117 protein-coding genes, 1 rRNA gene and 3 pseudogenes (1 of these 121 cut by a window edge) are annotated in these 109,048 nt (G+C 70.1%); 51 read left to right on the top strand and 70 right to left on the bottom strand.

Going from position 1 to position 109,048, the window contains the following annotated elements:
• Positions 1-40, top strand: the final stretch of a protein-coding gene (locus EHO50_RS22595) for a class I SAM-dependent DNA methyltransferase (RefSeq protein ID WP_128432882.1). The gene continues 626 nt to the left of window position 1, outside the view; only the last 40 of its 666 coding nucleotides appear in the window; its start codon lies off the left edge, out of view; the stop codon is at positions 38-40.
• Between the two features lie 89 nt (positions 41-129).
• Here EHO50_RS22595 and kstD read toward each other — a convergent pair whose 3' ends face one another.
• Positions 130-1,908, bottom strand: coding sequence for a 3-oxosteroid 1-dehydrogenase (gene kstD, locus EHO50_RS22590; protein ID WP_128432879.1), 1,779 nt, complete (start codon positions 1,906-1,908; stop codon positions 130-132).
• A complete protein-coding gene (locus tag EHO50_RS22585; RefSeq protein ID WP_246101340.1) occupies positions 1,880-2,518 on the bottom strand; it encodes a DUF6817 domain-containing protein in 639 nt (212 codons plus the stop codon). Before EHO50_RS22585 ends, kstD begins: the two co-directional genes overlap by 29 nt.
• A 186-nt stretch (positions 2,519-2,704) precedes the next feature.
• Between EHO50_RS22585 and EHO50_RS22580 the strand changes: the two genes are divergently transcribed.
• Positions 2,705-3,634 (top strand): LysR family transcriptional regulator, encoded by a 930-nt coding sequence (locus EHO50_RS22580; protein ID WP_128432876.1) that lies wholly within the window; start codon positions 2,705-2,707, stop codon positions 3,632-3,634.
• A gap of 20 nt (positions 3,635-3,654) precedes the next feature.
• Here the strand turns inward: EHO50_RS22580 and EHO50_RS22575 are convergent, their stop codons facing one another.
• Both EHO50_RS22575 and EHO50_RS22570 read right to left on the bottom strand, forming a co-directional pair.
• Positions 3,655-4,791, bottom strand: a complete 1,137-nt coding sequence (locus EHO50_RS22575) for a sugar ABC transporter substrate-binding protein (protein ID WP_128432873.1) — start codon at positions 4,789-4,791, stop codon at positions 3,655-3,657.
• 232 nt (positions 4,792-5,023) lie between these two features.
• Positions 5,024-5,539, bottom strand: coding sequence for an EF-hand domain-containing protein (locus tag EHO50_RS22570; RefSeq protein ID WP_246101339.1), 516 nt, complete (start codon positions 5,537-5,539; stop codon positions 5,024-5,026).
• A gap of 239 nt (positions 5,540-5,778) precedes the next feature.
• On the opposite strand from EHO50_RS22570, the gene EHO50_RS22565 reads away from it, so the two are divergent.
• Both EHO50_RS22565 and EHO50_RS22560 read left to right on the top strand, forming a co-directional pair.
• On the top strand, positions 5,779-6,315 hold the full coding sequence (locus tag EHO50_RS22565; protein ID WP_128432871.1) for a hypothetical protein: 537 nt from the start codon (positions 5,779-5,781) through the stop codon (positions 6,313-6,315).
• Positions 6,316-6,474: 159 nt separating this feature from the next.
• A complete protein-coding gene (locus tag EHO50_RS22560; protein WP_128432868.1) occupies positions 6,475-7,026 on the top strand; it encodes a hypothetical protein in 552 nt (183 codons plus the stop codon).
• 8 nt (positions 7,027-7,034) lie between these two features.
• Here EHO50_RS22560 and EHO50_RS22555 read toward each other — a convergent pair whose 3' ends face one another.
• The 4 genes from EHO50_RS22555 to EHO50_RS22540 form a co-directional block, all read right to left on the bottom strand.
• A complete protein-coding gene (locus tag EHO50_RS22555; RefSeq protein WP_128432865.1) occupies positions 7,035-7,988 on the bottom strand; it encodes a CU044_5270 family protein in 954 nt (317 codons plus the stop codon).
• Complete coding sequence (locus tag EHO50_RS22550) at positions 7,981-8,628, bottom strand: RNA polymerase sigma factor (RefSeq protein ID WP_246101337.1); 648 nt, start codon at positions 8,626-8,628, stop codon at positions 7,981-7,983. Before EHO50_RS22550 ends, EHO50_RS22555 begins: the two co-directional genes overlap by 8 nt.
• A 113-nt stretch (positions 8,629-8,741) precedes the next feature.
• Positions 8,742-10,670, bottom strand: coding sequence for an AMP-dependent synthetase/ligase (locus EHO50_RS22545; RefSeq protein WP_128432862.1), 1,929 nt, complete (start codon positions 10,668-10,670; stop codon positions 8,742-8,744).
• Positions 10,671-10,882: 212 nt separating this feature from the next.
• On the bottom strand, positions 10,883-12,169 hold the full coding sequence (locus tag EHO50_RS22540; protein WP_128432859.1) for an acetyl-CoA C-acetyltransferase: 1,287 nt from the start codon (positions 12,167-12,169) through the stop codon (positions 10,883-10,885).
• A gap of 87 nt (positions 12,170-12,256) precedes the next feature.
• Between EHO50_RS22540 and EHO50_RS22535 the strand changes: the two genes are divergently transcribed.
• Complete coding sequence (locus EHO50_RS22535) at positions 12,257-13,555, top strand: 3-oxoacyl-ACP reductase (RefSeq protein WP_128432856.1); 1,299 nt, start codon at positions 12,257-12,259, stop codon at positions 13,553-13,555.
• A complete protein-coding gene (locus tag EHO50_RS22530) occupies positions 13,555-14,427 on the top strand; it encodes a MaoC/PaaZ C-terminal domain-containing protein (RefSeq protein ID WP_128432853.1) in 873 nt (290 codons plus the stop codon). Before EHO50_RS22535 ends, EHO50_RS22530 begins: the two co-directional genes overlap by 1 nt.
• Positions 14,428-14,431: 4 nt before the next feature.
• Here the strand turns inward: EHO50_RS22530 and EHO50_RS22525 are convergent, their stop codons facing one another.
• The 9 genes from EHO50_RS22525 to EHO50_RS22485 form a co-directional block, all read right to left on the bottom strand.
• Complete coding sequence (locus tag EHO50_RS22525) at positions 14,432-15,094, bottom strand: TetR/AcrR family transcriptional regulator (protein ID WP_128432850.1); 663 nt, start codon at positions 15,092-15,094, stop codon at positions 14,432-14,434.
• A gap of 56 nt (positions 15,095-15,150) precedes the next feature.
• On the bottom strand, positions 15,151-16,494 hold the full coding sequence (locus EHO50_RS22520; RefSeq protein ID WP_128432847.1) for an SPFH domain-containing protein: 1,344 nt from the start codon (positions 16,492-16,494) through the stop codon (positions 15,151-15,153).
• Positions 16,491-18,134: an SPFH domain-containing protein gene (locus EHO50_RS22515; RefSeq protein ID WP_128432844.1), complete on the bottom strand. Its 1,644-nt coding sequence runs from the start codon at positions 18,132-18,134 to the stop codon at positions 16,491-16,493. The genes EHO50_RS22520 and EHO50_RS22515 overlap by 4 nt, the downstream gene beginning before the upstream one ends.
• A 191-nt stretch (positions 18,135-18,325) precedes the next feature.
• Complete coding sequence (locus EHO50_RS22510; RefSeq protein WP_128432842.1) at positions 18,326-18,637, bottom strand: DUF4229 domain-containing protein; 312 nt, start codon at positions 18,635-18,637, stop codon at positions 18,326-18,328.
• 97 nt (positions 18,638-18,734) lie between these two features.
• On the bottom strand, positions 18,735-19,259 hold the full coding sequence (locus tag EHO50_RS22505) for a GNAT family N-acetyltransferase (RefSeq protein WP_128432839.1): 525 nt from the start codon (positions 19,257-19,259) through the stop codon (positions 18,735-18,737).
• 16 nt (positions 19,260-19,275) lie between these two features.
• Entirely contained in the window at positions 19,276-19,935 is a 660-nt protein-coding gene (locus EHO50_RS22500; protein ID WP_128432836.1) for a UdgX family uracil-DNA binding protein, read from the bottom strand.
• 33 nt (positions 19,936-19,968) lie between these two features.
• Positions 19,969-21,132: an aminofutalosine synthase MqnE gene (gene mqnE / locus EHO50_RS22495; protein ID WP_128432833.1), complete on the bottom strand. Its 1,164-nt coding sequence runs from the start codon at positions 21,130-21,132 to the stop codon at positions 19,969-19,971.
• Between the two features lie 82 nt (positions 21,133-21,214).
• Positions 21,215-21,670 carry an Lrp/AsnC family transcriptional regulator gene (locus EHO50_RS22490; protein ID WP_128432830.1) on the bottom strand — a complete coding sequence of 152 codons (456 nt, stop codon included), beginning with the start codon at positions 21,668-21,670 and terminating at the stop codon, positions 21,215-21,217.
• 77 nt (positions 21,671-21,747) lie between these two features.
• Positions 21,748-22,434, bottom strand: a complete 687-nt coding sequence (locus EHO50_RS22485; protein ID WP_128432827.1) for a UbiX family flavin prenyltransferase — start codon at positions 22,432-22,434, stop codon at positions 21,748-21,750.
• A 91-nt stretch (positions 22,435-22,525) separates the two neighbouring features.
• Here EHO50_RS22485 and EHO50_RS22480 point away from each other — a divergent pair, with 91 nt between their 5' ends.
• Entirely contained in the window at positions 22,526-23,140 is a 615-nt protein-coding gene (locus EHO50_RS22480) for a rhomboid family intramembrane serine protease (RefSeq protein ID WP_128432824.1), read from the top strand.
• Here the strand turns inward: EHO50_RS22480 and EHO50_RS22475 are convergent.
• Genes EHO50_RS22475 through EHO50_RS22465 form a run of 3 tightly spaced genes read right to left on the bottom strand, consistent with a single transcriptional unit; the run spans position 23,118 to position 26,046 of the window.
• Positions 23,118-23,675: a Uma2 family endonuclease gene (locus EHO50_RS22475; RefSeq protein WP_128432821.1), complete on the bottom strand. Its 558-nt coding sequence runs from the start codon at positions 23,673-23,675 to the stop codon at positions 23,118-23,120. The genes EHO50_RS22480 and EHO50_RS22475 overlap by 23 nt on opposite strands.
• A gap of 14 nt (positions 23,676-23,689) precedes the next feature.
• Positions 23,690-24,592 carry a menaquinone biosynthesis prenyltransferase MqnP gene (mqnP, locus tag EHO50_RS22470; protein WP_128432819.1) on the bottom strand — a complete coding sequence of 301 codons (903 nt, stop codon included), beginning with the start codon at positions 24,590-24,592 and terminating at the stop codon, positions 23,690-23,692.
• A complete protein-coding gene (locus tag EHO50_RS22465) occupies positions 24,589-26,046 on the bottom strand; it encodes a menaquinone biosynthesis decarboxylase (protein ID WP_128432816.1) in 1,458 nt (485 codons plus the stop codon). Before EHO50_RS22465 ends, mqnP begins: the two co-directional genes overlap by 4 nt.
• Before the next feature lie 88 nt (positions 26,047-26,134).
• Here EHO50_RS22465 and EHO50_RS22460 point away from each other — a divergent pair, with 88 nt between their 5' ends.
• Positions 26,135-26,458, top strand: a complete 324-nt coding sequence (locus tag EHO50_RS22460) for a PLD nuclease N-terminal domain-containing protein (RefSeq protein ID WP_128432814.1) — start codon at positions 26,135-26,137, stop codon at positions 26,456-26,458.
• A gap of 81 nt (positions 26,459-26,539) precedes the next feature.
• The gene (locus EHO50_RS22455) at positions 26,540-27,937 is read left to right on the top strand and encodes a purine-cytosine permease family protein (protein ID WP_128432812.1); all 1,398 of its coding nucleotides are present in this window, start codon (positions 26,540-26,542) and stop codon (positions 27,935-27,937) included.
• A gap of 22 nt (positions 27,938-27,959) precedes the next feature.
• On the opposite strand, the gene EHO50_RS22450 is transcribed toward EHO50_RS22455, so the two are convergent.
• Both EHO50_RS22450 and EHO50_RS22445 read right to left on the bottom strand, forming a co-directional pair.
• Complete coding sequence (locus tag EHO50_RS22450) at positions 27,960-28,475, bottom strand: hypothetical protein (protein ID WP_128432810.1); 516 nt, start codon at positions 28,473-28,475, stop codon at positions 27,960-27,962.
• Positions 28,476-28,563: 88 nt separating this feature from the next.
• Positions 28,564-29,124, bottom strand: a complete 561-nt coding sequence (locus EHO50_RS22445; protein WP_128432807.1) for an HAD domain-containing protein — start codon at positions 29,122-29,124, stop codon at positions 28,564-28,566.
• Positions 29,125-29,286: 162 nt separating this feature from the next.
• Here EHO50_RS22445 and EHO50_RS22440 point away from each other — a divergent pair, with 162 nt between their 5' ends.
• Positions 29,287-30,210: a transglutaminase-like domain-containing protein gene (locus tag EHO50_RS22440; protein WP_128432804.1), complete on the top strand. Its 924-nt coding sequence runs from the start codon at positions 29,287-29,289 to the stop codon at positions 30,208-30,210.
• On the opposite strand, the gene EHO50_RS22435 is transcribed toward EHO50_RS22440, so the two are convergent.
• Positions 30,207-31,478: a PucR family transcriptional regulator gene (locus EHO50_RS22435; protein ID WP_128432802.1), complete on the bottom strand. Its 1,272-nt coding sequence runs from the start codon at positions 31,476-31,478 to the stop codon at positions 30,207-30,209. The genes EHO50_RS22440 and EHO50_RS22435 overlap by 4 nt on opposite strands.
• A 100-nt stretch (positions 31,479-31,578) precedes the next feature.
• On the opposite strand from EHO50_RS22435, the gene EHO50_RS22430 reads away from it, so the two are divergent.
• The 4 genes from EHO50_RS22430 to EHO50_RS45165 all read left to right on the top strand — a co-directional run bounded on the left by EHO50_RS22430 (position 31,579) and on the right by EHO50_RS45165 (position 34,970).
• Positions 31,579-32,037, top strand: coding sequence for a nucleoside deaminase (locus EHO50_RS22430; RefSeq protein ID WP_128432799.1), 459 nt, complete (start codon positions 31,579-31,581; stop codon positions 32,035-32,037).
• Positions 32,038-32,044: 7 nt separating this feature from the next.
• Positions 32,045-33,004, top strand: a complete 960-nt coding sequence (locus tag EHO50_RS22425; protein ID WP_128432797.1) for an isopenicillin N synthase family dioxygenase — start codon at positions 32,045-32,047, stop codon at positions 33,002-33,004.
• Positions 33,005-33,134: 130 nt separating this feature from the next.
• On the top strand, positions 33,135-34,514 hold the full coding sequence (locus EHO50_RS22420; RefSeq protein ID WP_164904915.1) for a condensation domain-containing protein: 1,380 nt from the start codon (positions 33,135-33,137) through the stop codon (positions 34,512-34,514).
• A 279-nt stretch (positions 34,515-34,793) separates the two neighbouring features.
• The gene (locus EHO50_RS45165; protein WP_246101334.1) at positions 34,794-34,970 is read left to right on the top strand and encodes a hypothetical protein; all 177 of its coding nucleotides are present in this window, start codon (positions 34,794-34,796) and stop codon (positions 34,968-34,970) included.
• A 29-nt stretch (positions 34,971-34,999) separates the two neighbouring features.
• Here EHO50_RS45165 and EHO50_RS22410 read toward each other — a convergent pair whose 3' ends face one another.
• The 8 genes from EHO50_RS22410 to hemL all read right to left on the bottom strand — a co-directional run bounded on the left by EHO50_RS22410 (position 35,000) and on the right by hemL (position 43,428).
• Positions 35,000-35,404, bottom strand: a complete 405-nt coding sequence (locus tag EHO50_RS22410; RefSeq protein WP_128432792.1) for an SRPBCC domain-containing protein — start codon at positions 35,402-35,404, stop codon at positions 35,000-35,002.
• A gap of 208 nt (positions 35,405-35,612) precedes the next feature.
• Positions 35,613-36,713, bottom strand: coding sequence for a c-type cytochrome biogenesis protein CcsB (gene ccsB / locus EHO50_RS22405; protein WP_128432789.1), 1,101 nt, complete (start codon positions 36,711-36,713; stop codon positions 35,613-35,615).
• The gene (resB, locus tag EHO50_RS22400; RefSeq protein ID WP_128432786.1) at positions 36,710-38,446 is read right to left on the bottom strand and encodes a cytochrome c biogenesis protein ResB; all 1,737 of its coding nucleotides are present in this window, start codon (positions 38,444-38,446) and stop codon (positions 36,710-36,712) included. Before resB ends, ccsB begins: the two co-directional genes overlap by 4 nt.
• A gap of 3 nt (positions 38,447-38,449) precedes the next feature.
• Positions 38,450-39,223 (bottom strand): cytochrome c biogenesis CcdA family protein, encoded by a 774-nt coding sequence (locus tag EHO50_RS22395; protein WP_128432782.1) that lies wholly within the window; start codon positions 39,221-39,223, stop codon positions 38,450-38,452.
• 1 nt (position 39,224) lies between these two features.
• Positions 39,225-39,842, bottom strand: coding sequence for a TlpA family protein disulfide reductase (locus EHO50_RS22390; RefSeq protein ID WP_128432780.1), 618 nt, complete (start codon positions 39,840-39,842; stop codon positions 39,225-39,227).
• A 66-nt stretch (positions 39,843-39,908) separates the two neighbouring features.
• Positions 39,909-41,210 carry a polysaccharide deacetylase family protein gene (locus EHO50_RS22385; protein WP_128432767.1) on the bottom strand — a complete coding sequence of 434 codons (1,302 nt, stop codon included), beginning with the start codon at positions 41,208-41,210 and terminating at the stop codon, positions 39,909-39,911.
• Between the two features lie 152 nt (positions 41,211-41,362).
• On the bottom strand, positions 41,363-42,079 hold the full coding sequence (locus EHO50_RS22380; RefSeq protein WP_128433468.1) for a histidine phosphatase family protein: 717 nt from the start codon (positions 42,077-42,079) through the stop codon (positions 41,363-41,365).
• Between the two features lie 14 nt (positions 42,080-42,093).
• Entirely contained in the window at positions 42,094-43,428 is a 1,335-nt protein-coding gene (gene hemL / locus EHO50_RS22375; protein WP_128432764.1) for a glutamate-1-semialdehyde 2,1-aminomutase, read from the bottom strand.
• 679 nt (positions 43,429-44,107) lie between these two features.
• On the opposite strand from hemL, the gene EHO50_RS22365 reads away from it, so the two are divergent.
• Together EHO50_RS22365 and EHO50_RS22360 are read left to right on the top strand one after the other, a co-directional pair.
• Positions 44,108-44,545, top strand: coding sequence for a hypothetical protein (locus tag EHO50_RS22365; RefSeq protein WP_003974483.1), 438 nt, complete (start codon positions 44,108-44,110; stop codon positions 44,543-44,545).
• Positions 44,546-44,879: 334 nt separating this feature from the next.
• Positions 44,880-45,248 (top strand): STAS domain-containing protein, encoded by a 369-nt coding sequence (locus tag EHO50_RS22360; RefSeq protein ID WP_128432761.1) that lies wholly within the window; start codon positions 44,880-44,882, stop codon positions 45,246-45,248.
• A gap of 68 nt (positions 45,249-45,316) precedes the next feature.
• Here the strand turns inward: EHO50_RS22360 and EHO50_RS44095 are convergent, their stop codons facing one another.
• A complete protein-coding gene (locus tag EHO50_RS44095; RefSeq protein WP_164904914.1) occupies positions 45,317-45,457 on the bottom strand; it encodes a hypothetical protein in 141 nt (46 codons plus the stop codon).
• A gap of 154 nt (positions 45,458-45,611) precedes the next feature.
• The gene (locus tag EHO50_RS22350; protein ID WP_128432758.1) at positions 45,612-46,097 is read right to left on the bottom strand and encodes a DUF5994 family protein; all 486 of its coding nucleotides are present in this window, start codon (positions 46,095-46,097) and stop codon (positions 45,612-45,614) included.
• Positions 46,098-46,270: 173 nt separating this feature from the next.
• Here EHO50_RS22350 and EHO50_RS22345 point away from each other — a divergent pair, with 173 nt between their 5' ends.
• Both EHO50_RS22345 and EHO50_RS22340 read left to right on the top strand, forming a co-directional pair.
• Positions 46,271-46,522 carry a hypothetical protein gene (locus EHO50_RS22345; protein ID WP_128432755.1) on the top strand — a complete coding sequence of 84 codons (252 nt, stop codon included), beginning with the start codon at positions 46,271-46,273 and terminating at the stop codon, positions 46,520-46,522.
• Positions 46,523-46,714: 192 nt separating this feature from the next.
• Positions 46,715-47,218, top strand: a complete 504-nt coding sequence (locus EHO50_RS22340; protein ID WP_425472257.1) for a DUF5994 family protein — start codon at positions 46,715-46,717, stop codon at positions 47,216-47,218.
• Between the two features lie 21 nt (positions 47,219-47,239).
• On the opposite strand, the gene EHO50_RS22335 is transcribed toward EHO50_RS22340, so the two are convergent.
• Positions 47,240-47,638, bottom strand: a complete 399-nt coding sequence (locus tag EHO50_RS22335) for a DUF5994 family protein (protein ID WP_128432749.1) — start codon at positions 47,636-47,638, stop codon at positions 47,240-47,242.
• A 126-nt stretch (positions 47,639-47,764) separates the two neighbouring features.
• Between EHO50_RS22335 and EHO50_RS44090 the strand changes: the two genes are divergently transcribed.
• Both EHO50_RS44090 and EHO50_RS22330 read left to right on the top strand, forming a co-directional pair.
• Positions 47,765-47,905, top strand: coding sequence for a hypothetical protein (locus EHO50_RS44090; protein ID WP_164904913.1), 141 nt, complete (start codon positions 47,765-47,767; stop codon positions 47,903-47,905).
• A 279-nt stretch (positions 47,906-48,184) separates the two neighbouring features.
• Complete coding sequence (locus tag EHO50_RS22330; protein ID WP_128432746.1) at positions 48,185-48,529, top strand: hypothetical protein; 345 nt, start codon at positions 48,185-48,187, stop codon at positions 48,527-48,529.
• 487 nt (positions 48,530-49,016) lie between these two features.
• On the opposite strand, the pseudogene EHO50_RS22325 reads toward EHO50_RS22330, so the two are convergent.
• Positions 49,017-49,190: pseudogene (locus EHO50_RS22325) on the bottom strand (ArsR family transcriptional regulator); the annotation flags it as partial.
• Positions 49,191-49,246: 56 nt separating this feature from the next.
• Here EHO50_RS22325 and EHO50_RS22320 point away from each other — a divergent pair.
• Positions 49,247-49,924, top strand: coding sequence for a class I SAM-dependent methyltransferase (locus EHO50_RS22320; RefSeq protein WP_128432740.1), 678 nt, complete (start codon positions 49,247-49,249; stop codon positions 49,922-49,924).
• Between the two features lie 45 nt (positions 49,925-49,969).
• Here the strand turns inward: EHO50_RS22320 and EHO50_RS22315 are convergent, their stop codons facing one another.
• Positions 49,970-50,665 (bottom strand): type 1 glutamine amidotransferase domain-containing protein, encoded by a 696-nt coding sequence (locus EHO50_RS22315; RefSeq protein WP_128432738.1) that lies wholly within the window; start codon positions 50,663-50,665, stop codon positions 49,970-49,972.
• Positions 50,666-50,843: 178 nt separating this feature from the next.
• Here EHO50_RS22315 and EHO50_RS22310 point away from each other — a divergent pair, with 178 nt between their 5' ends.
• From EHO50_RS22310 to EHO50_RS22295, 4 genes are all read left to right on the top strand, one after another.
• Positions 50,844-51,239, top strand: a complete 396-nt coding sequence (locus EHO50_RS22310; protein WP_128432735.1) for a TOBE domain-containing protein — start codon at positions 50,844-50,846, stop codon at positions 51,237-51,239.
• A 213-nt stretch (positions 51,240-51,452) separates the two neighbouring features.
• Positions 51,453-52,289, top strand: a complete 837-nt coding sequence (gene modA / locus EHO50_RS22305) for a molybdate ABC transporter substrate-binding protein (RefSeq protein WP_128432732.1) — start codon at positions 51,453-51,455, stop codon at positions 52,287-52,289.
• Positions 52,286-53,107, top strand: coding sequence for a molybdate ABC transporter permease subunit (gene modB / locus EHO50_RS22300; protein WP_128432730.1), 822 nt, complete (start codon positions 52,286-52,288; stop codon positions 53,105-53,107). The genes modA and modB overlap by 4 nt, the downstream gene beginning before the upstream one ends.
• Positions 53,104-54,234: an ABC transporter ATP-binding protein gene (locus EHO50_RS22295; RefSeq protein ID WP_246101332.1), complete on the top strand. Its 1,131-nt coding sequence runs from the start codon at positions 53,104-53,106 to the stop codon at positions 54,232-54,234. Before modB ends, EHO50_RS22295 begins: the two co-directional genes overlap by 4 nt.
• Before the next feature lies 1 nt (position 54,235).
• Here EHO50_RS22295 and EHO50_RS22290 read toward each other — a convergent pair whose 3' ends face one another.
• Positions 54,236-54,643 carry a PaaI family thioesterase gene (locus tag EHO50_RS22290; RefSeq protein ID WP_281288245.1) on the bottom strand — a complete coding sequence of 136 codons (408 nt, stop codon included), beginning with the start codon at positions 54,641-54,643 and terminating at the stop codon, positions 54,236-54,238.
• On the opposite strand from EHO50_RS22290, the gene EHO50_RS22285 reads away from it, so the two are divergent.
• A complete protein-coding gene (locus EHO50_RS22285) occupies positions 54,563-55,186 on the top strand; it encodes a CGNR zinc finger domain-containing protein (RefSeq protein ID WP_425472246.1) in 624 nt (207 codons plus the stop codon). The genes EHO50_RS22290 and EHO50_RS22285 overlap by 81 nt on opposite strands.
• 90 nt (positions 55,187-55,276) lie before the next feature.
• On the opposite strand, the gene EHO50_RS22280 is transcribed toward EHO50_RS22285, so the two are convergent.
• Together EHO50_RS22280 and EHO50_RS22275 are read right to left on the bottom strand one after the other, a co-directional pair.
• Positions 55,277-55,849, bottom strand: coding sequence for a hypothetical protein (locus EHO50_RS22280; protein WP_128432724.1), 573 nt, complete (start codon positions 55,847-55,849; stop codon positions 55,277-55,279).
• Positions 55,850-55,983: 134 nt separating this feature from the next.
• A complete protein-coding gene (locus EHO50_RS22275) occupies positions 55,984-56,415 on the bottom strand; it encodes an ATP-binding protein (RefSeq protein WP_128432721.1) in 432 nt (143 codons plus the stop codon).
• A gap of 219 nt (positions 56,416-56,634) precedes the next feature.
• On the opposite strand from EHO50_RS22275, the gene EHO50_RS22270 reads away from it, so the two are divergent.
• From EHO50_RS22270 to EHO50_RS22255, 4 genes are all read left to right on the top strand, one after another.
• A complete protein-coding gene (locus EHO50_RS22270) occupies positions 56,635-57,480 on the top strand; it encodes a helix-turn-helix domain-containing protein (RefSeq protein ID WP_128432718.1) in 846 nt (281 codons plus the stop codon).
• 10 nt (positions 57,481-57,490) lie between these two features.
• The gene (locus EHO50_RS22265) at positions 57,491-57,673 is read left to right on the top strand and encodes a DUF397 domain-containing protein (protein WP_128432715.1); all 183 of its coding nucleotides are present in this window, start codon (positions 57,491-57,493) and stop codon (positions 57,671-57,673) included.
• A 44-nt stretch (positions 57,674-57,717) separates the two neighbouring features.
• Positions 57,718-58,104: a hypothetical protein gene (locus EHO50_RS22260; protein WP_128432712.1), complete on the top strand. Its 387-nt coding sequence runs from the start codon at positions 57,718-57,720 to the stop codon at positions 58,102-58,104.
• A 112-nt stretch (positions 58,105-58,216) separates the two neighbouring features.
• Entirely contained in the window at positions 58,217-60,235 is a 2,019-nt protein-coding gene (locus tag EHO50_RS22255) for a tetratricopeptide repeat protein (protein ID WP_128432709.1), read from the top strand.
• Between the two features lie 189 nt (positions 60,236-60,424).
• Here EHO50_RS22255 and EHO50_RS22250 read toward each other — a convergent pair.
• The 6 genes and pseudogenes from EHO50_RS22250 to EHO50_RS22225 form a co-directional block, all read right to left on the bottom strand.
• A pseudogene (locus tag EHO50_RS22250) lies at positions 60,425-60,871 on the bottom strand (M20/M25/M40 family metallo-hydrolase); the annotation flags it as partial.
• 103 nt (positions 60,872-60,974) lie between these two features.
• Positions 60,975-62,321: a HAMP domain-containing sensor histidine kinase gene (locus EHO50_RS22245; protein ID WP_246101404.1), complete on the bottom strand. Its 1,347-nt coding sequence runs from the start codon at positions 62,319-62,321 to the stop codon at positions 60,975-60,977.
• A gap of 75 nt (positions 62,322-62,396) precedes the next feature.
• Positions 62,397-63,122: a response regulator transcription factor gene (locus tag EHO50_RS22240; protein WP_181449676.1), complete on the bottom strand. Its 726-nt coding sequence runs from the start codon at positions 63,120-63,122 to the stop codon at positions 62,397-62,399.
• A gap of 73 nt (positions 63,123-63,195) precedes the next feature.
• Positions 63,196-63,780 (bottom strand): FMN reductase, encoded by a 585-nt coding sequence (locus EHO50_RS22235; RefSeq protein ID WP_128432706.1) that lies wholly within the window; start codon positions 63,778-63,780, stop codon positions 63,196-63,198.
• Entirely contained in the window at positions 63,777-64,871 is a 1,095-nt protein-coding gene (locus tag EHO50_RS22230; RefSeq protein ID WP_128432702.1) for an LLM class flavin-dependent oxidoreductase, read from the bottom strand. Before EHO50_RS22230 ends, EHO50_RS22235 begins: the two co-directional genes overlap by 4 nt.
• Before the next feature lie 83 nt (positions 64,872-64,954).
• The gene (locus tag EHO50_RS22225; protein WP_128432699.1) at positions 64,955-65,545 is read right to left on the bottom strand and encodes a TIGR03086 family metal-binding protein; all 591 of its coding nucleotides are present in this window, start codon (positions 65,543-65,545) and stop codon (positions 64,955-64,957) included.
• 79 nt (positions 65,546-65,624) lie between these two features.
• On the opposite strand from EHO50_RS22225, the gene EHO50_RS22220 reads away from it, so the two are divergent.
• Positions 65,625-66,482: a DUF6597 domain-containing transcriptional factor gene (locus tag EHO50_RS22220; RefSeq protein ID WP_128432696.1), complete on the top strand. Its 858-nt coding sequence runs from the start codon at positions 65,625-65,627 to the stop codon at positions 66,480-66,482.
• Here the strand turns inward: EHO50_RS22220 and EHO50_RS22215 are convergent.
• Positions 66,472-67,362 carry an NADP-dependent oxidoreductase gene (locus EHO50_RS22215; RefSeq protein ID WP_128432693.1) on the bottom strand — a complete coding sequence of 297 codons (891 nt, stop codon included), beginning with the start codon at positions 67,360-67,362 and terminating at the stop codon, positions 66,472-66,474. The genes EHO50_RS22220 and EHO50_RS22215 overlap by 11 nt on opposite strands.
• A 124-nt stretch (positions 67,363-67,486) precedes the next feature.
• Between EHO50_RS22215 and EHO50_RS22210 the strand changes: the two genes are divergently transcribed.
• On the top strand, positions 67,487-67,894 hold the full coding sequence (locus tag EHO50_RS22210) for a winged helix-turn-helix transcriptional regulator (RefSeq protein ID WP_128432690.1): 408 nt from the start codon (positions 67,487-67,489) through the stop codon (positions 67,892-67,894).
• Between the two features lie 25 nt (positions 67,895-67,919).
• Here EHO50_RS22210 and EHO50_RS22205 read toward each other — a convergent pair whose 3' ends face one another.
• A complete protein-coding gene (locus tag EHO50_RS22205) occupies positions 67,920-68,408 on the bottom strand; it encodes a hypothetical protein (protein ID WP_164904912.1) in 489 nt (162 codons plus the stop codon).
• 116 nt (positions 68,409-68,524) lie between these two features.
• Here EHO50_RS22205 and EHO50_RS22200 point away from each other — a divergent pair, with 116 nt between their 5' ends.
• Complete coding sequence (locus EHO50_RS22200; protein WP_128432687.1) at positions 68,525-68,860, top strand: YnfA family protein; 336 nt, start codon at positions 68,525-68,527, stop codon at positions 68,858-68,860.
• Between the two features lie 20 nt (positions 68,861-68,880).
• Here EHO50_RS22200 and EHO50_RS22195 read toward each other — a convergent pair whose 3' ends face one another.
• Entirely contained in the window at positions 68,881-69,309 is a 429-nt protein-coding gene (locus EHO50_RS22195) for an ester cyclase (RefSeq protein WP_128432684.1), read from the bottom strand.
• A gap of 171 nt (positions 69,310-69,480) precedes the next feature.
• On the opposite strand from EHO50_RS22195, the gene EHO50_RS22190 reads away from it, so the two are divergent.
• From EHO50_RS22190 to EHO50_RS22180, 4 genes are all read left to right on the top strand, one after another.
• Complete coding sequence (locus EHO50_RS22190) at positions 69,481-70,257, top strand: SDR family NAD(P)-dependent oxidoreductase (RefSeq protein WP_128432681.1); 777 nt, start codon at positions 69,481-69,483, stop codon at positions 70,255-70,257.
• Positions 70,257-70,400 (top strand): hypothetical protein, encoded by a 144-nt coding sequence (locus tag EHO50_RS44085; RefSeq protein WP_164904909.1) that lies wholly within the window; start codon positions 70,257-70,259, stop codon positions 70,398-70,400. Before EHO50_RS22190 ends, EHO50_RS44085 begins: the two co-directional genes overlap by 1 nt.
• Positions 70,401-70,411: 11 nt before the next feature.
• A complete protein-coding gene (locus EHO50_RS22185; RefSeq protein WP_128432678.1) occupies positions 70,412-71,167 on the top strand; it encodes a tyrosine-protein phosphatase in 756 nt (251 codons plus the stop codon).
• A 142-nt stretch (positions 71,168-71,309) separates the two neighbouring features.
• Entirely contained in the window at positions 71,310-72,140 is an 831-nt protein-coding gene (locus tag EHO50_RS22180) for a hypothetical protein (protein ID WP_128432675.1), read from the top strand.
• Between the two features lie 42 nt (positions 72,141-72,182).
• Here EHO50_RS22180 and EHO50_RS22175 read toward each other — a convergent pair whose 3' ends face one another.
• Entirely contained in the window at positions 72,183-73,376 is a 1,194-nt protein-coding gene (locus EHO50_RS22175) for an RtcB family protein (protein WP_128432672.1), read from the bottom strand.
• Positions 73,377-73,591: 215 nt separating this feature from the next.
• Here EHO50_RS22175 and EHO50_RS22170 point away from each other — a divergent pair, with 215 nt between their 5' ends.
• The 3 genes from EHO50_RS22170 (at position 73,592) to EHO50_RS22160 (ending at position 76,972) form a co-directional block, all read left to right on the top strand.
• Positions 73,592-74,455 (top strand): DUF3558 domain-containing protein, encoded by an 864-nt coding sequence (locus tag EHO50_RS22170; RefSeq protein ID WP_128432670.1) that lies wholly within the window; start codon positions 73,592-73,594, stop codon positions 74,453-74,455.
• A gap of 122 nt (positions 74,456-74,577) precedes the next feature.
• Positions 74,578-75,486: a DUF3558 family protein gene (locus tag EHO50_RS22165; RefSeq protein ID WP_128432667.1), complete on the top strand. Its 909-nt coding sequence runs from the start codon at positions 74,578-74,580 to the stop codon at positions 75,484-75,486.
• 190 nt (positions 75,487-75,676) lie between these two features.
• Entirely contained in the window at positions 75,677-76,972 is a 1,296-nt protein-coding gene (locus tag EHO50_RS22160; RefSeq protein ID WP_128432665.1) for a DUF2637 domain-containing protein, read from the top strand.
• Positions 76,973-77,052: 80 nt separating this feature from the next.
• Here the strand turns inward: EHO50_RS22160 and lysS are convergent, their stop codons facing one another.
• Positions 77,053-78,798, bottom strand: coding sequence for a lysine--tRNA ligase (gene lysS / locus EHO50_RS22155; RefSeq protein ID WP_128433461.1), 1,746 nt, complete (start codon positions 78,796-78,798; stop codon positions 77,053-77,055).
• 252 nt (positions 78,799-79,050) lie between these two features.
• On the opposite strand from lysS, the gene argS reads away from it, so the two are divergent.
• Positions 79,051-80,805: an arginine--tRNA ligase gene (gene argS, locus EHO50_RS22150; RefSeq protein WP_128432662.1), complete on the top strand. Its 1,755-nt coding sequence runs from the start codon at positions 79,051-79,053 to the stop codon at positions 80,803-80,805.
• A 24-nt stretch (positions 80,806-80,829) separates the two neighbouring features.
• Here the strand turns inward: argS and EHO50_RS22145 are convergent, their stop codons facing one another.
• On the bottom strand, positions 80,830-81,306 hold the full coding sequence (locus EHO50_RS22145; RefSeq protein WP_128432660.1) for a peptidoglycan-binding domain-containing protein: 477 nt from the start codon (positions 81,304-81,306) through the stop codon (positions 80,830-80,832).
• 315 nt (positions 81,307-81,621) lie between these two features.
• Between EHO50_RS22145 and EHO50_RS22140 the strand changes: the two genes are divergently transcribed.
• The 5 genes and pseudogenes from EHO50_RS22140 (at position 81,622) to EHO50_RS22130 (ending at position 84,294) form a co-directional block, all read left to right on the top strand.
• Complete coding sequence (locus EHO50_RS22140) at positions 81,622-82,464, top strand: peptidoglycan-binding protein (RefSeq protein WP_128432658.1); 843 nt, start codon at positions 81,622-81,624, stop codon at positions 82,462-82,464.
• Positions 82,461-82,646: pseudogene (locus tag EHO50_RS46080) on the top strand (helix-turn-helix domain-containing protein); the annotation flags it as partial. The gene EHO50_RS22140 and the pseudogene EHO50_RS46080, both read left to right, overlap by 4 nt.
• A 29-nt stretch (positions 82,647-82,675) precedes the next feature.
• A complete protein-coding gene (locus EHO50_RS46075; protein WP_425472258.1) occupies positions 82,676-82,897 on the top strand; it encodes a hypothetical protein in 222 nt (73 codons plus the stop codon).
• Positions 82,884-83,453: a DUF2690 domain-containing protein gene (locus EHO50_RS46070; RefSeq protein ID WP_425472256.1), complete on the top strand. Its 570-nt coding sequence runs from the start codon at positions 82,884-82,886 to the stop codon at positions 83,451-83,453. Before EHO50_RS46075 ends, EHO50_RS46070 begins: the two co-directional genes overlap by 14 nt.
• A gap of 43 nt (positions 83,454-83,496) precedes the next feature.
• Positions 83,497-84,294 (top strand): DUF4253 domain-containing protein, encoded by a 798-nt coding sequence (locus EHO50_RS22130; RefSeq protein ID WP_128432654.1) that lies wholly within the window; start codon positions 83,497-83,499, stop codon positions 84,292-84,294.
• Between the two features lie 52 nt (positions 84,295-84,346).
• Here EHO50_RS22130 and EHO50_RS22125 read toward each other — a convergent pair whose 3' ends face one another.
• Positions 84,347-85,177 carry an arylamine N-acetyltransferase family protein gene (locus EHO50_RS22125; protein ID WP_128432652.1) on the bottom strand — a complete coding sequence of 277 codons (831 nt, stop codon included), beginning with the start codon at positions 85,175-85,177 and terminating at the stop codon, positions 84,347-84,349.
• 105 nt (positions 85,178-85,282) lie between these two features.
• Positions 85,283-86,515 carry an aminotransferase-like domain-containing protein gene (locus EHO50_RS22120; RefSeq protein WP_128433460.1) on the bottom strand — a complete coding sequence of 411 codons (1,233 nt, stop codon included), beginning with the start codon at positions 86,513-86,515 and terminating at the stop codon, positions 85,283-85,285.
• A 368-nt stretch (positions 86,516-86,883) separates the two neighbouring features.
• On the opposite strand from EHO50_RS22120, the gene EHO50_RS22115 reads away from it, so the two are divergent.
• Entirely contained in the window at positions 86,884-87,072 is a 189-nt protein-coding gene (locus EHO50_RS22115) for a hypothetical protein (RefSeq protein WP_128432649.1), read from the top strand.
• A 24-nt stretch (positions 87,073-87,096) separates the two neighbouring features.
• Here EHO50_RS22115 and hemB read toward each other — a convergent pair whose 3' ends face one another.
• Positions 87,097-88,095 carry a porphobilinogen synthase gene (hemB, locus tag EHO50_RS22110; protein ID WP_128432647.1) on the bottom strand — a complete coding sequence of 333 codons (999 nt, stop codon included), beginning with the start codon at positions 88,093-88,095 and terminating at the stop codon, positions 87,097-87,099.
• A gap of 198 nt (positions 88,096-88,293) precedes the next feature.
• Here hemB and EHO50_RS22105 point away from each other — a divergent pair, with 198 nt between their 5' ends.
• Positions 88,294-89,685 carry an FAD-binding oxidoreductase gene (locus EHO50_RS22105; RefSeq protein ID WP_128432645.1) on the top strand — a complete coding sequence of 464 codons (1,392 nt, stop codon included), beginning with the start codon at positions 88,294-88,296 and terminating at the stop codon, positions 89,683-89,685.
• A gap of 442 nt (positions 89,686-90,127) precedes the next feature.
• On the opposite strand, the gene EHO50_RS22100 is transcribed toward EHO50_RS22105, so the two are convergent.
• The 6 genes from EHO50_RS22100 to EHO50_RS44080 form a co-directional block, all read right to left on the bottom strand.
• Positions 90,128-91,837 carry a bifunctional uroporphyrinogen-III C-methyltransferase/uroporphyrinogen-III synthase gene (locus EHO50_RS22100; RefSeq protein WP_128432642.1) on the bottom strand — a complete coding sequence of 570 codons (1,710 nt, stop codon included), beginning with the start codon at positions 91,835-91,837 and terminating at the stop codon, positions 90,128-90,130.
• The gene (hemC, locus tag EHO50_RS22095; protein ID WP_128432640.1) at positions 91,834-92,793 is read right to left on the bottom strand and encodes a hydroxymethylbilane synthase; all 960 of its coding nucleotides are present in this window, start codon (positions 92,791-92,793) and stop codon (positions 91,834-91,836) included. The genes EHO50_RS22100 and hemC overlap by 4 nt, the downstream gene beginning before the upstream one ends.
• The gene (locus EHO50_RS22090; RefSeq protein WP_128432636.1) at positions 92,790-94,559 is read right to left on the bottom strand and encodes a glutamyl-tRNA reductase; all 1,770 of its coding nucleotides are present in this window, start codon (positions 94,557-94,559) and stop codon (positions 92,790-92,792) included. Before EHO50_RS22090 ends, hemC begins: the two co-directional genes overlap by 4 nt.
• Positions 94,556-95,329 carry a redox-sensing transcriptional repressor Rex gene (locus EHO50_RS22085; protein WP_128432633.1) on the bottom strand — a complete coding sequence of 258 codons (774 nt, stop codon included), beginning with the start codon at positions 95,327-95,329 and terminating at the stop codon, positions 94,556-94,558. Before EHO50_RS22085 ends, EHO50_RS22090 begins: the two co-directional genes overlap by 4 nt.
• Before the next feature lie 281 nt (positions 95,330-95,610).
• A complete protein-coding gene (locus EHO50_RS22080; protein WP_128432631.1) occupies positions 95,611-95,898 on the bottom strand; it encodes a glutaredoxin family protein in 288 nt (95 codons plus the stop codon).
• Positions 95,891-96,031, bottom strand: coding sequence for a hypothetical protein (locus EHO50_RS44080; protein WP_164904911.1), 141 nt, complete (start codon positions 96,029-96,031; stop codon positions 95,891-95,893). The genes EHO50_RS22080 and EHO50_RS44080 overlap by 8 nt, the downstream gene beginning before the upstream one ends.
• On the opposite strand from EHO50_RS44080, the gene EHO50_RS22075 reads away from it, so the two are divergent.
• The 3 genes from EHO50_RS22075 (at position 96,030) to EHO50_RS22060 (ending at position 100,379) form a co-directional block, all read left to right on the top strand.
• Positions 96,030-96,950 carry an HAD family hydrolase gene (locus tag EHO50_RS22075; protein ID WP_128432628.1) on the top strand — a complete coding sequence of 307 codons (921 nt, stop codon included), beginning with the start codon at positions 96,030-96,032 and terminating at the stop codon, positions 96,948-96,950. The two genes, EHO50_RS44080 and EHO50_RS22075, sit on opposite strands and share 2 nt — an antisense overlap.
• A 1,155-nt stretch (positions 96,951-98,105) precedes the next feature.
• Positions 98,106-98,879, top strand: a complete 774-nt coding sequence (locus tag EHO50_RS22065; RefSeq protein ID WP_128432625.1) for an ECF subfamily RNA polymerase sigma factor, BldN family — start codon at positions 98,106-98,108, stop codon at positions 98,877-98,879.
• A 252-nt stretch (positions 98,880-99,131) separates the two neighbouring features.
• Entirely contained in the window at positions 99,132-100,379 is a 1,248-nt protein-coding gene (locus EHO50_RS22060) for a DUF5667 domain-containing protein (RefSeq protein WP_128432623.1), read from the top strand.
• 108 nt (positions 100,380-100,487) lie between these two features.
• Here EHO50_RS22060 and EHO50_RS22055 read toward each other — a convergent pair whose 3' ends face one another.
• From EHO50_RS22055 to rrf, 10 genes are all read right to left on the bottom strand, one after another.
• A complete protein-coding gene (locus EHO50_RS22055; protein WP_128432621.1) occupies positions 100,488-101,540 on the bottom strand; it encodes a lysophospholipid acyltransferase family protein in 1,053 nt (350 codons plus the stop codon).
• Between the two features lie 14 nt (positions 101,541-101,554).
• A complete protein-coding gene (locus EHO50_RS22050; protein ID WP_128432618.1) occupies positions 101,555-102,616 on the bottom strand; it encodes an NAD-dependent epimerase/dehydratase family protein in 1,062 nt (353 codons plus the stop codon).
• Positions 102,617-102,908: 292 nt separating this feature from the next.
• On the bottom strand, positions 102,909-103,007 hold the full coding sequence (locus EHO50_RS22045; protein ID WP_003948845.1) for a 30S ribosomal protein bS22: 99 nt from the start codon (positions 103,005-103,007) through the stop codon (positions 102,909-102,911).
• Positions 103,008-103,164: 157 nt separating this feature from the next.
• On the bottom strand, positions 103,165-103,377 hold the full coding sequence (locus EHO50_RS22040) for a helix-turn-helix domain-containing protein (protein WP_004984898.1): 213 nt from the start codon (positions 103,375-103,377) through the stop codon (positions 103,165-103,167).
• Positions 103,378-103,506: 129 nt separating this feature from the next.
• Entirely contained in the window at positions 103,507-104,322 is an 816-nt protein-coding gene (locus EHO50_RS22035) for a phosphatase (RefSeq protein WP_128432616.1), read from the bottom strand.
• Between the two features lie 685 nt (positions 104,323-105,007).
• Entirely contained in the window at positions 105,008-106,180 is a 1,173-nt protein-coding gene (locus EHO50_RS22025; RefSeq protein ID WP_128432612.1) for an acetoin utilization protein AcuC, read from the bottom strand.
• Positions 106,131-107,369, bottom strand: a complete 1,239-nt coding sequence (locus EHO50_RS22020; RefSeq protein ID WP_128432610.1) for an MFS transporter — start codon at positions 107,367-107,369, stop codon at positions 106,131-106,133. The genes EHO50_RS22025 and EHO50_RS22020 overlap by 50 nt, the downstream gene beginning before the upstream one ends.
• A gap of 76 nt (positions 107,370-107,445) precedes the next feature.
• Positions 107,446-108,144, bottom strand: coding sequence for a VC0807 family protein (locus tag EHO50_RS22015; protein ID WP_128432608.1), 699 nt, complete (start codon positions 108,142-108,144; stop codon positions 107,446-107,448).
• Between the two features lie 69 nt (positions 108,145-108,213).
• Entirely contained in the window at positions 108,214-108,858 is a 645-nt protein-coding gene (locus EHO50_RS22010) for an HAD family hydrolase (protein WP_128432606.1), read from the bottom strand.
• A gap of 76 nt (positions 108,859-108,934) precedes the next feature.
• Positions 108,935-109,048, bottom strand: a 5S ribosomal RNA gene (gene rrf / locus EHO50_RS22005); the annotation flags it as partial.

The raw sequence follows: 109,048 nt of genomic DNA, 5'->3' as shown, positions 1-109,048 counted from the left end.
GATCGCCCGGAAGTCCGAGCGCCGGCGCTCCGCTGGGTAGTGCCGGGCGGTGCCGTCCGTTGTCTGCGGCGCCGTCGTGGCTGGTTGCGCAGTTCCCCGCGCCCCTTGGGGCGTTGCCGAACCGCCCTTCTAAGGGGCCCCGGCGATGTCCTTGGCCGCGATATAGGCGAACGTCATCGCCGGGCCGATCGTCGAGCCCGCCCCCGCGTAGCTGTGGCCCATGACCGCGGCGCTGGCGTTGCCGGCGGCGTACAGGCCGGGGATCACCGAGCCGTCCTCCCGCAGTACCCGCGCCCGCGCATCGGTGAGGAGGCCGCCCTTCGTGCCGAGGTCGCCCGGGACGATCCGGAAGGCGTAGTAGGGAGGGAGCCAGAGCGGGGCCAGGCAGGAGTCGGGGAGGACGGACGGGTCCGTGTAGTAGTGGTCGTAGGCGCTGTCGCCCCGGTGGAAGTCGGGGTCCTCGCCGCGCAGCGCCTGGGCGTTGAAGCGGTCCACCGTGGTGCGCAGGGCCGCCGCCGGGACGCCGATCGAGGTGGCGAGCGCGTCCAGGGTCCAGGCCTTGTGCGCGGCGCCGGAGTCGTACCAGCTGGCGGGGAAGGGCAGGGCCGGCAGGACGTCCTTGAAGAGGTAGCGGTTGCGGTAGTGCTGGTCGACGATCAGCCAGGACGGGATGGCCGGGCTGGTGTCGTGCACGTCGTACATCGTGTGGACGACGTCGCTGTAAGGGGCGGCCTCGTTGACGAAGCGGGCGCCGGCGGCGTTGACCAGCAGGCCGCCGGGGAGGGTGCGTTCGGCCAGGCAGAAGTACGGCTGGCCGGGCAACGGGATCGCCGGACCCCACCAGGCGTCGTCCATGAGGCCGAGGGCGGCGCCGAGCCGTGCGCCCGCCTCGATACCGTCGCCGGTGTTCTCCTTCGCGCCCACTGTCCAGTCCGTGCCGATGGGCCGGCGCTGGTAGCGCTCGCGCATCGCCGCGTTGTGCTCGAAGCCGCCGGAGCCGACGATCACTCCTCGGCGGGCGCGGACCAGGGCGGGGCCGCCGTCCCGGGTGACGACCGCGCCGGCTACGGCACCGCTCTCCACGTACAGGTCGGTCAGCGGCGTGTCGAGCCACACCGGCACTCCGGCCGACCGCAGCCCGAGGCGCAGTCCGGCCGCCAGCGACTGCCCCATGGTCAGCGGCTTCTCGCCCCGCAGGGCCGCCGCCGTACCGCGCGCCAGGCACTGCGTCGCCACGGCGGCCCCCTTGGCGTTCACCGCGGCCAGGGCCAGCCACTTGTAGTCCGCGCTGAAGACGACCATGCCGGCGGGCACATCCATGTACGGCGGGTTGAGACGGGCCAGTTCGGCACCCAGCAGGTTGCCGTCGAGCTGGTCGGGCTCGATGGAGCGGCCGCCCGGGAGGCCGCCGGGCAGCTCGGGGTAGTAGTCGCTGTACCCCTCCATCCAGCGGAAGCGCAGAGGGCTGTTGGCCATGACGAAGGAGAGCATCGCCGGACCGTGGGCGAGGAAGGCCTGCTGCCGCTCGACGGGCACGTCCGGGCCGACCACGGCGGCGAGGTAGGCGGCGGCCTTCGCGGGTGTGTCCGGGACGCCGGCCGCCAGGATCACCGAGTTGTTGGGAATCCAGATACCGGCCCCGGACCGGGCGGCGGACCCGCCGAAGGTGGGCGCCTTCTCCAGCACCACACAGCTCAGGCCCTGCTTGGCGGCGGTCAGCGCGGCGGTCATGCCGGCGGCACCGGAGCCGATGACGACGACGTCGTACGTGCCGAGGAGGGGTAAGTCGGCGGCGTGGGCGTTCTGTTGGGCTGCTCCCACGACGCCGAGAGCTGCGGCCGTGCCCGCGGCGAGTACGTGTCTTCGCGAGGGGTTCCCGTCAGTGGTCGTGATTGCGTCGGTGGTCATGATCGCCGCTCCCGCCTGGCCCGTCCGCCAACCCTGACGATGTGTCAGAAATGCGAATGTGGCGCGACTGCCCTGTGAAGTCAAGCGTCAGGCAGTCCCTCCAGGCCGCCTGGCTCAACAACGGCCGGAAGCGGTGGAACAGGGCGAGCAGGTCGGCCCCGTGTCGGTCGCGGAAGGCCGGATCGTGGTCGGTGAGGTCGAGTTCGTTGGCGGCGGTGAGCTCGGCGAAGTCGCGACGCAGGCGGGTGTCCGGTGGGTGGGAGCGGCCCGTGAAGCGGTCGCGGAAGTCGGAGTCGTGCTCCGCGAGGGTCGGATACGTGGCCTTGCGGTCGCAGGCGCCGTAGAAGTACACGATCGACTCCGCCTCCGCGCCGATGATCCCCTCCAGCTCGCTACGGCGGTCGAGGGGCAGCAGGCCTGTCGGGAAGCCGTCGGTGCCGTAGAACGCATGGCAGAGACCGGCGAGTTGAAGCGCCGGGCGGGCGTTCCAGAGGGCGAGGCGGGAGCGCACCCGGCGCAGGTGGGCGAGGAGAGTGCCGCCCGGGTGCGGGACGGTCTCGGCCCCGAGAGCCTCCAGCAGGGACTCGGCTCGAGCGGTGGGAGTCGACACGTGCCGTCCTTTCGGCGCTTGCGGTCGTCTTGGGTCGGCACCCGCTCCCTCCCCCGCACCGGTCCGGACTCCGGCGAGGGCGTGGAGCGGGTTGCCGCCCGGGCCCGCTCAGGATCGTCGTACATCGGGCAAAGTCCAGTCAATCCTTGGGATTTGTCGCTTCACCCAAGCATTAACTTGGAGGTCATGACCCTCGATGATCTGCGTGTGTTCGTGGCCGTGTGCCGGGCCGGGAGTCTCAGTTCGGTGGCCCGGGAGCTGGGGTGTACCCAGTCGGCGGTGAGTCAGCATGTGAAGCGGCTGGAGCGGGAGACCGGGGTCGCGCTGCTGGAGCGGCAGCCTCGGGGGGTCGTACCGACACAGGCGGGGCGGGTACTGGAGGCGGCCGCCGCGGAAGGAATATCCGGGCTGGATCTGGCGGTACGACAGCTACGGGATCTCGTCGACGGGGAGAGCGGATACGTGCGCGTGGCGACGGGGGCGACGACCGTGCGGCACTTCATGTCGGAGGCGGTCGTCGCGTACCGGCGGCGGCACCCCAAGGTCAACCTGGAGTTCCGCACGCTGAGTTCGGGCCGGGGCAGCTTCGACGCGCTGGCCGACGGCACGCTCGACCTGGCCTGGATCACCCTGGGCCCGCCGGTGCGCGGCATCGAGCAGCGGCCGGTGGTGGAGCTGCCGTGGATGCTGGCGGTACGGGCCGACGATCCGCTCGCCGAGCGGCCGTACGTCGATGTCGACGCCGACCTTTGTGACGTACGGCTGATCCGGCTGCCGCCGAACTCCGCCTCGGCCGCTCATCTGGACGCCGCCTGCGCGGAGTTGGGCGTCCGGCTCGCGCACGACACGAGCGTCGCCGACTGGGACACGGCACTGCTGCTGGCCGAGCTGGGGGTCGGGCGGGCGGTGGTCCCCGCGCTGCCCGGGCGGCCCGTCCCTGGTGGCGGCGACGGCGACAGCGACCGTAACCGCAACCGCGATCTGCGTCTGGTCCCCCTCCCTGCCCTGCGGCCCCTGCCCGTCGGCTGGGCCGTGCGCCGCTGGGATGCGCTCAGTCCGCCGGCCCGGGCGTTCGCGGACCTGGTGGAGGGCTACCGCCGGGGCGCGCCGGGCTGACGGACCGGGTCGGCCGCCGGTTACTTCAGGCCGATCGCCGCGCAGTCCGCCGCGTACTCAGGGGTGCAGATCTGCTTGACGGTGTAGACGCCGTCCCGGATCACCGTCTCCTCGATGTTGTCCTTCGTGAGGGCGATCACCGACACCAGCTGTGCCGGGATGTTCTTCTGGGTCGGGCTGTCGACGGAGTCCTGGGTCAGCGCGTCGAACTCGATGTCGCGGCCCTGGACCTTGTACACGGCCATCTTCGCGGCGTTGGTCGCCTCCGTCAGGAACGGCTTGTACACGGTCATGAACTGCTCGCCGGCGACGATCCGCTGCACCGCGTCCAGATTGGCGTCCTGCCCGGTCACCGGCGGAATCTTGGCGGCGCCCGCCTCCTTCAGCGCGTCGATGACGGCGCCGGCCATGCCGTCGTTCGCCGAGTAGACGGCGGCGATGTCGGACAGCCCGACGGACTTGATCGCCTTCTCCATGTTCGCCTTGGCGATCTCGGGCGACCACTTGTCGGTGTTGTACTGCTTGACGATGTCCACCTGGCCCTGGAGCTCGTCGAGGGCGCCCTTCTTGAACCGCGCCGTGTTCGGGTCGGCGGGGTCGCCGTTCATCATGACGACCTTGCTGGACGCCGCCTTCGAGCCGAGTTCCTGGGTGAGCGAGCGGCCCTGCACCTCGCCGACGAGCTCGTTGTCGTGCGAGACGTACGCGTCGATCGGCCCTTCGGCGAGCCGGTCGTAGGCGATCACGGGAATGCCCGCGTCCTTGGCCTTCTGCACGTCCGACGCGATGGCCTTGGAGTCCAGCGCGTCCACCAGGATCACGTCCACCTGGTCGTCGATCATCTGCTGGAACTGCTGGCTCTGCTTGTCCGGGCTCGCCTCGGCGTTGGCGTAGTCGACTTTGCCCTTGCCGTCGGTGAGGTCGCCGACTTCCTTCTTGATGAGGGGGTAGTCGAACTTCTCGAAGCGGGCCGTGTCCTTGTCCGGCAGGAGGAGTCCCACCGTGATGTCGTCGCCCTTCTCCGGAGACGCGGAGCTGTCACCACCCCCGATCCCGTCGATGACACCGCACGCGGTGAGCGAGAGCGCCGAGGCGGACGCGGCGACGGCTATGCCGATCCGGCGTACGACCGAGGTGTGGGGGGTACGAGCGTTCACTAGTGGTGCCTTCCGAGCCGATGAGCGGCGTTACTACCCGGATGGCGGTAGCCAACGCGGCCGCGGCATGTCACGTCAAGCAGTTGTCGTAACGAGACGGCAACCGTTTTCCATGATCACAACGCCTGGCCCTTGAGTGAAGGTTCCACCACTGCGGTCTCCCCGACGTCCCGCTCGGCAACGCCCCAGGTCAGGGCAGGGATTTGGACCAGGATCAGCCCTCGGACACGCCTCAGTACAGGACCTCGCCCATCGGTGAGCCGTCGCCCACGATGTACGCGCGGATCGACGCCAGGTACGCGTCGCGGCCGACCCGGCCGTCGCCGTCGGCGTCCAGCGCGTCGAATGCGGCGGCGGCGTTGCCGGGGGGATTGTTCAGTGCGGTGCGCAACGTCGTGAACTGCGCTTTGTCCAGGGCGCCGTCGCCATCCGCGTCGGCGAGGTCGAAGAGCGCGCCCAGCGCGAACCGGCAGATGTTGTCGAACTTGTCGGCGCCCACCCACGCGTTGTACTCGTCGAAGGTCAGCTGCCCGTCGCCGTCGGCGTCCATCTCACTCCATGCCTTGACGCCCTCCGTGCGGGCGGCGACGACGAGCGGATCGTCCTCCGTGCGCCCGGTGGCCGCGACGGTCCGGTCGATCCGGGAGAGGTAGTCGTGCCGCGTGACGACCCGGTCCCCGTCGGCGTCCATCATGGCGAACACCCGCACGCGCGCGGTCGTCGCGGCGTCGGCGGTCGTACGGCTCACTCGGATCTCCTCCTGCTCGGGTTCATGCGCCTCGACGAGGACGTCCGGCGCTTCCTACCCGCCTTGTGCCGGGCTCCAAGCGACCCACTGCGCCCCACGCGCCCCACCTGGAGCAGACGCGCGCGTGGCGGCGCAAATGTGGCGGGTGGGCGCCGTCTGCGCGCTTCCGGGCGCCCGAAGCAGGCGATTCCCCCGGGCAGTTGAGCACCGGTAGTGCTTCACGACTTGCGGGAGGGCATGTGTTGAGCAGGCACGGCAGGGCGGTCACGCTGGGGTCCCTGGTGCTCCTTGTCTCGTCGCTGTCGGGGGCGCCGGCCAGTCAGGCCGGTACGGGCGGGTACGAGTCCGTCGCCTGTGCGGGCAACGCCGCCAGCCGCTACGAGCCGCCGCTGACCCTCCAGCCCCGTAAGACCCACAACCACGCGGACGTGAGCTACACCTGCACCACCGCCTCCGGCCACGCCATGGCGGCCACCGGCTCCTTCCATGCCGTCGCGCCGTCGGCGTCCTGCGTCTCGCTGTCCGGTGCGCACGGCACCGAGACCGTCCGCTATGCCGACGGCGGCCGGTCGCTGGTCGTCATCGACGGCGCCACCACCGTCCGCGTCGTGGGCGCACTGGTCGTCCTGCAGTCCGGCCGGGTGGTGGAGGGACGCGGCGAAGGCCACGCCGTACGCCGGACCGTGACCGCGCTGCCCCGGCAACTGCCCACGGACTGCCTGACCTCCGGCCTGCGGGGCACCGAAAGCGCCGTTCGGCTGGAGATCCTGCCCTAGCGCGATGTCACCGGGCGCGGCCGCGCTTCCGACGGCCGCGCTCTCCGACGGCCGCGCCCTCGAAAGGGCCAATGCCCGAACAGCCGTGCCAGGTCGCCCTACGGTCTCACGCTGTCACCCGAGTCCCGGGAGACCCGAGATCCAGAGAAGGGAGCCACCATGGCAACCGCCTCCCGTGCGGCGCTGACCGTCGAGGTCATGGAGATGCTGGCCCATTACGACCCCCGGTTGTGGGAGCTCATCGACCCGGACGTGCCGCCCCACCCCATCCACGACAACGGCGGCGGCCTCGGCATCGGCTTCCGTTCGGCGGTCGGCGGCGACGGGGCACGCCTCAACCCGCAGCCGCTGCCGCCCGGTCACGGCCTGCTGTCGGCCGTCCGCGACATGTCCGTCTCGGTGGCGGAGGCGACGATCGCCGCCAGCCTGGCCGGCCGCAAACCCGCCGAGGTCCTGCGGGAGGTCGGGGACGACATCTGCCCCGAGCCGCCGAAGATGCCCTGGCCGAAGAAGTGGCCCGTGCCCGTGCAGCTCCAGCCGCAGCTCCTCGCCGACCCCCAGCGCGTCTCCCCGGCCGTCCAGGCCACAGCCGCCCTGGTCTTCCAGTCCTATGCCCAGCGGACCAAGGACAAGTCCCTGAGCACGGCCTTCACCAACCTGGCCGACCGGTTGCTGGAGCGGGCGCTGAAGACCGCGAACGGTTCCGCCTGAGCCATGGCTCAGGCGTGCTGTCCGATGCGGTCGACCACCTGGATGTCCTGCAGAGTCCTGGTCTCCCAGTACCAGCCGGTCTGCACCCACTCGTCCTTGCCCACCTTCTTCGGAACGCTCCCCTTGGTGCGCAGGCCCAGGTAGTCGTACGTCCGGCGGTCGAAGAGGAAGGTCCAGTCCACCTCGGGATACGAGACTCCGACGGCGCTGCGGCCGGCGACGTCCACGTCGTCGTAGTCCAGGCGGATCCGCGGAAGCTTCGACATTGCTTCGAAGGCGGCGGCCTGCAGGCCGGGGGGCATCACACGCGGCCCCATGATCAGCATGCAGCCCTCGAAGAAGGCATGCATGTCGGCCTCGGGGGAGCCTTTCTGGCCGAACCTCAGCCGCTCCAGAAGCTTGTCCGGGTCCGTCGGCATCTTCTGGAGCTCGGAGTAGACGGTGGGAGGCGATCTCACCTCGTGCTCGCCGAGCGGAGGATCGTTGTGGACCTTTCCGTACTCCTCTCGCAGGGAGGGCTTGGAACCGTCCACCGACATCCAGCTCTCGTCGGTCCAGGTTCTGGTCCTGCCACCCTTCACCGGCGTCCGCGAGATGTAGGTCTTGGTGTAGAAGTACTGGTCATTGCGCGGCGGGGGCAGATCGCTGCCCTGGGTGCGGGACCTGTCAGCGGCCCTCAGCAGCACCTCCGTCGCGCTGACCGTGCTCAGCCGGGGCGTGCTCTCGCCCTCGTCCTCGTCGCCGCGTGCCACGACGACGGTGACGCCCACCGCCGCCGCGGTCATGCCGGCGAGGGTGGCACGGAACATGAGGCGTCGGCTCAGTTCACGGCCGCGGGAGGCGACGCTGCGGGACTCCTCGTCCATGGCGGCTTGGAGGCGGGTCCGGGCGGCGGCGCGGGCCTGGTCGGAGGGGCCGTTGCTGTCGGTGCCCCATTCACGCACCCTCGTCAGTTCATCCATGGTCGGTCTCCTTCCGAGATGCGGTCGAGGTGGTGCGAGCCGGTCTGCCGAGTGCCCGCCGCAGCCTGGTGCGGGCTCTGTGCAGGCGGGAGCGCACCGTGCCGACGGGTACGCCCAAGGCCTGCGCGGCTTCCTCGTAGTCGAGCTCTCCCCAGGCGATGACCAACAGCACGTCCCGGTACCGGGCGGGCAGTTCGGCGAGAGCGCCGGCCAGGGTGCCGTCCGTCCCCCCGGCGCCGAGCCTCTCGGTGACCGCGTCCTCGGGACCGCTGTCTTCGCGGCCCGGAGGCAGGGCCGCCATCCGCGACAGTGCCCGCAGCCGACGGGCCTCGTCCCTGCGGTGACGGCCGATCAGGTTGGTGGCTATGCCGTACAGCCAGGGCCGGGCGTGCGCGTGTGACAGGTCGTAGCGCCGACGGCGCTGAAACGCGATCACGAACGTCTCCGCCATCAGGTCGTCGGCGGTGTCGGAGCCCAGACGGCGTGCGATGTAGCGGTGGATGTCGTCGGCGTAGCGGTCGAAGATCACGGCGAACGCGTCGGGCGTTTCCCAGGACCGTTCGATGACCGAGCCGTCGGAGCTGCCGCTCGCGCCTGCCGCCAGGGCGAAGGCGGCACCCGCGCTCGGCAGGAGCGTCACGTCCTACCTCTGTGGTTCATGTCGTATCCCTCGAAGACCGGGTGTCATGGTCTCCTGCTGTTCGCTGACACCCGCCGCCGAGTTCCACCCCGCAGAGTGACGTGCCTCACACGCTACTTGGCGTACAGCTCCTCCACCTGAGCCGCGAAGTCCCGCATGACCGCCTCCCGCCGCAGCTTCATCGACGGCGTCAGATGGCCGTCCATCTCGGTGAAGTCGGTCGGCAGGATCGTGAAGCGGCGGATGGACTCGGGGCGGGAGACCAGCTTGTTGGCCTCGTCCACCGCACGCTGCAGGATCGCCCTCAACTCGTCGTCGTTCACGAGGAGTTCGGCCGGGACGGGGTGCTTGCCGTGCATCCGGCGCCAGTGGGTGACGCCGTCCATGTCCAGGGTGATCAGCGCGGAGACGTAGGGGCGGCGGTCACCCAGGACGATGCACTGCGAGATCAGCGGGTGCGAGCGGAGCCAGTTCTCCAGCGGTGCCGGGGCCACGCTCTTGCCGCCCGCCGTGATCAGCAGTTCCTTCTTGCGGCCGGTGATCGTGAGGTAGCCCTCGTCGTCCAGGGCGCCGATGTCTCCCGTGGCCAGCCAGCCGTCCGCCGACACCGGGACCACGCCGCCCGCCGCCGGGTCCCAGTAGCCGCGCAGCACCTGGTCGCCGGCGATGAGGACCTCGCCGTCCGCGGCGATACGGATCCGGGTGCCGGGCAGGGGCCAACCCACCGTGCCCAGGCGGGGCTTCAGGGGCGGGGTCACCGTCGAGGCGCCCGTCGTCTCCGTCAGGCCGTAGCCCTCGTAGATCTCGATGCCCGCGCCGGTGTAGAAGGCGGCCAGCCGGCGGCCGAGCGGTGAGCCACCGCAGATCGCGTACTTCACGCGGCCGCCCATGGCGTTGCGGATACGGCGGTAGACCAGGGGATCGTAGAAAGCGCGGGCCGTCTTGAGCGCCGCGCTCGGGCCGCCACCCGTGCCCGCGTGCCGGGCCTCCATCGCCTCACCGTAGCGCTCGGCCACCGACGCCGCGCGGTCGAAGGACGAGGCGCGGCCGCCCGTCTCGGCCTTGGCGCGGGCGCCGTTGAAGACCTTCTCCAGCATGTAGGGGATGGTCAGCAGACAGGTGGGGCGGAAGGCCGCCAGGTCCGGCAGCAGGTCCTCCGCCTTGAGGCTCGGGGCGTGGCCGAGGCGGACCCTGGCCCGGATGCAGGCCACTGCCACCATGCGGCCGAAGACATGCGACATGGGGAGGAAGAGCAGCACCGACGCCTCTTCGCTCGTCCTCGCCTTGAAGATCGGGTAGAGGAGCTCGATCGCGTTGTCCACCTCGGCGAAGAAATTGCCGTGCGTCAGCGCGCAGCCCTTGGGGCGGCCCGTCGTGCCCGACGTGTAGACCAGCGTCGCCAGCGTGTCCGGCACCAGCATTCCGCGCCGTACGCCCACTTCGCCGTCCGGCTGCTGCGCACCGAGCTCCGCCAGCCGTTCCACGTGCCCCTTCTCCATCACCCACATGTGCTGCAGGTCGGGCACGCGGTCCAGTTCGGGGCCGAGGGCGGCCGCCTGGCCGGCGGTCTCGGTGACCAGGGCCACCGCACCCGAGTCCTGGAGGATCCAGCGGGTCTGGAAGACGGAGGAGGTGGGGTAGACGGGGACCGTGACGAGGCCGGCCGCCCATGCGCCGAAGTCGAGGAGCGTCCACTCGTATCGGGTGCGGGCCATGACGGCGATCCGGTCCCCGGGCATCAGCCCCTCGGCGACGAGCCCCTTCGCCACCGCCTGCACCTGCTCGGCGAACTCGGCCGCCGTCACGTCCACCCACTGCCCGTTCTCGCTTTTACGGCTGAGGACCACCGCATCCGGGGCCGCGCCCGCGTTGTCGAAGGGCAGGTCCGCGAGCGTCCCATGGGTCACCGGCGGCGCGAACGGCGGAACGTACGCCTCCCGTACGACGCCGTCCAGCCGCCGCGTCTCGGGCTGCACCAGGGTGGGTCCGGGAGCGTCGTCATAGGCGGCCGAGGGGGCGAAAGAGGGAAGCGGGGTGGACACGGGCGGCTCCTGCGGCGGGCGTGCAGCGAAGAAACTGCTTGCTGCATGACGTACGTGCCTCGCGCACCGTGACGTTCACCTGCCGAGGCCTGCGGAAAGGGTTACCGCTGGTTAGGCAGGCGATCGTACGGGGCCCGCGTGTGGGGGTTGTGCGGGTTCGGGGGTGGTCCCGGGCCGGGTATGTGCAACGTCGGGGGTTATGTGAGGGGCATTCAGTTTCGCTCGAGGATCGCTGTCACACCTTGTCCGCCGGCCGCGCAGACGGAGACCAGTCCGCGCCCCGAACCGCCCTGCTCCGCCAGCAACTTGGCCAGCGTCGCCACGATTCGCGCGCCGGTCGCCGCGAAGGGGTGACCCGTCGCCAGGGACGAGCCCACCACGTTCAGCCGAGCACGGTCCACGGGCGCGAGCCCCCGCTTCTCCCACGCCGCCAGCGTGGCCAGCACCTGCGAGGCGAAGGCCTCGTGGATCTCGACGAAGTCGAAGTCGGGGAGGGTGAGTTCGGCCCGCTCCAGCATGCGGGGGACCGCGTACGCCGGTGCCATCAGCAGCCCGTCCTCACCGCCCGCGACATCGCCGCGCACGAAGTCCACGGCCGCCGTCTCGTATGCGGTGAGGTACGCGAGCGGTTCCAACCCTCTCCGGGCCGCCCACTCCTCGCTCGCCAGCAGCACCACCGCCGCCCCGTCCGTGAGCGGCGTCGAATTGCCCGCCGTCATGGTCGGGGCGGGCTGGTCGAGACCGAACACCGGCTTCAGCGCGGCCAGTTTCTCCGGCGTCGAACCAGGGCGCAGGTTCTGGTCACGGTCCAGCCCCCGGAAGGGCACGACCAGATCCTGGAAGAACCCGCGCTCGTACGCCGCCGCCAGCCGCTGGTGACTCGTCGCCGCCAGGTCGTCCTGGGCCGCGCGGGGGATGCCCCAGGCCCGGGCGGTGACGGCGGCGTGCTCGCCCATGGAGAGGTTCGTGCGGGGCTCGGCGTTGCGGGGGATGTCGGGGACGAGGTGGGTGGGCCGCACGCGGGCCAGCGCCTTGAGCCGCCCGCCGACCGACTTGGCCCGCCGGGCCTGAAGCAGGATGCGGCGCAGCTCGTCGTTGACGCCGAGGGGCGCGTCGCTCGTCGTGTCCGCGCCGCCCGCGATCGCCGACTCGGTCTGGCCGAGCGCGATCTTGTTGGCGGCGGCGATCACGGCCTGGAGGCCGGTGCCGCAGGCCTGCTGGATGTCGTACGCGGGCGTGCGCGCGTCCAGCTTCGAGCCCAGGACGGTCTCGCGGGCGAGGTTGAAGTCCCGGCTGTGCTTGAGCACCGCCCCGGCGACCAGCTCGCCGACCGCGCCCGGATCGCCGAGCCCGTACCGCTCGACCAGGCCGTCGACCACGGCCGTGAGCATGTCCTGGTTGGAGGCGGTGGCGTACGGGCCGTCGGAGCGGGCGAACGGGATGCGGGTGCCGCCGATGATCGCCACGCGCCGGACCGCCGGTGGTTTCACGGGACTCATCTCCACCCACTCCTCACGCCTACCATGCCTTACCTCGGGTAACCTTACTCCGGAGTCAGTACGGAGCGCACTGGGAGTTGGACTGACATGGCCGACCGCTATCTGAGCTTCACCGGCACCGCGCCCGGCCGCTTCCTCACCCGCCGCCTAGGGTTGCCGCAACCCGCACCGCTGAAACGCTGGTCACCGGAACGGGCCGGGTCGCCGGGCGACCGGCTGCTCCTCACGGCCGGCAAGTCGGACCTGCAGCTGACGGACCTGGGCCTCGACCTGACGGCCTCCTCCGAGAAGCCCGCCGCCCTGCTCCTGGACGCCACGGGAGTCCGGGACGTCGAGACGCTCGCCGAGGTGCACGCGGCTCTCCACCCCGCCGTGCGGTCGGTCGCCGAGAGCGGCCGGGTCGTGGTCCTCGGCGCGCCCCTGGACCCCACCGACCACCACCAGGCCGCCGCCCAGCAGGCCCTGGAGGGCCTCACCCGCTCGCTCGGCAAGGAGATCGGGCGGGGCAGGACCGTGAATCTCGTACGGCTGACGGACGCGCGCGCCGCCGAGTCGACCCTGCGTTTCCTCCTGTCCCCCAAGTCGGCGTACGTCAGCGGGCAGGTGATCGAGGTCGGTGCCTACGACGAGAGCGGGGCGCCCGCCGACCCCGACCGCCCCCTCACCGGCCGCACCGCCCTCATCACCGGTGGCGCGCGCGGCATCGGTGAGGCGGTCGCCGAGACGCTGGCCAGGGACGGCGCCCGGGTCGTCGTACTCGACGTACCGCAGGCCGAACAGGACGCGCGGCGCGTGGCCGACCGGCTCGGCGGCATCGCCCTCGCGCTCGACATCACCGCCCCCGACGCGGGCGAGCGCATCGCGGCCGCGCTGCCCGACGGACTGGACGTCCTGATCCACAACGCCGGGATCACCCGCGACCGACTGCTGGTCAACATGCCCGCCGAGCGCTGGAGTTCGGTGCTCGACGTCAATCTGGCGAGTGTGCTGCGCACGACGGACGCGTTGTTGGAGAGCGGGACGCTCAGGCAGGGCGGGCGGATCGTGGCGACGGCGTCGATCGCGGGGCTGGCGGGGAACGCCGGGCAGACCAACTACGGGGCGAGCAAGGCGGGCATCGTCGGCCTGGTCCGCTCCCTCGCGCCGCGCGCGCTCGCCGAGCACGGGGTGACTCTCAACGCGGTCGCGCCCGGCTTCATCGAGACGAAGATGACGGCCGCGATTCCCCTGTTCATCCGCGAGGCGGGCCGGCGTATGAACTCCCTCGCGCAAGGCGGGCTGCCGATCGATGTCGCCGAGACGACGGCGTGGCTGGCGCATCCGGCCTCGGGCGCGGTCAACGGCCAGGTCGTCCGGGTGTGCGGCCAGAGCCTGCTGGGGGCCTGATGCGGACCACGCTCACCAGCTCTCCGGCACTTGGCCCCCTCCTCGCGCGCGGCGCACTCCTCTCCCCCTTCAAGCGGCCCCGCCCGGACGCCGACTACCCGCGCACCCGGCTCGAACTGTCCGGTGTGCGCATCGACCTGACGCGGCTCGCCGCGTACGAGCGGGTGTGTGGCTTCCCGACCGGCGACGACTCGCTGCCGTTGACGTATCCGCATGTGCTGGGCTTCCCGCTCGCCATGCGGCTGATGAGCGGCCGGGACTTTCCGCTGCCGCTGCTCGGCCTCGTCCACACGTCGATCGAGATCACCCGGCACACGGTACTGACGGCCACCGGGGAGTACGAACTCACCGCGTACGTGGACGAGTTGGCGCCCCATCGACGCGGCACGGAGGCCGGTGTGGTCACCTTGCTGCGGTCGGGCGAGCGGGTCGTATGGGAGTCCAGGAGCACATATCTGGCCCGGCACCGCACCGACGGCCCTACGGCTGCGGCAGCAGCAGGAGCGGCAGCGGCCGTGAAGGACGTACCGGAGGAGCACAAGCCCCTCCCCGCCGTTGCCGAATGGCGGCTCGGCGCCGACGTCGGGCGGCGCTACGGTGCCGCTTCCGGCGACCGGAACCCCATCCACCTCCACCCGCTCACCGCCCGCCTGTTCGGTTTTCCCCGGGCCATCGCGCACGGCATGTGGACCGTGGCCCGCTGCCTCGCCGCGCACGGCACACCGGAGGCGGTGCGGGTACAGGCGGAGTTCAAGGCGCCGGTGCTGCTGCCGGGGACGGTGACGTACGCGGCGGAGGGCGGGCGGTTCGAGCTGCGGGGCGGCGGGGATCGCGTCCATCTGGCCGGGGACGTCTGTCCGCTCGCCTCGTGAGGGTCTATCCGCCCGCCTCGTGAGAGACGTCCGGCGGTGACCAGCGTCGGCCGTCCATGAGGTTGCCGAGGCCGGCCCACGCGAAGTTCATCAAGGTCGCCGCCGTCTGTCTCGCCGTCACACCCGGTGTGGCGTTGGCCCAGGCGGCGAGCGACTCGGCGGCGCCCACCAGGGCTTCGGCGAGGCCGGCGACCTCGCTCTCGGGGAGGTCGGGGTCGCGATGGGCCTCCCGGGCCGCCGCGAGGATCAGCTGTGTCACGAACGCGACGATCTCCGCGCGCATCGCGGCGACCTCTGCGGCGAACGGCTCGCCATGGGTGCGGGCCTGGAGGTGCAGGACGGACCAGCCGTCCGGGTTCTGCGCGGTGTGCGTGAAGAACGCGCCGAGCCCTTCCCAGAGTTGGCGGTCGGCGGGCACATCGCGCCGGACGCCCGCGCGGACGGCCTCGGTGAGCGCGGCCGCCTCCCGCCGGATGCAGGCCGTGAACAGGTCTTCCTTCGAGTTGAGGTACAGGTACACCAACGGCTTGGAGACGCCCGCGAGTTCGGCGATCTCGTCCATCGACGCGGCCATGTACCCCCGCTGGCCGAAGGTCCGCACAGCGGCGTCCAGCATCTGCTGCTCACGGACGGCCCGCGGCATCCGCTTGGTCTTCACGGCACCCATGCCCATCAGCCTACGGGCCGGGAGGGAGATCCCACCCGGCCCGCGACCACGCTGTCCTACTCCTCGCCACTCCCGTCGTCCTGGAACCGCGCCAACTGATTGGCCCACTGCCGCCCGTCGACCGACGGCAGGGCCGTCAGCCGGGGCAGCAGCTGCGCGGTGATGAGGGTGGACAGGGCCGAGGTGTCGGCGCTCGTGCCGTCGGTCCGTACGACCACCGGCTGCGGGGCCTTGCCGGCGAGCTTCGCGCCCACCTCCAGGCGGCGACGGGCGAGTTCGTACTGCAGGACGGCGCGGTTGTCGCGGTAGGCCGTGGCCAGGGCGCGCTGGGCGCGGGCCTCGTTCTCGGCGGCGATCAGACCGCTGCGGCCCCGCGTCTCGATCTCGAACCGCACCCGCTGGGCGTTGGTCTCCTGCTGCTCCAGCAGCTGGGCGACCTCCTCGCGGGCCCGGTTCAGCGCGGCCTTGACCTCGACGATCCGGGCGTCCCGCACCTTCTTGGCACGCTCGATGTCCATGCCCAGCTGGTCGATGCGGCGCTTGCGGATGAGCCCCCACTCCTGGTCGTACGCCGTGCGTTCCTTGGCGACCCGCTCCCGGGTGGCCAGGTGCTGCTGGTACTGCGTCGGCAGCTGCACGTCCGGGATGTTGGAGCCGGTGATGCGCACGCCGTAGCCGGAGAGCTGGCGGTTGAGCAGTTCCTGCATGTCGGCCACGTCGGAGCCGCGCAGGTCGTACGCCCGCTCCGTGCGCATCTTCCGCGCCCGCTGCCGGATCGCGTCCTGTACGGCACTGGAGAGCACCAGGTCGAAGTTGCCCGCGCCGATGGTGCGGACGAACAACACGGCGTCGGTGATGCGGAACTTCAGGAAGAACTCGATCGAGCGCAGCGGCACGTTCTCCTGCGTCGGGCAGGCCATCACCGGCGCGGAGTACGGGATTTCGGTGGCCGTGTCGACGACGAAGTCGACCCGGGACCACGGGTGCCACAGGTAGTGGCGGCCGGCGTCCAGGGTGCGGACGACAGCGCCGTAGCGGGTCAGCACGCCGTTGGTGCCCTGCTCGATCTCGACGATCGAGGAGCGCCACCACCACAGCGCGCCGATCAGCAGCAGCACAACGCCGCCGACGTAGGAGAGGGTGGCGAGGGCGCCGTAGGCGAGGTCCCCGGCGGCCGACTCGGCGTCCGCCTCTTGCAGGGACAGCATCACGCCCATGAGCAGGGCGTAGACGCCGAGCCACAGCGGCAGCATCCACCACAGACGGCGCCGGTGGCGGGGGATGATGACCGGGATCAGGGTGTCGGCCTCGCCGCCGCGCAGCAGTCGCGCGATGTCGCTCCAGGGGGCGACCTTCTCGGAGATGACCGACCGGCGGTGGGAGGAACGGGCGGTGCTCACTGGTCGGCCTCCTCGGAGACGTCAGAGCTGATGGAGCTGTCGGAGCTGTCGGTCGATTCGGGCTGGTTGGGCACCTGCGGCACCGTCGGCCGGTCGGCCGCCAGCAGCGCACCGATCTCCGCCTCGCGCGCGGCGATCCGCTCGGACACCTCGGCGAGACGTGCCCGCACGGCGGCCGTGTCCTCCTCGGTGAACAGCTCCGTGCCACGCTCGCCGATCAGCTCGCGGGCCAGCTCCAGGAAGTCGATCCCCGCGTCCGCCGTGCCGCCGATGCGCACCAGGCGCGGCAGATGGTCGGCGACCTGCTCCAGGGTGTCCAGCACCTGCTGCTGGTAGCGGTACTCCAGGATCTCGGGCGCCTCCGCCGCGGTCACCGCGCGGATGTCGAGGGCCTGCGCCTCCAGGAGGGCCGCGTTGGCCTTGGCCTCCGACTCGGCCTGGACGTAACGCTGCCGGGCGAGCGCCTCGGCGCGGTTAGTCTCGCGCTCCACGGCGGTGTCCATCTGCGCCTGGTACTGGGCGATGTCGGCCTGGATCGCGGAGAGAGTCTCGTGGCTGGAGGCGAGTTCGCGGGTGAGGTCGCCCTCGTCCTGCTCCTTGCGGAGCTGGAGCGCGTACTCATGCGTGTACGCCTCCTTGGCCACTCGCACCATCTCGGGCGCCGCCAGGTCCATGCGGTAGCGCTGGTCGGAGGGTTCGGCGTGGGTGATGTTGGCGTTGGTCAGCTCGACGGCCGGGCGGAACTGCTGGTTGAGCAGGTCCAGAAGGCGGCCGGTGTCCTCGCCGACCATGTCGTAGATCCCGGCGGCTTCCTGTTCGTAGACGAGGGTGCGGATCGTCTCGCTCACCGCGTTGCTCAGCTTCTCCTCGAAGCCGCGGACCGCGCCCAGCGTGTAGACGAACTCGGTCGGGTCGCTGATCCGGAACTGGATGAACAGGTCGATCGACGCCTTCACTCCGCCCTTGGTCGGTGCCTCGCGCACCGGGGCGTTGAACGGGTACTCGATCGTGGTGTTGACGATGTACGACACCCGCTTCCACGGGCTCAGCAGCACGATCCGGCCCGGGCCGACGACCTTCTCCAGCTTGCCGAAGCGAGTGATCATCGCCTGGCAGCCGTCCGGCACCATGACCATGCCCTGGCGCCACCACACGAAGGCGACGGCGAGCAAGGAGATGAGCCAGGAGTGCACGCCGAACAGCGGGTTGGTCAGCACGTCGGCACCGGACGCCCCCACGATGGCCGCGCCCACCACGCTCAGCACGAAGAGCATCAGCACCGGCAGCATGGAGAAGATCGAGCGGCCCTTGGGGATCACCATCGGGCAGATGGCGTGCACCATCTCGGCGCCCTCGCGCACCTGCTCGCTACGGCCGAGCGCCTCCCCGGCCTCGTCCAGCGGCACCGTCTTCTGCCGCATGACGGTGGCGGTGGAGCCACCCTGTTCGCGGGCGGCCGGGAAGTCGGCCGGGTCGATGCCCTGGCCCTGCGCGTCGTACCCCTCGCCGCCGTCGGTGCGTGTCCCGCGTCCGCCGATCTGCCGCTGCAGTTCCTCCTGCGCGGCCGTCCGCGGGTCGGTGCCGGATGCGACGGCCTCGGCCACGCGTCGTGCGCCCTGCTTGGCGCGCGCTCGTGCCACGGTTCCCCCTTGTGTTCCCTTGCCCGTTGGATGCGGGTCCTACTGCTGATACACCGGTCACCCCGATGTGGTTCCAGTCATCCCACATCATGATCCGGACAAAGGTAAGGGGGCGACCCGCACAGTTACCCATCGGTATCAGTTACCCATCGGTATCGCTGTCGGGTCGGAGAGACCGTACGGCGGCCCTACTAGGCCTGGGAAGAAGCCTGGCCCTGTGCCCGAGCCGCCTCGTCGACCACGTCGTCCTCCTGGCTGCGGTTGGACTCCAGGTTGGCCTTCACCCGGTCGACCTTCTGGACGATCTGGACGGAGGCGCGGTCGCGCTCCTTGCGCAGGACGACGAAGCTGATGGGGGCCGAGATCAGCAGGGCGAGCAGGATGATCCACATGCCGTTGGAGTCGCCGAGACCGCGCGGGGCGAGGCCGGAGTAGACGAGACCCCAGACGACCACGAGGCAGCCCACGAAGATTCCGAGGCGCATCAGTGTGTAGCGGAGCATCTCAATCCACTCTTCCGATTCCAAAAAGGGCCACTGCCCAGTGAAGCACGCAGCACCGACGATCTTGCAGGGGGGTCAGCAGCGGGGCAGCAGTGGGTCAGACGAGCGGCAGCAACATGATCACGTCGTCGCGGTCCTCGCCCGGTGCGACGCGGATGGCGCCCGGTATCCGGCCGACCTCCTTGTAGCCGCAGGAGCCGTAGAAGCGTTCCAGACCCAGGCCGCCCCGGCAGGTGAGCCGGATCGCCTCGATGCCGTCGATGGTGCGGGCGGCCCGCTCGGCGGCCGTCAGCAGGTCGCGACCGTAGCCCTTGCCCTGGTGCCAGGGGTGCACCATCACCGTGTACAGCCATGCCCAGTGCGTCATCAGCCGGTGCGTGTTGAAGGTGAAGAAGGCCGTCGCGGCCACCTCGCCCGTGTCGTCGTGCCCGACCAGCAGCCGGGTGCGCCCCTCCGCCATCTGCGCGAAGTAGCGCACCACCTCCGGCCGGATCGCCTCCCGTGTCACGGGCGGCACGAAGCCGACGGCGCCACCCGCGTTGGAGACGTCGGTCCACAGGTCGAGGATGCCGTCGCGGAGGGCGGGCGTGACAGCGGGGTCGAGTGTGAAAGTAAGGGACACCAAGACATCGTAACCATTACGACAACGCCCGCGCCGCCACTTTCAGATCCGAGACCAGCCCCTCGTACGCCGCCTTCCGGTCCGCGTCGTCCTGTGCCCGCAGCACCGACGACGGATGCACCGTCGCCACCAGTTTCTCCTGCCGGCCGTGGATCTCCCGCTCCAGCAGCGCCCCGCGCACCTCGCCGACCCGGAACGACGAGCCGAGCAGCGCCTTGCCCGCGCTCGCCCCCAGGAGCACGATCAACTCGGGCTCCACGACGGCCAGTTCGGCGGCCAGCCAAGGTCCGCACGCGGTCATCTCGCGCAGGGTGGGCGCCTTGTGGATGCGGCGCTTGCGGGGCTCGGCCTGCGTGAACTTGAAGTGCTTGACGGCGTTGGTGACGTACGCGTCCGCCGGGTCGATGCCGGCTTCCTCCAGGGCACGGTCCAGGAGCCTGCCCGCGGGGCCGACGAAGGGTTTGCCCTGGCGGTCCTCCTGGTCGCCGGGTTGTTCTCCGACGAGCATGACGCGGGCGGTCCTGTCTCCGGCGCCGAACACGGTCTGGGTGGCGTCCCGGTGCAGGGGGCAGCCCCTGCATTCGGCGGCGGCACGACGGAGGGCGGGGAGACCGCCGCGGTCAGGGAGGAAGGGTTCGGCGGTATAGGCGTCCTCAGGAGCCTTTGTGCTCACCATGGCGGACGAGTACCACGGCCCCGCCCCCGGAAATCACACCCGCATCGGCTGCGGGGACTCGCGACGCAGCGGGTCCGGGCCGTCGTACTCCCTGATGATCTCGTACCGCGTGTTCCGCTCCACCGGGCGGAACCCGGCGTCCCGGATCAGGTCCAGCAGATCCTCGCGGGTCAGCTTGTTCGGCGTGCCGTAGTTGTCCGCGTCGTGCGTGATCTTGTACTCGACGACCGAGCCGTCCATGTCGTCGGCGCCGTGCTGGAGGGCCAGCTGCGCGGTCTGGACGCCGTGCATGACCCAGAAGACCTTGACGTGCGGGACGTTGTCGAAGAGCAGCCGCGAGACCGCGAAGGTCTTCAGGGCCTCGGCGCCGGTCGCCATCTGGGTCCTGGCCTGGAGGCGGTTGCGTACCTTGCCGTCCTTCATGTCGACGAAGTCGTGCTGGTAGCGCAGCGGGATGAAGACCTGGAAGCCGTTCGTCTCGTCCTGCAGCTCGCGCAGGCGCAGGACGTGGTCCACCCTGTGCCGCGGCTCCTCGATGTGGCCGTACAGCATGGTGCACGGGGTCTTCAGACCCTTCTCGTGCGCCAGGCGGTGGATCCGGGACCAGTCCTCCCAGTGGGTGCGGTGGTCCACGATGTGCTGGCGGACCTCCCAGTCGAAGATCTCCGCGCCGCCGCCGGTGAGGGACTCCAGGCCCGCGTCGATCAGCTCGTCGAGGATCTCGGAGGCCGACAGACCGCTGATCGTCTCGAAGTGGTGGATCTCCGTGGCCGTGAAGGCCTTCAGGGAGACGTTCGGGAGGGCGGCCTTCAGCTCGCGCAGCGAACGCGGGTAGTAGCGCCACGGCAGGTTCGGGTGCAGGCCGTTGACGATGTGGAGCTCGGTGAGGTTGTCCGACTCCATCGCCTTGGCGAGCTTGACGGCCTCCTCGATGCGCATCGTGTACGCGTCCTTCTCGCCCGGCTTGCGCTGGAACGAGCAGTACGCGCAGGAGGCCGTGCAGACGTTGGTCATGTTGAGGTGCCGGTTGACGTTGAAGTGCACGACGTCGCCGTTCTTGCGCGTGCGCACCTCGTGCGCGAGCCCGCCGAGCCACGCCAGGTCGTCCGACTCGTACAGCGCGATGCCGTCCTCACTGGTCAGCCGTTCACCGGCCCTGACCTTCTCCTCCAGCTCGCGCTTGAGCCCGACGTCCATGCCCACACCTTTCTCCGACGACCTGTCCAACCGTACGCCCCCACCCTTCGGGCGGGAGGTGCCCCCATACGGCCCTCCGGGCCTACGCCTCTTCGGGCAGCTCTCCGACCCGGTTCTCCCACTTCGTGGAGAGCACGATCGTCGTACGGGTCCGGGACACGCCCTCGGTTCCGCTGAGCCGCCGGATGATCTTCTCCAGCCCGTCCACGTCGGCCGCGCGCACCTTGAGCATGTACGAGTCGTCGCCCGCGATGAACCAGCAGTCCTCGATCTCGCCCAGGTCCCGCAGGCGGTTGGCCACGTCCTCGTGGTCGGTGGCGTCGGAGAGCGAGATGCCGATCAGGGCGGTGACGCCGAGGCCGAGCGAGGCGGAGTCGACGGTGGCGCGGTAGCCGGTGATGACGCCGGCCGCCTCCAGCCGGTTGATGCGGTCGGTGACGCTGGGTCCCGACAGGCCGACGAGGCGTCCCAGCTCCGCGTAGGAGGCCCGGCCGTTCTCCCTCAGGGCCTGGATGAGCTGCCTGTCCACCGCGTCCATGCGATTCGAAGCCTTCCACTGAAGAGGGGTGAGAGTTCTGGGTGTTCCTGAGATGGGTGGTGCGTGGTGCGTGCCGCTCAGGCGGGAGGGCGGGAGCCGCCGCCGATCTCGCCCTGCCAGCGGCGGTAGAGGCCGTGCTCGACGCCCGCCGCGTCGAGGACTCGTCCGGCGACGAAGTCCACCAGGTCCTGGATGTGCGTCGCCCCCGCGTAGAAGGCGGGCGAGGCCGGTACGACGCTGGCGCCCGCTTCGTCCAGGGACACCAGGTGCCGCAGCGTCTGGCCGTTCAGCGGGGTCTCCCGCACGGCCACGACCAGCGGCCGGCGCTCCTTGAGCGTCACGCTCGCGGCCCGCTGCAGCAGGTCCTTGGACAGCCCCAGCGCGACTCCGGCGACACAGGCCGTGGAGGCCGGAACGATGAGCATCCCTTTCACCGGGTACGACCCCGAGGACGGCCCCGCCGCGAGGTCCCCGGCACTCCAGTGCCGTACCCCGTCGATGTCCACCTCGAAGGTGCCCGGCTTGCCGTCGGCCCCGCGCTCCAGCCACTCCCGCAGGTCGTCCTGCCAGTGGGCGTCCCGGAAGGAGATCCCGGTCTCGTCGAGCAGGGTGAGCCGCGAGGCCCGGGACACGACGAGGTCGACGCTCTCCCCGGCGGCGAGCAGCGCGCGCAGCACCGAGGCGGCATAGGGCGTGCCGGAGGCGCCGGAGACCCCTACGATCCAAGGCGTACGCCGCGTCTCTCCTGGCTTGACTGGGTTCACACCCCCGAGCCTATCCGGCGTCGCAGGGTGGGAACCGGTCAAGGGTGGTCGGGCGTTCCCCGGAGGGGACGAGCGAGTGACGGGGGGTGCCATGTCACACACACAGCCGGAGTGGTCCCGGGGCGACCGGGCGAGGGCCGCGGCCAAGCTGATGGTGGGCTGGGTCGTGCTGCTGTGGCTGGTGGAAGTGGTCGACGTGGCGAGCGGCCACGCGCTGGACCGCTTCGGCATCGTCCCGCGCGAGCCCGCCGAGCTGATCGACGTCGTGCCCGCCGCCTTCGTCCACTTCGGCTTCGCCCATGTGGCCGCCAACAGTGTTCCACTGCTGGTCATGGGCTTCCTCGCGGCCCTCGGCGGGCTGCGCCGGTTCCTCGCGGCCTGTGCGCTGATCATCGTGGCCGACGGTCTGGGTGTGTGGCTCATATCCCCGGCGCACACCAATACCGCGGGCGCCTCCGGCCTGATCTTCGGCCTCTTCGGCTTCCTGCTGATCAGCGGTTTCGTGGAGCGGCGGCCACTGGGTGTCGTGGCCGGCCTGCTGCTGGCCGCGATATGGGGCGGCTCCATACTGGCGGGCCTCGCCCCGACCCAGTCCGGCGTCAGCTGGCAGGGCCATCTGGTGGGGCTGGTGGCGGGGGTGGCGGCGGCGTTCGTGCTGCGGCGCCGGGCGGCCGGGCCGGCGCTCAGGGCCGGGGGCGCGCTTTAGGGTCGACGGGGAGGTTGGCGGTGGGGACGGTCAGCTTGCCGAGCGGGGAGTCGACGGTGAGGTCGGGGCCGTAGGGGATGGTGTCGCGGCCGCGGTAGCCGTCGGGGCCGGGGTTCCACATCGTGACGCAGTGGCCCTTCAGCGGGTCGAAGATCAGGTAGTTGGCAATGCCACGCGAGGCGTACCGGCGGGGTTTGACCTCGTAGTCACGGCGGATGCTGCCGCGCGAGACGACCTCGACGACCAGCTCGATGAGGTCGGGTGCGTACGCGATCTCGTTCCTCGCCACCTCCGATGCCGGAATGACGGCCAGGTCGGGGCAGAACTCGTTCTCCTCGTCGAACGGGAAGACGACATCGCTCGTCACACCCCACCGCGGTCCGAGCTGCGGTTCGAGGGCGCTCCAGAGCCGTTGGATCGTCGCTCCGTGATGCGGTGTGACGGGGCTCGCCATCACGCTGCCCTCGACGATCTCGGTCCGAAAGCCGGGGAACGCGTCCTCGAACCGGGCGAGCTGCGAGTGCAGACGGTTCATGGCCCGCACCGTATTCAGACCGTCAGACCCCGAACCAGAAGATCCAGCAGCGCACACCCGAACAGGGCAATCCCGATGAACCCGTTGACGCTGAAGAACGCCCTGTTCAGGCGGGACAGGTCGTGCGGGCGGACGATCGAGTGCTCGTACACGAACGCGCCGGCCACGATCAGCAGGCCCAGCCAGAAGAACGCGCCCGCGTCCGTGGCGAGGGCGTACCAGACGAACAGGGCCGTCGTGATCGCATGGCAGGCGCGCGCTGCCCAGATCGCCGCCGGGATGCCGAAGCGGGCCGGGACCGACATGACGCCGGTCTCGCGGTCGGCCTCGACGTCCTGGCAGGCGTAGATCAGATCGAAGCCGCCGATCCAGATGCCGACGGCGAGACCGAGGATCACGGCGTCCCAGGACCAGGTGCCGGTGATGGCCAGCCAGCCGCCCACCGGGCCCATCGCCTGGGCGAGGCCCAGGATCGCCTGGGGGAAGTTCGTGAACCGTTTGCCGTAGGGGTAGACCACCATCGGGATCACCGCGATGGGGGCCAGGGCCAGACACAGGGGGTTCAGCAGGGCCGCCGAGCCCAGGAAGATCACCAGGGCGATGAGGGCGCCCGTCCAGGCATGACGGACCGACATCGCGCCGGTCACCAGCTCGCGGTGGGCGGTCCGCGGGTTGCGCGCGTCGATCTCGCGGTCGATGATCCGGTTCACCGCCATGGCGAAGGTCCGCAGGCCCACCATGCAGATCGTCACCAGGAGCAGCCGGCCCCAGTGGATGTTCTTGTCCCACTGGAACATCGCGGTGAGCGCGGCGATGTACGCGAAGGGCAGCGCGAACACCGAGTGCTCGATCATGACGAGGCGGAGGAACGCCTTCGTGCGTCCTGGCTGCGGAATCGCGGCGGAGGCGCTGCTCACAGTCCGTACTCCTTCCAGCGGCGGTCGACCTTCGCCGCCGTCTGTGGGTCGGACTCCACCATGTCGGGCCAGCCGCCGTCACGGGTGTAGCCCTCCTCGGGCCACTTCTTCGTCGCGTCGATCCCCGCCTTGCCGCCCCAGAACTGCTGGTAGGAGGCGTGGTCGAGATGGTCGACGGGGCCCTCGACGACCGTGAGGTCACGGGCGTAGTCGGTGTTGCCGAGCGCCCGCCAGGCGACCTCGTGCAGGTCGTGGACGTCGCAGTCGGAGTCGACGACCACGATCAGCTTCGTCAGGGACATCATGTGGGCGCCCCAGATCGCATGCATCGTCTTCTGGGCGTGCTTGGGGTACTTCTTGTCGATCGAGACGATCGCGCAGTTGTGGAAGCCCCCGGCCTCCGGCAGGTGGTAGTCCACGATGTCCGGGACGATGATCTTCAGGAGGGGGAGGAAGAAGCGTTCCGTCGCCCGGCCCAGGGGTCCGTCCTCCGTCGGAGGGCGGCCTACGACGATCGACTGGAGCAGTGGCCGCCGCCGCATCGTCACGCAGTCGATCTTGAGGGCGGGGAAGGGCTCCTGGGGGGTGTAGAAGCCCGTGTGGTCGCCGAAGGGGCCCTCCGGCAGCATCTCCCCCGGCTCCAGCCACCCCTCCAGCACGACCTCCGCCTGCGCCGGCACCTGCAACGGCACCGTCTTGCAGTCCACCATCTCGATCCGCTTGCCCGCGACGAACCCGGCGAACAGGTACTCGTCGATGTCACCGGGCAGCGGCGCGGTGGAGGCGTAAGTGACGGCGGGCGGACAGCCGAAGGCGATGGCGACCGGCAGCCGCTCTCCCCTCCTCGCCGCCACCTGGTAGTGGTTCCGGCTGTCCTTGTGGATCTGCCAGTGCATGCCGATGGTGCGCTTGTCGTGGCGCTGGAGGCGGTACAGGCCCAGGTTCCGTACGCCGGACTCCGGGTCCTTGGTGTGGGTGAGCCCGAGGTTGAAGAAGGAGCCGCCGTCCTTGGGCCAGGTGAACAAGGCGGGGAGACGGTCCAGATCCACCTCGTCCCCGTGCAGCACGACCTCCTGCACCGGCGCGCTGTCCGACTTCACCTTCTTCGGCGGTACGTGCGTCATCGCGCCGAGCTTCCCGAAGGCCTCGCGGACCCCGACGAAGCCGTGCGGCAGTTCGGGCTTGAGCAGCCCGCCGATCTTGTCGGAGATGTCGCCGTACGACTTCAGGCCCAGGGCCTTGAGCAGCCGCCGGTCGGTCCCGAAGACGTTCATCGCGAGGGGCATCGAGGACCCCTTCACGTTCTCGAAGAGCAGCGCGGGACCGCCGGACTTCTGCACGCGGTCGACGATCTCCCCGACCTCCAGATACGGATCGACCTCAGCCTTGACGCGCTTGAGGTCGCCTTCACGTTCCAGCGCCCTGAGCAGGGAACGAAGATCGTCGTAAGCCATGGGGTCAAGTATCCCCGAGCGGCTACCCTGACCCTGAACCCGGGGGCCGTGCCCCCGGACCCGACGACCGTTTCGCTGGAGAGGACCCATGCTCCGGGTGCTGATGTTCCTCGTGCCACTGGCGCTGAGCGTGTACGCGTTCATCGACTGCATCAGCACGAAGGAGGACGACATCCGCCACATGCCCAAGCCGCTGTGGGCGATCCTCGTCCTGCTGTTCCCGCTCGTCGGCTCGATCTCCTGGCTGATCGCGGGCAAGAAGCGCAGCCCGGCCGCCGAGGGCTGGTCCGGCGTACGGGACCAGCGTCGGCGCCAGCAGTGGGTCGCGCCCGACGACAACCCGGAGTTCCTGAAGTCGCTGGACGAGGACGACGGCAAGAAGGACGACGGGCCGAAGCGCGACGAGCCCTGACAGGCTGTACGCCGCTGAGCCTCCAGATGCGGACAATGCGCCCCTGGGCCGGGGCGGGCCCGGGCCGGACACTTGGCTCGCATGACGACTGCTCCCGCCGGGCCGGCCGGCACGATCGCTCCCGAGTACGGCGACAAGGTCATCGCCGTCGAGGCGGCGGGCTCGGAACCCATCCCCGACGCCGAACGCCACGGCGGCCCGCTCCAGTTGCTGTGGACATGGGCCTCCCCGAACATCGAGTTCGCGACCGTCTACATCGGCGTGATCTCGGTCCTCTTCTTCGGCCTGAGCTTTTGGCAGGCGACGGCGGCACTGCTGCTGGGCACGGCGCTGGGCGCGGTGACGCACGGGATCCTGTCGCTGGACGGGCCGCGGTTCGGCGTCCCGCAGATGGCGATCGGCCGCTTCGCGTTCGGCTACCGGGGCAATGTGCTGCCGTCGGGGGTGAACGCGCTGGTCGCCGGTGTCGGCTGGTTCGCCGTGAACAGTGTGAGCGCGGCTTTCGCGCTCAACACGCTGACGGGCCTGCGTCCGCTCCCTTCCCTCTTGCTGGTGGTCGTCGCCGAGATCGTGATCGGCTTCATCGGCCACAACTTCGTGCACGCCTTCGAGAAGTACGCGTTGCCGGCGCTCGCGGTGGTCTTCCTACTGGCCGGCGCCTGGACCTTCAAGGAGGCGGACCTGGCGGGTGGCGGCACGGGCGGCGGCGTCGGCGGCTTCCTGCTGGCGTTCAGCGCGGCATGGGGGTACGCGGCGGGCTGGAACCCGGGCGCGTCGGACTACTCGCGTTACCTCCCGCGTACGGCAAGCCGCGTGAAAACCGCGGTGTACCCCGCCGTAGGCCTGTTCGTGTCGATCGCCGTGGTGGCGGTGATCGGCGCGGCGTCGGCGACGATCGCGGCTCCGCAGGGCGCGACCCCGACGGCGGCCTTCACCGGCCATCTCCCGGGCCGGCTCGGCGACTTGGTCTTGCTGGCGATCATCCTGGGTGCGATCTCGGCGAACGCCCTGAACGTCTACTCCTCCGCCATGTCGATCACCGCCCTGGGCCTGAAGCTGCCGGCATGGCTCGGCCGCAGCGCGATCGTCGTGCTGTGCGGGATCGCCGGTACGGCGGCGGCGTGGGCGTCGCTGGCGGACGCGGGGCACGCCTACGAGGCGTTTTTGCTGGTGATCGCCTACTGGGTGGGGCCGTGGCTGGGCGTGGTGCTGGTCGAGCGCCGACTCCGGTCCCGTACGCCGCACGAGGAGCTGGCGGCACGGCTCGGGAACCGGTCGTACACCAACTGGCCGGGCCTGACAGCACTGTTGGCCGGTATCGCCGTGTCCGTCCCGCTCTTCTCCAACCAGGAGAAGTACGTGGGGTGGGTGCCGGAGCGGTGGCCGCAGTTCGGGGACGTGACGTGCCTGGTGGGGTTCGCGGTGAGCGCGGGGCTGTACGCGGTGTTGCGGAGGCGGGCGGCCGCTCCGGGGTCTTGACCCGGGCGGCGAGGAGGGGGGACTACGCGGCGTACAAGTCGCGCAGCTCCCGCAGCCGCAGCACCTCACGCTGTGCGGCCGCGCGGTGGCCGAGGTCGAGGGCCATCGTGCCGCGGCCGTAGGTGTAGAAGACGTCCTCGCGCGTCTGTGCGCACAGCCCCCGCACTCTGCGCAGGGCGAAGAAGTAGACGTCCAGGGAGAGCTTGGTCCCCGACCTCCAGTCGATGGCCTCGGTCGGAAGGTGGTCGCGCAGGACGTCCTTGAGGTGGTCGCGTGTCAGGCGGTCGGCCTCGTCGGGGCGAGGGGCGCGGGGGCGGTACGGGTGCTCCGCGAGGTCGGCCGCCCACTCGGTCAGCGTCCGGACGGTGTCCTCGGCCGCATCGAGGTCGACGGAGGCTGAAGCGAGGAGTCGATCCGCCAACTCCCGCGCCTCCATGGCCCGTTCACGGTCATCGCAGCACGCGGCCACGAAGGCCGCCAGCGCACCGCCTCGCTGCCGCAACTCGGCAATCCGCCAAGCCCACTCCACTCCCACCATCAAGCCCCCCAACCCCGGCGTTCCTCGCGCCCACCGGGCTACGTCACCCAACACCCACCCCCCACCGCCGCACCACCGAATTACCGGGTCAGCGCGGCTCGGACGCCGGTGAACGCAGGGCGCGCGCGAACGCTTCGAGGGCGGCGAAGTCCGCATCGCACAGGCCGAGCCGCGCGTCCACGCGGTGCAGCAGCGCCGGGCCTTCGTGGTGCGCGGCGACGAAGCCCCGGTCGGCGGCGTCGAGTTCGTCGTCGACCCAGGCGAACGGCCTGCCCTGGGCGTGCGCGACGAGATGGCGGGTCTTCCAGAACGTGCTGTCCGGCCCCGCGTCGTGCATCGTGGGCCACCGCACCACGGCCAGTTCCGGCAGACCGAGGACCGGCGAGATGAAGGTGTTCGCCTCCGCACCCCACGTGGTCGCCCACACCAGGTCGTACAGCTCGCCCAGTTCCAGGAGCCGACGGCCGTGGTCGGCGTTGAGCCACACCCTCAGCGGCCTCACCCGGTGCGGTGGCGTGTCGCCGTGCTGGGCCATCCAGCCCTGGGGCTTCATACGGTGGGTCGAGTAGCCGTCGGGACGGCGTTCGGGCTTCGCGGCATACGGGTTCAGTGGACCGTCGACGTCGAGGTAGAGCAGGGGGCGGGACACAGAGTCGCTCCTCTCGGCGTGAGGGGCCTCGCGGCGAGCGTAGCTCCGGCACCGTGGCGCAGGCCTCCTCTTTTACCCCGGCGCAGCACCCGGACGTCTGGACAACTCGCGGCGAATTTTGGCACGGTGAAGCACAGCGACCCGTAATCGAACACGCGGTCGATGACAGCTCGGGAGGCCATGGTGTCCCTCGCTTACTACGCAGCCCACAGCACGTTCTCCGACCCCGGTGAACTCGCTCACCTGTACGCGGATCTCCCCGGCGATCTCTCCCAGCTGTCCTGTATTGCACGCGACCTGCTGATCCATCGTGTCGAGGGCGAGCTGTTCGGCCACGCGCATCCGACCGACCGTCTGCACAACGACGCCGAGACCCGCTACATCGACGACGTCCTGCGGATCGTCGTCGAGCGCGACCACGCTCCACTCGCTCAACGGCGCGCGGTCGGCGACCGGTTCGTGGGAACCTGCCGGGACTTCACGCTGCTGCATGTCTCGTTCCTGCGTCACCACGGCATCCCGGCGCGCGCCCGGTCGGGCTTCGCCGACTACTTCCGTGCCGACGACTTCCACGTCGACCACATGGTCACCGAGTACTGGGACGACAAGCGCGGCACCTGGCTGCTCGCCGACGCCCAGCTCGCCGACCCCGGCCTCCATCACGCCTGGGACGTGGACTTCGACCCGATGGACGTGCCGCGCTCACGCTTCCTGGTCGCCGGCGAGGCATGGCGGGCCATTCGCGAAGGCGCGGCCGACCCGAGGACGTTCGGACTCCATCCGCCGGAGGAAGGGCCGTTCTTCGGGGAGCGGTTCGTCGCCGGCAACATCCGGCTCGACCTCGCCGCGCTCAACAAGGTGGAGACGCTCCTGTGGGACGTATGGGGAGAGGACGAGGGCAAGCCCGGCGAGCCGCTCCCGCAGTCGTCGCGTGAGTTCTACGACCGTGTCGCTCCTGTTGTCAGCGGAGACCTGTCCTATGACGCGGCACGCAAGCTGTTCACCGAGGACGACACGCTGCGCACCCCACGGACCGTGACGTGCTACGCCCCCTTCAACGGGCCGAGCCTGGTCACCCTGCGCTAGGCGACCGTCCGCAGTCCCCCCACCGAGGCGGTCCCCGTCCCCCGCACCACCCGATGCGCACAGGCCGCCGCCAGCAGCTCCCCCAGCAGATCCGGATCGCCGATCTCCAGCCCGAGCAACGACTCGATCCGCTCCAGGCGCTGGTAGAGGGACTGACGGCCGATGTGGAGGAGGGCGGCGGTACGGGTGGGTGAGCAGCCGTGCCGCAGGTGCACCTCCAGGGTCCGCACGAGGTCGCTCGCATGCGCCGCCTCCCACTCCAGCAGCGGGCCCAGGGTGTGCTGGACCAATGCCGCCAGCCGTTCGCGGTTGGCGTCCACTCCGCCCCGGGTCAGCTCCCGTTCCCACGCCAGCGCCCGTGACGAGGTCACCAGCGGACCGTCGGGGACGCCCGGCTCGGCGGGCGGGACGGTGAGCGCCAGTTCCAGGGCGGTGCGGGCCGCGCGCAGCGTGTCGCTCCAGCGCAGCCAGCCGCCGCCCGCGGCCACGGCATGGCCGACGGCCACGGTCAGCCCGGGTTCGGCGGCCGTGCGGAAGACTTCCTGAACAGCTTTCACGGGGTCACCCGGGCGGCCAGGGCGGGAGACCCCTGGCAGGGACAGCAACGCCAGGACGTCGCCGGGGAAGGCGGCCCGCAGCACACCCGCCCCGCCCAGCAGCCGTACGGCACGGTCGACGACGCCCGCCTCCCGCGTACCGTGCACCGACACCCCGATCAGCCGGGTGCCCGGCCCAGGGTGGAAGCCCGCGAGGGCCGCCCGCGCCTCCACCTCCGGCTGGTTCAGCGCCGCCCGGTCGGCCAGATCCGCCAACAGGGCCGCCGTATGGTCGTCGCCCCACGGCCGTACGACGGAACGCCCGGACAGTCCCCGAGCCACGATCGCCCGGTTCGCCGCCTCCGTGATCCGTACGAAGGGCACCACCCGGTGCAGGGCCAGCAGCGGCAGGCCCACCCGGCGGGCCTCGTCGATCACCTCCGCCGGCATGTGCGGCAGGGAGCGGCCGACCTCCACCGCGAGGCCGGCGGCAGCGCGGGCGGCCAGCTCGCGGACGTACCGGCGCCGCACCTCCTCGTCGGCGTCCGTGAGCCCGAAGCCGTTGGTCAGGAGCAGTTCGCCGCCGTCGAGGAAGTTGGCTCCCTCGTAGACCTCGCTGGAGTGGACCCAGCGCACCGGGCGGTCCAGGGCCTGCTCCCCGGCGAGGAGCTCGGGGCCGGTGGCGCGGACGGGGTCGAGGGTCAGGACTTCGCGGAGGGTGAGTGCGGGCACGGGGACCTCCAGGGCGCTGACAGTTCGTCCGCGGGCGGGCTGCGGGGAGAGTACTTTCCGCACGTTGCCCTCGTGTTTCGCGCACAGGAGAGTGAGAGGCATGGAGCTCTTGGATCAGGCGACCGCCCGTACATGGCTCGCCACCGCCGTCGAGGAGGCCCGGGCGGGGCTCGGCGAGGGCGGCATCCCGATCGGGGCCGCGCTGTACGGGGCCGACGGGGCGCTGCTCGGGCGTGGGCACAACCGGCGGGTCCAGGACGGCGATCCGTCCATGCACGCGGAGACGGCCGCCTTCCGGGCGGCGGGACGGCAGCGGTCGTACCGCGAAACGACCATGGTGACCACGCTCTCGCCCTGCTGGTACTGCTCCGGCCTGGTCCGGCAGTTCGGGATCTCCCGGGTGGTGATCGGCGAGGCGGTCACCTTTCACGGCGGGCACGACTGGCTGGCCGAGCACGGTGTGGAGATCGTGCTCCTGGACGATCCCGAGTGCATCGGGATGATGCGCGACTTCATCAAGAACGATCCGGCACTGTGGAACGAGGACATCGGTGAATGAGCCACGAATGCCACGCATTCCCACGATCGACCTCAAGCCCTGGCTCGAAGGTGACCCCGAAGCGCGCGGGACGATGGCCCGTACCGTCGACGAGGCGCTCCAGACCGCCGGGTTCCTCCTGGTCACCGGGCACGGTGTGGACCCGGCGCTGCGCGCGCGGATCCGGGCGGCGGCCCGTGCCTTCTTCGTGCTCCCGGTCGACGTCAAGGAGGCCTACGAGGCCAAGGTCGGCGGGCGCGGCTGGCTCGGGCCGGGCGCGGAGGCCAACGGCTACGCGGAGGGCACCGAGACCCCGCCGGACCTGAAGGAGTCGCTGACCTTCGCGACCCACGAACCCTTCGAGGACCCCGTCGTCAACGCCGAGTGGTACGCGCCCAACGTGTGGCCGGCGCAGGTGCCCGAACTCCGGTCGCTGTGCGAGGAGTACCTGGAGCGCATGGGCGAGCTGGAGAAGCAGCTCCTCTCGCTGCTCGGCGAGGCCCTCGGCCTCGAACCCGACTTCTTCTCACGGCACATGGACCATCCGACGTACGGCTTCAACATCAACTGGTATCCGGGGACGGAGGTCGTCGGGGAGCCGGCGCCGGGCCAGTTCCGTATCGGGCCGCACACCGACTTCGGGACGGTGACGATCCTCGACCGGCAGGCGGGCAAGGGCGGCTTGCAGGTCTACACGGACGAGGGGGGCTGGGAGGACGCGCCGTACGACCCGGAGGCGTTCACCATCAACATCGGTGACCTGATGGCCCGTTGGACCGGTGACCGCTGGCGGTCGGGCCGGCACCGGGTACTGCCGCCGCCCGCCGACGCTCCCGCCGAGGAGCTGATGTCCCTCGTCTACTTCGGGGAGTGCACGCCCGGAACGCTCGTCGAGTCCGTCCCGGCACCGGTGGGGCGGGTGGCGTACGAGCCCGTCGACTCGCATGTGTATCTGCGGGAGAAGCTGGACTCGATCACCGTCGACTGACCGGCGGAGACTGATGGCAGTCGACGGGGCGCTGTCGGCTGATCGCAGCGACCGTTTCTGAGTAAGGGTTGCCTCGTTGGGCGAGATACCACCCGTTTGGGTGTGTATCCCGCCTCGAATGGAGCCGCCCGTGCGAATGACTGACATCCAGCGCTGCGAGGTCCGGCCCGGACGACTCGTCGAATGGACGCTCAGTCCGGCGACGGTGGCGACGGCGACAGGGCTGCCGGCGGACTCCAGGCCGCCGGCGTACGTCCAGGAGTCCCACCTCAAAACGGTCCACTCCGTGTGTGAGGACGGCCTGTTCCTGCCGACCTGGCTCGGTACGGCGTTCGACGTCCCGGGCCGGGTCGATCTCGACGCACTGCAGGAGGCGCTGCACAGCTGGACGCTCCGGCACGAGACGCTGCGCAGCGGCTTCCGCTGGTCCGGCGGCGACATGCACCGGTTCACGGTCGACGCCGAGACCGTGTCGCTCCAGCGCGAGGTGGTCGGCGACTTCCCCGACGCGGCGGAGCTGGTCCAGTACCTCCAGGACCGCTTCGACGTCGCGGCGTACGCGCTTCGCTGGCCGAACTTCATCTACGCGGCGGTCGTCCGGGACGACTGCACCAGCGTGTACATGGCTTTCGATCACAGCAATGTCGACGGCTACTCCATCATGCGCATCCCCGCCGAGATCCACGATCTCTACGCGGCAGCCGTCGAGGGCCGCGCTGTGGAGGAGCCGTCGGTCGCCAGTTACGTCGACTTCTGCGAGATCGAGCGGGAGGAGGCGGACCGGATCGCCGACGACCATGTGATCGTCGCTCGCTGGCGGGAGTTCATCGACCGCTGCGACGGACAGCTGCCGAACTTTCCCGTCGAGCTCGGCATCGATCCCGTCGGCCTGCACACCCAGAGGCTGATGCGCGAGATGATCGTGGACGCCGACGCAGCCGCGGCGTTCGAGGCGTACTGCCGTCCCTACGGCGGGAGCCTGGTCGGAGTGCTGGCCGCCACGAGCCTTGTCGTGCACGAGATCGGCGGAGAACCCGTCTACCGCACGGTCGTGCCGTTCCACACCCGGGACAAGGCCGAGTGGTCGGACTCCGTGGGCTGGTTCGTCGGCGCCGCGCCGATCGAGATTCCCGTGGCCGACGCATCCGACTTCACCAGCGCCCTGAAAGCGGTGCGCGCCGAGTTGAGGACCAACCGGCCGCTGGCCCGCATCCCGCTCGCCCGGGTCCTGGACCTGCTCGGCTCGGACTTTTGCCCCACGTCGCCCGACCTGTACTCGGTCGTCTCGTTCCTCGACGCCCGAGGCGTTCCCGGCTCCGCGCGGTGGACCGATCTGAAGGCGTACGGGCTGGGCAGGGTGGCGTACGGCGACAAGGTGTACGTGTGGTTCAACAGGCTCCACGAGGGCCTGTGGTTCACCTGCCGCTACCCGGACACCGACATCGCGTACAAGAACATGCGGCTGTATGTGGAGCGGCTTCGGGACATCATCATGTCGACCGTTTCGTAGCGCCCCCGACAGTACGAGCGCGGTCGCGCTGATCGACCGCGAGCACCGCGAGGGCGCCCCGGCAGACGGACCGCCCGCCGAGGCCCGGTCGCCGGTGCCGCAGGCCCTGCTGGTGATCGCCGAGCAACTCACCGAGCCGGTGCCCGGGGCCGGGCGGATCCAGTTCCCGCGGCTGATTTCGGGGCTGGTCGCGGTGGCCGCTGGCCGCTGACGGGACACCGGCTCCGAGCGTATCCGGCTTGAGGTGGAGCGGATCTTGCTGCTGAACGAGAGCGAGTCGTGGATCGCGGGGTTCGCCGGACGCCGGCCGGACGGGTCGCCGCCAAGGTGGCCGCCGCGGCGACCGGTGGCGAGCCCCTGACCGGCCGCAACGCCCGGCGCGGGCTGATGCTGCTGTCCGACCACTTCCGGGTCGGCGTTACCTCCCGCGAGCACGCCGCGCGGTATCGCGGATGACGGGCTCGCAGCGGATGAACGGTTAGCGGTCAGGGGCCCGTTTGAAGCGTCTCGATGAGTTGCTCGAAGCGGGACCGCCAGCGCTCTTCCGACTCCGTCTCGCCCTGGAACTCATGGGTGAAGCGGAGGGCGGCGCCCTCGTCGCCGTCCCGCTCCAGGTGGAACCGGATCCGGCCGCCGCCCTCCAGCGTGTACTCGGCGACCCGCTCCACGTCCCACGCGGTGACCCGCCCTGAGCCGAGGTCACGCAGCGTGACCGCACCATGGAGGTGGGGTTCCAGGACGTCGGCGGAGGTGAACCAGGACGCGAGCCCCTCCGGTGTGGTCAGCGCCGGCCAGACCGTCTCCATCGGGCGGGGAAGCCGCACCAGGAAGTGCAGGATGTGCGTGTTCCCGTGGGTCTGGCTGATGCCCTGTTCTACGGAACCGGTCATGACACCAGCCTGACCCCGCCGGGGGCGATATGCACCCCTTACGGCCGCTGACCTGCCTTGTCCACGACCGTGCGCTCCAGGATCGCGGTGCGGCCGGTCACGTCACCCTTCTTGAAACCCCGGTGACCGCACCACCGCGGTCGGGCCGCCCGAAGGCCGGTTCCATGACCTGAGTCACAGAAACCGGCCCTCAACCTACGAGGGAGATCTACACCCCGGCGTACGAATGCTTGCCGGAGACGAAGATGTTGACGCCGTAGTAGTTGAACAGCCAGCAGCCGAAGGCGATCAGGGCCAGGTAGGCGGCCTTGCGGCCCTTCCAGCCGGCCGTGGCACGGGCGTGCAGGTAGCAGGCGTAGGCGACCCAGGTGATGAAGGACCAGGTCTCCTTGGGGTCCCAGCCCCAGTAGCGGCCCCACGCGTCGCCCGCCCAGATGGCGCCCGCGATGATCGTGAACGTCCACAGCGGGAAGACAGCGGCGTTGACCCGGTAGGAGAACTTGTCGAGGGACGCCGAGGCGGGCAGCCGGTCGAGGACGGAGTTCGCGAAGCGGCCCGGGGTGCCGCCGTTCGCCAGCTTGTTCTCGTAACTGTCCTTGAAGAGGTAGAGCATCGTGGAGACCGCGCCGACGTAGAACACCGCGCCGCAGAAGATCGCCGTGGAGACGTGGATGTACAGCCAGTACGAGTGAAGGGCGGGAACCAACTGGTCGCTGGCGGTGTACAAGACAGTGACGGCGAGGCCGAGATCGAGGAGGACCGTGGTGATCAGGAACAGCCCGAGCCAGCGCACGTTCTTCTTCAGCGCGAGCAGCGCGAGGTACACACCGACGGCGACCGTGGAGAAGGTGATGTTGAACTCGTACATGTTGCCCCACGGTGCCCGCTGCACCGACAGAGCCCGCATGAGCACACCGCCGAACTCGATCAGGAAGGCGAGGACGGTGAGGGAGATGGCGATACGCCCGTAGAGGTCGCCCTGCGCGTCCCCGCCGTGCGCCCCGGGCCCGTCCGGCACGTCCCGCTGACCGGCCGTGGCCCGCACGACGACCTTCGGCCGCTCCAGTACGGCGGTGGAGCCCCCCTGCTTCACGGTGACGGCGGGCGCGTCGGCCTTCTTGGCCTTCGCCGGAGTGAGCGCGGCGGCCGTACGGCCGACCTTGCTGCGGCTGCCGAGGAGCCATTCGGCGATGTACGCGAAGAAGGCCAGGGTGTAGACGGCCATCGACGAGTAGATCAGCGTGTTGCTGATGTTGGCCAGGTTTTCGTTGGTGGCGGCGGCCAGATCGGTTGCGGCGGCGAGAGTCACTTCTCAGCCCCTTCGGCAGGTACGACTTGGGGGTCGGGGGAAGCTTCGGAATCTGCGGGGTCGGCGGCGGTGTCGGGCGCGCCCGGCGCCTGCTCGTACAGGATCCCGGCGAGGTCGCCGAGTTCCTCGGGCACCTTGGCGGACTCGCTGCGGCCGAGGCCGGCCATCTCGACGACCGTGACGCCGTCGCTGCCGGTGGTGGCCCGCACCCATACGCGGCGGCGCTGGATGAAGAGGGAGGCGGCGAGGCCGAAGATCGCGGCGACGGAACCGGCGAGCGCCCAGCCGCTGCCGGGCTGGCGGGCGACCTGGAAGCCGGCCCACTCCTTGATCTCCTTCTCGAAGGTGATCGAGCCGGCGCCGTTCGGGAGCTTCATGGTCTCGCCGGGCTTGAGGTTCTCCCGGAGCTGCGCGCCCTTGGAGTCCTTGAACCCCTTCAGGTTCTTCTTGTTCAGCTGGTACACGCTCTGTGGGAGGCCCGAGTTGACACCGAGTTCGCCGTGGTAGGCCTCAAGGTTGAGCACCGGGTTCAGCAGTGCCGGGAACTGCGAGACCACCGCGGTGCCCGCGCCGCCGTACGTCGGCAGGAAGAAGGCCTGGAAGCCGAGCTGGTCCCACTTGCCCTTGGCGTCGCGGTAGCCGTCCATGACCTTGATCGCACCGGTGGAGGTGACGTTGCCGTCGAGCGGAAGGAGAGGGACCGCGTCCTGGTAGACGATGTCGCCCTTGCCGTCGCGGACCGTGACGACGGGTGCGTAGCCGTGGCTGACGAGATAGACCTTCGAGTCGCCGATCTCCAGCGGCTCGTTGACCTTGACGGTGGTCTTCTTGTCCTTGCCGTAGGCGCCGACGCTGTAGGTGATGGCGGCCTCGTAGGTGCGCGGGGTGCCGCGGTTGGGGCCGGTCAGCTCGTAGGTGCCCTTGAAGTTCTTCAGGGTGAAGCTGAAGGGGTCGAGGTCGTCCTGGCTGAAGAGGCTGCCGGACTTGAAGTCGTCGTACTGGGTGAGGGTGTTGGAGAAGCCGTCGCCCTCGACGATCAGCTTGTTGCCCTCGGACTTGAACAGCTGGCCCCAGGCGAAGGCGATCAGCATCACGATCAGCGCGATGTGGAAGGCGAGGTTGCCGACCTCGCGCAGATAGCCCTTCTCGGCGGCGACGGCGTCACCGGTGAGGTGGGCGCGGAAGCGGCGCTTCTTCAGCAGGGCGAGCGCGGCCTCACGGACCTGCTCGGGCTCGGCCTCGGTGCGCCAGGTGGTGTACGCGGGCAGCCGGGTCAGGCGCCTCGGGGCACCCGGCGGGCGGCCGCGCAGTTGGCCGACGAACTGCCAGGTGCGCGGGACGATGCAGCCGATGAGGGAGACGAACAGCAGGATGTAGATCGCGGAGAACCACACCGAGCTGTAGACGTGGAAGAGGCCGAGCTTGTCGTAGATCGGCGCGAGCGTCTCGTGCGCCTCGCGGAACTCGGCGACCTTCGTCTCGTCGATGCCGGTCTGCGGAATGAGCGAGCCGGGGATCGCGCCGAGCGACAGCAGCAGGAGCAGCAGCAGCGCGACCCGCATCGAGGTGAGCTGCCGCCAGAACCAGCGGGTCCAGCCGATGACGCCGAGCGAGGGAAGGCCGGCGATCTCCTCGGTGGGGGCGGTGGAGAGCTGGGAGCCGGCGGCGCCGAGGTCCTGGTCCTCGGCCGGTCCCGGGGTGTTGTCGGGCGCGCTGGTCTTGGTGTTGCTCATCGATCAGATCCCCACAGTGAAGCCGTCGGACCAGACCTGCATCTCCTGCACGATGCGGTCCCACGCGCCGGTCAGCAGCAGCACACCGGTCACGATCATCATGGTGCCGCCGATGCGCATCACCCAGACATAGTGGCGCTTGACCCAGGCGAAGGCGCCGAGCGCCTTGCGGAAGGCTACGGCAGTGAGGACGAACGGAATGCCCAGGCCCAGGCAGTAGGCGACGGTCAGTATGGCGCCGCGTCCGGCGCTGGCCTCGTTGAAGGCGAGCGTCTGCACGGAGGACAGGGTCGGGCCGATGCAGGGCGCCCAGCCGATGCCGAAGAGGGCGCCGAGCAGGGGGGCGCCGGCCAGCCCGGTGGCCGGCTTGGTGTGGAAGCGGAACTCCCGCTGGCTGAGCCAGGGCATCAGGCCCATGAAGAACACGCCCATCAGGACCATGAGGACGCCGAGGATCTTCGTCAGGACGTCCTTGTTCTCCTGCAGGGTCGAGCCCCAGTAGCCGAACAGCGCCCCGCCGGAGACGAACACGGCGGTGAAGCCGAGCACGAAGAGGGAGGCACCGGCGACCATCCGGCCGCGCCGGGTCTCGGCCAGGTCGGTGCCGCTGACTCCGGTGACGTAGGACAGATAACCGGGGACGAGCGGCAGGACGCACGGGGAGAAGAAGGAGACGAGGCCGCCGAGCACCGCGATGGGCAGCGCGAGCAGCAGGGCGCCGTTCAGCACCGTGCCGTTGTACGTCGCGGCTGCGGCGAGCGTGGACACTGCGCTCACGTCACTTCTCCGCGAGGACGGGCTTGATGATGCTGCGCAGCGTGTCCTCGCCGAGCGGCTGGAGCGCACGCACCGCGATCCTGCCCTGGCGGTCGAAGACGAGCGTGGACGGGATCAGCTGCGGGTTGAGCGTGCCCTTCTTGAAGCGGAGCATCTGCTTGCCCGTGGGGTCGTACAGGCTCGGGTAGGTGACCCCGAACTCCTTCTCGAAGGCCTTCGCGGGGGTGGTGCTGGTGTCCCGGGTGTTGATGCCGACGAACTCGACGCCCTGGTCCTTGAGGTCCTCGTAGACGGTCTGGAAGTTCTTCGCCTCGGCCCGGCAGGGCGGGCACCACGATCCCCAGACGTTGATGACGAGGACTTTGCCCTTGTAGTCGGCGGTGGTGAGCTGCTTGCCGTCGATGGTCTCGCCGGACAGCACGGGAGCCGCGGACCGGTTGGCCTTGGCGACCGTGTCGATGCCGTTGTTGCCGGTGACGAAGTTGGTGTCACCGCCGCCGCCCGACGTGCCGCCGGAACTGCACGCGGACAGGGTCAGCGCGGCGGCCACGGCTGTCGCGGTGAGCAGGACGGCACGGCTGCGGTTCGAGCGCAGGGGGGCACGGCTGGCGGCACTCATGTGAAAAGTTTCGCATGCCCGTTCTGGGGATCTTGCGCACCCCCCTCCCGGACGTAGACCCGCATTTCAGGCGGCGTTTGAGGTGCTTCCCGAGGAGGATGTCGCGGTGCTCGTGCCGGTGGCCTTCAGGAACTCCTTCCAGCCACCGACGGGCTGCTGCCCCTTCGGCAGGGTCCGCAGCTTGGCGAGGACTTCCGGCTTCTGCACGTCCAGCCAGTCCACGAACTGCCGGAAGGAGACGAGCCGTACGTCGGCTCCCTTCTCCTTCTCGCGCGCGATGTGCTTGAAGGCCTGCTCGACGGCGTCCATGTAGATGCCGCCGTTCCAGTGCTCGAAGTGGTTGCCGATGAAGAACGGAGCGCGGTTTGTCTCGTATGCCCGCTTGAAGCCCGATATGTAGGACTCGGCGGCCTGCTTGCGCCAGCCCGGGTAGTTGTAGGAGGGCGCGTTGGTCGAGTTGATCGACTGGTTGGCGAGCATGTTGTAGTCCATCGAGAGGACCTCGAAGCTGTGCCCGGGGAAAGGTATCTGCTGCAACGGCAGGTCCCAGACGCCCCCCTTCTTCTCCGGCCACACCTGCTGACCGCCCGGCGATGAGGCGTCGTAGCGCCAGCCCAGCTCGCGGGCGGTGGGCAGCAGATTGTCCTGGCCGAGCAGGCACGGCGTACGGCCGCCGACGAGTTCCTTGTCGTAGTCGAAGGGCAGGGACGGCAGGTCGGTCCACCCGCTGTTGGTCCGCCACTCCTTCACAAAGGCCTTCGCCTGGTCGATCTCGCTGCGCCACTGCTTCGGCGTCCAGTTGCCGACGGTGCCGGTGCCGGCGCAGAAGTGGCCGTTGAAGTGGGTGCCTATCTCGTGCCCTTCGAGCCAGGCGCGGCGGACGTTGGTGAGCGTCGCCTTGATGTGCTCGTCGGTGAGGTAGCCGATGTCGGAGGCGCCGCGCGGGTTGTTCGGGGGCTCGTAGAGCCGCTTCTTCGACTCGGGCAGGAGGTACAGCCCCGAGAGGAAGAAGGTCATGCCCGCCCCGTGCTCCTTGGCGAGGTCGAGGAAGCGCGGGAAGAGGCCGTTGCCGACCTCGCCGGCACCGTCCCAGGAGAAGATGACGAACTGCGGCGGCTCCTGCCCCGGCTCCAGCGGCTCGGGCTTGCCCGGCTGGTGGGGCTGCTTGCCGGTGTACGAGGTGGAGCCGTCGCCGATGGGACGCGCGCGGTTGGTCTGGGTGCCGGGCTTGTTGTCCGAGTCGTTTCCGGAACCTCCGCCATGGTTCGACCCGTCTGACGGCGTGAGGGTGCCGCATCCCGCGAGTCCGAGGGCGGCGGCCGCTCCGGCTCCGAGCCCGAGAAGTCCCCTTCGGTTGAAGTCGCGCATTCCATTCCCGTCCGTCGCATCCTCTGGTGGTCACCCAGTCAGAGGGCGCGACGAACAGGGAGGTTCCGTCTAATCGCACACATTTCGGAACAAATGAAACAGGACTGTCACAGCGCCCCAAACGGACGTTGCGGACGTTGCCATGCGCCGGACTACGCGCCGAAGGCCTTGTCCTTCCCCTTCACCGGCTTGGCGCCGGCGCGGAGGTGGGCGGGGACGAGGTCGATGGCGGGCTCGGAGTAGCCGACGGACACGATCTTGTCGCCCTGGTACGTGAAGCTCGTCACCGACGCGAGCGTGCACTGCCGCTTGCGCGGGTCGTGCCACAGGCGCCGCTTCTCGACGTAACTGCGCACGATCCAGATCGGCAGCTGATGGCTGACCAGCACGGCCTCGTGCCCGCGCGCGGCGTCCTTGGCGGCATCGAGCGCGCCCATCATCCGGATGACCTGCTCGACGTACGGCTCACCCCAGGACGGCTTGAAGGGGTTGACGAGATGCTTCCAGTTCTCGGGCTTCTTCAGCGCCCCGTCCCCCACCCCGAAGGTCTTGCCCTGGAAGACGTTGTCGGCCTCGATGAGCCGCGCGTCGGTCGCGAGGTCGAGCCCGTGCGCCTTGGCGATGGGCGTCGCGGTCTCCTGCGCCCGCTCCAGCGGGGAGGCGCAGACGTACGTCACGTCGCGGGAGGCGAGATGCTCGGCGACCCGGTCGGCCATCTGCCGCCCGAGCTCGGACAGGTGATACCCCGCGAGACGGCCGTAGAGAATCCCGTCCGGGTTGGCCACTTCGCCGTGCCGCATGAGGTGTACGACGGTGATGTCGCTGTCGCTCTTGCTGATGCCGTCGCTCTTGCCGGCGCCGTCGCTCATGTTGATGCCGTCACTCATGCCGCCGTGGCCTCCGCCGCCGCTCGGGCCGCCGCCGGGAGGGCGTCGGCGATCCGCTGTACGGCCCGCTCGTCGTGTGCCGTGGAAACGAACCAGGACTCGAAGGACGAGGGCGGCAGATAGACGCCCTGCGCCAGCATCGAGTGGAAGAAGGCGGTGAAGCGGAAGGACTCCTGCCGCTTGGCGTCCTCGTAGTTGCGCACGTCCCGGTCCGTGAAGAAGACGGAGAACATGTTGGAGGCGGTCTGCAGTCGGTGCGCGACGCCTTCCTTGGCGAGGGCCTCGGTGAGGAGGGACTGGATCTGCGCGGAGACGGCGTTGACGGTGTCGTACGCGGCCTCGTCGAGGAGCCGCAGCTGAGCGAGGCCGGCGGCGGTGGCCACCGGGTTCCCGGAGAGGGTGCCGGCCTGGTAGACGGGCCCCGCGGGCGCGAGGTGGGCCATCACATCGGCGCGGCCACCGAAGGCGGCGGCCGGGAAGCCACCCCCCATCACCTTGCCGAAGGTCATGAGGTCGGGCTTGACCCCGTCGATGCCGTACCACCCGGCGCGACTGGTCCTGAACCCGGTCATGACCTCGTCGGAGATGTAGAGGGCACCGTTCTCACGGCAGGCGTCCTTGAGTCCCTGGTTGAACCCGGGGAGCGGCGGGACGACGCCCATGTTGCCGGGCGAGGCCTCGGTGATGACACAGGCGATCTCGCCGGGGTAGCGGTGGAAGGCCTCCTGCACGGCTTCGAGGTCGTTGTAGGGAAGGACGATGGTGTCGCCGGCCTGGGCGCCGGTAACACCAGGGGTGTCGGGCAGGGCGAAGGTGGCGACCCCGGACCCGGCGGCGGCGAGCAGCGAGTCGACGTGCCCGTGATAGCACCCGGCGAACTTGATCACCTTGGACCGCCGGGTGAACCCGCGGGCCAGCCGGATGGCGGACATGGTGGCCTCGGTACCGCTGGAGACGAGCCGCACCTGCTCGAGCGGTTCGATCCGGTCGACCATCTCCTCGGCGAGCGCGACCTCGCCCTCACCGGGCGTACCGAAGGACGTACCACGCGATACGGCGTCCTGGACGGCGGCGATCACGTCCGGGTGGGAGTGCCCGAGGATCATGGGCCCCCAGGAGCAGACGAGGTCCACGTACTCACGCCCGTCGGCGTCGGTCAGGTACGGACCCGTACCGGACACCATGAACCGGGGCGTACCGCCCACGGCCCGGAAGGCGCGCACCGGGGAGTTCACGCCGCCCGGCGTGACAGTGGCCGCACGGTCGAACAGAGCCTGCGAGGCAGGCGCATCGTATGGATAGGGCGTTCCTGAAGAGGGCGCTTCGCTCATGACCTGCGACTACTCCGACCTTCTCTGACCTACTCCGATGATCTCGGACTCCGGTTGCCAGTGACCTCCTCAGGGTAGGCCAGGGGGCGGCGGGGGCAGCGGGGTGCTGGTCGGCCGGGGCGGGGCAAGGGGTGATCGGCGCCGCCGGGGCCATGGGGGCCACTACTGACCTGACGTCCAGTTTCTCCCTCGACCACTCCCCCTCCACTCCCTGCTCCACTCCCCCCTCCACTCCCCTCTCCGCTCCCCCTCGCCCCCCATCACCCCCCGTCCCCTCCCCGCGATCTGCGAGACTGGACGTGATACACACAGCTCATGCGGGGCGTGATGGTCTGGGACTGAAAAGATCCTGCGGACAGGTGTTTCAGCGCACGTTTCGGCGGGCGGCCGTGGGGGAGGTCACTGACACGATGATCGGGTTGCGCGGCGGGCGCCACGCGTCCTAGAAAAGCAGTCGGGTGGAGATATGCATCGCGGTGGCGGGCTGGGCGAGGGGACTGATGACCTGGGTCCTCGACGTGCCCGGCGGGGAAGGCACCGGCGCGACGCGGAGGATTCGAACGAAGCACGTCAGGGACACGTAGTACCGGGTATGCCGGGTGTACCGAATGAGTCAGAGCGGGCCGACCGACGCAGCGAACGCAGCGATCGGCTGAGGGCGAGCAGGAATGGTGGTCGGGTGGGGGTGACGTACAAGTACTTCGGCGCGCCCGACGGTGCGACCGCGGCCCGTGTCCCGATCTCGATGCGCCCCGAGGAACTCGGCGGCGACGAGCTCGGCATGAACGGCATGTTCACCAAGATCAAGCCGGAGACCATGGCGGCCATGGTGCTGACGGGCATCGAGGGCGTCCCGCTGCACAAGGTCCCGCCGCTGGAGCTGGTCGTCCTGCACCCCGACTACGCGGTGGTCAAGCTTCCGATGACGGTGGTCGATCCGCTCCGTGGAATAGGAGAGGAAGCGGTCGGCGCGGCCGCCTTCATCTGGTCGACGGTGCCGGACCGGGGCGGGCCTCGGGATGCGTTCAATGTGTACCAACTGCTGCATGAGTGGCAGGACTTCAGCCATCGCCTTCATGAGGCGGGGCATCAGCCGTATTGCCTTGTGTGGCCCTGAGCTGGGGTTTCACTGGTATCGGCGGGGTTTTCGGGCCCCGCCTTCTTCATGTCCCCGGAGGGGCCGCCGGCCGGCGGAGGAACGGCCCCGTGCGTCCCTGACGGGAACCGCCGTCCCTCACAACACGGCGGGACGGCGGGACGGGGGCGACACCGGAGAACACTTTGCCGATCCCGTCAACAAACCGGAGAAGGGGCCCCGTATAGCCCCTCCCCGGCAGTAGGTTGGTCATACGGTCGCCCGCGACCCCGGCCCTCTCCGTGTAGTCCCCTCCCGCGCAACAGAGGCCCTGCGCAAGGCGAAAGCCATCCCACCGACCGAGGAGATGGGGCGTATGGGCCCGCATCCCGACGTGTTCGAGGAGTGCCGCGTGGTCCGGGTCGGCGGTGAGCTGGACGTGACGACCGCGCCGGCCTTCGCGCAGGATCTGGAGGGCGCCCGCCACGACACCGGCCGACTGTTCCTGATCATCGACCTGAGTGGCGTGACGTTCATGGACGGCAGTGTCCTGGACGCGTTGTGCGCGGCGTGGCACGACTGCCGCGGGCGGGGCGGATGGTTACGCGTGGTCCACACCCGGCCGGGACCGGCGCTCGTGTTCCGGGCCTGCGGCCTGGTGGAGCGGTTCCCTCGGTACGCGAGTGCCCAGGACGCCTGGCAGGACCTACCAGCAGACCGGCCGGCGGCGGACCCGCCCGCGTGATGCAAGGCGGAAGCCGAGCGGCGCCCCGCCCCGAAGTGCCCCGGCCGGCACAGGGCGTGGACAGGTGATCAGCGCTGTCGCTGCTGCTGGACGACGGCCGGACGGCCGAACCGTAGTGGTGCCGTCCCGAGTTGAGCGCGCAGTTCGAGGAACTCCAGCTCACGCTGGGCGAGGGTCCGGGCCCGGACCCTCGCCGAGGTGGCCACCATCGCGACGCCTTCGCCGCGTTCCGGTCGTACGCCCGCGCCCGTCACCTGCGTCTGTCGGACCTGGCCACACGGATCATCTCGGGCGCCTTCGACACCGACGTCATCCCGGCGCCCGGGGCGGCCCGGCCCGGGGGGCCGCCCCGGCTGACCGCCGTCACGTCCCCGGCCGTGCCCGCTCGGTGCCGGTGTCGACGAGGATCTGTTCGGCCTGCGTCACGCTGCCGGCGCGGACGGCCTCGGCCATGGCGGCGCGCGCGGCGTCGGGCGTCGCGTGCGGCGGGACCACGAGGAGGGAGAAGAGATCCTGCTCGCCTCGGGTGACGAGGACCGTGTCGTCGCCGACCGGGAACGAGTCGATGTGGACGAGACGGTCGTCGATGGTCATCCGCGTCGGCAGTCCTTCCCAGGCGTCTGCGTCCAGGCCGACCCGCGTGATGGGCCCGAGGTACTCGGTCAGCGCGGTGATCAAGCGGGGGAGCTCGGCGGTGATGTCGCGGGAACGCGGCCACCACGCTCCGTCGAGCACGCCCTGTCGGTCCTGTGTCGTCTCCAGCCGTACGACGGCCGTGCCGGGCCGCACTGCCTCGTGGACGGCGTCCGGCAGGAGCCTGGTCACACGCGGGGAGTCGGAGTCGGACATCGCTCTCGCCTGCCTGCCGGGATCAAGGACACGGTGGCTTCTCGTTTCACGGTACTCTCCGGCCGACGGCGACCGGGAAGCCCGCCGGTCACCCGCGGGGGCTGTGGGACACGCCGGAGTAGAGTGAGAGATCCGGCCCGTCTCGTACCGGGTCATCGAACTCCGAGGTCGCCATGCAGTCCACGGAAGCACCCTCGGGCGGGAACGCCGAGGTACGCATCGTCGCCGCCTCGCCCGAGGTCGCCCGTCGGGTCGCGGAGGTGCTCCGACGTTGCTTCGACGCCACCGAGCAGCGCAGCTACCCCGCGGGCGCCGAAGGAGGGACCCACCTCGACCTCACCGTGGACACCACCCGCCCGGCAGAACCCGCACGGTCGTGGCTGGAGAGCAGCCGGCCCACAGCGGACGGCCGCGGGCGGAGGTGAGCCGGGACCGGGGGAACGGTCCGCCCGGCCCTTTCGGGGAGTAGCGTGAGGTCATCGGGAGCACTTCGCGCACCGGCCCCGATGCCGGCGCCGTTCCCGTCGAGTGACGACACCGGGCGGCTGTGCGTGCACAGGCTCCGGAGACAGGTTTGCGTGATGTCCGCGACCAATTCCCGTCCCCCGCTACGGGCCATTCCCTTCAGGGCCCCGGCCGCACGCCTTGCGCTGAAATCCGAGAGCCCTTCCGCAGGGCCCGCCGAGCTGGACGGTGCCTGGTGGCCTCCTTCACGTGACTTGCCGAGCGAGCTCTCCGCTCTGGCGGACGTGCTGGATCCCCTGTGGGGACAGATCACCCGTATCGCCGTCAACCCCCGCAGCTGGCCGATCCTCCCACCCAGGATCTTCGTCAACGGCCGTGTGGTGAAGGTCGGTTGGTTCACCTCGGAGCTGGATCCGCACGCGATCCTGCTGCTGTCCCGCATCGCGGGCCGCCGGAACCTGCTGGTCGTCCCCCCGGAGACCGGCGCCCCCGCGGCCGCCCGGCTGATGGCCGCCGCAAGCGCGGAGACCGGCCCGCCGATGACCGCCACCGCGCTCATGTCGGCGGAACGGACCGACCACGGTGGTCCGGAGGCCGGGACCGGCGGTGCCTTCTTGTCGTACGGCTGGACTCAGCAGAGCGCCGTGGGGATGTGACGGTTCGAGGCGCAGCGCCCGTCAAGCCTGACCGTTCGCCGCGGCCGCCATGAGCGGTTGTGCGGCCTCCTCGGTCGTGTCCGGAGGTACGACCAGCAGGTCCCAGCGCCCCTTGCCGGGGGCGAGCAGGACGATGGTGTGCGGAGCTGATGCCGCGAGGCTCCTGCGTAGTCGTATGACCTCGTTGAAGACGAGCATCCGGCCGGGTACGGCGGACCATGTCGCTCCGTTGACCGTGACGCTGGTGATGTGACCCCAGGCGTGCGGCAACCCGGCGAGCAGCCGGGGGAGTTCGGTGAGCAGGTCGTACGAGCGCGGCCACCACGCTCCGTCGATGGGCCGGGGCATGCTGCCGAGAGGGGCCAGGTGCAGCCGGAGGACGGGGTGGGAGGGAAGCGGGGGTTGCAGTGCGGTGGTCATGAGGGCTCCTGCCAACTGCCGTGCGCGGACGAGTGGTTGATGTCAGGCGCGGCGGGCGGCGACACGGGCCGGACTCGGCCGGCGGACGTCGTGCACCCAGCCGAGGCGTTCCGCGATGTCGGCGGGATGGATGAGACTCCCTCACAGCAGCCGGCCGGCGAGACCGAGCGCCCGAACGGCAGGACGACGTCGTACCTCCGGGGCGGCGAGGCCGTGTCCTTCGGGACGGGCATGGTGGGGCTGGGTGACATGGAGGGGGCTCCTTGACCTCGGCGAGGGCCGCTGGGGTGGAGGTGCGGCCGGGGTCACGGGCTGCCCCTGATGGTGGGTGAGGTGTTGGGGACGACCTGTCGGTTAGGCACCAAACACCCTCGTTCTCCCCACCGTACTCTCCTTGCGGACGGAAACGGCCGGATGCCACCGGTCGGCGGCCTCCGGCAGGGTGCGTCCACACCGGTACCGCGTTGACACGGACCCTCGCCGGCCGTTGACTGGCAGCACGGCGCAGGCGGTGCCACCGACACGACGGAAGCGGTACACACGACCATGTACGACCAGACACGCGCCCAACAGCCCGCGAGCGGGCAGCCGGGCGACGCCGAACGTCGGCCCTCGGGTCCGAAGCCGCTGCTCTCTCCGGACGGTCGGGACGAGATCGTCCGGCGTCTCGGACATGCCGTCAACACCTTCGAGGACACCCCGCGCGAGGCGCTCGAAGAGGCCGAGGGCGCCTTCGACGAAGCCGCCGCCCAGCTCGTCAAGGCCCTTTCCGAACAACGGCAGGCGCTCCGCGCCGGCTGGCAGGGCCGGGACCCCGAGACGGACTCCGCCGAACTCCGGATCGCGCTGAGGCAGTACCGGGAGATCACCCAGCGGTTGCTGCGCACGTAGCAGCCGACGGGTCGTGCATGCCCGGCGCCACTCGTTCCGACGGCCGCCGTCAGCTCGTCCGAGCGCGGACGGCGGCCGTCGAGGGCTCCCCCGCGCGGCCGTTTCCCCCCTCTTCGGGCGCGTGTTCGGAGCCAGGTGCCCCGCATCGGACCGTACGACGGCGCGCGGGAGCGACCGCGCAGGTCTCGCGACGAGGGGAGGTCATGGGTAGGGCAACGAGGCGAAGGCAAGGGCCGGCCGGAGTGGGCAATGGAAGCCGACGGCTGTGCGAGGGCTGCGAATAGGTCCTTGCCCGGAGTCACGGGGCACGGGCAGCCGTCAGGGCTGCCGAACGCCGCAAGCCTAGGTGCGCCTCCCCCGGATGAGAACCCCCCGGACGCCCCGGACGCCGACCCGCCGGGCCGGAGTGCCGTGGAACGTGCCGGGAGTTCTCCGCACGTCGGCCCTAAAGGCCGAATCGGCGGGCAGAGCACGGACCGCGAACTCACAGGCAGGCCAGGTGGTTCGACAGCCGGGTCCGGGAGGCGCCGGGCGCGTCGCCGAGGTCGGCCGGGCAGGTCGGCGCCTTGTGCAGGGCGAGCAGGATCCGGCAGCGGATCGGGGCGGCGAGCGCGTGGTCGAGACGGGCCTGCACGTCGATGTCGGAGGCGATGGTCAGCACGCCATGACAGTGCAGCCGTACGCTCGGCACCGACGGGACAAGAGAGGGCAGCAGAAGTGACCGACGACGGGCGGGACCTGGCCGAAACGCAACGCGCGCACTGGCAGAGCACCTACACCGCTCACCCCGGAATGTACGGCGAGGAGCCGTCCGCCCCTGCGGTCCACGCAGCCGCCGTCTTCCACGCGGCCGGAGCCCGCGAGGTCCTGGAACTCGGCGCCGGCCACGGCCGCGACGCCCTGCACTTCGCACACGAAGGGTTCACCGTCCAGGCCACCGACTTCTCCGCCACCGGCCTGGAGCAGCTGCGCACCGCCGCCCGCCGGAAGGGCGTGGACGGCCGCGTGACGACCTCGGTCCACGATGTCCGTGACCCGCTGCCACTGCCGGACGCCTCGGTGGACGCGGTCTTCGCGCACATGCTGCTGTGCATGGCCCTGTCCACCCCGGAGATCCAGGCCCTGGTCGGCGAGATCGCCCGGGTGCTGCGGCCCGGCGGCACCTTCGTCTACACCGTCCGCCACACCGGTGACACCCACTACGGCGTCGGCACCTCACACGGCGACGACATCTTCGAGCACGGCGGCTTCGCCGTGCACTTTTTCCCGCGCGCACTCGTCGACACCCTCGCCCAAGGCTGGATCCTGAACGAGGTCCACGCCTTCGAGGAGGGTGACCTGCCGCGCCGACTGTGGCGCGTCACTCAGACACTGCCGCAGACGCCGGGAGCTTGACGGCCCGGCGGGGAGTTCACCGGCGACCGGGCCTTCGTCGCTCGGTCAGGTCAGCTTCTTGAGGATTTCGGCCGCGGCCGGTCCGGCGGAGGCGGGGTTCTGGCCGGTGACCAGGTTGCGGTCGACGACCACGTTCGGGGCCCATGGCTCGCCTTCCTGGTAGTCGGCGCCGATCTCGACCAGGCGGTCCTGGAGCAGCCACTTGGCCCTGGTGGCAAAGTCGGCCTGGGCCTCTTCGGCGTTGCTGAAGCCGGTGAGGCGGTAGCCGGCGAAGGCGTTGCCGCCGTCGGCCGCGGTGGCGGCCAGCAGCGCGGCCGGGGCGTGGCACACCACGCCGAGTGGCTTGCCCGAGGAGAGGGCGTCGACGAGCAGCTTGCCGGAGGTGGGGTCGACGGCCAGGTCCTCCATCGGGCCGTGGCCGCCGGGGTAGAAGACGGCGGCGTAGTCGTCGAGTTCGACGTCCTCCAGCCTGATGGGGCGCTGGATCTCACTGATCGTGGCGAGGACGTCCGCCATCTGCTTGGCGCCCTCCTCGCCGCCGTTGTACTGCGGCGCCAGGCTGACCTGGTCCACCGACGGCACGACGCCGCCCGGCGTGGCCACGACGATCTCACGGCCCGCGGCCTTGAACGCCTGGTACGGGGCGACGGCCTCCTCGGCCCAGAAGCCGGTCGGGTGCTTGGTGCCGTCGGCCAGAGTCCAGTGGTCGGCGCCGGTCATCACAAAAAGAATCTTCGACATGGTGCGGTCTCCGAGAGTCGGGATTCAGGCGCTGACGCTGCGCAGCACTCAGGGCGTCAGCTGTCTCTGGCTCTCGAAACTAGAACTGCTGCAGTGTCCGCGCCATCGGAGGCAGGCACCGGTACCAGTTTCTGCACGGTGCACGGCCGCCTTCCCGCCCTGACCTATCTTGTCGCCCATGCAGTCATACACGATCGGCCAGGCGGCGCGGCTGCTCGGCGTGAGTCCGGACACCGCGCGGCGATGGGCGGATGCGGGCCGGGTGGCGACCCATCGCGACGAGGGCGGGAAGCGGCTCATCGACGGGAAGGACCTGGCCGCATTCTCCGTGGAGCTCGCCAAGGGCGGGAGCGGTGAGGAGGACGCCCCCTATACGTCGGTCCGCAACGCCTTTCCCGGCATCGTCACCGCGATCAAGCTCGGTGACGTGGCGGCGCAGGTGGAGATCCAGGCCGGACCGCACCGGCTCGTCTCCCTGCTCACACGGGAGGCCGTGGAGGAGCTGGGACTGGAGGTCGGCATGGAGGCCACCGCCCGGGTGAAGTCGACGAACGTGCACATCGACCGCGTCTGATCGACCGCGCCTGACCGGGCAGGGCGCACGCGTCCGATCGGGCCGGACGACCCGTCCTGTACAAACGCACATGCCATGCCAGTGAACAGAAGGCCCAGCTCATGCGATGAGACAGGCGACTTTCCCCTCGCACTTGCGGCAGTATCATCTGCGCATACGCACCTACCGGCTCCGTAGTCGAGTCCGGTCAGGATCAGAGGGAGTGGCCCCGTGATGACCCGTTCCGTGCGTCGGACCCGTCGGACCCGTCGGACGCTGCAGGTGACCGGCGCAGGCGCCGCGGCCCTGCTGGCCCTGAGCGCCTGCTCCTCCTCGGACGACTCCACGTCGGCCAAGTCGGACGCCCCGGCGTCGGCCTCCGCCTCGGGCAAGCTCTCCGGCGACGTGACCGTCTTCGCCGCGGCCTCGCTGAAGGAGAGCTTCGAGACGCTGGGCAAGGCGTTCGAGAAGGCCCACCCCGGCACCAAGGTGACCTTCAGCTTCGGCGGCAGCGACGCGCTCGCCGCGAGCATCACCGGCGGTGCCCCGGCGGACGTGTTCGCCTCGGCCAGCCCCAAGACGATGAAGATCGTCACCGACGCCGGGGACGCCTCCGGCACGCCCGCCACCTTCGTGCGCAACCAGCTGGAGATCGCCACCCTGCCGGGCAACCCCGACAAGGTCGCCTCGCTGAAGGACCTCACCAAGTCCGGCCTGAAGGTCGTGCTGTGCGACAAGGCGGTGCCGTGCGGCGCCGCCGCCCAGAAGGCCCTGGACGCCGGCAAGCTGAAGCTCACCCCGGTCTCCTACGAGGAAGACGTCAAGGCCGCCCTGAACAAGGTGGTGCTGAAGGAGGCCGACGCCGCGGTCGTCTACAAGACCGATGTGCAGGCCGCGGGTGACAAGGTGGAGGGCGTGGAGTTCCCCGAGGCGGCCGACGCCATCAACGACTACCCGATCACCGTGCTCAAGGACGCGCCGAACGCCGAGGCCGCCAAGGCGTTCATCGCGCTCGTGCAGTCCACCGAGGGGCAGAAGGTCCTGAACGCGGCCGGGTTCCTCAAGCCATGACGTCCTCCTGGCGTGGGGGCCAGGGGAGTCGCGGGGCTCGCGGGGGCGCACCGCTGCCGCTCCTCCTGCCCGCGCTGATCGGCCTGGCGTTCCTGGTCCTCCCGCTCGTCGCGCTGCTGATCCGGGCCCCCTGGCGGAGCATGCCCGACCTGCTGACCAGCACGGAGGTGTGGCAGGCTCTCCAGCTCTCGCTGGTCTGCGCGACCGCGGCGACAGCGGTCAGCCTGGTCATCGGGGTGCCGTTGGCCTGGCTGCTGGCCCGGGTCGAGTTCCCGGGGCGTGGTCTCGTACGGGCCCTCGTCACCCTTCCGCTCGTCCTGCCGCCGGTGGTGGGCGGTGTGGCGCTGCTGATGGCGCTGGGCCGCAACGGCGTCGTTGGCCAGTGGCTGGACTCCTGGTTCGGGATCACCCTGCCCTTCACCACCGCCGGGGTCGTCGTCGCGGAGGCGTTCGTCGCCATGCCGTTCCTCGTGATCAGCGTGGAGGGCACCCTGCGCGCCGCCGACCCGCGCTACGAGGAGGCCGCGACCACGCTGGGCGCCTCCCGCTTCACCGCGTTCCGCCGGGTCACGCTGCCGCTCATCGCGCCCGGCATCGCGGCCGGTGCCGTGCTGGCCTGGGCACGGGCGCTCGGCGAGTTCGGCGCGACCATCACCTTCGCCGGCAACTTCCCCGGGCGTACGCAGACCATGCCGCTCGCCGTCTACCTGGCGTTGCAGAGCGACCCGGAGGCCGCGATCGCCCTCAGCCTCGTCCTGCTGGCCGTGTCCATCGCGGTCCTGGCGGGACTGCGTGACCGCTGGATGACCCCCTCATGACCGACATCGAGAAGAACCCGAAGGTCAGGCAGTCCGCCATCGGCGCCCCCAGCCCCGCGCATGAGGGAACTGACGCCCGTCGTGAAGGACTCGACGCCCGGCTGGTGGTCGAGCGCGGCTCCTTCCGCCTGGACGTGGCGCTGACCGCGGCCCCCGGTGACGTGGTCGCGCTCCTCGGCCCCAACGGCGCCGGCAAGACCACCGCCCTGCGCGCCCTGGCCGGGCTCGTCCCGCTCACCGACGGTCATCTGCGGCTGGACGGCACGGAGTTGGACCGTACGCCGCCGGAGTCCCGCCCGGTCGGGGTCGTCTTCCAGGACTACCTGCTCTTCCCTCACCTCACCGCGCTGGACAACGTGGCCTTCGGGCCGCGCTGCCACGGCGCCACCAAGGCTCAGGCCCGCGCCCAGGCCGCCGAGTGGCTGGAGCGCATGGACCTCGCCGCCCACGCGGGCGCCAAACCTCGCCGCCTCTCCGGCGGCCAGGCGCAACGCGTAGCCCTCGCCCGCGCCCTGGCCACCCACCCCCGCCTGCTCCTCCTCGACGAGCCGCTCGCCGCCCTCGACGCCCGCACCCGCCTCGACGTACGCGCCCAACTCCGCCACCACCTGGCCGACTTCGAGGCCGTCGCCGTACTCGTCACCCACGACCCCCTCGACGCCATGGTCCTGGCCGACCACCTCGTCGTCATCGAGGACGGCCGCATCGTCCAGGAGGGCACCCCCGCCGACATCGCCCGCCATCCGCGCACCGACTACATCGCCCACCTGGTCGGCCTCAACCTCTACCGGGGGCAGGCCGAGGGGCACACCGTCCGCGTGGACGACACCTCGTCGGTCACGATCACGACCACGGAGGCTCTCACCGGCCCGGCCTTCGTGGCCTTCCCGCCCAGCGCGGTCACCCTCCACCGCGACCGCCCCACCGGCTCCAGCGCCCGCAACCTCTGGCGCTGCGAGGTGGCCGGCCTGGAAACCCACGGCGACCAGATCCGCGCCGCCCTCACCGGCGAACTCCCCCTGGCCGCCGACCTGACCACGGTCGCCGCCGCCGAACTCGACCTCCGTCCGGGTGCCGCGGTCTGGGCCACGGTCAAGGCGGCCCAGACACACGCGTACCCCGCCTGACTCACCCCTGCGGACGCAGCCCCGGGAACAGGGCGCGGGCGCGGTCGGGGTCGGGGGTGACGAAGACCCCGTCGGCCGTGACGAGGGGTGCGTCCGGGTCCGTCCGGGTGGTGATCGACCCGCCCACGAAGATCTTGCGGTCGTCCGTGCCGGTGACGCGGGCGAGGACCCGCAGGGGTGTCTCCAGCGGGACCGGGCGGTGGTAGCGCATCTGCAGAGAGACGGTCAGGCCGGCCATGCCGGCCGCTGCGCAGCCGCGGCCCATGAGTTCGTCCAGGAGCATGGCGCTCATGCCGCCGTGGCCGTAGCCGGGCGGGCGGGCCGTATCGTGAGAGCCGTGAAGGAGACCGCGGCCAAGGAGACAGCGACCGCCGAGCCCCCGCTGCCGCCCGCCCCGGGTGCGGAGCAGTACCCGTCGCTCGCTCTCGTCAACAGCGTCATCGCGGTGCCGGGTGGGCAGTTCGTCGACCTCATCGGCACCCCGGCCGAGGCGAACCGGTGGCTCACCGACCGTGGCCTCGCTCCGGTCGACGCCGGCATGCGGGACATGTGCGCCGCGCAGCTGCGCTCCCTGCGGGAGCAGATCCGGGCGTTGTTCGCCTCGCGGGTCGAGGCGCTGCCCGCTCTCCCCGCGGCCCTGGCCGCCGTGAACGACGCGCTGACCAGGGTTCCCACGGCCCCGCTCCTGCAGTGGGACGAGAAGAACGGCCCCTATCGCGCGGCCTCGCACCCCACCACCGAGATCGTCGACCACGCCCTGGCGACCCTCGCCGCCGACGCCGCCGACCTGCTCACCTCGCCCGACGCCGAACGCCTCACGGCCTGCGGCTCCCCGCCCTGCAACCGCTACCTGCTCCGGCACGGCCGCCGCCACTGGTGCAGCACCCGCTGCGGCGACCGCGCCCGCGCGGCCCGCGCCTACGCCCGGCGCACGCAGTCCCCGACGGACTGACGGCACGCACCACCCGGGCGTGGGCGCCGAGCGAGCCGAGAAGGCGCGAGAAGGTGCAAGAGGGCGCGAGAAGGTGAAAGCCGCTGCCGCCTAGAACCGCCCCTGACGCTCGCAGTCCGGGGTGATGGTGTCGCCGGCCTCGCCGACCACCTGGTCGCTGCCTCCGCTGTCGCAGGTCACCGAGTCGTTGCCGCGCACGCCGTCGCGCAGGTTGATCGAGTCGTTGCCGGCGCCGGTCCGCACGAAGTCGCCGCCTCGCCCTGCATCGACGGAGGTGTTGATGGGCGCCGTGGAGAAGAAGCTGTCGCCGAAGTTGCCCAGGGTGGCGTTGATGCGCGTGACGCCGCCCATTCCGGTGGCGGGGCCGCAGTCGACGGCGGTGCCGTCGGTGCCGGGCATCGGCATACAGCCCCGGCCCGCGGCGATGCCCGCGTCATCCTCGACGATCAGGTGCCCGTTGCGGAGGTCGATGCCGACCCTGATGCCGTTCACCACGTTGTCGCGGGCCTGGACATGGACGGTGCCGCCGGAGCGGGTCGCCGTCGAGCCGGGGGACTCCTGCGCGACGGCGGGGACGGCGAGGGCGGTGAGGGCGGTGAGGGCAGTGAGGAGGGCGGCCGACGTCAGGGACACTCCCGCGGGCAGAACCTTCGTGATCTTCATGCTGCACTTCTCTCCTTGATCCGAGAGAGGGCGCCCGGGGCGACGCCGCTCGGCGCCATCCAAACAGTCCGTAATCGATCACGCACAGTAAGCCACGCGCGCGAGTGTCGCGCATGGGTTCGCGCGCACCCGAGTCACGCCCCGTCGATCAGCGCGAGACCCTTGACGCAGGGACCTTCCAGGACGAGGTCGAACCAGACGGCCTTGCCGTGCGGCACGGCGGGGCCGTGGCCCCACTGTCCGTGCGTGAGAGCGTCCACGAGATACAGGCCCCGGCCGCCCGTCTCCCACTCCTGCGGGGTCAACTCCCGGGGCACCGGCGGATTTTCGTCCTTGTCGTACACGACGACACGCACCCGCCCCGCCTCCACGCCCAGCCACAGCGCGGCACCGTCGCCGCCCTTGGCATGCACGCAGGCGTTGGTGACGAGTTCGGAGGTACACAGGGTGGCGTCGTCGACGAGTTCGGTGTCGAGTCGCAGTTCACGGAGGACGGAGGCGACGAAGTCGCGGGCGATACGAGGGGAGGTTTCAAGGGGTGGGCAGACGAGGGTGTATGAGGGCATGGGGGATCAACTCCGTTGAGGTGAGGGGTGGTTGGCACGCTCGGTCACGTTGCTGTCCGGCGCCCCGGTGTCGATGGTCGGGGTGGCGCTTCCAACGGGGCGCGGGCGTGCGGGAGTTGCGGATGAGTAGCCAGTTGGGCACTCTCCGTGAGTACGGCACGAAGGTACTCGGTATATTTGCAACGGCGCAACTGCGTCACCGGAATTGAGGAGGACGGCATGCCGCCCAGGGTCACGCCCACCACACGTCAGGCGCGACTTGGCGCGGAACTGCGCAGGTTGCGCGAGGCCGCAGGGTTGGTCTCACGGGATGTCGCCGCCTGGTTGGGCACGAGCCAGGCCCAGATCAGCAACATCGAGTCGGGGAAGCACGGCATCAGCGAGGAGCGGCTGCGCAGGCTCGCCGAGCACTACGCCTGCGACGACAACCAACTCGTCGATGCGCTGGTGGAGGTGGCGAACGAGCGGGACAAGGGCTGGTGGGAGGAGTACCGCAGCGTTCTGGCACCCAAGGCACTCGATCTGGCCGAACTGGAGCACCACGCGTCGTACGTCCGCACGTTCCAGGTCGTGCACATTCCGGGGGTTCTCCAGACCGAGGAACACGTACGCGCTGCCCTGGTCTTCGTCGAGCCGGGCACTCCGGAAGACGTCCGTGAGGCTCGCGTCAGCTTCCGCATGCAGCGCCAGCAGGTGCTTGATTCCGGGACGCCGTACGACGTGGTCATCCACGAGGCCGCACTACGAATGCGCGTCGGCGGCTCCAAGGTCGCCCGTGCTCAGCTCGAGCATCTCCTCCAGGCATCCGAGAGGGAATCCGTCACCCTTCGTGTCATCCCCTTCACCAGCGAGGGCTTCGCGGGTGCGGGCCTGGCCATGCAGTACGTCGGCGGAGTCGTCGCCCAACTGGACACCGTGCAGATCGATACGCCGCACGGTGCCGAATTCATCGACGCGCCCGCTCAACTGCACCGCTATCGGGCCAAACTCGAACGCGTTGACAACGCCGCGCTCCCACAGGACGCTTCCCTCGACCTCATCCGCCGTATTGCCCAGGAATTGTGAGAGGCCCCCGGTGTCCCAACCCCTCCGCTGGCAGAAGTCGTCGTACTCCGCAGGCGACTCCGACAACGACTGCCTGGAGATAGCCTCAACCCCCACCACCCTCCACCTCCGCGAAAGCGACGACCCCACCACCACCCTCGCCCCCACCCCCACCGCCCTCCACGCCCTGATCACCGTCCTGAAGGCAGATTGAGGGAAGCGTCAGCTTGATCTTGCGAGCAGGGCCAAGATGTCCTCATGGCTGGCTGGCAGAGGGCTCTTTGGTGGACGTTGGCCGCGGTGGGCGCCGTCGCGGCGGTCGTGCTGCTGGTGTGGGTGTCGACGGCGGATCTGGAACGGTCGAGTCAGGCCGCGGGGGTGATCGGCTCGGTGGCCGGGATCGCGGCGTTGGGGGTCGGGCTGTGGCAGCTCAGGGTCGGGGCGGCGAGCGCGCCCTCGCCCGAGCCGGTGCAGGCTGAGGCGGGCTCGAACGCGGCGCGCGGCAGCATTCGCAACGCCCGGGCGCGAGACACGGCGCCGGGCGCGGGCACATCGCCGAACAGCGGACCGGGGATCCGGGCGACTGGCGGATCGAACGCAGCTGGTGGGGACATCGACGGGTCGACGGCGCGGCACGGTCAGTGATTCAGCGATGAGGAAACCCAAGAGCCAGCCCGGCAGAGACGTGCCGAGCGAACCGGCCATGGCGCCCGCGGTGTCGGCTTCTTCGGGCTCCAATGCAGCAGGGCGCGATGTCGTGAACTCGGTGGCGGTGCATGCCGAGCAGGCGCTGCCCGCGGAGGCGTACGGTCCGATCCCTGACGATGCCGTGGCCGGCGGGGTGTCGAACATCCCCCTGACAGAGCTGTTCGTCGGCCGGGACGCCGCGCTTGATCAGCTGGACGCGGCGCTCGCCGCTCCGGGCGGGGTGGTGTTGCGGGCGGTGAGCGGCCTGGGCGGGGTGGGCAAGTCCACTCTGGCCGCCCGCTGGGCCGCACACCGGGCCACGGCTCGGTTGCGGTGGTGGATCACCGCCGACAGCCCTGCAGCCGTGGACGCCGGTCTCGCTGAACTGGCGTGCGCGCTGCAGCCGGGGCTGGCCGGGTTGCCGGTGGAGTTGCAGAAGGAGCGGGCGCTGGCGTGGCTGGCCGGTCACGGCGACTGGATGCTGGTGCTGGACAACGTCGACCAGCCCGACCACATCGGTCCGCTGCTGGACCGGGTCCCCGGTCAGGGCCGCATCCTGGTCACGACGCGCCGGGCGACGGGTTGGCACCGGTTGACGACCACGCTCCGTCTGGACGTGTTCGACCCGGAGGAGTCGGTCGAGCTGTTCACCCGCATCCTCACTCACGGCGGGCCGAGGGAGACCGACGGCGCGCGTGACGTGTGCGACGAGCTGGGGCACTTGGCGCTCGCCGTGGAGCAAGCCGCCGCGTTCTGCCACGAGAGCGGCACCACGCCCCGCGCCTATCTGGACATGCTGCGCCAGTGGCCGGCCGAGACGTACGCACTCGGTCCCTCGGGTACGGACGCCGGGCGGACGGTGGCGCGGATCTGGCGCATCACCCTGGACCGCCTTGCGGACATGCCCCTCACCGGAGATGTGCTGCGGATCCTGGCCTGGTACGCCCCCGACCACATCCCGCGCACCTTGCTCGACGGCCTCGCCCCACCGCCCGTGCTCGCGGCGGCGGTCGGGCGGCTGGCGGCGTACAGCATGATCACGGAGAACGCCGACGGCACCCTCGCGGTCCACCGGCTCGTGCAGGCCCTCGCCCGCACTTCCCAGGACGACGATCCCCATCGCCGCGATGCCGACATCGCGCATGGCCGACAGGAGGCCACGAGCATTCTCGCTAACGCGTTCCCCGCCGATGCCGCATTGCCCGAGTACTGGCCCCAGTGCCAACTGCTGCTGCCGCACGTCGATGCCCTTGCCAAGCACAGCCCGCCCGAGCAGGACGCGCTCGCCATATCGTATTTGCTGGATCGAACCGCTGCATACCTAGAGGACCAAGGCGCAGTACAGTCCGCCATCAAGTATTTCCTCCGGGCTCATGCCATCGACCAGCGGGTGCTCGGTGAGGAGCACCACGGCTCGTTGGCCTCCCGGAACAACCTGGCGGGTGCGTACGAGGCGGTAGGAGACCTAACGCGAGCCATCCCGCTGTATGAGAAGAACCTCGCCGCAAGCCTCCAACTGCTCGGCGAAGACGATCCCGACACGCTGATCTGTAGGAACAACCTGGCGGGCGCGTACGAGGCAGTGGGAGACCTAACGCGGGCCACCCGGCTGTACGAAAAGAACCTCGCCGACCGGTCTCGGGTACTCGGTGAGGACCACCCCGCCACGCTGGCATCCCGGAACAACCTGGCCTACGCGTACGGATCGGCGGGGGACTTGGCGCGGGCCATCCCGCTACACGAGAAGAACCTCGCCGACCTGGTTCGGGTGCTCGGTGAGGACCACCCCCACACGCTGACCTCCCAGAACAACCTGGCGAGTACGTATCGGTTGGCTGGGGACCTGGCGCGAGCCATCCCGCTGCACGAGAAGAACCTCGCCGACCGGTCTCGGGTACTCGGTGAGGACCACCCAAACACGCTGGCATCCCAGAACAACCTGGCAAGCGCGTACGTGGCAGCGGGAGACCTGGCGCGGGCCATCCCGCTGTACGAAAAGAACCTCGCCGACAGCGAACGCGTTCTCGGGTACGGCCACCCCATGACAGAAGCGGTACGTGCGAGTCTGGACGCCTCGCGCGGCGCGTAGCGGCCGGCCCGCAATCCCCTTCGCTTATTGCGTCCCCACCGCCCGCAACGCAGTCACCGCCAACACCCGCGCCACCCCCACCACTTCCCCCACCGACACCCGCTCCCCCGCACTGTGCGCCACCCGAATATCCCCCGGCCCGAACTGCAACGTCGGGATCCCCGCCCCGGCGTACAACCGCAGATCACTGGCCGCCCGTATCGCCGTGAGCGCGGCGAGGTGGGCCACCAGGCCGGCCTTCATGTCACAGGCACCGCGCCCGTGCACGACGTCCCCGGTCACCCTCGGCACGAACGGATCGCCGTCCCACGCAGCCACATCACCCGGCGGTACGACGTCCACATGGCCCTGCATGACGAACGTAGGCCCGTCTCCGCCGTCCGATGTCACCGCGGCCAGGCCCCAGGCCTCCTCCCGTTCCGCCTCCGTCCCCGGGAAGTCGGGATGCGCGCGCAACGCCTCCAGGTCCATCGACCAAAGGTCGACATCCAGCCCGAGCCGCTCCAGCCGGCCCGCCAGCAGATGCTGGAGCTCCGACTCGGCAGCGCTCCCGGTGACGCTGGGCACGGCGATCAGTTCCAGCAGCGTCCGTCCGATCGCGGCCTCGTCGATCTCCGCCAGGACGGCCGCCTCCACGTCGTTCAGCACGATGACGCTCCCTCCCCAGTCGCCCCCGGTTGTCCCCAGTCGCCCCCAGTCGCCCTCAGGGCCACACGACAGGGGTCCGGCGGGAAGCCTCTCAGGCGGACCCGCCCACCGTGAACCCGATCACCGTCCCGCCCCCCTCCCGCCGGAAGGCGAACGGCGCTCCCCCGTGCGACAGCGCCACCTCCCGCACGATCGACAGCCCGAGCCCCGACCCGGGCAGCGATCGCGCGTCGGCGGCGCGGTAGAAGCGGTCGAAGACCCGGATCAGGTCGTCCTCGGCGATGCCCGGCCCCCGGTCGAGGACCTCGACGCGCACCGTCCCGGGACGGGCGGGCCCGGCGAGGTTGATCTCGATCGGTGCCGTGCCCTCGCGGTCGAACTTCGCCGCGTTCTCGACGAGGTTGGTCACCGCGCGCTGGAGCATCCCCGGCCGACCGTCCGTCGTCGTGTCGCCGCTCGCTCGGACCGTGATCCGCCGTCCCGTGCGCCGCCGGGCGAGCCCTGCGACCTCCTCGGCGATGTCGGCGAGGTCCACCCGCTGGACCGGCTCGGTGTCGGACTGCCCGGCCGCCAGGTCGACCAACTCGTTGACCAGGTCGGTGAGTTCGCGCGCCTCCTGGCCCAGGTCGGCCACCAGCTCGTCGCGTGTGGCGGGCGGCAGCTCGTCGATGCGGCGCAGCAGGGAGATGTTCGTCCGCAGGGAGGTGAGCGGGGTGCGGAGTTCGTGGCCCGCGTCCTGCACCAGGCGTCGCTGGTCCTCCTCCGACTGGGCCAGCCGGCCCAGCATGCGGTCGAAGGCGCGGCCCAGGCGGCCGACCTCGTCGTATCCGGTGACCGGCACCTGGATGCCGAGCCGCCGGGTGCGGGCGACGTCCTCGGCGGCGGCGGTGAGGACGACCAGACGGCGCGTGATGCGCCGGGCCAGCCACCAGCCGAAGAGTCCCGCGAGGGTGACCACCGCCGCCATCAGCAGCAGTGTCCGTTGCTGCAGTGCCCGCAGCAGATCCTCCGTGTCGCTGAACTCCTGGGCCACCTGTACCGCGCCCCGCCCGCCGCCGAGCGCGACGGTGGCGACGCGGTAGACGTCGCTGCCGACGCCGACGTCCCGGTACTGGACCATCCGCCCGGCCGTCCTGTCGGCCGCGATCCGCCGGTCGGCGGCCGTGACCGGCAGCCCCGGACGGCCCGGGTCGACGACGGCGCCGTCCGAGCCGAGCACCTGCACATCCGTACGGGCGGGCCGTACGAGATCGTGGCCCGGCGCGGAGGAGGAGAAGTCCTCGGGCGTCATCGGCCGCTGCCGTACCTCGCCCCGCAGATCCTGCACGACCTCGTCGAACACCGACTCCTGGTCCACCCGCACCAGCCGGGCGGCGGCGCCGTACGACAGCAGCCCCACCAGGACGGTGACCGCGGCGGTCACGGCCGCGAAGGACATGGCGAAGGTGGTGCCGAGTCCCGATCTGCGCCGCCCCGTCAGCAGCCGCCGGAGCCGACGGCGGGCCGGGCCCACTCAGTCCTCCCGCAGCACGTAACCCACGCCGCGCACCGTGTGGATCAGCTGCGGCACGCCCGGCTCGTCGAGCTTGCGGCGCAGATAGCCGACGTAGACGGCGAGGTTCTTGGAGCCGGGGCCGAAGTCGTAGCCCCAGATGCGGTCGTAGATGGTGGAGTGGTCGAGGACGATGCCGGCGTTGCGCACCAGCAGCTCGAGCAGCTCGAACTCGGTCCGCGTCAGCTCCAGCTCCCGCGCGCCCCGCCACGCCCGCCGCGCCTGCGGGTCCATCCGCAGCCCGGCCGCCTCGATCAGCCGGCCGGACGGCTCGGGGGCCTGCGGCTGCTTCGGTACGTCGACGGGGGCGCCGTTCGCCTCACTGGTACGGCGCAGCAGCGCGCGCAGCCGGGCGAAGACCTCCTCGACGTCGAAGGGCTTCACCACGTAGTCGTCGGCGCCCGCGTCCAGGCCGGCGATGCGGTCCTGGGTCTCCACGAGCGCCGTCAGCATCAGGATCGGGGTGCGGTCGCCCTCGGCGCGCAGCACCCGGCAGACCTGCAGCCCGTCGATGCCGGGCATCATCACGTCCAGCACGAGCACGTCCGGCGGCGTGCGATGGGCCTGCGCCAGCGCCTCGACCCCGTCGGCGACCGCGGTGACCTGGTAGCCCTCCAGGGTCAGCGCCCGCTCCAGGGCGTTGCGGATGGCGCGGTCGTCTTCGGCGAGCAGCACAGTCTGGGGCACGGGTTCATACTGCCAAGCCATCGCGGTCGTACGACGTGATGAGCGGCTCACCGGGTGCCTTCTTACTGGCCTCTCACCCAGCCGGTCGCAGTGCCGCCAGCTGCTCCTCGAACGGCACCACCTCAGGCTCCGCACCCTTCTTCGCAGGTCGTCCGGCCATCAGCCCCACCAGCTCCCCCGCAGCCCGTTCGATCCGCCCGTCCAGCCCCGCGGCGCCCCAGTCCTCCGAGGCCGCGTAGACCCCGGTCGGCACGACCACGGCCCGCAGATACGCGAAGAGCGGCCGCAGCGCGTGCTCCAGCACCAGCGAGTGCCGGGCCGTACCGCCGGTCGCGGCGATCAGCACCGGCATGCCCGCCAGCGCGTCCTTGTCGATCACGTCGAAGAACGACTTGAACAGCCCGCTGTACGACGCCGAGAAGACGGGCGTGACGACGATCAGGCCGTCGGCCGAGGTCACCGCATCGAGGGCGGCGGCCAGCTTCCGGCCCGGAAAGCCGTTGGTGAGGTTGTGCGCGATCTCCACCGCGAGGTCGCGCAGCTCGACGACCTCGACGTCCACGTCGACCTGCCTGCCGACCGCCGCCGCCAGCCGGTCACCCAGCAACCGCGTGGACGACGGAACGCTCAGCCCCGCTGACACGACGACGAGCTTCATGCGACGGTCACCTCTTCCGACCCCTTCTCGGCCAGCAGGGAAGCGTGCGTAGGCGCATCCGGCACCTCGGCCGGCCGCCCGGACGCGAACTCCTTGCGCAGCACCGGCACGACCTCCTCCCCGAGCATCTCGATCTGCTCCAGGACGGTCTTCAGCGGCAGCCCCGCGTGATCGACGAGGAACAGCTGGCGCTGGTAGTCGCCCGCGTACTCGCGGAAGGCGAGGGTCTTCTCGACGACCTGCTCCGGCGTTCCGACGGTCAGCGGCGTCTGGGCGGTGAAGTCCTCCAGGGACGGCCCGTGTCCGTACACCGGCGCGACGTCGAAGTACGGCCGGAACTCGCGCACCGCGTCCTGGGAGTTGCGGCGCATGAAGACGTGCCCGCCCAGCCCCACGATCGCCTGCTCGGGCGTGCCGTGCCCGTAGTGGGCGTAGCGCGTCCGGTACAGCTCGACCATCCGCTTGGTGTGGTCGGCCGGCCAGAAGATGTTGTTGTGGAAGAAGCCGTCGCCGTAGTACGCGGCCTGCTCGGCGATCTCCGGCGAGCGGATCGAGCCGTGCCAGACGAACGGCGGTACGCCGTCCAGCGGCCGGGGCGTGGAGGTGAAGCCCTGGAGGGGCGTACGGAACTTGCCCTCCCAGTTCACGACGTCCTCGCGCCACAGCCGGTGCAGCAGGGCGTAGTTCTCGATGGCGAGGTTGATGCCCTGCCGGATGTCCTGGCCGAACCAGGGGTAGACCGGGCCCGTGTTGCCGCGGCCCATCATCAGGTCCACCCGGCCGTCGGCCAGGTGCTGGAGCATCGCGAAGTCCTCGGCGATCTTCACCGGGTCGTTGGTGGTGATGAGGGTGGTGGCGGTGGAGAGGATCAGCCGCTCGGTGCGCGCCGCGACGTAGCCGAGCATCGTGGTCGGCGACGACGGCACGAACGGCGGGTTGTGGTGCTCCCCGGTCGCGAAGACGTCGAGCCCGACCTCCTCGGCCTTCAGCGCGATGGCGACCATCGCCTTGATGCGGTCGCGCTCGGTCGGCGTACGGCCCGTGGTGGGGTCCGGCGTGACGTCGCCGACACTGAAGATCCCGAACTGCATGGTCGCTCACCCTCCAGGTTGTTGACCGTTCAACTACACCCGGAGAACGGAGACGGGCCGGGGACTATTCCCAGCCCCCGGGGCTATTGCCAGTACGGATCCCTGCCGGTCCGCGCGAGCAGCCGCTCGAACGCCGACGCTCCCTCGGCCTCCGGCACCGGCTCCCCGAACACCCCCATCTTCCTGGCCGTCGGCGCCAGCTCGCCCACCGCGCCGGCCAGCTCCGCCACGACCGCTTCGTCGGCACCCGGGTAGTCCTGGCCCGTCGCCCGCGCCAGATCCCACACGTGCACCGTCAGATCGAGCAGCGCCATCGAGCCGACCAACCTCGCGGGCATGTTCATCCCGCCGGTCGTCCCCTCCTCGGCGCCGGGCGCGGACCACGCCGCCACCAGCCGGTCCGCCTCGTCCACGAGCGCCTCACGCCACTCGGGACCCTCGGCGACCCGGTCGGGAGTCTCACCGAAGTCCGACGCCTCCTTCGCGGCCAGCCGCTGGAACTGCACGATCACCTGGAAGAGATGATTGAGCAGGGCCTTCACGTCGTACTCGGCGCAGGGCGTGGGAGCGGCGAGCGCCGCGTCGGGAATGCCCCGCACCACCGGAACCGCCCGCTCGCGCGCCATGGCCAGCAGCTCACCGATGCCGTAGGTCTTCACCTCGTTCGTGTCCATGACTCGACCGTAGGGACGTCCGGGGCCGCCCTTCTTGAAGAAACGCGACGCTCGCCCCACCGCGACGTACGATCCGGCCATGGAGGCACCCCGCCACGACACCCGCGGGATCGTCGACCCGTCCGGGCTGCTCAACCACGTACGGTTCCGCCGCCACGAGCCCGCCGAGCCGTTGCGCCGGTACGTCGAGTGGTACTGGCTGATCGACTGGGACCTGCCCGCGCCCTACGCCTCCCACATCGTTCCGCACCCGGCCGTCAACCTCACCTTCCAGTGGGACGAGCACGACGAGACGGACGCGCCGCCGTACGCCGAGGTCACCGGCGTCGCGCTCGGCCTGTACTCCCGGAAGCTGACCGGCCGGGGCCGGGTCTGCGGGGTGAAGTTCCGTCCCGGCGGCTTCCGGCCGTACGCCCCCGAGGCACCGGTGTCCCGGTGGACGGGCCGAGCGCTGCCCGCCCAGGAGGTGTTCCCACAGGCGACGGGCGACGCCGCCCACGCGATCATCACCCCCGCCGACGACGAGGCCCGGGTGGCCGCCCTCGACGCCTTTCTCCACTCCCTCCCCTGCACCCCGGACCCCCAGGCCGACCTGGCCATGGGCCTCGTCCAGCGCATCCGCGCCGACCGCACGGTCCGCCGCGTCGGCGACTTCGCCCGGGCACAGGGCCTGTCGGTGCGGGCGCTGCAACGGCTCTTCTCGACCTACGTCGGGGTCAGCCCGAAGTGGGTGATCCTCCGCTACCGCATCCACGAGGCCCTGGACCGCGCCGGCACCCGCACCGACGTCGACTGGGCCACCCTCGCCACCGAGCTCGGCTACGCCGACCAGGCCCATCTGGTACGGGACTTCACGGCGACGGTGGGGGTGCCGCCGACGGCGTACGCGGCGGACGCGCGGTCCGGCGGCGCCCCCGGCGACACCGCTACGGGATGAGCACCAACCGCCCCCGCACTCCGCCCTCGTCCAGCCGCGCATGCGCCTTCGCGGCATCGTCCAGCGCGAACGTCTCGGCCACCCGTGTCGTCAGCACCCCGTCGTCCAGCAGCCGCACCAGCTCCGCCAGCTGCGCCCCGTCGGCGCTCACCTCGACCGCCCCGGTCCGTACCCCGCGCACCGACGCGGGCTCCGCCTGCGGGATGACGCCGATGTACCGGCCCCCGTCCCGCACCCACTCCAGCGCCACCTCGCCGAGGACCGCGGCGTCCAGCACGGCGTCGAAGCCGCCCGCCTCGACGGCACCGGCAGCGAATCGGGCCGCCCCCAGGGACCGTACGAGCTCCTCGTCCGCCTCCCGGGCCAGCGCGGTGACCGATATCCCCCGGTGGGCGGCGATCTGGACGGCGTAACCACCGACCGCGCCCGCCGCGCCCGTCACCAGCAGCGACTGGCCCGGCGTCACCTCCAGCAGATCCAGGGCCTGTTCGGCGGTCAGCGCGTTCAGCGGCAGCGTCGCCGCGTGGACGGCGTCCACGGTGACCGGCGCCTTGGCTACGGCATCCGTGGGGACGACCACGTACTCGGCGTGGGTGCCGAGCGGTTCGAACATGCCGTAGTCGAGCGCCACCACCTCGTCCCCGACATTCCAGGCAGCGGCCACACCCACCGCGTCCACGGTTCCGGCCACGTCCCACCCGAGCCCGATCCGCTTTCCCGCGCCCCCGAAGACCCCGGCCCGCACCTCCGCGTCCACGGGATTCAACGCGGCCGCCGCGACCTTGATCCGCACCTCCCGCGCACCGGGCTCCGGCAGCTCGGTCTCCACGACCTCCACGACCTCCGGCCCACCGAACGCGTTCACCACAACAGCACGCACAGCAGCTCTCCTTGATTTGTCGGCGTTTGGGATGTTCTCCCGTCCGTTGCGACAACCCTAGGAAGAGCTACTATCTTCTAGTAAGTAGTTACCTGAGAGTGCGTACGTACCCCGGAGGTGAGCCATGGCCACCACGACGGCGGCCCAGCGCCGCGAACAGGCCCGTATCGAGTACGACGCGTTCCTCAAGAGCTGCCCCACCAACCAGCTCCTGGACCGCATCAGCGACAAGTGGGTCAGCCTCGTCGTCTCCGCCCTCGCCCCCGGCCCCCTGCGCTACAGCGACCTCGGCCGCAAGATCGCCGGCGTCAGCCCCAAGATGCTGACCCAGACGCTGCGCTCACTGGAACGCGACGGCCTGCTCACCCGCACCGTCACCCCGTCCGTCCCGGTCCGCGTCGACTACGAACTCACCGCCCTGGGCCACAACCTCGCCCTGCTGCTGACCGCGGTGAAGGACTGGGCGGAGACCCACTTCGACGAGGTCCACGAGGCCCGCGAGCGCTACGACACCGAGAACCGCGACGACTAGTCGGCCCCGGGCAGGCAGACGGGCGTTAAAAGTAGTACGTGTCCCCCGTGTCCAGCACCAGCACCCGCTGCCGGCGCTTCTCCCGGTCATCGTCCGGCGCCCCACCGCTGCGCACCGTGCCGAACTCCAGCAGCACCTCCGACGGCGTACCCCGCAGCCCCACCCGCAGGGCGATCTGCTTCCCCGCCCCGACCGTGCCCAGCGCCCCGACCCGGCACATCACCATCCGCTCCCCCGCCCGCCCACACCCGTCCGGCAGCTCCTGCCGGTCCGCCAGCGGCTCCGACCAGCGCAGCCGTACCGCCGAGGCCGGCAGGGCGCTCGGCCCGTGGTTGTGCGGCGTGAACCGTACGTGGACCTGGCCGCCGGACAGGGCGGCGGAACCGTGATACGCGAAACCGGCCTCCGGACGTCCCACCGCCCCGCCATCCACCGCGGCGGCATACGGAGCCACCCCACCGACCGCGGCCACGACGGCCGCACCGCACACCCCAGCAACCCGCATCCGCCGCATACCGCCCGCTCCTCACTCCACCGTGGTCGACGGATGTATCCCACGTGGAGCGGCCGACAGGCGCCGTCCAACAGGTGACGCGCGTTCGCCCGGGAGCCCCATGACAAGCTGCCTGCATGCTCGTCCTGCGCTCCGCCGCCCTCTTCGTCGTCGCCGCCCTCTTCGAGATCGGCGGGGCCTGGCTGGTCTGGCAGGGCGTGCGCGAGCACCGCGGCTGGCTGTGGATCGGCGCGGGCGTCATGGCCCTCGGCGCGTACGGCTTCGTCGCCACGCTCCAGCCCGACGCCAACTTCGGGCGCATCCTCGCCGCGTACGGCGGTGTCTTCGTCGCCGGCTCGCTGGCCTGGGGCATGGTCGCGGACGGCTACCGCCCGGACCGCTGGGACGTCACGGGCGCGCTGATCTGCCTCGCGGGCATGGCGGTGATCATGTACGCGCCGCGAGGCAGCTGAAGTCGAGGGTCGGTCGAGGGTCAGGTGGGCGGCAGCAGCCCCAGCTGCCCCAGGAACTCCATCTCGTCGAAGTAGAGCCGGTAGTCGACGATGTGGCCGCTGTCGTCGACGGTGGCGAGATCCACCCCGCGGATCCTGATCTCCTTCTGCGTCGGGGGCAGCGTCTCCCCGGTGGGCAACTGGATCGGCCCGGTGTTCCGTCCGCTGAAGATCCCCTCGTCGATGGCCGTGTTGCCGATCTCGTACGAGTGCACCGACTCGTACGTGCCCTCGGGGACCATCTCCGTCATCTGGCGCCAGTACGCGGTGATGTCGTCGCGCCCGTGGAGCTCACCGCCGTCGGGGGTGACGGCGACCGCGTCCTGCGCGTAGAGCTCGGCGATGGTTTTGGGGTCCGCCGTGGTGATCGCCTCGGTCAGCCGGTCCATGACCTCACGTGCCTGTCCCATGTTCCACCTCCCGTGGTGGAGGATCACCCACCTCATTCTCCCACCGCTGCCCCGGACGGGCCGATCGCAGAGGCCGACCGCAGAGCGAGATCACGAACCGCCCGGACGCGCCGCCCGCCTATCCTGGCCGGACAGGCTTTCGACCGTGCCCGACATGCCAGAGGAGCAGCCATGCCCACCGCCGCACCGTCCGCCGCCTCCCGCATCGCCGTCATCACCGGTGCGAGCAGCGGAATCGGCGCCGCCACGGCACGACAGCTCGCCGCGGCCGGCTACCGGGTCGTCCTGACCGCCCGCCGCAAGGACCGCATCGAGGCGCTGGCGGAGGAGATCAACGCGGCCGGCCACTCGGCGGCGGCCTACCAGCTGGACGTGACGGACCGCGCCGCAGTCGACGAGTTCGCGACGGCCTTCAAGGCGATCGGCGTCCTCGTCAACAACGCGGGCGGTGCACTCGGCGCCGACCCGGTCGCCACCGGCGACCCCGCCGAGTGGCGCACGATGTACGAGACGAACGTCATCGGCACCCTGAACCTCACCCAGGCCCTGCTCCCGAAGCTGGAGGCGAGCGGCGACGGCACCATCGTCGTCGTCTCCTCCACGGCCGGCCACGGCACGTACGAGGGCGGCGCGGGCTACGTCGCCGCCAAGCACGGCGCCCACGTCCTCGCCGAGACACTCCGTCTGGAGATCGTCGGCCGCCCGGTCCGCGTCATCGAGATCGCGCCCGGCATGGTCAAGACGGACGAGTTCGCCCTGACCCGCTTCGCCGGCGACGAGGAGAAGGCGGCGAAGGTCTACCAGGGCGTGGCCGACCCCCTGACCGCCGACGACGTCGCCGACACCATCACCTGGACGGTCACCCGCCCCAGCCACGTCAACATCGACCTCCTGGTCGTCCGCCCCCGCGCCCAGGCGTCCAACACGAAGGTCCACAGGGAGCTGTAGTGGCGGACGGCGGCAAGGAGAAGCCGAAGGACGACGGCCCGCACAACGAACGCCAGATGTGGTGGTGGCTCGGCTACTTCCTCTTCGGCATCCACATCGTGGCGTTCGTCATGATCTACGCGGTGACACACGCGCCGAAGTAGGGTCACGCAGCGTGGACAGACACATACGCTTCGACGCACTGCACAACTTCCGTGACCTGGGCGGCTACACGACGGCGGACGGCCACCGCGTCCGCCCTTCCCGCCTCTACCGCACGGACTCCCTCGGCAAGCTGGCGGAAGACACCCCGGACTGGTCCCGCTTCCTCTCCCTGGGCATCCGCACGGTGATCGACCTGCGCTACCCGTGGGAGATCGAGAACAGGGGCCGCATCCCGGACCACCCGTCGTTCACGTACCACAACCTCAGCATCGAGCACCGCCCGTACAACCAGGCGACCCTGACCGCCGACGTGGCCCCCGGCCCCTACCTCGCCGAGCGCTACCTGGAGGTGGCGCAGGACGGCACGGCAGAGATCCGCAGCGCGCTGGAGCTGGTGGCGAAAGCAGCGGAGTCGGACACTCCCCTGGTCTTCCACTGCGCGAAGGGCAAGGACCGCACGGGCCTGCTGGCGGCACTGATCCTGGGCCTCCTGGGCGTCCCCGACGAGACCATCATCGAGGACTTCACCCTCACAGAACGGGCGGCTCCCGCCTTCCTGGCCGAATGGAAGGCCCTCAACAACGGCCCCACGCCGACCTGGCCGGGCTTCAACAGGACGCCGCCGGAAGTGATGCGCCTGTTCCTGTCGTCCCTGACGGCTCAATACGGCGGAACAGAGGGCTACGTCTCCGAGGCCCTGTCCCTGAATCCGGGGCAACTCTCAACGACCCTCCGCGAAAGCCTTCTTGAGAAGCGACCCGCATAACTCACAAGAGTGAACATCATCGATCACCCGAACGGATGTTGAACTGGCGATCTAGGCTCGCGGCACAACATCAAATCGACGGCCCCCGGCCGGGCAGCATCCCGACCGAGGGCCTGACCAGCAAGGAAGGAAGAGCTTCCTCATGGCTGACTGCGAGCCTATCGCCCACCAGTTCATGGACCTGAGGGTCCCCGAGTACGCGTACATGTTCGGCTTCTTGCAGGCGGACGGGCATCTCTCCCAACAGTCCCGACAGCGAGGGCGGTTGACTGTCGAGATCAGCGCGGGAGACATCGATCTCCTGCGCCGGTTCCAGAAGCTGACGCCCTACAACAGCACCATCACCGAGCGGACCCGAGCCACGAACTTCGCCGAGAGCGCACACTCAGCGCTCTGGAGCCTGCACTCTCTTGAGGCGAGGACCAAGCTCAACGAGCTCGGCCTGCCCTATGGCCGCAAGTCGAAGACGATCGCTCCGCCTCGCGTCGAGTTTTCGCGCCGCGACTATGTCCGAGGAGTCATCGATGCCGACGGTTCGGTGGGGTTCACCAAGCCAGGACTGCCCTTCATCTCCCTGACCACTGCAAGCACGGCGATCGGTGCCTATCTGTGCTTCTACGCAAGGGAGATCACCGGAACCGAGCGCAACATCAAACGCAACGAACGCGACAGCATCTATACGATCTGCTATTGGAAGGAGCAGGCACAGGAGTTGGCCGCCCACTTGTACTACCCCGGCTGCTTGTCCCTGCAACGAAAGCTGACGGCAGCCGACTCACTCGCGAAGTGGGTCCGCCCCGCAGGCATGAAGGTCATGACCCACCGGCGCTGGACGACGCGGGAAGACCGAGTACTGCTGGAACACAACAACGCCATGTCAGCTGCCGAAGCGCTCGGCAGGACCGTCCAAAGCTGCAGCCTCCGCCTCTGGCGCCTCCGCACCGGCCAAGTGCCCATGCCCAGCGACCAGTGACCAACTGATCGAGGTCCCCGGCTCCGCTGGGGGCCTCTTGCGTCACCCCTTCACGCAGACGACCTGCTTCAGCTTCGCCACGACCTCCACGAGGTCCCGCTGTTGATCGATGACCTGCTCGATCGGCTTATAGGCACCGGGAATCTCATCCACGACGCCGGAGTCCTTACGGCACTCCACGCCCCGCGTCTGTTCCTCCAGGTCCTTCGTCGTGAAGCGACGCTTCGCCGCGTTCCGACTCATGCGCCGACCGGCGCCGTGCGAGGCCGAGTTGAACGCCTTCTCGTTACCGAGACCCTTCACGATGTACGAGCCCGTCCCCATCGAACCCGGGATGATCCCGTATTCACCGGAGCCGGCCCGGATCGCGCCCTTCCGGGTCACGAGCAGATCCATGCCCTCGTACCGCTCCTCCGCCACGTAATTGTGGTGACAGGAGATCTCCGACTCGAAGGTCGGCTTTGCTTTCTTGAACTCCTTGCGGATGACATCCTTGAGTAGCGCCATCATGATCGTGCGGTTGTACTTGGCGTACTCCTGCGCCCAGAACAGGTCGTTCCGGTACTCCGCCATCTGCGGCGTGTCCGCCACGAAAACGGCCAGGTCGCGGTCGACCAGGCCCTGGTTGTGCGGGAGCTTCTGGGCCACGCCGATGTGGTACTCGGCCAATTCCTTGCCGATGTTGCGCGAACCCGAGTGCAGCATGAGCCACACAGATCCAGAGTCACAAATATTTACTTCTGCAAAGTGATTCCCGGATCCGAGCGTCCCCATCTGCAAACCCGCCCGCTCCCGCCGGAACTTGACAGCCTCCGCAACCCCATCGAACCGCCCCCAAAAGTCATCCCACCCCGCAGTGGCCAACCCATGGAACCTCCCCGGCTCAACCGGACTGTCATGCATCCCCCGCCCCACCGGAATCGCAGCCTCAATCTTCGACCGCAACCGCGACAGATCCCCCGGCAGATCATTGACCGTAAGAGACGTCTTCACCGCCGACATCCCGCAACCGATGTCCACCCCCACCGCCGCAGGACACACGGCCCCGCGCATGGCGATGACGGAGCCGACCGTCGCGCCCTTGCCGTAGTGGACGTCCGGCATGACCGCCAGCCCCTTGATCCACGGCAGCGTCGCGACATTGCGCAGCTGCTGCAGCGCCACGTCCTCGACCGTCGCCGGGTCGGTCCACATACGGATGGGAACCTTCGCGCCCGGCATCTCCACGTACGACATATCGTCCTCTATCCCCCGGAAAGAAAATACAAGTCTGAAATCGCAAAACCGGCGCCAAGGTCGCTGAAATGGGACAGCGGACCGGCGTCCACGGCGGTGCGTGCGATACACATTGTCTCCAGGGAGCGCCCCCGCGCGGCAAGCGAATAACCAGCGGGGACGCTGAAAGACCGGCAACGGACCGACCACACAGCACCGTCGAGAGGAGCCTGACCGTGCAGCGGAAGGCGTACGTATCCGGCGTCGCCGCGCTCCTCGCGGCGTTGCTGGCCGGCTGCACCGGCAGCTCCGACAGCGGCGGCACGACCGACGACTCCAACCCCGGCGACGCGGGCACGGCGAGCGCGGTGGCCGAGCCCGGCCGGTACCGCACACTGCCCGACCCGTGCGACGTGGTCGGTGAGGAGACCCTCGACTCGCTCCTGCCCGGCGTCAAGGAGCTCACGGACGAGGAGCAGCGCGAGAAGGCGTACGAGGGCACGCCGACGCTCACGTTCGACACCGACCGCAAGGTGGGCTGCCGTTGGAAGGTCGAGTCGGCCGAGGCCACCGACCATCTCCTCGTCGACTTCGAGCGTGTGGTGTCGTACAGCGGCGCGGTCAGCGACGACAGCGAGGCGCAGGAGCTCTTCGCGACCCAGCAGGAGGCGGCCGACCTTCCCGCGCCGACGAGTACCGAGACCGTGAGCGGCGAGGGCACGTCCACCTCCGAGCCGAGCGGCTCGCCCTCATCCTCGCCCTCTGCGTCGGCCTCGACCTCGGCGTCCGGGTCCCCGTCCGCCTCGTCCTCCGCTTCCCCCTCCGGCTCCGGCTCCACCGACGGGACGACTCCCGCCGAGCTCCAGCCCCGCGTCCTGGAAGACCTCGGCGACGAGGCCTTCCTCGACGACGAGCTCAGCAGTTCCGGTTCGACGGCTCAGCAGCGCACGGTGACTGTGGTGTTCCGCACGTCCAATGTGATCGTGCGGATCGAGTACGAGGAGCAGCCGGCGACGGTCGGCACGGTCCCGGACAGCGAGGAAATGCAGGACAGGGCCCAGAAACTGGCCGCGCAGCTGGCGGACGCGCTGACGGAGTGACGCCCCCCGCTCACCCCCGTACGCCCGCATACGACGTAACCGAAACGAGACCACACACCTTCTTCACCGCGTACCGTGGCCCCTCGGACCCGATCCGACCGCAGGAACCACGAGTGTCAGTCATGAGTGAAGGAACCATGCAGCGAGCAGCAGAGCGAGACCAGAGGGACCGCCGTGACGAGCGTGAGCAGCGGGTGAAGGGCCTTCACCGATTCCTTGTCTGCGCGGCGGCGGTGCCCGTGATGTTGATCGCCACGGGCTGTTCCTCGGACTCCGGTTCGGACGACGGAGCAGGCGACGGCGCGCAGACCTCGTCGTCGGCGTCCGCGTCCGCGAGTCCGTCGCCGACGGTGCAGGCGGCCGTGTACAAGTCGCTTCCGCAGCCGTGCAAGGTGCTGTCGAAGAAGACGCTGGAAGACCTGGTTCCGAAGGCCAAGTCCGGCAAGGCGGGTTCGTCGGACGACGCATCGACGCGCGGCTCCTGCTCCTGGAGCAGCCTCGACAACAACGGCGTGAAGGGCTCGCAGTTCCGCTGGCTGAACGTCTCCCTGCTGCGCTTCGAGTCGGACGTCACGCGCGGCTCGGGCGAGAAGCTGGCGCAGGAGTACTACGAGACTCAGGTGCAGGACGCCCGTTCGGTGTCGGGCGCGAAGAACACGAAGTCGGAGCCGGTCGCCGGGGTGGGCGACGAGGCGACGGCGGTGCGCTACGACCTGAAGAAGAAGGAGGGTTCCTTCAAGCAGGAGACGGTCGTGGCCCGGGTCGAGAACGTCGTGGTCATGCTCGACTACAACGGCGCCGGTCTGGCCGGTGAGAAGACCCCGAGCGCGGACACCCTGAACAAGCTCGCGCAGAAGGCGGCCAAGGAGGCGGTGGCCGCGGTGACGAAGGCGAACGGCACCGGCAGCGCGGGCACGCCGAGCAGCACCCCCTCGAAGTCGGCCTCGAAGACTCCGTCGAAGTCTCCCTCGGCCGACGCCTCGAAGGCGGCGTCCAGCTCCCCGTCCAAGTCAGCGTCGAAGAAGAGCTGACCGTCACACCTGCCCCACCGCTGCGTCACAACGCGCAGCTCAGCCCCGCCCGTTGTACGAGCCCGGCCCCCTCCAGGGACCGGGCTCGTGCCGTGCGTGAATCCGTTCGCCGCACGGATGTGCCACTCTGTTGCGCGCAACAACATGCACTGGGAGGGGAGTACGAGTGGCCGCGCCGCAGCTGACTCGGATGCACCGCGTTCTCATCGGCGTGGTCGTGTTCGGCGCCGTGATCATCGCCGGTATCGGCTTCGCCGGTTCCTACGCAGCTGTCCGCGAGCTGGCCCTCAAGAAGGGTTTCGGGAACTTCAGTTATGTCTTCCCGATCGGCATCGACGCGGGCATCTGTGTGCTGCTCGCCCTCGACCTCCTGCTGACGTGGATCCGCATCCCGTTCCCGCTCCTGCGTCAGACGGCCTGGCTGCTGACGGCGGCGACGATCGCCTTCAACGGCGCGGCGGCCTGGCCGGACCCGCTGGGCGTCGGCATGCACGCCGTGATCCCGATCCTGTTCGTGGTGGCGGTGGAGGCGGCCCGGCATGCGATCGGCCGCATAGCGGACATCACGGCCGACAAGCACATGGAGGGCGTACGCCTCACCCGCTGGCTCCTCTCCCCGGTCCCGACGTTCCTGCTGTGGCGCCGGATGAAGCTGTGGGAGCTCCGCTCGTACGAGCAGGTCATCAAGCTGGAGCAGGAGCGGCTGGTCTACCAGGCCCGCCTGCGTTCCCGCTTCGGCCGGGCCTGGCGGAGGAAGGCGCCGGTGGAGTCGCTGATGCCGCTGCGCCTCGCGCGCTACGGCGTTCCCCTGGCGGAGACGGCTCCGGCGGGGCTGGCGGCGGCGGGCATCGAGCCGGCGCTGCTGCCGCCGGCACCGAAGCAGGCCTTGGACGCGGCGCCGGTGCCGGAGGTGGCGCGGGAGACGGCCCCGGCTGCGGCCGGCCGTGCCGCTGTGGCGGCGCCCGTCCCTCAGCAGGCGGCGCCTGGCGGCGAGCAGCGCCCGGAGCTGGTCGCCACCCCCGGCCCCGAGCAGCCCGAGTATGTGCAGGACTGGTTCAACACGCCCCGCAACGTGGAGTACCAGGGCAGCTACGACCCCGCGTACAACCCGCAGGAACAGTACGAGCAGTGGTACCAGGAGCAGCTCCAGGCCGAGCAGTACCAGGAGCAGTACCAGCAGGAGCCCCCCGTCCAGGAACCCTCCCCGGAGGAGACCGGCACCTTCCCGATCCCCGTGAGCCCGAACCGCACCCGCCAGCTCGGCGAGGGCGGCGGCACGCCGGAGCCGGCGGATCCGACGGAGGAGGACTACTACCAGGTCTTCAAGAAGTCGATAGGCGGCACCGGCTACCCGACCCCGCGCGAGTTCAGCGAGAACGTCGAGGCGGAGTTCGGCACCGCGCTCCTGCCGGACGAGGCCAAGCGCATGGTCAACCGGTTCACGAACCTCTACAACGCGGAGCTGGAAGAGAACCACATCGCCTGACGTGCAGCAGAAAGGGGCCCTCGCCGGAGGGCCCCTTTCCCGTACCGCTATCTGGCTTGCTCGTTTACTGGCTTACTCGCTTACTCGCCGAGCAGGCGCCGCACCCGCTCCTGCCCCACCGCCAGCAGCAGCGTAGGCAGTCGCGGACCCGTGTCCCGACCCACCAGCAGGTGGTAGAGCAGCGCGAAGAACGTGCGCTGGGCGGTCTTGATCTCGGCCGGCAGCTCCTTGGGCGTGGCGTCCGCGGAGAACCCGGCCTGGACCTTGGGCACGCCGTACACGAGGTGGGTGAGCCCGTCCAGCGACCAGTGCGACTCCAGCCCGTCGAGGAGCAGCCGCAGCGACTGCTGGGACGCCTCGTCGAGGGACTTCAGCAGTTCGACGTCGGGCTCGTCGCGCACAATGGTCCGCTGGTCGGCGGGCACCTGCGTGTTGATCCACGCCTCGGCCTTGTCGTACCGGGGACGGGCCTCGTCGAGCGAGCCCAGCGGGTTCTCCGGGTCCAGCTCGGAGAGGATCCGCAGCGCCTGGTCCTGGTGCCCGGCGGTGATGTCGGCGACGGACGCGAGGGTCCGGTACGGCAGCGGCCGCACCGTCCTCGGCAGCTCGCCACCGGCCGTGCGCACCGCGCGGGAGTGCGCGGCGACGTCGGCCGGAAGGGCGGACCCGTCGGCGACCTTCCCGTCCAGCTTGTCCCACTCGTCGTAGAGCCGCTGGATCTCCTGGTCGAAGGCGATCTTGAAGGACTGGTTGGGCCGGCGCCGGGCGTACAGCCAGCGCAGGAGCTGCGGCTCCATGATCTTCAGCGCGTCGCCGGGAGTGGGCACCCCACCCTTGGAGGACGACATCTTCGCCATGCCGCTGATGCCGACGAAGGCGTACATGGGCCCGATGGGCTGCTTGCCACCGAAGATCCCGACGATCTGCCCGCCGACCTGGAACGAAGACCCCGGCGACGAGTGGTCGACCCCGCTCGGCTCGAAGACGACGCCCTCGTACGCCCACCGCATGGGCCAGTCGACCTTCCAGACCAGCTTGCCGCGGTTGAACTCATTCAGCCGGACGGTCTCGGCGAAGCCGCACTCGTTGCAGGTGTACGACAGCTCGGTGGTGTCGTCGACGTAGGAGGTGACGGTGGTGAGGTCCTTCTCGCAGTTGCCGCAGTAGGGCTTGTACGGGAAGTACCCGGCGGAGCCGGAGCTGCCGTCGTCCTCGGCGGCCGCCCCCGACCCCTCGGCGGCCTCCAGCTCGGCCTCGTCGACCGGCTTCTGCGACTTCTTGGCGCCGACCTTGGGCTTGGTGCGGTACTGGGCGAGAACGGCGTCGATGTCGCCCCGGTGCTTCATGGCGTGCAGGACCTGCTCCCGGTACACGCCCGAGGTGTACTGCGCGGTCTGGCTGATCCCGTCGAACTCCACGCCCAGCTCGGCGAGCGCCTCGACCATCGCCGCCTTGAAGTGCTCGGCCCAGTTCGGGTACGCGGAGCCCTTGGGGGCCGGGACGGAGGTCAGCGGCTTGCCGATGTGCTGCGCCCACTCGTCCTTGTCGACCCCGGGGATGCCCTCGGGCACCTTGCGGTACCGGTCGTAGTCGTCCCAGGAGATCAGGTGCCGGACCTGGTGTCCGCGCCGCCGGATCTCGTCGGCGACCAGGTGCGGGGTCATGACCTCGCGCAGGTTGCCGAGGTGGATGGGGCCGGAGGGGGAGAGTCCGGACGCGACGACGACCGGTTTGCCCGGGGCCCGACGCTCCGACTCCTCGATGACCTCATCCGCGAAACGGGAGACCCAGTCGGTGGTCTCGGTGCTCTGAGCCACGATCGGCACGTCCTTCTTTCTCCAGGGCAGCCGTACGGTCAACGGCTGGCGCCCTCATTGTCCCAGCAAGGACGTCAACCACGAAAACGCCTTTACACGACCGCCCCCCGATAGGCGGCGCAGCCGCCTATCGGGGGCGCGGGGAACTGCGCGACAAGCCCCCACCGCCCCGCACCCGGGCACGAAGCCGGAAAACCCCTTTGCGGCCCCGTGGGATACTGACCACGTCTACCAATCCACGAGGAGAACGGCTCCCACCCCATGACCTCGGTCACGTCGCTCACCGATCAAGTCCAGCAGCGTCTCGCGAACGCCCTCTCGGCCACCCGGCCGGAGGCCGACGCGGACCCGTTGCTGCGACGTAGCGACAGGGCCGACTTCCAAGCCAACGGGATCCTGGCGCTCGCCAAGAAGGCCAAGTCGAACCCTCGGGAGCTGGCGACGCAGGTCGTCGGCAACATCGTCACCGGTGATGTGATCAAGGACGTCGAGGTCTCCGGCCCCGGCTTCCTGAACATCACGGTCTCCGACAAGGCGATCACAGAGAACCTCGCGGCGCGCCACGCGGACACCGAACGCCTCGGCGTCCCCCACAAGGACACCCCCGGCGTCACGGTCGTCGACTACGCCCAGCCCAACGTGGCCAAGGAGATGCACGTCGGCCACCTGAGGTCCGCGGTGATCGGCGACGCCCTGCGCGCCATGCTCGACTTCACCGGCGAGAAGACGATCGGCCGCCACCACATCGGCGACTGGGGCACCCAGTTCGGCATGCTCATCCAGTACCTGTTCGAGCACCCCGGCGAGCTGGCCCCGCCGGAGGACGTCGACGGCGAGCAGGCCATGTCGAACCTCAACCGGGTGTACAAGGCGTCGCGTGCCGTCTTCGACGCGGACGAGGAGTTCAAGGAGCGGGCCCGCAAGCGGGTCGTCGCCCTGCAGTCCGGCGACAAGGAGACCCTCGAGCTGTGGCAGCAGTTCGTGGACGAGTCGAAGGTCTACTTCAACTCGGTCTTCGAGAAGCTGGACATGGAGGTCCGCGACGAGGAGATCGTCGGCGAGTCCGCGTACAACGAGGGCATGCCCGAGACCGCCCGCCTCCTGGAGGAGATGGGCGTCGCGGTGCGCTCCGAGGGCGCGCTCGTGGTGTTCTTCGACGAGATCCGCGGCAAGGACGACCAGCCGGTGCCGCTGATCGTGCAGAAGGCCGACGGCGGCTTCGGCTACGCGGCCTCCGACCTGACCGCGATCCGCAACCGTGTCTTCGACCTGCACGCGACGACGCTGCTGTACGTGGTGGACGTACGCCAGTCGCTCCACTTCAAGATGGTCTTCGAGACGGCCCGCCGGGCCGGCTGGCTGACCGAGCACGTCACCGCGCACAACATGGGCTACGGCACGGTGCTCGGCGCGGACGGCAAGCCGTTCAAGACGCGTGAGGGCGAGACCGTACGGCTGGAGGACCTGCTGGACGAGGCCGTGCAGCGGGCCGCCGAGGTCGTACGGGAGAAGGCGCAGGACCTCACCGAGGGCGAGATCCAGGAGCGGGCCGCGCAGGTCGGCATCGGTGCCGTGAAGTACGCGGACCTGTCGACGTCGCCGAACCGGGACTACAAGTTCGACCTGGACCAGATGGTGTCGCTGAACGGCGACACGAGCGTGTACCTGCAGTACGCGTACGCCCGGATCCAGTCGATCCTGCGCAAGGCGGGCGAGACGAAGCCGGCCGCGCACCCCGAGCTCGAACTCGCCCCGGCGGAGCGGGCGCTCGGTCTGCACCTGGACGCGTTCGGCGACACGGTCTTCGAGGCGGCCGCGGAGTACGCCCCGCACAAGCTGGCCGCGTACCTGTACCAGCTGGCGTCGCTGTACACGTCGTTCTACGACAAGTGCCCGGTGCTGAAGGCGGAGACGCCCGCGCAGGTGGAGAACCGCCTGTTCCTGTGCGACCTGACGGCCCGCACCCTCCACCAGGGCATGGCCCTGCTGGGCATCCGGACGCCCGAGCGGCTCTGAGGCCGCCCGGGCCGTCCGGTCTGCTCAGCAGGGGTAGAAGACGCTCGCGTCGTTGGCGAAGCGCTTGAACGCGGCGCGGGTGTTCGGCCCCGGGTCCCCGTCGATCCTGTCGCGGTAGTCCCAGCCGTGCTTCAGCATGCGCTGCAGCGCCATGACCGTGTTGGGGCCGGGGTCGCCGTCGATGGTGTCGTTGTAGTCCCAGTACTTCTTGAAGAAGCGCTGGAACGCCTTCCAGCTGTTCGTGCCCAGCTTGCCGTCGATGGAGTCCCGGTACTTGGCGGTGTCGTCCTGCTTCAGGAAGCACTGGACGTTCTTGGCCTGCTGGCTGCTCAGGCCGAAGTTCTGCACCGCCTGGACGGTGATGCTCTGGAGGCTCACCGCCGGCTCGGCGGCCGGCTGGGACGCCGCGAAGCCGGTACCCGCGGCCGCCACCGTTCCGGCGGCGAGCCCGACGACGGCGGTAAGGCTGACGACGGTCCTCGTCAACACGTTCGGTCGCATGCTTTCCCCTCGGGTCGTGGGGCGGCACCTGATGTGCCGCCGGCTGACGACACGACAGTGCGGGGCGGACGGCGAGGGTTGCCACAGTTGCCGCGGAAGTGACGTCGTCGTGGGACGCCTCACTCGCTGACCTGCGCAGACGCCAGCCGGTGGGACGGCACGGCGGGACGGCTGTGGCGGCCGGTGGCCGATTCCGTACCGGTGCGGGAACCGGCTGCCGGTGCGGTCCGTGGATGCTGATGCAGAATGCGACGGGGCACGGGGGACGCCGACCACGGACCGCGGGCCCGAACCATGAACGCGAGTGGGGGGAACATGTCGCGTTGGGCAGCGCTGCCCGCGGAACTGGATCCGCGCGTACGGCAGTTGGTGGTGCGGTTACGCCGCCTGAAGGATCACAGCGGGCTGAGCCTGCGGCAGCTGGCGGCAAGGACGGGCTACAGCCAGAAGTCCTGGGAACGGTATCTGGGCGGCAGGTCGCTGCCTCCCCGGGAGGCCGTCGAGGCGCTGGCCCGGGTCGGGGGTGAGGAGCCGACGCGCTTACTGGCGTTGCACGAGGTCGCCACGGAGGTGTGGGGGAAGCGGCGCGGGGCGGCGACCTCGGCGGCGCAGGCGCCCGTGCCGGAAGCGGAGGCGACCCGGCCGGAGCTCCTCTCGGCCGACGCCACCGGGACGCGGTCGCCCGGCCGTTCGCTGCGCATCGCATTGGTGGCGGGGGCAGTGGCGCTGGTGCTGGCCGTCTCCACGGCCGTCTTCCTCGTCGTACGACTGACAGGCCACGACGAGGAGCGACCGACGGCTCCCCTCGCCGCGACCGCCACGTCGGCCTCCGCGTCGGCATCTGCGCCGGCATCCGCGTCGGCCTCGCGGTCGGCGCCCCCGGAAGGCCCGACGTACACCTGCCGCATCGAGCGGATCGACGGCCGCTGGTACGCGGGCAACAGCCGCACTCAGGACGCCGTCGTCGCCGACGGCCACGCCGGGCCTGAGGTGGCCGAGGCGCAGTGTCTGTTGCGCCGGGCGGGCATCTCACCGGGCGGCATCGACGGGATCTTCGGTCCGATGACGGAACGCGCGGTCAAGCAGGTGCAGAAGCGGGCGGGGCTGGTCGTGGACGGCATCGTCGGGCCGCACACCTGGAAGGCCCTACGGGGATGACGGCGCCGTCGCCGGAACGGACCCGACTGTCCGCCGCCCTACGGGAACTGAAGGCACGCACCGGCCTGAGCCTGGCCGGCCTCGCGGCGAAGACCGCGTTCAGCAAGTCGTCCTGGGACCGCTACCTCAACGGCAGGACGCTGCCACCGCGCGACGCGGTACAGGAGCTGTGCCGCCTCGCCGGCCAGCCGGAGGGGCGCTGTCTGGCCCTGTGGGAGATCGCGGAGTCGGAGGGCAGCGGACGGAGCGGGCCGGCGGCGCCACGGACGCGATCCGCATCGCCGACCGCGGCCCTGGCCACGGTCTCGTCCTCACCTCCATGTCCGACCGCGACGCCGCCTCCGACGCCCCCGCCGACCCCGACCCCGACGCCGATACTTGCTCCAGCCCCGGCCCCGGCTCCGGCTCCTCGGGAAGCCATGCACACCGGTAGCGCCACGCCCACCGGCAACAGCGTCGCCGGCGACACCGCCGTACACCGCGGTGCGGCGGCCGTGGCGGTGCTCGCGTCGGTGTGTGCCGTGGCCGTCGGGGGTGTGGCGGCGGTGGCCCTGCTGCTGCCGCACCGGGACGGCGAACCGCGGTCGTCGCTGACCCCGGCCCCGGCCGCGACCGGGCCGCGCTGCCGGGGAGCGGTCTGCGAGGGCAAGAGCCCGATGCAGATGATCTGCGCCGCCGGGCCGACCACCCTCGCCGCGCGCCGCACCGCCGACGGCGCCTGGATCGAACTGCGCTACAGCGAGGAGTGCGAGGCGAGTTGGGCCCGGATGTGGGGGACGCGCATCGGCGACCGGATCGAGATGACGGCAGGCGGTCGGGACGGCCGTGCGGCTGGCCCCCGCAGCGCGGAGGTCCGGAACACCGGCGACGCGGAGTCCTACGTCTACACCCCCATGACCGCGACTCGTCCCGGAACCGTCGTCCGGGCCTGCTTCCGACCGGCGGCGGGCGGCGAGGGCGACTGCGTCGAGGCCCGTGTGGGCGAGTGAGGGCGCTGCTCATTGTCAGTGCCGCCGCCTACAGTTCACCGACATGGCGACACTTCCGAACCCTCTGCCGAGGCTCGCGTCCCTCGGTCTGCAACTCCCGCCCGGCGCCCTGGTCGACGCGACCGACGACGGGGCGTGGCACGAGCCGCTGCTGTGGCTGGCGGACGGCCCGGCGGCTCCCGGCGACTGGGCCACGCTCCGGCGGACGGCACCCGCCGTGGGCCTGCTCCCGGTCGTCCTCGACGTCGGCGCCGGCCACGGCGGGCCGGAGCTGTGGGAGTTGATGCCCGCCGAGATGTCGTACCCCGGGGACCATGACGCCGAGGAGGTGCTGGAGGAGTTCTGGGACGAGTGCGCGGAGGAGGACGCGGACTGGCCCGGCCTGCTCGACACCGAGCGCACCGACGCCGCCACGGGCCTCGAAGACACCGCCACCGACCCCGAATCCGTCGCCTCCGACGTCGTGGACTCCCTCCTCGACGGCCGTGCCCCCCTCAAGGACCCCCGTCTCGCCCTCGTCCCGGCCCGCCGCAGCGCCGACATCCCCACGGCCATCGGCTGGCTGGGTCCGGCGAACCACGAGAACGACACCGGCCGCCTGTCCGCGGTGCTCCGCTCCTGGGAGGACCGGTTCGGCATACGAACCGTCGCCCTCGGCTTCGACACCCTGCTGGTGTCCGTCGCCGCACCGCCCACCACCCTCGCCGAGGCGGAGGCGCTGGCCGCCGAGCACTTCGCGTTCTGCCCGGACAACATCTGGCAGGGCAGCGACACGACACTCACCGCGTACGCCGAACACCAGCTCCTCAACCAGCCGGCCTGGCACTTCTGGTGGGACTGACGGGCTGACGGGCCTTTGACGAGACTGGCAGGGCTGACGGGCCGCAGAGCTCTCAGGTCAATAGCCGCATCCCCTCAGGTACTTCGATCCCGAACTCCTCCTCCAACAGCCGCCGCGCCTGAGCCTCCTCCGTCACCTCCCGCTCGACGACCGCCCCGTCCACCCGCGTCTCGGTGAGAAGCGGGCCGTTGAGGAGGAGGTGGCGTTCGGCGGTGACGCTCTGGACGTAGACGCGCTGGGTGAAGGGCGAGCGCGGGTTGGTCCCGATGTGCCAGTTGATGACCTCGAAGTCGGGCTCCTCGAACGGCTCCAGCGTGAACGCGTACTGGTCCGTCCAGTCGTCCTTCGCCCGGTCGTGGGCCTGGAGCAGCCACAGCTGAAGCGGCCCGTCGTGCGGCGCGTGGACGAGCCGGTGCCGGCGCTCCGCGTCCCGGAACTCGACACCGGCCGTCAGCGGCACCGGCTCCAGCAGTGCGCCGATCGCGCCGAAGCCGACGTCCGCGAGATACGGCTGCGGATCGCCGGGGGCCTCGACGAGCAGCGCCATGTGGGTGCGTGGGCGGCTCTCGATGCGGTCGGCGCCCACGACGACGCGCGCGGCCAGTCGCGTCACCGTGAAGCCAAGCGCCTTCAACGCGCACGCGAACAGCGTGTTGTGCTCGTAGCAGTAGCCGCCGCGCCGACTGTGCACCAGCTTGGCCATCAGATCGGCCGGGTCGAGGGACGGCGCCGTACGCCTGAGGGCGTCCAGGTTCTCGAACGGAATGGCCCGCATGTGCGCCAGATGCACTCCCCGCAGCGTCGCCGCGTCGGCCCGCCGCTCCCCCTCCCAACCGATCCGCCGGAGATACACGTCGAGATCGAACCCCATGGTGTCGGACATGGCTTCACCTTAGGAACACGCGCCCCGCCCCGTCTGCCGCCCGGAGCCCGACCCGTCCTGGGCCCTTGGCCCTAGGACCGCAGCCCCACAGCCCCGCGGCCCTCGCTACCCCCGCAGCCCCTCCCCCAGTCGCTTCAGCCCCTCCCCGATCTCCTCCGGCGTCTGCGTCACGAAGCACAGCCGCAGCGTCGACCGGTCGGGCTCACCGGCGTAGAAGGGCGCGCCAGGGACGTAGGCGACATCCTGCTGCACCACCTTCGGCAACAGGGCCGTCGTGTCGTACGACTCCGGCAGGCGAGCCCAGAGGAACATGCCGCCCTCGGGCCGGTTCCAGGTGGAGCCTTCCGGGAGGGCCCCGGGCAGGCCGGCCAGCATGGCGTCGCGGCGTTCGCGGTAGGCGTCCCTGACCCGGGCCACGTGTGCGTCGAGGCCGGTGAGGTAGCGGGCGGCGGCGAGCTGGTTGAGGGTCGGGGTGTGCAGGTCGGCGGCCTGTTTGGCGACCACGCAACCGCGCCGCAGGTCGACGGGCGCGCGCAGCCAGCCCAGGCGTATCCCCGGCGCCATCACCTTGGAGAAGGAGCCGAGCAGCGCCGTACGGTCCTCCGCGCCCGGGTACGAGGCGATCCAGGGCACGCGCTCGCCCTCGTAGCGGAGTTCGCCGTACGGGTCGTCCTCGACGATCCACAGCCCGCACCGCGCGGCGACCTCCGCGACGGCTGCCCTGCGCTCGGCGGGCAGGGTTCTGCCGGTGGGGTTCTGGAACGTGGGCACGGTGTAGAAGAGCTTCGGCCGCTCCCGCGCCACCAGTTCCTCCAGTGCGAGCGGATCCACCCCGTCCGCATCGCCCGGCACGGCCACCACCCGGGCTCCCGCGAGGCCGAAGACCTGAAGTGCCGCCAGATAGCAGGGGTCTTCGACCAGGACCGTGTCCCCCGGTTCCAGCAGTGCGGTGGCCAGCAGCGACAGGCCCTGCTGGGAGCCGCTGGTGATGAGCAGGTCGCCGGCGTCCGTCACCAGCCCGCGCGCGGACATACGTGCGGCGAGCCCGCCCCGCAGGCTCGGCTCGCCCTCCGTGGTGGAGTACTGCAGGGCGTGCGCCGGCGTCTCGGCGAACACATCCTGGAAGGCGGCCGCGATGCCCTCCCGGTCGAACAGCTCCGGCGCCGGCAGGCCGCCCGCGAAGTTGATCACCTCGGGACGAGCGGTGACAGCGAGGATGTCCCGCACCGGCGATCCGCCCACCGCCCCGGTCCGCGCCGCGAACGGCGGCACGGCGGCGGTGGCAGTGGCGGTGTCGGTGGCGACGGCGGTGGCAGGGCGGCGGGGCGCGGGCTCAATGACGTTCACGACACGGCTCCTTGGGCTGCGACGGCGTGGGGGGCGACGGCTCGTGCCGGGCAGCCTAGAGAACTACGTGCCACCTACAAGCGACTTTCCGGGATACGGACCACACCGCCTCGCACACCCGGCCTGACCCCCCACACCCGCAGACCTCACCGCCCCGCACACAGGGAGCGGCACCCCGCGTCCACCACTGCGGGGCGTCCCACGCCGGACCGCCGGGACCTGGCATCACTACAGGTCAGCGGCCGTCCCACCACTCGGGCGTCCCGAATTCCCCGCCGAAGGTGGCGACCGGCACGGATGATCACGCAGGCTGGGCCCCGACCCCAATCCCCGCCCCACACCCAAGGAGAGGGCCACCCATGTCGGCGTCCGCACCCCCCGCCCGTCACCCCCGCGTCCGGCTGCTCGCCGCCACGCTGGTGGCGATCGCCGCCCTCACGCTCACCGCGTGCGAGGACGGCCACGGCCTGCGCGACGAGGGCCCGTCGAAGCCGACGAGCCCCACGGCCACAGCGCCCACGACACCGCCCCCGTCCGACGGACGGTGACAGTCCGCCGTAATACGCGCGCTGTTACTGCCGTCCCAGCTTCTGCGCAGCCTCCGTCGCCCAGTAGGTGAGGATGTTGCGCGCACCCGCCCGCTTGATGCCGGTCAGCGTCTCGAAGATCGCCCGGTCCCGGTCGATCCAGCCCTTCTCGGCGGCGGCCTCGATCATCGAGTACTCGCCGGAGATCTGATAGGCGGCGACCGGCACGTCCACCGCGTCGGCGACCCGCGCCAGGATGTCGAGGTAGGGCCCGGCCGGCTTGACCATCACCATGTCGGCGCCCTCCTCCAGGTCGAGGGCGAGCTCGCGCAGGGACTCCCGCGCATTCGCCGGATCCTGCTGATAGGTCTTGCGGTCACCCTGCAGCGAGGAGGCGACGGCCTCCCGGAAGGGCCCGTAGAAGGCGGAGGCGTACTTGGCGGTGTAGGCGAGGATGGCGACATCCTCACGCCCGATCTGATCGAGGGCGTCCCGAACGATCCCGATCTGCCCGTCCATCATCCCGCTGGGCCCCACGACATGAGCACCGGCGTCGGCCTGCACCTGCGCCATCTCGGCGTACCGTTCGAGGGTCGCGTCGTTGTCGACACGCCCTTCGTCATCGAGCACTCCGCAATGCCCGTGATCGGTGGTCTCGTCGAGGCACAGGTCGGACATGACGAGAAGCTCGTCCCCCACCTCGGCCCGCACGTCCCGGATGGCGACCTGAAGAATCCCGTCCGGATCGGTACCGGGCGTCCCGAGGGCGTCCTTCTTCTCCTCCTCGGGCACCCCGAAGAGCATGATCCCGGAGATGCCGGCCGCCACTGCCTCCGCAGCCGCCTTCTTCAGGCTGTCCCGCGTGTGCTGGACCACGCCCGGCATGGCGGCGATGGGCACCGGCTCACTGACGCCCTCGCGCACGAAGGCCGGGAGGATGAAGTCGGCGGGGTGCAGCCTGGTCTCGGCGACCATGCGCCGCATGACGGGGCTGGTCCGCAGACGCCGCGGCCGCGTGCCGGGGAAGGATCCGTACGTCGTCATGCCACCTACGCTACGCCCGCCCCGACAGCACCTTTGCCGACGAGCCGTCGGCACGGGAGCACCCTGTCGGCGACCCGCATGCGCGCCCCCGCCCACCGGGTCCATCCTGAAGAAAAGGCCTCAAGGACCCCACCAGAGCCAAGCTGGGCTCCCACTTGCCCCTCCCTCGAACGCTGTACGCGCACCACGGAGGACGCGATGCCCGCCACCCACCATCTCCACCAGACCCCCGACCTCTTCGCCCTCTCCGACCTCCGCGGCCCGGTCCTGCGCCCCGGCGAAGACGGCTACGCCGACGAGGTCACCGGCTTCAACCTGGCCGCGTTGCACACGCCCGACGTGGTCGTGGGCGCGACAGGCACCGACGACATCGTGGCGGCCCTGCGCTGGGCGTCGGCCACCGGCACCCCGGTCGCGGTCCAGGCTACGGGCCACGGCGCGAACTTCCCGATAGACCACGGCCTGCTGATCAACACGACCCGCATGACGGACGTACGCATCGACCCGGACCAGCGCGTGGCAACCGTCGCGGCGGGCGCGAAGTGGCGGCACGTCCTGGAAGCGGCCGCACCACACGGCCTCGCCGCGCTCTCCGGCACGTCCACGGACGCGGGCGCGGTCGGGTACACGCTGGGCGGCGGGCTGCCCGTCCTGGGCCGGGCGTACGGCTACGCGGCCGACCTGGTCCGTTCCTTCCACGTCGTCACGCCCGACGGCACGCTCCGCGAGAGCGACCCCGACCAGGAGCCGGAGCTGTTCTGGGCACTGCGCGGCGGCAAGGGCAACGTGGGCGTGGTGACCTCCATGACCTTCGAGCTCCTGCCCCTCCCCACGATCCTCGGCGGCGGCGTCTACTTCCCCGGCGAGCACACCGAGGCCGTCCTGCGCGCATGGACCGACTGGACCAGGACACTCCCGGACGAAATGTGCAGCGCCTTCACCCTCCTACGGCTGCCCCCCATCCCGGAGATCCCCGAACCCCTCCGCGGCGGCTTCTGGGCCCGCGTCGCGATCGCCTGGCCCGGAGACCCGGCCGAGGGAGAACGCCTGCTGGCCCCGATCCGCGCGGCGGCACCGGTGGCGGTCGACACGGTGGAGGAAATGCCGTACGCGGCCCTGGACCGCATCCACCTGGAGCCGCAGGACCCGCTGCCCGCCCGAGAGTCGTGCACCCTGATGCGCGACCTCACCCCTGACGCCATCCGTACGTTCCTGGACCAGGTCGGGCCCGAGGTCCCCGACTGCCCCCTGCTCCTGGTGGAGATCCGCCATATGGGCGGCGCCCTGGCCCGCCCCGCCCGCCAGGACGACGCCATCTGCGCCCGGGACGCGAACTACCTCCTGGAAGCGATAGGCGTCCTGGCCGCCCCACCCGCGGCGGAGGCCATAGAACAGGCCACCACATCCCTGCACAGGGCGATGGCCCCCTACGGCACAGGCCGCACAATGATCAACATCCACGGCACCCCGGGCAACGCCTCCGACCGAGCCCGAGCCTGGACCCCAGAGGTCTACGACCGCCTACGCCAGGACAAGTCGACGTACGACCCATCCAACCTGCTCCGCTTCGGCCACACGGTCACCACGTAAACGGGAGCTCATCCGTCGTTTGAGGACGAGTTCACTGCGGTGGCGGTCACTACCCGGCGCCGGTCGGCATCATCCAGCCCATCCGGCGTTTGAGAACGAGCAGGGCCATCCCGATCCCCCACCCACCCGCAGGGGGCTCCGCCTCGCGGCGGCGGTCACTTCCCGGCGCCGGTCCAGGCAATGTCAGCCCGTCCGTCGTTTGAGGACGAGCAGGGCCATCCCGATCCCCCACCCACCCGCAGGGGGCTCCGCCTCGCGGCAGCGGTCACTTCCCGGCGCCGGCCCAGGCAATGTCAGCCCGTCCGGCGTTTGAGGACGAGGCCGTTCAGGCCGATGGGGGTCCAGGGGGCGGAGCCCCCTGGCGGGGTCGAAGGGGCGGAGCCCCTTCAAGGACGGGAAGGGTAGGGGCGGCGGGGGCGAGAATCCCCACCGCCCCCCACACCTACGTAGTGGACCGCCGCCGCCGAGCCCCCGGCCGCCGCTCACTCGGCCGAGTAACAGGATCCCCGGCCTCCACCGCAGCAGCCCGCCGCCGCAGCCCGAAGTCCGCCAACGCCTCAGCCAACTTGTGCACAGACGGCTCCGGAGCCATCACATCCACCCGAAGCCCATGCTCCTCAGCAGTCTTCGCGGTAGCAGGCCCAATACAGGCGATCACAGTCACGTTGTGCGGCTTGCCGGCAATCCCCACCAGATTCCGCACCGTGGACGACGACGTGAAGAGAACGGCATCAAAGCCACCCCCCTTGATCGCCTCCCGCGTCTCGGCCGGCGGCGGCGAAGCCCGCACGGTCCGATAAGCCGTGACGTCGTCGACCTCCCAGCCCAGCTCGATGAGCCCGGCCACCAAGGTCTCGGTGGCAATGTCCGCCCGAGGCAGGAACACCCGGTCGATCGGATCGAAAACGGGGTCATACGGCGGCCAGTCCTCGAGCAACCCCGCAGCCGACTGCTCCCCACTGGGCACAAGATCCGGCTTCACACCGAAGGCAATCAGCGCCTTGGCGGTCTGCTCCCCCACCGCGGCGACCTTGATCCCGGCAAACGCCCGAGCATCGAGCCCGTACTCCTCGAACTTCTCCCGCACAGCCTTGACCGCGTTGACAGACGTAAACGCAATCCACTCGTACCGCCCGGTGACGAGCCCCTTGACCGCCCGCTCCATCTGCTGAGGCGTCCGCGGCGGCTCGACGGCGATCGTCGGCACCTCGTGCGGCACGGCCCCGTACGACCGCAACTGGTCGGAGAGCGAAGCCGCCTGCTCCTTCGTACGAGGAACGAGCACCCGCCACCCGAAGAGCGGCTTGGACTCGAACCACGACAACTGCTCACGCTGAGCAGCAGCGGAACGCTCACCGACCACGGCTATCACCGGCCGCCCGCCTTCGGGCGAGGGCAGCACCTTGGCCTGCTTCAGCGTCTGCGCGATGGTCCCGAGCGTCGCGGTCCAGGTCCGCTGGCGCGTGGTCGTACCGGCGACAGTGACCGTCATCGGCGTATCAGGCTTACGACCCGCGGACACCAGCTCACCCGCAGCCGCACCGACAGCATCCAGCGTCGTCGAGACGACAACCGTCCCGTCCGACGCCCCGACCTCGGTCCAGCACCGGTCCGAAGCCGTGCGCGCATCCACGAACCGCACGTCCGCGCCCTGCGCGTCCCGCAGAGGCACACCGGCATACGCCGGCACACCCACGGCGGCGGCCACACCCGGCACGACCTCGAACGGCACACCCGCCGCGGCGCACGCGAGCATCTCCTCGGCGGCGTACGCGTCGAGCCCGGGATCCCCGGACACCGCACGGACGACCCGCCTGCCGCTGCGCGCGGCCTCCATGACAAGATGTGCGGCATCCCGCACCGCGGGTAGCGCAGCGGTCGTTGACGCGCCGTCAACAACCGCTAGCTGAGGCGTGCCTGTGCCCGAAACGGCGTCCGGCTCAGGACCCGTATCGGTGTACACCTCGGCGACACCGGATCTGGCGTGCTGGCGTACGACGTCGAGCACCTCGTGCTCGGCGACGAGTACGTCCGCGTTCGCCAGCGCCTCGACGGCGCGCAGAGTCAGCAGTCCCGGATCCCCGGGTCCGGCACCGAGGAAGGTGACGTGCCCGTGTTCAGGACCGGCGGCGGGAAGAGTGGTGGGGCTCACTGTGCTCGCTCCCCCATCAGACCGGCCGCGCCCTGGGCAAGCATCTCGGTAGCGAGTTCGCGACCGAGCGCCAGCGCTTGGTCGTGCTTCTCGGGCACGGGACCGGTGGTGGACAGCTGCACCATCCGCGTGCCGTCGGTCGTGCCGACGACGCCGCGCAGGCGCATTTCCTTGACAATCTGCCCGTCGGCCAACAGGTCGGCCAGCGCGCCCACAGGGGCGGAGCAGCCGGCCTCCAGGGCGGCGAGCAGTGATCGCTCGGCGGTCACGGCGACCCGGGTGAACGGGTCGTCGAGTTCGCCGAGCGCGGCGATCAGGTCCGCGTTGTCCGCGGTGCACTCGATCGCCAGGGCCCCCTGGCCGGGGGCGGGCAAAACCGTGTCGACTGACAGGAAATCAGTCACCTCGTCAATGCGGCCGATGCGCTGCAACCCGGCCGCAGCCAGCACCACCGCATCCAGCTCGCCGTCGCGCACGTACCCGATGCGGGTATCCACGTTGCCGCGGATCGGGACCGTCTCGATGTCCAGCCCGTGGCTGCGCGCGTACGCGTTCAGCTGCGCCATCCGGCGCGGCGCACCCGTACCGATGCGCGCCCCGCGCGGCAGGTCGGTGAACTTCAGGGCGTCCCGGGCGACGATCACGTCGCGCGGGTCCTCCCGCTCGGGAACGGCCGCGAGGACCAGTTCCTCGGGCTGCGAGGTCGGCAGGTCCTTCAGGGAGTGCACCGCGAAGTCGACCTCGCCGTTGAGGAGCGCGTCGCGCAGGGCGGTGACGAACACGCCGGTGCCGCCGATCTGCGCGAGCGCCTCGCGGGAGACATCGCCGTACGTGGTGATCTCGATCAGCTCGACGGGCCGCCCGGTCACCCGGCTCACGGCGTCCGCGACCTGCCCGGACTGGGCCATGGCGAGCTTGCTGCGCCTGGTGCCGAGCCGTAGTGGCTGCTGAGTCATCGTGGGCCTCGGTTCTTCTCGGTGCTGTCCTCGGCGCGCGAGACGGAGGCCACCGTCTCCTGGTCGAGGTCGAACAGGGTCCGCAGCGCGTCCGCGTACCCGGCGCCGCCGGGCTCGGCCGCGAGCTGCTTGACCCGCACGGTCGGCGCGTGCAGCAGCTTGTCCACCACGCGCCGCACGGTCTGCGTGATCTCACTGCGGTGCTTGTCGTCGAGGCCCGGCAGACGGCCCTCCAGGCGGGCGATCTCGTTCGCCACGACATCGGCGGCCATGGTGCGCAGCGCGACGACGGTGGGCGTGATGTGAGCGGCCCGCTGCGCCGCCCCGAAGGCGGCGACCTCGTCGGAAACGATACGGCGGACCTGGTCGACGTCGGCCGCCATCGGAGCGTCGGCGGAAGCTTCCGCCAGCGACTCGATGTCGACCAGCCGCACCCCGGCCAGCCGGTGCACGGCGGCGTCGATGTCGCGCGGCATGGCGAGGTCGAGGAGGGCGAGCACCGGCGCGGGGCGGGGTGCCTCGGCGACGGGCTCGGGCTTGCGGCGCTCGGGGATCCGGCCGACGGTGGCCACGGTCGCGGCGAGCGCGGTGATCAGCTCGGCGTCGGCCTCGGGGCTGCGCCGGGCGGCCTCACGTCGGTCGACGGCGCTGCCCGCGGCCCAGGCCGCGTGCTGCTCCAGCGTGGCCGCGTCCATGCCGGCGACGGCGGCCTCCCCGAACACGGAAAAACCTCCCTGCACGGCGGTGAGGTCCAGCGGACAGTCCTCGTCGGTGCCGACGCTGGTGGGCGGCAGCGGAGTCTGCCGTACGTCGCCACCGTCGGCGTTGGCCCTGGCGGCGGGCGCCTTGGCCGTCGTACGACCGCTGCCCTCGGCGTCCTCGAAGGCGACCGGCCGCCCGGTACGGCCCTCTACCGCGGCCGCGATCTCCTCGGCCGTGAGGACGACGCCGGTCGCGCCGGTGCAGGAGACGGCGATGTCGGCACGTGTCAGCTCGACCGGCACCGACTCCATCGGTACCGCGCGGGCCAGCACGTCCGTGTCGTCGGCCTCGCTCGAGCCCTGTCCGTATTGCTCTGCGAGCAGGGCAGCGAGGCGCTCGGCGCGGTCGAAGGTGCGGTTGGCGACGACGATCTCGGCGACCCCGGCACGCGCGAGCGTGGCGGCGGCCAGCGAGGACATCGACCCGGCGCCGATGACCAGGGCCTTCTTGCCGCGGGCCCACGCCATGACGTCCGTCCCCGCGGCCAGCTGCTCCAGGCCGAAGGTGACCAGGGACTGCCCGGCACGGTCGATCCCGGTCTCGGAGTGGGCGCGCTTGCCGACCCGCAGGGCCTGCTGGAACAGGTCGTTCAGCAGCCGCCCGGCGCTGTGCAGCTCCTGCGCCTTGGCGAGGGAGTCCTTGATCTGCCCGAGGATCTGCCCTTCCCCGACGACCATGGAGTCGAGCCCACAGGCCACCGAGAACAGATGATGTACGGCCCGGTCCTCGTAGTGGACGTACAGGTAGGGCGTGAGCTCGTCGAGGCCCACCCCGCTGTGCTGGGCGAGCAGCGTGGACAGCTCGGCGACACCGGCGTGGAACTTGTCGACGTCGGCGTACAGCTCGATGCGGTTGCAGGTGGCGAGCACCGCGGCCTCGGTGGCCGGTTCCGCGGCGACGGTGTCCTGCAGCAGCTTGATCTGGGCGTCCGCGCTCAGCGCCGCCCGCTCCAGAACGCTGACCGGGGCGCTGCGGTGGCTCAGCCCTACGACGAGGAGACTCATGCCGGCATCACGGCGGGTACGTCCCCGTCGGGCCCCTGGTCGGCGGATGCGTCGGACTCCTCGCGGGTGACGGCGGCCGGTCCGGTGCCGTCGGAGTGGGCGGCGTCCTCGCCGGCCTTGCGCTGCTCGTGGAAGGCGAGGATCTGCAGCTCGATGGAGAGGTCGACCTTGCGCACGTCGACGCCGTCCGGAACGGTCAGGACGGTCGGCGCGAAGTTCAGGATGGAGGTGACCCCGGCGGCCACGAGCCGGTCACAGACCGCCTGGGCGGCACCGGCGGGGGTGGCGATGACGCCGATCGACACGCCGTTGTCCTGGATGATCTTCTCCAGGTCGTCGGAGTGCTGCACGGGAATCCCGGCGACGGGCTTGCCCGCCATCGCCGGATCGGCGTCGATGAGCGCGGCAACGCGGAACCCACGGGAGGCGAACCCGCCGTAGTTGGCGAGCGCGGCGCCGAGGTTACCGATACCGACGATCACAACCGGCCAGTCCTGGGTGAGCCCCAGCTCACGGGAGATCTGGTAGACGAGATACTCGACGTCGTAGCCGACACCCCTCGTGCCGTACGACCCGAGGTACGAGAAGTCCTTGCGCAGCTTCGCGGAATTGACCCCCGCCGCGGCCGCGAGCTCCTCGGACGAGACCGTGGGTACCGAGCGCTCCGACAGCGCCGTCAGGGCTCGGAGGTACAGCGGAAGCCGGGCGACGGTGGCCTCGGGAATCCCTCGGCTGCGGGTCGCCGGTCGGTGAGTTCGGCCAGTTGCCACGGTGCTCCTGCGGGTAGAGCGGGGCTGCAGGCGGTCACACGTACCCAGACCGCCCCGTCGACAGCAGGCTATGTCTTTGTGAACGCGTGCACAAAGATGGTGTCCGATTTGCCCGCCCAACGTGACCGGGCTCACGCACGCCCGGCGCACAGGTATGGAACCGGCGCATTCGCACCACCGTTCCTCTGCTCTTGGGGGCAAAACCGCACACTCTCCTCAACGATCCCCGCCCCCGAGACCAAGTCGCCGTCGATCCTAAGCGACTTCCCGGACCAGTTGGACTACTCAGTCAGTGCTTTGCGGAGGCGATTCTCGTTCACGCGCCAGAAGGTGTGCTGGGCGCCGTCGACGAGGACGACGGGGATCTGTTCCCAGTACTGCTCGTGGAGTTGGGGGTCCTGGTTGATGTCCTTCAGCTCCCACGGAACCCCCAGCTCGGCACAGACCTTCTCGACGACGATCTGTGCGTCATCACACAGATGACAGTCCGGCTTTCCGATGAGGGTGACGAGCCGGTCCTGGGGGGACTTGGCCGTGGCACGACGAAACAGAGGACTCATGTCAGCCATTCTCGCGCGCCGACACCCGCGGGCCGAACGGATGCACCACCACGCTGTTTAACTGCGCGGTCGCGGAGAGTTCACAACCTTCAAACCTCTCGACTCCGGAAGCACCGAACAAACTGGCTATGCTCACGGTCATGGCCGCTCTTGGATGGCTCACTCCCCGTAGGCGCTCCGCCACGGCGCGGAGCGTGTTGGCTGGCGAGGCTTCGGCGGAGGCAGCGCGCAAGTCGTCGCAGGAGACGACGGAGGTCTCCGACGCCGAACCGGAGTTCCCGGTACTCGGCGACGACAAGGCCGCCGCGTTCTTCGACCTGGACAACACCGTGATGCAAGGTGCCGCCCTCTTCCACTTCGGGCGGGGCCTGTACAAGCGGAAGTTCTTCGAGACACGCGACCTCGCCAAGTTCGCCTGGCAGCAGGCGTGGTTCAGGCTGGCGGGCGTCGAGGACCCCGAGCACATGCAGGAGGCCCGCGACTCGGCCCTCTCCATCGTGAAGGGCCACCGCGTCGCCGAGCTCCAGTCGATCGGCGAGGAGATCTACGACGAGTACATGGCCGAGCGCATCTGGCCCGGCACGCGCGCCCTCGCCCAGGCACACCTGGACGCGGGCCAGAAGGTCTGGCTGGTGACGGCGGCCCCCGTGGAGATCGCCCAGGTGATCGCCCGCCGCCTCGGCCTCACCGGCGCCCTGGGCACGGTGGCGGAATCAGTGGACGGCGTCTACACGGGCAAGCTGGTCGGCGAACCCCTCCACGGCCCGGCGAAGGCGGAGGCGGTGCGCGCCCTTGCCTCGGCAGAGGGCCTGGACCTCTCCCGCTGCGCGGCGTACAGCGACTCGCACAACGACATCCCGATGCTCTCCCTGGTCGGCCACCCCTACGCCATCAACCCCGACACCAAGCTCCGCAAACACGCCCGCAAGCTGGACTGGCGCCTACGCGACTACCGCACAGGCCGAAAGGCAGCGAAGGTCGGCATCCCGGCGGCCGCGGGGGTGGGAGCGGTGGCCGGCGGAACGGCTGCGGCGATCGCACTGCACAAGCGCCGACGGTAGCGAGCGGCCGAGCCCTCCGGCGACTGGACCGGTGTTGCTTGCGGGAGCCTCTCCCGGTTAGGTCGGCGGGCCTGCGCGGGTGAGAGTTGCCGGTGGATGCCTGCGGCAGCCCGTTGCCGTCCAGTGGGGGTGCGCGTAGCGCCAACGGTCGGTGGGTGGGTGGGTCGGGGCCGCGCCGGGGGTGTCCGTCCTCGGACCGGCGGCCCCCTTAAGCCAAGACGTGCTGCGTGTTGACGCCGGCCACTGCGGGCGGACACTCCCCGACACGTCCTCTTCCCGCCGTACGCGACCGCGGGACCATGGGGGCTACGGGCCACCCCGTCGGCGTGCAGCGGGCTCGCCTGACGACACTGAGGGTTCCCCTTCCGGCGCCGAACCCGGCAACGCGAACCGGCCCTCCCGGCACTGACAGTCACGAGCACCACCATCCCGAACCCCCACCTGCGGCTTCCAGCCCAGCTCGGACCGTCCGCCGCCCGAGGACGAGCACCGCCATCCCAAACCCCCACCCACCCGCTGAGGGCTCTACCCCACGGCACGGACGGTCACGTCCCAGCGCCGGCCCAGTCAATCCAGCCCGTCCGCCGTCCAAGGACGAGCACCGCCATCCCAAACCCCCACCCACCCGCTGAGGGCTCTGCCCCACGGCACGGACGGTCACGTCCCGGCGCCGGCCCAGTCAATCCAGCCCGTCCGGCGTTTGAGGACGAGGCCCCTTCAGGGCCGAAGCGGGGGTCTGGGGGCCGCAGCCCCCCCCAGGACGGCGGGGTCGAAGGGGCGGCAGCCCCTGGAGGACGGGAAGGGTAGGGGCGGCGGGGGCGAGGACCGTTCTTGGGCCACGCCCGGCCGAACAGCCAATCCGCACCCCATACCCCCACAACCCCCTGTCCAGTCCCCTTGGCTGCACACGGCCACAACACGCCCCGGAGTAAGCCGGAACACGGACGACTTCGATCAACAACCGGTCACTCTCCGGCACTTGATCGGGCGTCAATCGGTTACAGAAGAGACGCAATCGGTGATTTGAGCAACTGGGCGTAGCAGTGCCTGCACGAAGCGTTATTCTCCTCAGACGCAAACCGGTACCCCTCCGTCGCTACGACGGGTGAACGGTCCCGCACTGCACGTGATGGAAGCTCTGCCTCTGGGAGTCCCGTGTACCCACACGTCGGGGTTGACGCCTCGGGCCTGGCTACGCTGCGCGCAACGGTCAAAGACCTGTTGCGCGGCTTCGTCCCCACCGCGTACGCCGTCCCCGCCCTCGCCGTAACCAGCGCACCCGTAGGCCCGTGCTACGCGCTCGCCGACGGCAGCGCCGCCGTCGGCAGACGGGGACGCTCGGCCGGTGCGGCAACCGCTCGTCGGCCTGCCGCCGACAGCGACAGCGCTCGAATGATGGATCTCGTGGAACGCGCACAGGCCGGCGAGGCCGACGCGTTCGGACGGCTCTACGACCAATACAGCGACACCGTCTATCGCTACATCTACTACCGAGTCGGAGGGAAGGCCACCGCCGAGGACCTAACGAGCGAGACCTTCCTTCGGGCACTCCGCCGCATCGGCACCTTCACCTGGCAGGGACGGGACTTCGGGGCATGGCTCGTGACCATCGCCCGCAACCTCGTCGCCGACCACTTCAAGTCCAGCCGGTTCCGGCTGGAGGTGACCACCGGGGAGATGCTCGACGCCAACGAGGTCGAGCGCTCCCCCGAGGACTCCGTCCTCGAGTCGCTCTCCAACGCCGCACTGCTCGACGCCGTACGACGCCTCAACCCGCAGCAGCAGGAGTGCGTCACCCTCCGTTTCCTCCAGGGCCTCTCCGTCGCCGAGACCGCCCGCGTCATGGGCAAGAACGAGGGCGCCATCAAGACCCTCCAGTACCGGGCCGTGCGCACCCTCGCCCGGCTGCTCCCGGACGACGTGCGCTGAGCCCGCCACCCCCCTTCGAAACAGCACTCTCCGCAACCCTCAACTCACCATCGGTGACAGTCTGTTGACTTCGCGGTCCGTTCATCCTCCGTCCGTAACCCAAGTGCCAAGCCGCTCGTTGTGCGGGATGCAGGCTCCCTGTGGTCACTCCCTGGCCGACTTCGATCACTCGATCGTGTGGTTTTGGTCAGGGCGTGCAACCCTCAGGACCCCCTGGGGAGTCGACCGTCATCACGAGAGGAGGTGCCGCCAGTGATCGCGAACGTATCGGCGCACCGGCGGGCGAACGCCTTCGCCCAGGCCCTGGAGGAGCTGACCGACCGGGGCTCGGCGGCCGGGCAGGCCGAGCAGTCCGATGGATCGGCACCAGCATCGGTTGCTGCGGAACAGACCGAGCAGGGGCGCCTGTTGGCCGTCACCGCGAGTCTGGACGAGCTGCCCAAGCCCGTGCTCGACCCCGAGGTCAAGGTCGTTCAGCGGGCCCAGCTCGTCGCCGCGATGGAGGCCATGCTGCAGGAGGGCACGGCGGGGGGCGAGGCGGATCCCGCCGTACCCGGGCAGCGCTCGAATCGGGCACCGGGCGCCCACCGGGCGTCCCCGCTGGGGAAGTTGCGGCCGCGTTCACGGCTGACGAAAGGCCTGGCTGCGGGCGGGCTCAGCGTCGGTGTCGCCGCGGGAGCCTTCGGTGGAGTGGCCGCGGCGAGTTCGGACGCCCTGCCCGGTGACTCTCTCTATCCCCTCAAGCGCGGCATCGAGGACTTCAAGCTCAATGTCATGGCCGACGGGGACGACGAGCGCGGGCGAACGTATCTCGACCAGGCCTCCACCCGGCTGAGCGAGGCCCGGCGGCTGATGGAGCGTGATCGCGGCGGACAGCTCGACCATGAGTCGCTAGCCGAGATCCGTCGCGCCCTGTCCGGCATGCGCCACGACGCCTCGGAGGGGCATCGCCTGCTCCGTGAGGCGTACGAGCGCGATCCGGGCTCCCTGGGGCCCATCCAGGCCCTCTCCGCCTTCTCACGCTCCCACCGCGAGGTGTGGGGCCACCTCCGCGAGCGGCTTCCCCTCCAGCTCGGGGACGTCAGTGACCAGGTGTCGTCGGTGTTCGACGCCATAGACGAAGAGGTCGCCCCACTGCAGTCCCTCCTCCCGCCGACTCCGGCGCAGGGCGGCGACGGCAAGCGGCGGGGCGGTTCCGGATCGGCGTCGACCGGTACATCCGGCTCCGACCGATCGGCCCACCCCAGCGCCGGCGGCAGCGGCTCCTCCGACGGCAACCGGTCCAGCCGCCCCAGCAATTCGGCCGAGAGCTCCGGCAGCGAGAGCGAGGGCCTGCTCGGCGGAAACACCGGCGGCCTGCTCGACCCCCCGAAGGACACCAGCGGCACCGGCACCTCACCCTCCACATCGGCCCCCAGCACCGAGCCCGCCGTCACCCTGCCACCACTGCTCCCGGGCCTGCTCCCCGGCCTGGGCATCGAGGGCGAGGACGCGAACTAGCGCCCGCAGAGCAGCGAGTCCGAGTCGTACGACGACGGGGGCCCCTCGTGTGAGGGGCCCCCGTCGTCGTACCAACGCTTCGTACGTCGGAAGAAACAAGACCGCCTGTCAGAAGAAGACAGACCGCCGCTGCACCAGCAACTTGTACAGCGTGTGCTGGATCTGCTCCCTGACCTGGTCGGTCAGGTTGAACATCAGCATCGGGTCCTCGGCGGCCTCCGGCGGATAGCCGTCCGTGGGGATCGGCTCGCCGAACTGGATCGTCCACTTGGTCGGGAGAGGGATCGCGCCCAGCGGGCCCAGCCACGGGAAGGTCGGCGTGAGCGGGAAGTACGGGAAGCCGAGCAGACGGGCCAGGGTCTTCGCGTTGCCGATCATCGGGTAGATCTCCTCCGCGCCGACGATCGAGCACGGGATGATCGGGGTGCCCTGGCGCAGGGCCGTGGAGACGAAGCCGCCGCGGCCGAAGCGCTGCAGCTTGTAGCGCTCGGAGAAGGGCTTGCCGATGCCCTTGAAGCCCTCCGGCATCACACCGACCAGCTCGCCCTGGCCCAGCAGCCGCTCGGCGTCCTCGGCGCAGGCCAGGGTGTGGCCGAGCTTGCGGGCGAGTTCGTTGACCACGGGCAGCATGAAGACCAGGTCGGCCGCGAGCAGCCGCAGATGCCTGCCCGCCGGGTGCTGGTCGTGCACGGCGACCTGCATCATCAAGCCGTCCAGCGGCAGCGTCCCGGAGTGGTTGGCGACGATCAGCGCGCCGCCCTCGGACGGGATGTTCTCCACGCCCTTCACCTCGACCCGGAAGTAGTTCTCGTACACCGGGCGCAGCAGGGACATCAGGACCTGGTCGGTGAGCTCCTCGTCGTACCCGAAGTCGTCGACCTCGTAGTCCCCCGTGAGGCGGCGGCGCAGGAAGGCCAGGCCGCTCGCGATGCGCCGCTCCAGGCCGCCGTCGTCCTGGGGCTTCTGGGGCGGCTGTTCCTCACGTGTCACAGGAACATCATCCTGCGCGAAGGACCGTCCGGGGAGGGGCTGGACCTCGCGTACCAGCGCGGATTCACCGTTCTTGCGCCGGCTCCCCGCGCTCCGGCGCCGCTGCGGCCGCTGTACGGCGCTCCCACGGGACCGGTCGTCGTCGAACGGAATGACCTTGGCGTCCGCCATCGTTGATGCGCTCCTCAGTTGGCGCTCTGCGTCGGGAGGTTGCCGCCGCCCAGGACGGGCAGCGCGGCGATCCGGTCGACGGCCCCCGCAAGGGCCTCCGGCGGCAGGAGTCCGGGACCGCGGCTCTTCGCGAAGTCCGCGAACGTCTCCGCAGTCGTGTACTTCGGCTTGTATCCCAGCGTCTCTCGCATCTGGTCCGTCGACACCACCCGGCCGTGCGTGAGCAGCCTGATCTGCTCGGGCGAGAAGTCCGACATGCCCAGCGTACGCACCAGGGAGCCCGCCCAGGTGACCGCGGGGAGCAGGAGCGGCACGGTGGGGCGACCGAGGCGCCGTGAGCACTGCGAGAGGAGCAGGACGCCGTCGCCGGCGATGTTGAAGGTGCCGCTGTTGAGCGTGCCCCGCTCCGGCTCGTGCGAGGCGATGCGCAGCACCTCGATCACGTCGTACTCGTGCACGAACTGCAGCCGCGGGTCGTAGCCGAACACGGTCGGCAGGACCGGCAGCGAGAAGTACGAGGCGAGCGGCGTGTCCGCGGTGGGCCCGAGGATGTTGGCGAACCGAAGCACACACACGGCAACGTCCGGCCGCCGCCGCGCGAACCCGCGCACATAACCCTCCACCTCGACGGCGTCCTTGGCGAAGCCGCCGCTGGGCAGGGACTTGGGCGGGGTGGTCTCGGTGAAGACGGCCGGGTCGCGGGGCGCGGATCCGTACACGTTCGTACTGGACTTGACCACGAGCCGCTTGACGTTGGGGGACTTCTGGCAGGCGCCCAGCAACTGCATCGTCCCGATGACGTTGGTCTCCTTGACCGTGGTCCGGCTGCCACTGCCCAGCGCGGTACCGGTCACGTCCATGTGTACGACGGTGTCGGCGCCGCTCTCGGCCAGTACCCGCGCGATGGTGGGCTGCCGGATGTCGGCCTGGATGAAGTCGGCACCGCCCAGATGATGCTCGGGCGGAACCGCGTCCACGGCGACCACCCGGTCCACCTGTGGGTCCCGCTGGATGCGTCGTACGAAACGGCCCCCCAGTTGACGGGCCACTCCGGTCACGAGCACGACCTTGCCCAAGATCAGCGCCTTCCTTCCAGCACTCGTACCCCTGCCGAGTTCCCCGTGTGCGGCCAACTTAGCGGGTTGATGTTGCGCTGTGATGACCGCCCAATGCATGAAGTGACGAGAATTCCATGCGTACGACCAGACGGCTCACCCCCTCTGTCCAGTCATATGCACAGCGTTCGACCCTTCGCACAGCGACCTCGCCCAAACCGGTCCACGTGACCGCGATACACGTGTGGCCCCCCACCTGATCTCGGATCTGGTGGGGGGCCACAAAGCACGCCACTTTCGCGGCGCGCAGCGCTTACTTCTTGTTGCGACGCTGAACGCGCGTGCGCTTGAGCAGCTTGCGGTGCTTCTTCTTGGCCATCCGCTTGCGCCGCTTCTTGATAACAGAGCCCACGACTACCCTCGCTCACTTCTCATCACTCGGTGTTTGGGCGCCATGGGCCCACACGACCTACGAGGGGCTAGCCTACCCGCCCAAGCGCTGAGGTCGTAATCGAGGGGACTCGGGGGAATCCTGAAGTGCCCTGAGGATCCCCCCTCGCCCACTGCCGTCAGGCGGTTTCCACCCCCACGTAGCTCTCGCGGAGATATTCGTGAACCGCTTGCTCCGGGACACGGAACGAACGTCCGACCCGGATCGCGGGCAGATGACCGCTGTGCACCAACCGGTACACGGTCATCTTCGACACTCGCATCACCGAGGCGACTTCCGCCACGGTAAGGAACTGAACCTCGTTCAGAGGCCTCTCGCCAGCTGCAGCCATGACACACCTGAACCTTCCGCACTCGACGGCCACCGGCTTCCCCTTCCGGTGACTCTTCGTCGCTGCGTGCTCACTCCCCAATGTAGGGGCGGGTGATGCGAGTGGGGAAGAGGTGCAGCCATCGGCGACCTACTGTGACAGACACGCTCGATTGAGTACGTAGCGGGTAAGCGGCCGGTAGTAATCAGACCGCACACCGTCATCAAGTGGAACGACGACGGACACGACCCCCTCGGCCTCTCCCACAAAGAGCGCGGGGTCATCCGTATCGGCAAGACCAATGGCCTCAAACCCCAGCTGACCTGCCCCGCAGACCCAACCGTGATCCCCGATCACCAGCTCCGGCAACGGCCCGCCGGCCTCCGCCGCGGCAGCCAGCGCGGTACGAACCGGGAGCGGTGAGTGCGAGTGTGCGCCGGTCTCACGCCCGGTGCTCGGAGCGCCGGGTTCCCGCACCAACGCGACTCCTCGTACGTAGTCAAGGTTGTACGTGCGTAGGCCGAACCGGGTCGTTATGTCGACACAGCGACCATGCGCGGGGGTGAGGACGGCACATCCCGCCGCCGACAACGCGTCCGCCAAGGCGGCGTAGAAACCGAGCAGCCGATGCGGATGCCCGGTACCGAGCAGCACGGGCTCGCTGCGCTGGGCGGCAGCACCGACCCGATCGGCGAAGGCATCCAGAGCGACCAAAGTCCGCCCAGGATCGATCACATCAAGGCCGGATACACACCCCGGATCGGCCGAAACCCCACACCTCGCCGCCATCAACCCGATCAAATCCCGCTGCCGCCAGGCCCCTTCAGGATCGAGCCCGATGAGCACACGGGGATCGCGAGCAGCAAAAAGCCGATAACTCCTGAGGCTCTCCTCCCGAGAGGTGGCCACGACCCCGGCAAGCCGAGCGGCCAGAAGATGCGCACGAAGGGCTCCGGCACTCAACACGAGAGCGATGGTGACGCACGGAAGCCCACGGAGACGTGGGAACGGGAAAACACCGCACAGTTGGGCTAATGAGACCGCGGAACACCTCCGCCAGAACACAGACGGCACCCCCTGAAGTCTCCGCCTCACAACACTGACGGCCACTTCCCAGTACGGCACAGCCGGCCATAGGGCCACCCCGCTCCCCCACCCACCCGACTAGGGGCTGCACTTTGAGACGCCGGCCCAGGTATTTCAGCCCGTCCGGCGTCCGAGGCCGAGCACCATCATCCCAATCCCCCACCCACCCGTAGGGACCCTCACCTCTCGACGCCGGCCAGCATCATCCAGCCCGTCCGGCGTCCGAGGACGAGCACCGCCACCCCGAACCCTCACCCACCCGTAGGGGCCCTCACCTCTCGACACCGGCCCAGGCAATCCAGCCCGTCCAGCGTCCGAGCACCGCCACCCCGAACCCCCACCCACCCGCTGAGGGCTCTGCCCCACGGCACGGACGGTCACGTCCCAGCGCCGGCCCGCATCATCCAGCCCGTCCGGCGTTTGAGGACGAGGCCCCTTCAGGGCCGAAGCGGGGGTCTGGGGGCCGCAGGCCCCCAGGACGGCGGGGTCGAAGGGGCGGCAGCCCCTGGAGGACGGGAAGGGTAGGGGCGGCGGGGGCGAAAACCCTCCCAGCACCCACCCCCACCTACGCCAACATCCCCCGCAACGGAAACACCGCCTTACGAGTCGCCAGCACCGCCTGATCCAGCCGATCCGCAGGGTCGTACCCCGCCTCCCAGTCAGCCCACGAGACAGGCCACCGCCCATCAGTCATCCGCGCCGGCCCCAACTGCCGAGTCCGCGCAAAGACCTCCTGCCGCCACCCCTCCGGAATCATCGCCGCAGGCTCGATCGCCCGCCCCGCAGCAATCCCCACCAGATGCGTCCACGACCGCGGCACAACCTCCACCACGGCGTACCCACCCCCACCCAGCGCGACCCACTTCCCACCCGCATACTCGTGCGCCAGGTCATGACAGGCCACCTGCACAGCGCGCTGCGCATCCAGCGAAACAGCAAGATGAGCCAGGGGATCCTCAAAATGTGTGTCAGCCCCGTGCTGGGTCACCAACACCTGCGGCCGAAAGTCAGCGATCAACTCCGGCACCACGGCATGGAACGCCCGCAGCCACCCCGCATCCCCGGTCCCAGCAGGCAACGCCACATTCACGGCCGACCCCGCCGCGGACTCACCCCCGGTCTCCTCAGGCCACCCGGTCTGCGGAAACAACGTACGAGGATGCTCATGCAACGAAACCGTCAGCACCCGCGGATCGTCCCAGAACGCCGCCTGCACCCCATCCCCGTGATGCACATCCACATCGATGTACGCGACCCGCTCGGCCCCCAGCTCCAACAGCCGAGCAATAGCCAACGAGGCATCGTTGTAGATACAGAAACCCGACGCGCCCCCCGGCATCGCATGATGCAACCCACCCGCGAAGTTCACCGCATGCAGCGCCTCCCCCCGCCACACGGCCTCCGCCGCCCCCACCGACTGCCCGGCGATGAGCGCCGACACCTCGTGCATCCCGACGAAGGCGGGATCGTCCATGGTCCCGAGCCCGTACGACTGGTCCGCCGCCCCCGGATCGACCGAGGCCGCCTTCACGGCCTCGATGTAGTCCTGCCGATGGACCAGCCGCAACGTCGACTCCCCGGCCGGCTGCGCCGCGACGACGTCCACGTCCTTGTCCAGCCCGAAGGCATCGACGAGTCTCCTGGTCAGGGCAAGCCGAACCGGGTCCATCGGATGGTCCCGGCCGAAGTCATAGCCCGTTACTGCCTCGTCCCACATCAGCTGTGCGCGGCCGCTCATGCCCGTCACCGTATCGGTCCGGTTGAGCGGCGAACGACCGGGCGTACACAAGCGTCACCAGCACCAACACCATCGGCACAAGCATGGCCCCGCGATAGTTCCACGCATCGCCCAGCGCCCCCACCAAAGGCGAACCGATCAAAAACCCCACGTAATTGAACACATTGAGCCGCGCGATGGCCGCATCCGAACCGCCCGGACCCGTCGCAAGCCGCCCCGCCGCCGCGAACGTCTGAGGCACCAGCACACACAGCCCGAGCCCCAGCAGCGTGAACCCCAGCATCCCGACCCACGCCCCGGGCGCCCCGGCCACCACCGCGAACCCGACGGCCGCGACCACCGCCCCCATCCGCACGACCGCGACAGCCCCGAACCTCCGCACCCCGAAGTCCCCGATGGCCCGCCCCAGCAGGGTGGTCACCATGTAGACGTTGTACGGCACGGTGGCCAGCTGCTCCGAACTCCCCAGCACGTCCTGCAGATACTTCGCACTCCAGTTGGAGACGGTCGAGTCCCCGATATACGCGAAGGTCATCACCAGACACAGCGGCAGCAGCGCCCTGGAGGCGACGGACCGCCCCGCACCCCCGAGCTCACCCTCCACCCGCACGGCCCCCTCGACACGTACGGCCGTCCCGTCGACGTACCACCGACTCCCCACCAGCGCGGCCGGCAGCAACACCACGACGACCGGCAGATACGACACGACGAGCGCCAGATCCCAGTGCGCCCCCGCCCAGGCCAACGAGGCCCCCACAATCCCGCCCAGGCTGTACACCGCATGAAAACTGAGCATGATGCTGCGCCCGTACGACCGCTGCAGGCTCACCCCGAGCATGTTCATCGAGGCGTCGAGCACACCCACGGCCAGCCCGAACACCGCTAGCGCGATCCCCAGTTCGACCATCCGCTGCCCCGCCCCGACCTCGAGCAGCGCCAGGAGCACGACGGGCTGGGACCACCGCAGCAGCCGGCTCGGCGGTATCCGCTTCACCAGCCGCTCGGTCGTCACACTCCCGACGCCGGCCAGGATCGGGACCGCAGCGAGGAAGGCGGGCAGCAGCGCGTCGGAGACCCCGTACCGGTCCTGAATGGCCGGAATGCGGGTCACGAGCAGCGCGAAGGCAACACCCTGAGCGAAGAAGCTGAACGCCAACGAGGCCCTACCGCGCCGCAGCACATCAGTCATGGCGGCGAGCGTAGAGCCCCGGCGTACTGGTGGGTAGATCCAGCCAAAGATGAATTCTCCTCAGCTTCACTTCCACTCACTCGGCAACGGCCCCCACAGCCATGGGAGCACGGCCGGCAGCGGCCGAGCGGTCTGCGCCGCCCTTGCCACACACCTCCCTGGCAAGCATGGCCGCCATCGGCCCCGCCGCCAGGGCCCCGCTGACGAGGAACCCGAGAACCATGGCGCCGATCATGATGACGGTGCCCAGCCACACCATCGTGTCCACCGGCAGCGTGTACGCCCCCAGGATCCGCACCACACACTCGCCGAGCAGCACCACACCCCACACCACGGAGAACACCCGCTCGGCCCGCCGGAAGTCCTCTGACCCGCTCTGCAGCCGCGCCCAGGCGGCCTCCCGTGTCTCGTCACCCTTCACCAGCCACGGCTTCATACCGGCGGTCATCATCGGCTTGCCCATCGCCACGGAGACCAGGATCCCGATCCCGATCGCGCTGCTGACCCCGCTGTCCTTCACGAGCATCAGCCGCGGATCCCCGGCAACGAAACTGAGCAGCAGCCCGACCACGTTGACGAACAGAATCAGCACGGCCAGCCCGTTGACCGTCCGCTCCCTGACCACACCCCACCCGGTCCGCACGGCCGGCACCACACTGCTCCATCCCAACGCGGCGAGCGTGCTCATCCCGAACCCGTTCTTGAACAGGTAGTACGACCCGAGCGGCACTGCCACGTCCACGATGAGCGGCACAAAGGCCTTCTTCTTCGTCATGCCCTCAGCTTCGCGGCAGGCCCCCGGACGCCAGTAGAAACGTTCGTCCGGACCTCGGCATGACAAATGTCAGACAAGCAGGTCAGCCAACTCGCCCATGTCAGAGAAGAGTTGAGTGGCCCCTGTCAGCCTCTCGGCCGGCGTCATCGCGGTGAACCCATACACATCCATCCCGGCCGCGACAGCCGCCTGCACCCCCAACGGGCTGTCCTCGATCACCACACACCGACTCGGTGCGACCCCCATCTGCTCGGCGGCATACAGAAACAGATCCGGCGCCGGTTTCCCCCGCCCCACATCCTGAGAACTGAAGATCCGCCCGTCATCGAACCACCGGTCCATCCCGGTGGTTCGATGCCCCACCCGAATCCGCTCATGACTCCCGGAGGACGCAACGCAGTACGCCACCCCGTCCGCGGCCAACTTCTCCAGCACCCCGACGGCCCCGCCCACCGGCTCCAACTCCCGCTCGAAGGCCGAAAAAACCCGCCCATGAAAGACGTCGTCGAAGTCCTCCGGCAACCGCCGCCCGGTCCGCTCCTCCACGAGATCGTGTACGCGGTGCATGGCGGCGCCCATGTAGTCGCGCAGGGACTCCTCGTACGAGGTCGGATGCCCGAGCTCGGTGAGATAGCCGGCGAGGAGCCTGTTGGAGATGGGCTCGCTGTCGACGAGCACACCGTCATTGTCGAAGATCACGAGGTCATAGCGCATACCCAGACCCTAAACGACCCCGAAATGCAGAAAGCCCCCGTGCCGGTATCCCCGGCCGGGGGCTTTCTCAAAATTTGTTCGGCGGCGTCCTACTCTCCCACAGGGTCCCCCCTGCAGTACCATCGGCGCTGTAAGGCTTAGCTTCCGGGTTCGGAATGTAACCGGGCGTTTCCCTCACGCTATAACCACC

Origin of the sequence: Streptomyces cyaneus, from assembly GCF_004028635.1 — a bacterium.
GTDB lineage: Bacteria > Actinomycetota > Actinomycetes > Streptomycetales > Streptomycetaceae > Streptomyces > Streptomyces cyaneus.
The sequence above is the reverse complement of the archived record's forward strand: the minus strand, read 5'-3'. Positions and strand labels throughout refer to the sequence as shown.

Bases quoted from the DNA above. Each gene is read 5' to 3' on its own strand.
- EHO50_RS22335 (WP_128432749.1), bottom strand. From the start codon at position 47,638: ATGACCACCGCACTGCAACCCCCGCTTCCCTCCCACCCCGTCCTCCGG.
- EHO50_RS22145 (WP_128432660.1), bottom strand. From the start codon at position 81,306: ATGCGACCGAACGTGTTGACGAGGACCGTCGTCAGCCTTACCGCCGTC.
- EHO50_RS46070 (WP_425472256.1), top strand. From the start codon at position 82,884: ATGCACACCGGTAGCGCCACGCCCACCGGCAACAGCGTCGCCGGCGAC.
- EHO50_RS22130 (WP_128432654.1), top strand. From the start codon at position 83,497: ATGGCGACACTTCCGAACCCTCTGCCGAGGCTCGCGTCCCTCGGTCTG.
- EHO50_RS22510 (WP_128432842.1), bottom strand. From the start codon at position 18,637: ATGCTCCGCTACACACTGATGCGCCTCGGAATCTTCGTGGGCTGCCTC.
- EHO50_RS22410 (WP_128432792.1), bottom strand. From the start codon at position 35,404: ATGACCGGTTCCGTAGAACAGGGCATCAGCCAGACCCACGGGAACACG.
- EHO50_RS22175 (WP_128432672.1), bottom strand. From the start codon at position 73,376: ATGTCGTACGTGGAGATGCCGGGCGCGAAGGTTCCCATCCGTATGTGG.
- EHO50_RS22125 (WP_128432652.1), bottom strand. From the start codon at position 85,177: ATGTCCGACACCATGGGGTTCGATCTCGACGTGTATCTCCGGCGGATC.
- EHO50_RS22560 (WP_128432868.1), top strand. From the start codon at position 6,475: ATGGCAACCGCCTCCCGTGCGGCGCTGACCGTCGAGGTCATGGAGATG.
- EHO50_RS22540 (WP_128432859.1), bottom strand. From the start codon at position 12,169: ATGAGTCCCGTGAAACCACCGGCGGTCCGGCGCGTGGCGATCATCGGC.
- EHO50_RS22025 (WP_128432612.1), bottom strand. From the start codon at position 106,180: ATGAGCGGCCGCGCACAGCTGATGTGGGACGAGGCAGTAACGGGCTAT.
- EHO50_RS22490 (WP_128432830.1), bottom strand. From the start codon at position 21,670: ATGGACGCGGTGGACAGGCAGCTCATCCAGGCCCTGAGGGAGAACGGC.
- EHO50_RS22235 (WP_128432706.1), bottom strand. From the start codon at position 63,780: ATGAAGCTCGTCGTCGTGTCAGCGGGGCTGAGCGTTCCGTCGTCCACG.
- EHO50_RS22075 (WP_128432628.1), top strand. From the start codon at position 96,030: ATGGCCGCTCTTGGATGGCTCACTCCCCGTAGGCGCTCCGCCACGGCG.
- EHO50_RS22230 (WP_128432702.1), bottom strand. From the start codon at position 64,871: ATGCAGTTCGGGATCTTCAGTGTCGGCGACGTCACGCCGGACCCCACC.
- EHO50_RS22440 (WP_128432804.1), top strand. From the start codon at position 29,287: ATGACAGCTCGGGAGGCCATGGTGTCCCTCGCTTACTACGCAGCCCAC.
- EHO50_RS22055 (WP_128432621.1), bottom strand. From the start codon at position 101,540: ATGGCGGACGCCAAGGTCATTCCGTTCGACGACGACCGGTCCCGTGGG.
- EHO50_RS22205 (WP_164904912.1), bottom strand. From the start codon at position 68,408: ATGCGGCGGATGCGGGTTGCTGGGGTGTGCGGTGCGGCCGTCGTGGCC.
- kstD (WP_128432879.1), bottom strand. From the start codon at position 1,908: ATGACCACCGACGCAATCACGACCACTGACGGGAACCCCTCGCGAAGA.
- EHO50_RS44080 (WP_164904911.1), bottom strand. From the start codon at position 96,031: ATGACCGTGAGCATAGCCAGTTTGTTCGGTGCTTCCGGAGTCGAGAGG.
- EHO50_RS22315 (WP_128432738.1), bottom strand. From the start codon at position 50,665: ATGTCGAAGATTCTTTTTGTGATGACCGGCGCCGACCACTGGACTCTG.
- EHO50_RS22465 (WP_128432816.1), bottom strand. From the start codon at position 26,046: ATGGCTTACGACGATCTTCGTTCCCTGCTCAGGGCGCTGGAACGTGAA.
- EHO50_RS22105 (WP_128432645.1), top strand. From the start codon at position 88,294: ATGCCCGCCACCCACCATCTCCACCAGACCCCCGACCTCTTCGCCCTC.
- EHO50_RS22500 (WP_128432836.1), bottom strand. From the start codon at position 19,935: ATGGTGAGCACAAAGGCTCCTGAGGACGCCTATACCGCCGAACCCTTC.
- EHO50_RS22380 (WP_128433468.1), bottom strand. From the start codon at position 42,079: ATGAGCGACGGCGCCGGCAAGAGCGACGGCATCAGCAAGAGCGACAGC.
- EHO50_RS22040 (WP_004984898.1), bottom strand. From the start codon at position 103,377: ATGGCTGCAGCTGGCGAGAGGCCTCTGAACGAGGTTCAGTTCCTTACC.
- hemB (WP_128432647.1), bottom strand. From the start codon at position 88,095: ATGACGACGTACGGATCCTTCCCCGGCACGCGGCCGCGGCGTCTGCGG.
- EHO50_RS44090 (WP_164904913.1), top strand. From the start codon at position 47,765: ATGGATGAGACTCCCTCACAGCAGCCGGCCGGCGAGACCGAGCGCCCG.
- EHO50_RS22090 (WP_128432636.1), bottom strand. From the start codon at position 94,559: ATGAGTCTCCTCGTCGTAGGGCTGAGCCACCGCAGCGCCCCGGTCAGC.
- EHO50_RS22180 (WP_128432675.1), top strand. From the start codon at position 71,310: ATGGCTGACTGCGAGCCTATCGCCCACCAGTTCATGGACCTGAGGGTC.
- EHO50_RS22195 (WP_128432684.1), bottom strand. From the start codon at position 69,309: ATGGGACAGGCACGTGAGGTCATGGACCGGCTGACCGAGGCGATCACC.
- EHO50_RS22385 (WP_128432767.1), bottom strand. From the start codon at position 41,210: ATGCGCGACTTCAACCGAAGGGGACTTCTCGGGCTCGGAGCCGGAGCG.
- EHO50_RS22480 (WP_128432824.1), top strand. From the start codon at position 22,526: ATGTCACACACACAGCCGGAGTGGTCCCGGGGCGACCGGGCGAGGGCC.
- EHO50_RS22020 (WP_128432610.1), bottom strand. From the start codon at position 107,369: ATGACTGATGTGCTGCGGCGCGGTAGGGCCTCGTTGGCGTTCAGCTTC.
- argS (WP_128432662.1), top strand. From the start codon at position 79,051: ATGACCTCGGTCACGTCGCTCACCGATCAAGTCCAGCAGCGTCTCGCG.
- EHO50_RS22455 (WP_128432812.1), top strand. From the start codon at position 26,540: ATGACGACTGCTCCCGCCGGGCCGGCCGGCACGATCGCTCCCGAGTAC.
- EHO50_RS22225 (WP_128432699.1), bottom strand. From the start codon at position 65,545: ATGGACACGAACGAGGTGAAGACCTACGGCATCGGTGAGCTGCTGGCC.
- EHO50_RS22360 (WP_128432761.1), top strand. From the start codon at position 44,880: ATGGGCCCGCATCCCGACGTGTTCGAGGAGTGCCGCGTGGTCCGGGTC.
- EHO50_RS22080 (WP_128432631.1), bottom strand. From the start codon at position 95,898: ATGGCTGACATGAGTCCTCTGTTTCGTCGTGCCACGGCCAAGTCCCCC.
- EHO50_RS22210 (WP_128432690.1), top strand. From the start codon at position 67,487: ATGGCCACCACGACGGCGGCCCAGCGCCGCGAACAGGCCCGTATCGAG.
- EHO50_RS22460 (WP_128432814.1), top strand. From the start codon at position 26,135: ATGCTCCGGGTGCTGATGTTCCTCGTGCCACTGGCGCTGAGCGTGTAC.
- modB (WP_128432730.1), top strand. From the start codon at position 52,286: ATGACGTCCTCCTGGCGTGGGGGCCAGGGGAGTCGCGGGGCTCGCGGG.
- EHO50_RS22310 (WP_128432735.1), top strand. From the start codon at position 50,844: ATGCAGTCATACACGATCGGCCAGGCGGCGCGGCTGCTCGGCGTGAGT.
- EHO50_RS22280 (WP_128432724.1), bottom strand. From the start codon at position 55,849: ATGAAGATCACGAAGGTTCTGCCCGCGGGAGTGTCCCTGACGTCGGCC.
- EHO50_RS22140 (WP_128432658.1), top strand. From the start codon at position 81,622: ATGTCGCGTTGGGCAGCGCTGCCCGCGGAACTGGATCCGCGCGTACGG.
- EHO50_RS22260 (WP_128432712.1), top strand. From the start codon at position 57,718: ATGGCTGGCTGGCAGAGGGCTCTTTGGTGGACGTTGGCCGCGGTGGGC.
- EHO50_RS22430 (WP_128432799.1), top strand. From the start codon at position 31,579: ATGGAGCTCTTGGATCAGGCGACCGCCCGTACATGGCTCGCCACCGCC.
- hemL (WP_128432764.1), bottom strand. From the start codon at position 43,428: ATGAGCGAAGCGCCCTCTTCAGGAACGCCCTATCCATACGATGCGCCT.
- EHO50_RS22580 (WP_128432876.1), top strand. From the start codon at position 2,705: ATGACCCTCGATGATCTGCGTGTGTTCGTGGCCGTGTGCCGGGCCGGG.
- EHO50_RS22345 (WP_128432755.1), top strand. From the start codon at position 46,271: ATGCAGTCCACGGAAGCACCCTCGGGCGGGAACGCCGAGGTACGCATC.
- EHO50_RS22535 (WP_128432856.1), top strand. From the start codon at position 12,257: ATGGCCGACCGCTATCTGAGCTTCACCGGCACCGCGCCCGGCCGCTTC.
- EHO50_RS22390 (WP_128432780.1), bottom strand. From the start codon at position 39,842: ATGAGTGCCGCCAGCCGTGCCCCCCTGCGCTCGAACCGCAGCCGTGCC.
- EHO50_RS44095 (WP_164904914.1), bottom strand. From the start codon at position 45,457: ATGGTGGCCACCTCGGCGAGGGTCCGGGCCCGGACCCTCGCCCAGCGT.
- EHO50_RS22220 (WP_128432696.1), top strand. From the start codon at position 65,625: ATGGAGGCACCCCGCCACGACACCCGCGGGATCGTCGACCCGTCCGGG.
- EHO50_RS22425 (WP_128432797.1), top strand. From the start codon at position 32,045: ATGCCACGCATTCCCACGATCGACCTCAAGCCCTGGCTCGAAGGTGAC.
- EHO50_RS22010 (WP_128432606.1), bottom strand. From the start codon at position 108,858: ATGCGCTATGACCTCGTGATCTTCGACAATGACGGTGTGCTCGTCGAC.
- EHO50_RS22200 (WP_128432687.1), top strand. From the start codon at position 68,525: ATGCTCGTCCTGCGCTCCGCCGCCCTCTTCGTCGTCGCCGCCCTCTTC.
- EHO50_RS22530 (WP_128432853.1), top strand. From the start codon at position 13,555: ATGCGGACCACGCTCACCAGCTCTCCGGCACTTGGCCCCCTCCTCGCG.
- EHO50_RS22190 (WP_128432681.1), top strand. From the start codon at position 69,481: ATGCCCACCGCCGCACCGTCCGCCGCCTCCCGCATCGCCGTCATCACC.
- EHO50_RS22295 (WP_246101332.1), top strand. From the start codon at position 53,104: ATGACCGACATCGAGAAGAACCCGAAGGTCAGGCAGTCCGCCATCGGC.
- EHO50_RS22450 (WP_128432810.1), bottom strand. From the start codon at position 28,475: ATGGTGGGAGTGGAGTGGGCTTGGCGGATTGCCGAGTTGCGGCAGCGA.
- EHO50_RS22330 (WP_128432746.1), top strand. From the start codon at position 48,185: ATGTACGACCAGACACGCGCCCAACAGCCCGCGAGCGGGCAGCCGGGC.
- resB (WP_128432786.1), bottom strand. From the start codon at position 38,446: ATGAGCAACACCAAGACCAGCGCGCCCGACAACACCCCGGGACCGGCC.
- EHO50_RS22115 (WP_128432649.1), top strand. From the start codon at position 86,884: ATGTCGGCGTCCGCACCCCCCGCCCGTCACCCCCGCGTCCGGCTGCTC.
- EHO50_RS22525 (WP_128432850.1), bottom strand. From the start codon at position 15,094: ATGGGTGCCGTGAAGACCAAGCGGATGCCGCGGGCCGTCCGTGAGCAG.
- EHO50_RS22350 (WP_128432758.1), bottom strand. From the start codon at position 46,097: ATGTCCGACTCCGACTCCCCGCGTGTGACCAGGCTCCTGCCGGACGCC.
- EHO50_RS22160 (WP_128432665.1), top strand. From the start codon at position 75,677: ATGCACCGCGTTCTCATCGGCGTGGTCGTGTTCGGCGCCGTGATCATC.
- hemC (WP_128432640.1), bottom strand. From the start codon at position 92,793: ATGACTCAGCAGCCACTACGGCTCGGCACCAGGCGCAGCAAGCTCGCC.
- EHO50_RS22015 (WP_128432608.1), bottom strand. From the start codon at position 108,144: ATGACGAAGAAGAAGGCCTTTGTGCCGCTCATCGTGGACGTGGCAGTG.
- modA (WP_128432732.1), top strand. From the start codon at position 51,453: ATGACCCGTTCCGTGCGTCGGACCCGTCGGACCCGTCGGACGCTGCAG.
- EHO50_RS22475 (WP_128432821.1), bottom strand. From the start codon at position 23,675: ATGAACCGTCTGCACTCGCAGCTCGCCCGGTTCGAGGACGCGTTCCCC.
- mqnE (WP_128432833.1), bottom strand. From the start codon at position 21,132: ATGGACGTCGGGCTCAAGCGCGAGCTGGAGGAGAAGGTCAGGGCCGGT.
- EHO50_RS22275 (WP_128432721.1), bottom strand. From the start codon at position 56,415: ATGCCCTCATACACCCTCGTCTGCCCACCCCTTGAAACCTCCCCTCGT.
- EHO50_RS22270 (WP_128432718.1), top strand. From the start codon at position 56,635: ATGCCGCCCAGGGTCACGCCCACCACACGTCAGGCGCGACTTGGCGCG.
- EHO50_RS22555 (WP_128432865.1), bottom strand. From the start codon at position 7,988: ATGGATGAACTGACGAGGGTGCGTGAATGGGGCACCGACAGCAACGGC.
- EHO50_RS22165 (WP_128432667.1), top strand. From the start codon at position 74,578: ATGAGTGAAGGAACCATGCAGCGAGCAGCAGAGCGAGACCAGAGGGAC.
- EHO50_RS22245 (WP_246101404.1), bottom strand. From the start codon at position 62,321: ATGTCCTTCGCGGCCGTGACCGCCGCGGTCACCGTCCTGGTGGGGCTG.